Here is a 115,343-nt window from a genome sequence, read left to right as displayed (position 1 = left end):
GTTGGTAAGAGGGACGTGAATTTCACACCTAAGACCGTTGATACCTTCGAACCTAAAATTCGTACTTATTAGTGTGAATTTAACCTAGTATCGCGGAAACTATTTGGATAAAAGATATGTTGAAAGTTGAAATTTATCGCTATAACCCTGAAACAGACAAAAAGCCATACATGAAGAGCTATGACGTTGATACTCAAGGTAGAGACCTCATGGTGCTAGATGTGCTGGAGATGATTAAAGAACAGGATTCTACCATCGTCTATCGACGTTCTTGTCGTGAAGGTGTATGTGGTTCCGATGGGATGAACATTTCAGGCAAGAACGGTTTGGCATGCATCAAGCCTTTGTCTGAGTGCGTCAAAAATAACAAGTTAGTGTTACGTCCACTGCCGGGCCTGCCTGTCATTAGAGATCTAATTGTCGATTTATCTCAGTTTTATGCGCAGTATAGAAAAATAGAACCCTTCTTGCAGAACGATACGCCGACGCCTGCTATTGAACGATTGCAGTCCCCGGAGCAGCGTGAAAAGCTCGATGGTTTGTACGAGTGTATTTTATGCGCGTGTTGTTCCACGAGCTGTCCTTCTTTCTGGTGGAATCCCGATAAATTTATCGGCCCTGCTGGTTTGCTGCAAGCTTATCGCTTTTTAGCTGATAGTCGTGACACTGCTACAGAAGAACGCTTGGCGAATCTAGATGATCCGTTCAGTGTCTTTCGCTGTCATGGTATTCAAAACTGTGTTGACGTTTGCCCTAAAGGCTTAAATCCAACAAAAGCAATAGGGCATATCAGAAGCATGTTATTGCATCGTGGTACTTAAACACGAATTGTTTCTGGTACAGTTGTTAGCCCTTACTCGAGATCAGTTTCAGAGCAATAAGTATTTACTGTAACATCCTCTATTGTTCACAGGTGGCGTTTTTTGCGCCACCCTAAATAATAAATATCCTGCTAATCCTATTCCCCTGATATGATTGTAGGTAAATATAATTTTCAATTTCGGCAATAAATGAAATGTCGAATAGAGACAACAAAACTTAATGTGTTGTCTATTTACGGTGAGTAAAATGCAAGAAAGTTTGATGGAATTGTTATGGAGCACCTCCCACATCTCTGGTGGAAATGCAGTTTATGTAGAAGAGATGTACGAACTTTATTTGAATGATCCTAATTCTGTGTCTCAAGATTGGCGTGACTATTTTGATAAGCTGCCAAGGGTTAATGGCGCAGTTGGCAACGATGTACCACACTCAGAAATTATTGAATATTTTGAATTGCTTGGCCGTAATCGCGCTCGTCCTATGGTGGCTCCGGGTGAGGGTAGTGCCAACGTTGCTCATGAACGCAAGCAAGTGGAAGTGGTGCAATTGACCAATGCTTATCGCTTGAGCGGTCATCAAAAGGCATCCCTCGATCCATTGGGTATTTTAGAAATTAAAGATTCCCCCGATCTTGATCTCGGCTTTCACAATCTCAATACACTGGATTTAGATTCAGTTTTTCAAACGGGTGATTTATCTTTTGGTTATCGTGAAGGCTTGCTGAAAGACATTATTGCAGATCTTGAGAAAACCTACTGCGGCACTGTTGGCGCGGAGGTCATGCATATAACAAATTATGACGAGCGCCGTTGGTTACTGAATCGACTTGAGAGCACGCGTTCGCAACCTCAGTTTGATAAAGAAACGAAAATTAGCTTACTGAAGAGGCTCACTGCTGCTGAAGGCCTTGAGCGTCATCTTGACAGCAAATATCCCGGTACTAAGCGATTCGGTCTAGAAGGGGGTGAAAGTTTAATTCCTCTGCTCGACACTCTCATTCGTAAAGTGGGCGATTACGGCGCTAAAGAAATGGTATTAGGTATGGCTCACCGAGGCCGCTTAAATACTTTAGTGAATATTCTAGGTAAAAACCCCGCTGAATTATTTGAAGAATTTGAAGGTAAGAGGTTGGTGGATACCTCAGGTGATGTTAAGTATCACCAGGGCTTTTCTTCCAATGTGATGACTCCTGGTGGTGAAATGCACTTGGCATTGGCCTTTAATCCCTCTCATTTGGAAATCGTATCTCCTGTAGTTGAAGGTTCGGTGCGCGCTCGTCAAGATCGTCGTCAAGACGATAAAGGAGAAAAAGTCGTCCCAGTTGTGATTCACGGAGATGCCGCGTTTGCTGGTCAAGGAGTGGTGCTAGAAACATTCCAGATGTCACAAACTCGCGCATATAAAACTGGTGGTACCGTTCATATTGTTATCAATAACCAAGTGGGCTTTACCACTAGCAATAAGGAAGATGCTCGTTCTACGGACTATTGTACCGACGTTGCGAAAATGATCGAAACCCCCATTTTCCATGTCAATGGTGATGATCCTGAAGCGGTGGCTTATGTTGCTGCCCTTGCCATTGACTATCGCCATGAGTTCAACAAAGATGTAGTGATTGACTTAGTGTGCTATCGCCGCCGAGGCCACAATGAGACAGATGAGCCATCTGCTACTCAGCCAGCGATGTACAAAGCTATTCGAGCGCACAAAACTACCCGTACTCTCTACGCTGAAAAGCTGGTGGCGGAGAACGTTATAACCAAAGAAGAAGGTGATACGCTAGCCAATGATTACCGAGCAGCCCTAGATCGTGGTGAGCACGTGGCACGTGGCTTGGTGAGTGAGCCAGACAAGTCTTTATTTGTCGATTGGACACCTTACATTGGTCACGATTGGCAAACTCCTTGCGATACCACCTATAACCTAAAAGAGTTACAGGCATTAGCCGAAAATATTACGAATATCCCCGATGGTATCCAAATCCAACGCCAAGTTGCCAAAATATATGATGACCGCCGCAAAATGGCCGGTGGCGCTTTGCCGATTAATTGGGGGATGGCGGAAACTCTTGCCTACGCAACGTTGCTTAAGCAAGGACATCAAATTCGTATTACAGGTCAAGATGTTGGACGTGGTACTTTTTCCCATCGTCACGCGGTTGTTCATAACCAAAAAGATGGTGAGCAATACATTCCTTTAGAGAATGTCGAGCAGGGACAACCTAGTTTTGAAATATATGACTCCTTCTTGTCGGAAGAAGCGGTTCTTGCTTTTGAATATGGTTATGCCACCACTGCACCCAACGGTATGGTGATCTGGGAAGCGCAGTTTGGTGATTTCGCCAATGGCGCACAAGTGGTTATCGATCAATTTATTACCAGCGGTGAGCATAAATGGCAGCGCCTGTGCGGCTTAGTGATGTTGTTGCCTCATGGTTACGAAGGGCAGGGGCCTGAGCATTCTTCCGCTCGACTCGAGCGCTTCATGCAATTGTGTGCAGAACACAATATTCAAGTGTGTATTCCAACGACCCCAGCACAGGTATATCATATGCTCCGGCGTCAGGCTATTCGCCATATGCGCCGTCCATTAGTCGTCATGAGCCCAAAATGGATACTGCGCCATAAGCTGGCAACATCATCGCTAGAAGAATTGGCTAACGGTAAGTTTGAAACGGTACTGACGGACGAAACGGTTGATCCTAAACAAGTTAAACGCGTCATTTTATGTAGCGGAAAAGTTTATTATCACCTATTCGAAGAACGAGAAGCGAAGCAACAGGAAGATATTGCACTGGTTCGTATTGAGCAGCTGTATCCTTTCCCTGAAGAAGCATTGAAATTGGCATTGAAACCTTTTGAACATGTGAAAGATTTTGTCTGGTGCCAAGAAGAGCCCAAAAACCAAGGGGCTTGGTACGCCAGTCAACATAGAATGCGACGTGTTCTCGACCGTATAAATTCAGAGCTCTATTTGCGTTTTGCCGGCAGACCTGCATCTTCTGCACCTGCTGCAGGTTATATGTCGACGCATTTAGACGAACAAAAGAAATTTATTTCAGCGGCGTTGGATACCAGTGTATAGCTGATTCAACAAATTAACCTTAAAGAGCCTTAAGCAAAAAGGACATGACTGGAAATGACCATAGAAATAAAAGCACCAACTTTCCCCGAATCTGTTCAGGACGGTAGTATCGTAACCTGGCATAAGCAGGCTGGCGAAGCGGTTACACGAGATGAACTACTAGTAGATATTGAAACTGATAAAGTGGTATTGGAGGTTGTTGCTCCTGCTGATGGTTCCGTAGCAGAAATTATAAAGAACGAAGGTGATACCGTTCTTAGCAACGAAGTTATTGCGACCTTTCAGGAAGGCGCTGCTTCGGCTGGCTCAGATGTACCAGCAGCGGCGCCAGCGGCCGAGCCTAGCAAAGCAGATGGCGATATTATCGCAGCGCCTGCCGCACGCAAATTGGCACAAGAGAAAAATATCAATTTGGCACAAGTTGTTGGTACAGGTAAAGATGGACGTATCACTAAAGAAGATGTTGCTAACTTTTCTGGTGCTTCTTCTGCGCCGGCAGCTGCAGCACCTGCGCCACAAGCTGCGCCTAAACCTGCTGCCAGTGCTGGTAATAGCAGCGCAGCATCCCTAGATATCCCTGCGGGTGAGCGTGTTGAAAAACGTGTGCCCATGACACGTATGCGTGCTCGTATTGCCGAGCGTTTACTTGATGTAACCGCCAATACAGCCATGTTGACTACATTCAACGAAGTTAATATGGCGCCTGTAATGGCACTGCGTAAGCAATATAAAGACAAATTCGAGAAGGTTCACAATGGCACTCGCCTTGGCTTTATGGGCTTTTTTGTGAAAGCTGCGGTGGAAGCTCTGCGCAGAATACCAGAAGTTAACGCTTCTATTGACGGTAACGACATTGTTTATCACGGCTATCAAGATATAGGTGTTGCAGTCTCCACTGATAAAGGTTTGGTTGTGCCAGTGTTACGCAATGCTGAACACATGAGCCTAGCCGATGTAGAAAATGGTATCCGCAGTTATGGCTTGCGCGCCCGTGATGGCAAACTTGGCATCGAAGAGATGACAGGTGGTACTTTTACTATCACCAACGGCGGCGTATTTGGATCACTTATGTCGACACCAATCCTTAATCCTCCTCAATCAGCCATCTTAGGTATGCATAAGATCCAAGAGAGACCAATGGCGGTTAACGGAGAAGTGAAAATATTGCCAATGATGTATTTGGCTCTGTCATACGATCACCGCATTATCGATGGTAAGCAGGCAGTTCAATTCCTGGTTGCGATTAAAGATATGATCGAAGATCCCGCGAGAATATTGCTGGAAATATAGCGTAACTGCACACTTTTAGTGTGCATTAAAATAATTCAGTACGACGACACAGATACTCGCTGGGCAACTGTTACTGCTTAACTATTTGACTATTTTGAATAACTTTTTGGGGATTTCCTATGTCCGACAAATTTGACGTTATCGTTATCGGCTCTGGGCCTGCCGGTTATGTGGCAGCGATCCGTTGCGCTCAACTAGGCTTGAAGACAGCCTGTGTTGAAAAATGGAAGAACAAAGAGGGCAAAGGAGTTAATGGAGGTACATGTCTTAATGTTGGCTGTATTCCTTCTAAAGCACTACTCGATACCTCACATAAATATCATGAAGCAAAAGCCGACTTCTCTATTCACGGTATTGCTACAGGCGATGTCAACATTGATGTCCCATCTATGATTAAACGCAAAGACGATGTGGTAAAGCAATTGACCGGTGGTGTTGCTGGTCTTTTTAAAACCAATAAAGTCACATCTCTTTATGGCTCTGGTAAGTTACTGGCGGGCAAAAAAGTTCAGGTTACCGACTTCGAAGGTAAAGTGACAGAGTACGAAGCGGAGAATGTCATTCTGGCCTCCGGTTCCATACCTGTGGCGATCCCAGTTGCCCCAGTAGACAACGACGTTATTGTTGATTCAACCGGTGCATTGGAGTTCACTGAAATTCCAGGGCGCTTGGGTGTTATCGGTGCAGGTGTTATCGGTCTTGAATTAGGCAGTGTATGGAACCGTCTCGGTTCAAATGTAGTATTGCTTGAAGCCATGGACACTTTCTTGTCGATAATGGATCAGCAAATTGCCAAAGAGTCGCAAAAACTGTTCAAGAAACAAGGCCTAGATATTCGCCTTGGTTGCCGTGTTACCGGCACAGAAGTGGTGGAAAAAGCGGGCAAGAAAGAAGTGGTAGTGACTTATGCCGACAAAGATGGCAACGAGTCGAAAGAAGTTTTCGATAAACTGATTGTGTGTGTTGGCCGACGTCCATTTACTGATGATCTGCTAGCGGAAGATAGCGGTGTTAAACTCGATGAGCGCGGCTCTATCTACGTTAACGATCTTTGCTCTACTAGTGCCCCTGGTGTCTACGCTGTTGGTGATGTGGTGCGCGGGCCAATGCTTGCTCACAAAGGCTCTGAAGAGGGAGTTATGGTTGCAGAGCGTATTGCCGGTGAGAAGACAGTGATGAATTATGACATTATTCCTAATGTTATCTACACACACCCAGAAATTGCAGCAGTAGGTCGAACAGAAGAGCAGCTGAAGGCTGATGGCGAACCCTACAACATTGGTGTTTTCCCATTTCTTGCCAGTGGCCGCGCTTTAGCTGCTAACGAAAAAGACGGTATGGTAAAAATGATTGCCCATGCTGAGACAGATCGGATACTTGGTTGTCACATTGTTGGACCAAGTGCCGCTGATCTTGTGCAACAAGTGGCCATTGCAATGGAGTTTGGTTCAAGTGCAGAAGATATTGGTATGACAGTCTTCGGTCATCCCACTTTGTCAGAAGCCGTGCATGAAGCTGCATTGGCTGTTGCGGGGCATGCGATCCATATCCCCAACCGCAAAAAACGCAAGTAAATGCCAGCCACTATGCAGTAGGAAAATTGGCTATTATTAAATGCAGTCCCTTTTTAATAATGGTGAATTGGCCATTGAGCTAGCAGGAACAACCAAAAGTAAGTGCGTAATTGTTCGAGTAATCGAATAAAGCGGCTCCGAAGCCTAGGTTTCGGAGCCGCGTGTACATAATAAGGTCGGTGTCATTTAAATAACCCAGAACTCTTATCTGAATTTTTAAGTGACACTACTAATTTTTTCTCTTTACGGTAAATACCTATGAATTTACACGAATACCAAGGCAAGCAATTATTTAGAGAATATGGCTTGCCAGTTTCAACAGGCATTGCAGCGGAAACTCCCGCAGAAGCAGCGGCAGCGGCAGATATTATCGGTGGTGATCGCTGGGTAGTAAAAGCTCAAGTACACGCAGGCGGTCGTGGTAAAGCTGGCGGTGTGAAATTGGTTTCTTCTAAAGGCGAAATAGAAGAGTTTTCCAAACAGTGGCTTGGTAAGAATTTAGTTACCTATCAAACAGATGAAAATGGCCAGCCGGTTAGCCGTATTCTCGTTGAGTCTTGCACAGATATCGCACAAGAACTCTATCTCGGTGCCGTTGTTGATCGCTCAACTCGCCGCATTGTTTTTATGGCTTCTACTGAAGGTGGCGTTGAAATTGAAAAAGTGGCCGAGGAAACGCCAGAAAAAATTCTTAAGGCTGAAATTGATCCTTTGTGTGGTGCTCAGCCATACCAAGGGCGTGACCTCGCTTTCCAATTGGGGCTCGAAGGTAAACAAGTTAAGCAATTTACTCAAATCTTCTTAGGCTTGGCAAAAATGTTTCAAGAGAAAGATTTGGCGCTTTTGGAAATTAATCCACTGGTCATCACCGATCAAGGTGACTTGCACTGTCTTGATGCAAAATTAAATATCGATGGCAATGCGTTGTACCGCCAGCCTGCATTGAAAGAAATGCATGATCCTTCGCAAGAAGATGAGCGTGAAGCTCACGCTGCCAATTGGGAGCTCAACTATGTTGCGCTTGATGGCAACATCGGCTGCATGGTGAACGGCGCTGGTTTGGCAATGGGCACTATGGACATTGTGAAATTGCACGGTGGCCAACCTGCTAACTTCCTAGACGTTGGTGGTGGTGCGACTAAAGAGCGCGTTGTGGAAGCGTTTAAAATTATCCTATCAGACGAGAATGTATCGGCAGTATTAATTAATATTTTTGGTGGCATTGTTCGTTGTGACTTGATCGCCGAAGGTGTTATTGGCGCTGTTGAGGAAGTGGGAGTTAAAGTGCCTGTTGTGGTTCGACTTGAAGGTAACAACGCTGAATTAGGTGCGAAAGTACTCGCAGATAGTGGTCTTAATATTATTGCTGCAGAGAGTTTGACTGATGCAGCTCAACAAGTTGTAAAAGCAGCGGGGAATTAATCATGAGTGTATTGATCAATAAGGATACCAAGGTTCTCTGCCAGGGTTTCACGGGATCGCAAGGTACTTTTCATTCAGAGCAAGCCATTGAATATGGCACTAAAATGGTCGGTGGTGTTACCCCAGGTAAAGGTGGACAAAAGCACCTGAATTTACCTGTATTTAATACCATGCGTGAAGCTGTTGCCGAGACTGGCGCCGATGCTTCTGTTATCTATGTACCTGCACCATTTTGTAAAGACTCTATCCTAGAAGCGGCCCACAGCGGCGTTAAATTGGTTGTCTGCATTACAGAAGGCATCCCGACTCTAGATATGCTCGATGCTAAAGTGAAGTGTGATGAGCTCGGTGTGCGTCTTATCGGACCAAACTGCCCAGGCGTCATAACTCCAGGTGAATGTAAAATTGGTATTATGCCAGGCCACATTCATAAGCCAGGTAAAGTGGGGATTGTCTCACGTTCCGGTACTTTGACTTATGAAGCAGTGAAACAAACGACAGATTATGGCTTTGGGCAATCAACCTGTGTTGGTATTGGGGGTGATCCTATTCCTGGCTCTAACTTCATTGATATATTGGAAATGTTCCAAAATGACGATCAAACTGAAGCAATCGTTATGATTGGTGAAATTGGCGGTACAGCGGAAGAAGAGGCGGCAGCCTTTATCAAGGCCAATGTTTCTAAGCCAGTAGTTTCTTATATCGCAGGTGTTACTGCTCCAGCAGGCAAGAGAATGGGGCATGCGGGCGCAATTATCTCTGGTGGTAAAGGCACTGCTGATGAAAAGTTTGCGGCCTTGGAAGACGCTGGTGTAAAAACTGTAAGAAGTCTTGCTGATATTGGTAATGGTTTGAAAGATATCACTGGGTGGTAAATTTTTGCCATTAAATCGAGACAAAAAAGCGACCTTTGTGTCGCTTTTTTTGTACTTACATTGTCAAATAGTAGCGAGAATGAATTATTTTTCGTTCTCGACTGTTCCGAGATACATGAGTCCAGAAATCATCAACATAAAAAACGCGATATCGAGTCCAGTCATTGTTTATTTCCCCTTTTGTGTAAGCCGTTAAGTTGATAAACATTATAGGCTTCGTGCTTTGGGTTTTTGAGTCGCAATGGTCTGTGTCTCTTGTAGGAAATTAACCACTATTACAGTAGTCTAAATCTGGCAAAAATCATCTTGCCGATACATTATTAATAAGAGAGTGTTTTGCAAAGCTTACTAGAATATTCGGATCACCCAGCGCTATTAGTAATGGCAATCATTGTGATTGCTTGGATATGGGAAGATGCGGCTTTGATATATGGTGCGTTATTAGCTGCCGAAGGCGAGTTGAATGTTGCGTTATCTGTGGTGGCTATTTTTATCGGCATTTGTTCAGGCGACCTCGCGCTGTATTACCTCGGTCGTGCAGCACACCGATGGCGAAGAGTGCGAGGGTGGATTTTATTAAACCCTAGAAGTCGTGCTCTAAGTCGTCAATTCCGACTTAGCACTATGACGAATATTTTTATTATCCGTTTCATTCCTGGCCTTAGAACAATTGGTTTTACTCTCTGTGGTTTATGGAGAATTTCACTATATCGCTTTCTCTGGGCGATGAGTTTTGCCGGTATTATTTGGATTGGCACTATATTCACGCTAGTTTATTTTCTTGGCACAAGTGCATGGCTTGAGGACAGTGACTGGAAGTGGGCACTTATGGGAATCGCTGTTGTCTTGCTTGTGGCAAATAATGTTTTAGCCCGTCGATCTATGAACAAGCCGAAAAAAAAGCGAGTTTCAGTATGAGCAATTACGTCAATAGCCATAGTGTTGAAACACAAGTAGAGCGACCCAATCAATCAGTACAAACAAAAAAGCTATTTATGCAAGATATTGAAAATCAAGACCCAGAAAATCGAGGGCTGCCAAAACTTGAACTAGGCTCCAAGCCTGTTTCTTTTTTTGAATTTTGGCCAGCCTGGTTTTTTTATATTCCTATTGTTATTTATTGGATATTGCTTTCATTGCGATACCGTAATTTTGGTTTGCCTATGGTGGTAAATCCGCATATTGATTTAGGTGGAATGGTGGGTGAATCGAAACTTGCCATTCTTGAGAGTGCGGGAGAATTTGCGCAAACTTTTGTTTTGCCTTGTGTTATTAGTGAATATGTTGTTGATGACGCGTTATACAAAAGTGATGAATCATTGCTGGCACATGTAGAAAATGAACTCACTAAAGCTGAAGCTAAAGATATTACTTTACCATTAGTTGTAAAGCCTGAATTAGGATGTCGTGGTGCCGGCGTGCGCCTTATCCACAACAAAATGCAGCTCGTAGAATATCTCCGATTATTCCCTAAAGGAAGACGTTATATTTTGCAAAAGCTTGCACCTTATTCAGCAGAGGCTGGCGTTTTTTATGAACGTATGCCGGGCGAAGCGAAAGGCCGAGTGACTTCAATAACGCTCAAGTACAGACCCTACGTGATTGGCGATGGAGTCAGTACTCTGAAAACTCTAATACTGAAAGATTCTCGTGCTTCAATCCTACGCGATGTATATTTCGAAAGAAATGTCGAACGATTATATTCAGTACCTAAGCCAGGAGAGTGTGTGCCTCTGGCATTTGCTGGAAGTCATAGTCGCGGTAGCGTTTTTCGTAATGGTAACGAATTTATTAGCACTGAGCTGAGCGAAAAAATAGACGAAGTGATGCAAGACTTTCCCGATTTCCATTACGGTCGGTTAGACGTGAAGTTTAACAATATACATTTGTTAAAAGAAGGAAAAGAGTTTGTCATCATTGAGATCAATGGTGTGAGCAGTGAGAAAACCCATATTTGGGATAGCCGCACATCACTGTATAGCGCTTTTGCTACACTATTCGAACAGTACACAACGTTATTTAAGATGGGGTATGAGATGCACAAACGAGGTCATCGTGTTCCATCTGCTATAACTTTAGTTAAAACTTGGTTACGTGAACTTAAACAGAGTAACGAGTATCCAAGTACTGATTAAAATTGAATTTACAGGAAAATACTATGAAGCTTAAATATTTTTGGAACACGTTAATAGGCTTAACGGCACTTCTTTTAGCGAGCCTTAGCTCAGCCGAAATATACACAGGTTTTTTCAGTGAGAAAGCGGTTGGGGGCTACGATACAGTGGCGTACTTTACTGATGGTAAGCCTAAAAAAGGTAAAAAGAAGTATAAAGTCGAATATATGGAAGCCACATGGTATTTCAGTTCAGCAAAAAATAAAGAACTATTTGAAGCTGATCCTGAAAAATATGCGCCTCAATATGGTGGTCACTGTGCTTGGGCTGTTGGTGCAAACAGTGCCAAAGCGCCAGGGAATCCCAAGTTTTGGAAAATAGTGGATGACAAGCTCTATCTCAACTATAACGGCGACGTTCAACAAAAGTGGTTTAAAGACATCCCTGGTTTCATCAAAAGTGCCGATAAAAACTGGCCCGAAATTGCCGAGTAATATCGGCAGTTGTTTCTTAGAGGATCTTTCAAATGTTATTTGTTAAACAAAACTGGCGTTGGATTGCTGCAGCTTGGATAGCATTTGTCTTTGTACAGTCTCTGTTTTTTAAGTTTTCTGGATCGTATGAGACTGAGCACATTTTTGGCGTACTCGGAGAGTGGATGGGAATGGAGTGGTTTGCATCTGCTGGGGGATACCTGATCGGAGGCTTGGAACTGGTCGCATCAATAATTCTTTTTAGCAGATTCTGGGCCTGGGGCGCACTTCTTGCTTTTGAAATTATGTCTGGTGCGATAGTATTCCACCTATTTACGCCATTGGGTATTATAATGCCCAGTTTTGACCAAAATGGGGCAGTTATTGGGGATGATGGTGGCACGCTGTTTATTATGGCATGCATTACATGGGCTTGTTCATTATCATTGATTACAAAAGACTGGATATCAAAAGAGAGCCAAATTCGCGGTATGTTTCCGCGCTCGCACGGGTAAGTTAATGAAATTAGATGCAGTTCGTTCCGTTGTAATCGGAAATATTGAAGCCGTAGACCAAGGGATAGGCTTGATTGAATCCCTGTCGGATGAGCAATACCAGTTTGTTGTTACGCCTTATGTGAAAAGTACCATTGGCCAGCACTTCCGTCACGTTGTTGATATGTTTCTTGCTATTACTGCACCAAAACAAGAGGGGCTTATCGATTTCGATGCGAGACGACGGGGCGCAGATATTGAAACTTGTAGAACCACGGCGATTGCAGAACTACAGCAAATTAAAGACTGGATGGTAGTTTGCCTGGAGCATATATCGGGCAGACTGCCAAAACTTGAGCAGCATGTACTTGTACAGACAGAAGTAACTATCGAAGAAACTCATAGCGTTACCATCCCAACTACCACATTAAGAGAACTTATATTTGCTAGCAGTCATGCGGTGCATCATTATGCTCTGATATCTGTTATCGCTAAATTACAGGGCGTCGAACTCGATGAAAACTTGGGCGTCGCACCTGCTACAGCAACTTTCCTCCGCGAAGAAGCAAAGGAGGCGAGCGCAAGTGAAAAGCAAGAAAACATTGAGCCACAAGAAAAACTTGCATGTGCACAGTAAGTTGGTTGGTGGCTGATACTGGTTACCACGTATTTTTTAATCGGGATGAGCAAAAAACGCGTGCTGCGGCTATCCCGCCAAAAGTTATTCAAGACTCTGATATACGAGCTGTTATGCCCATCGACCCAGTCGGGCAGGGCACTTGGTGTGCTAGCAATGAAAATGGTCTTACGTTTGCCTTGTTAAATTTCTATCAAGGCCGTTGGCCAAAAGGCAGACTTATTTCTCGCGGTCAAATTGTCCGTGACTGTGCTGCATGCGCTTCTATAGATGAAGCTCGTGAGCTGGTGAGCAATCTTAATCTCTCCAAATATGCGCCCTTTTCTCTGCTTTTGTTCAGTCCTGAACAAGAGATAGATAATGGTGTTGCTATGCTGCGATGGAATGGTAGACAGCTCGAAGAGATTCTACAAAAATCACCACTGATATCCTCGTCAGTTAGGTATGATGAAGTCTTTGCCGCTCGCATGAGTGTGTATCGCGATATGATTGGTGATGGAGCGGAACAAACTGAAGACAGTTTTCTTGCCATGCATGCCAGCCATTTTCCCTCCAAATCTGCGTTGTCCATGTGTATGCATCGTGAAGACGCACAAACGGTGAGCTTTTCTCACATTCATGTTTGTGCGGATACTGTTTGCTATCGTTACTCTGATGGCCCTCTGTGCAATACCTCCCTTGATAAAGGCTTAGCACTAGTAAGAGCTTGAAGTGGCCTAGAGCTTTACCTGTGCGCCTTTAGCGAGTCCCTCATAGGCTTTTACGATAAAGGTATCATCAGGGTTTTCAGCTTTAAGGGTTGTGGCAATATGCTGGGCAATCAATTCTACGGTAGTATCTGTGTTAATGAGATAGCACTGGGACTTCGGTAACTCAAGATAAAACTCTCCTTGTGATGTGGCATATGAAAACGCATGGTTGTCGCCTATGTTCCCCGTCACTAGGTCTTCTTGTGTACCGATATAAATATCCTGCCACTGCTGCGCCCAGCGTTGCATATCGGCGTGACTTGGCTCGCCGTTTCGCAATATAGATATTCTCGACCTGTGACCGTGAGCAATGCGCTGGCAGTTGCCGTTATGTTTTTTAAGCCCATGACTGTAGTGGTAGTAAGGGCTTTCGATATGCTCGGGTTGAAAAGTGAGTTTGAGTTCTGATACTGAGTTCGGGAATTGTGGCATCAATTTATCAATACACCACTTGGCAACAGATTCTGTAGTGATGACTTGATCATCTATCAGTGTCAGCGCCTGCGAAGGACAAGCACAGCTGATATGTTTGCCCTGATATGTCCAATCGAGTCTGTAGCTTGCCTCGCTATCAACTAGAGATAGCAGACTTGGCGATGCTTTGGGGAGCAATAAGCGATGGTCGATTTCCTCGTCCAGCCAGCGTCGTATGAGGGCTTTGACTATACCAAAGTCTACCACCATGCCTTGTTCATCTAGCTCACCAAAGAGTTCGACACTCGCGAGCCATGTCTCTCCTACTAATCCACGTGTGGGGTGTAAAAAACTAAAATCGACGTTAGTTAGATTGTCTACAAATAAGTGCATAATTTAGGCAGTATTTAAAAGGGGCATCATCTTACTTGAAAGTCTCATAGTAATCATTAAAGAAATTCTATTTTGTATCGAGGTTCAGCGTCATGTTTAAGATTGGGTTTTATGTACCCCCAAGCCACTTGGAGATAGTGAAAAATGCGATGTTTAGAGCTGGGGCGGGAAGGATAGGAGACTATGATCAATGCTGCTGGCAGTGTTTAGGACAGGGGCAGTTCCGCCCCAACAGCCAAAGCCAGCCATTTATCGGGCAACCTAATGAATTGGAGTTACTGCCCGAATATCGAGTGGAAATGGTATGCCCGGATAATAATATTCATGCAGTTATGGATGCCATGAAGCATGCACACCCATATGAAGAGCCGGCCTACGATGTGTGTACCTTAGTGGACTTTTAACCTGCAAAAGGGATAACGTTATTGTCGTTTCTCTCGTTAAAAGAAGTATCAGCATGATTAGCGCTGAAAGCTTCATTAAGTTTAGCGAGAGACTCATGCATCATTTGTGAAATCGCGATGCAGGAGGCAAGAGGTGTCTTGTGTAGCTCTCGCTGGCAATTTATTTGGAACTGAAGTCCCTGTAAGCGCTTTCTAATTCTCTCCGGTGCTTGTTCTATTAATGCTTGAACTTGTCTTTCTCGAAATTCTTCAAGTTTTTCTGGCGACTGCTCAGCAAGTTTTTTTAATTCATCAAAACTTGGCCATTTCTCGTACATATCTACAACCCCGTTGTATTTACTCCTAAAACTACGAATTCTATAACCTTTGGTTATTTAAAAATTTAAGCTCCCCCCGAAACTTAAATCTTACCTATAATCTTGCCTGTGCTAATTTATAAGTGAGCCATTAAACCAATAATGGCGCCAAAAGGTTTTTTTGTGTAAAAAAAATACTAACAGATATCTCGTTGCTATGTGTATAGGTAAAGCTAGATTAAAAAGTTATAATTAACATTTTCTGAACTACTTATCATAAGTTGAGCTTCTGTTCGTTGAACAACGATCACCGTCAGTTTAATATCATTAGAACATAAAACAGAGCATATAAAACGTGCAAGCGGAGCAATTTAGAAATAAGGCAGCAGTATTGGTAGCTATCGCCGGCGAATATCCGGATAAAGAATCACTATTACTTACCCAGCGAGCAGAGCATCTGTCGATTCATGGTGGCGAGGTGGCTTTTCCAGGTGGTAAGTGGGAGCCAGATGATCAGAGCTTGCTTGATACCGCGCTCAGAGAAAGCCACGAAGAAGTGGGCCTTGAGCCTTCCAGAGTTCAGATTATCGATGAGCTTCCGGCGAATTATACTCGAGGTGGAATGTGTGTGAGCCCTTATGTGGGACGCGTAGACTCCACATCTGGTCTAGAAATTAATTTGGGCGAGCTGCAGTCGATGTTTTGGGTGCCGCTTGATTTCTTTTTCGAAGATACGCGAATTCGTACCGATATCTTTGAGCTGGAAGGACGCGAGTACTGGTCTCCAGCTTATGATTGGATGGGGTATACCATTTGGGGCTTTACCGCTCGCGTCATTGTGGAGGTGATTAATCGCGTCTATGAAAAGCAAATTCGTCGAACCAATCCCGCTCCCGAGGTTATATACGGCAAATAAACTATGACTCGTTTGTCTTCTGATGAACAAGCGCCTTATCGATACGCGTTTCGCCAATTTCTTTTATTTCAAAGCGGTAGTTGTCAATTTCAAAGCTGACAATCGCATCTGGAATATTTTCCAGATACTCGATAATAATCCCGTTCAATGTTTTTGGCCCGTCAGTGGGTAGTTCCCAACTGAGGTTACGGTTTATATCTCTTATGGATGCAGAGGCATCTATCAGATAAGAGTTACCTGAGTACTTGATTATCTCCTGATTTTCTTCCGTAGACGCATCCGTAGCAAAGTCGCCAACAATTTGTTCAAGCAAATCCACTAAAGTTGCCAGCCCCATTACATCGCCGTATTCATCCACAACAATTGCCATTCGTTGCTTCTCTTTTTGAAAGTTCAGCAGCTGTGTCGATAGCGGGGTTGATTCTGGGATGAAATAGGGTTCAGAGGCCAACTGTTTGATAGCTGCATGGGTAATTGCTGTGCTGCCTTCGCTCTTGAGGAACTTGGCGACATTGCGCTGGTGAAGAACACCAACAATGGTATTGATATCACCTTCATAAACTGGGATACGCGTGTATTCTGTACTTTGAATAACGTCGATTATGGTATCAATATCATTTTCCAAATCTATACCAAGTATATCGTTGCGTGGCACTAAAATGTCTTCTACTGACGCTTTCTCTAAATCTAGCACGTTTAGCAACATGCCTTGGTGTTGATCAGGTATCAAGTCACCAGCTTCATCAACAACGGTTCTAAGCTCTTCTGGCCGCAGATGGTCGGTAAGTGCAGAACCTGCCGGATCTAGACCGAATAGACGAGCTATACCATTGGATATCACGTTAATCATCCACACCATCGGTAAAAGCAACAATAGTAGGGGGGCAAGAATAAAACTTGCTGGAAAGGCGATCTTCTCAGGATATACCGCCGCCACAGACTTAGGTGTGACTTCAGCAAAGATTAATATCACTATGGTTAGTACTATTGGCAGCAGCCATACAGTTGCCCACTCGCCGATTAGTCTAGCAGTGAGGATGCCAGCGATTACTGTTGCCATAATATTGACAAAGTTATTGCCGATGAGAATTACGCCAATTAAGCGGTCAGGACGATCGAGCAGTTTAGAGGCCTGAATTGCAGCGCGATTTTTATTCTTAACTAAATGTTTCAGGCGATACCGATTCAAAGACAACATGCCAGTCTCTGAGCTGGAGAAAAACCCCGAAAGTACAATTAGAAAAGCCAGTATCCCAAAGAGTATGGGTGTTGAGAGGTCGTTCAATGAAGCGATAACCTATGTTGCAATCTGAACGGCATATTAGAACGACTTTCAATACTTATTCAAGTAGAAGTTTGCCCGTTTTTATCTAGCTACTACCTAATATGACCTCAATGACTAATTTGCTGCCAAAATAAGCGAGCATTAAAGCGACAAAGCCGCCTAACACCCAACGTATAGCCGCAGCTCCGCGCCAGCCATAAATTTGGTGGCCGGTTAAAAGAACGGCATAAATAATCCATGACAGGAGAGAAAATACCGTTTTGTGGGATAGTTTTTGGACAAATATATCGTCTATGTAGATTATTCCAGTGATAACAGATAGCGTCAGAAACAAGAAACCTGCTCTGACAATATCAAACAACAGCGATTCCATAGTCTGCAGTGGCGGCATAATGCTCATTAAACCGTTAAACTGTTTGCTCTTTAGCTGCTTATTTTGGTAAGAAAGTAATAGCGCCTGCATGCTGGCTATCGTCAATAAGCTATAGGCCAATATAGAGAGCAGTATATGGGCTACGATACCTGGGCTTAGCTGACTGCCACTAGTAACCGGGCTATTAAAGAATTCCCCCACAATCAGCCCCATGATCGATAAAGGCATTAAGAAGACAAACAGGTTGTGAAGAGGCTTGCGCAGACTGCTCATAAGCACTAATAAATTGATGACGAAAAAAAACAGAGATGCTATTTTGAAAAACCCCAGCTCTAAGCCATCCTGTTTAACTAAGGAAAAATAAACAGCAATGGCGTGTGCTACAAGTCCTGATGCAATCACAGCAAGCACTTTTGTCGCTGCAATGTTTTGCCTGCGCATAAGTGCATTGAGAATGTAAGCCCAAGCAGCGGTATAAAAAGAGATTGTCAAAAAGCTGGCCATAGATATCTGATGTCTTGTCTCTTGTCTGATAAATCGGTGGGTGAGTATAGGTAACAAGGTAATGAGTTGTATGGACAATCCCTAAGAGTATTGGGTCATGAGACGCTTGGCAAGTCGAAAGGCGGCTATATTTCTGTCAAAGGTCGTTTTTCGAGAGCTTTAACATTATACTGCGCCGCTAAAAAACGAATATGTCAATTATCGATAAGAGATTCACGTGTTTCACGTCTAGTTCCGTCGATATAATAATCACACTCTAAAAGTTTTGATAAGTCACTATGTTTGAGAATTTATCCGATCGCTTGTCGCGAACCCTAAAGAAGATAAGTGGTAAATCGCGCCTAAACCACGACAATATTCAAGACGCTTTGCGCGAAGTACGTAAAGCTCTGCTTGAAGCCGACGTGGCATTGCCTGTAGTTAAAGAGTTTATTAACCATGTGCGCAAACGCTCTTTAGGTGTCGAAGTCTCCCGTGCGCTTAATCCCGGTCAGCAATTCTTGAAAATAGTGGAAGCCGAGCTTATCGAGATTATGGGGGCGGCAAATGAAAATTTAGACCTTGCTCAACAACCCCCGGCAATTATTTTGATGGCCGGGTTACAGGGGGCTGGTAAAACTACTTCTGTCGCTAAGCTTGCGCGTTTCTTAAAAGAAAAACAGAAAAAACATGTTGTTGTCACCAGTGCCGATGTTTATCGCCCAGCGGCTATTAAACAACTAGAGACTCTGGCGGGTGAGGTTGAGGCGGAGTTTTTCCCATCTTCATCAGAGCAGAAACCTATTGATATTGCCAATGCGGCGTTGAAGCACGCTAAAAAGGCCCACGCTGATGTGCTGATTGTCGATACCGCGGGTCGTTTACACATTGATGATGAGTTAATGACTGAAATTCAGGGGTTGAATAAGGCACTTAACCCTGTAGAAACTTTATTCGTTATTGATGCGATGATCGGTCAGGACGCTGTCAACACCGCTAAAGCTTTTAATGAAGCATTGCCATTAACCGGTGTTGTACTGACTAAGACTGATGGCGATGCCCGCGGTGGGGCGGCTTTATCCGTGCGCCATATTACCGGTAAGCCCATTAAGTTTTTGGGTGTTGGTGAAAAGACAGAAGCCTTAGAGCCTTTCCATCCAGAGCGAATTGCATCTCGTATTTTAGGTATGGGTGACATCATGTCGCTCATTGAAGAAGCCGAACAGAAAATAGATAAGCAAAAAGCTGAAAAACTGGTTAAGAAAGTTCAAAAGGGTAAACGTTTTGATCTTGAAGATTTGAGAGATCAGTTACAGCAGATGAAAAATATGGGGGGTATGGCCTCCATGCTAGAGAAAATGCCAGGCATGGGAAATATGGCGCAATTGGCAGAGCAAGCCAATATGACCAACCAATTTAAGAGTATGGAAGCCATTATTGACTCGATGACGCCAGAAGAGAGACGCAACCCGGATATTCTCAATGGTTCGCGTAAACGACGCATTACCAAAGGCTCGGGTACTGAAATCCAAGATTTAAACCGCCTAATCAAACAGCACAAGCAGATGGCTAAAATGATGAAAAAAATGAAAGGTGGCGGCTTAACCAAGATGATGCGGGGCATGGGCGGCATGTTTCCTGGTGGCATGCCTCCTGGCGGCGGCGGTGGTTTGCCCCCTGGCTTTGGTCAGTAAAACCTCACGACCCAAGCCATTTTAATGATGCTCGTTTGCGATGGGCAAACCGAAACTATTATTGGCATAAACTTTTTCGCATTTGAAGGCGATTACTACTATACATTGACGTGTCTTTCAATTAGACTACGCCGCCTTTCGTAGGTGGCTCTTTGTACATTGTTATATCTAAGTCTAAATAAATTAGGCGCTAATAAATGAGCCATACAGATTTGAACATTCAAGAATTCATAGGATTATGTATACATGGTAACTATTAGACTATCTCGCGGCGGTTCGAAAAAACGTCCTTTTTACCACATTTCCGTTACTGATAGCCGTAACTCTCGCGATGGTCGTTTTCTTGAGCGCGTTGGTTTCTTTAACCCTGTTGCTCGCGGTAAAGAAGAGCGTTTACGCATAGACTTAGAGCGTTATGAACACTGGGTTTCTAAAGGTGCTCAAGTTTCAGATCGAGTTGCTAACTTGGTAAAAGGCAACGCTAAAGCGGCTTAGTTTTAACTGTGTCTAGCCACCGCTCTAATCTGGTTGATGTGGGGCGTATTGCAGGGGTTTTCGGCGTTAAGGGCTGGCTTAAAGTCAACTCAAATACCGATCCTGCAGAGAATATTGTAAGTTATTCCCCTTGGTGGGTGAAAACCCGTCATGGTGTGAAAGAGTTTGAAGTCGACGACTATCAGTTCAATGGTGGTACTTTAATTGTCCACTTTAAAGGAATAGACGATCGCGATGTAGCTGCGCAGTATACGTTATCGAATGTTGCTGTGGAGCGAAGCCAGATGCCAGAGCTGGAAGACAATGAATTTTACTGGCATCAGCTGATTGGGCTAAAGGTCATCAATAAATACCAGGGGCAGGAATCTATTCTGGGCCGGGTGTCGAAACTGATGGAGACAGGCGCTAATGATGTGCTTGTGGTGTCGTCTGATGAATCCAGTATTGATGAGCGGGAGCGTTTAATCCCGTATGCGCCAGATGAGTATGTACTGAGTGTAGATACAGAAGCTGGCGAAATTTGGGTGAGCTGGGATCCTGATTTTTAAATGACCCAAGAATACATGCTACAAGCTGCAGTGGTAACGTTGTTCCCCGAAATGTTTGTTGCATTGACACAAAGTGGTATTTCTCGACGAGCTATCGATAAAGGCTTAGTTGACGTTCAGTGTTTTAATCCGCGTGATTATGCAATGGACAAGCACCGTACGGTTGATGATAGGCCCTATGGTGGTGGGCCTGGAATGGTAATGAGAGTTCAGCCATTACAAGATGCTCTGCAAGCGGCTAGAAATTATTTGCCGATGCCCAAGGATAAACAGAGAGTCATATATCTATCGCCACAGGGACGACGTTTAGATCGGCAAAGCATTAATACTTTAGCTCAGCATAAAAACTTAGTGTTGATTGCTGGTCGATATGAAGGTGTAGATGAACGCTTTATTGAAGATGAAGTGGATGAAGAGTGGTCCATTGGAGACTATGTATTAAGCGGTGGTGAGCTGCCAGCAATGGTGCTGTTGGATGCTCTTATAAGGCGCTTACCTGGAGCTATTGGTGATGCAAAATCTGCAGAGCAAGACTCCTTTGAGAATGGTCTTTTGGATTGTGCTCATTATACTAGGCCGGAAATACTAAACGGTCGTAAGGTGCCAGAGGTTTTACTTTCTGGTGACCATAAAAGAATTGAAAACTGGCGAATGAAACAGGCGTTAGGACGAACCGCAGATAGACGACCTGATTTGCTGGAAAAAATTAAGTTAACTGACGCTCAGGAAGCTTTATTAAAAGAGTATCTTCAGGAGCAAAAGTAAAAAATTTAGCCGTGAGGCTTTATCTTGCTAATCAGGAGCAAACCATGAGTTCTAGTAATAAAATTATCCAAGAACTGGAAAGTGAACAGCTGAAAAAAGATGTTCCAGAGTTCAGCCCAGGCGATACTATTGTTGTCCAGGTAAAAGTAAAAGAAGGTAATCGCGAGCGTCTACAGGCGTTCGAGGGTGTTGTTATTAGTCGTCGCAATAGAGGGATTAATTCTGCCTTTATCGTGCGCAAGATCTCTCATGGTATTGGTGTTGAGCGTACCTTCCAATTGCATAGCAAGCTTGTTGATAGCATTAAAGTTAAGCGTCGTGGCGATGTGCGACAAGCTAAGCTTTACTATCTTCGCGAACTTACTGGCCGTGCTGCTCGTATTAAAGAGAAGTTGGGCTAGGTCTTTTGAAAAATTTAAAAAAGCGGCATTAGCCGCTTTTTTTATGCCTAAAAATATACAATACTTGACGGCGATTTATAGATGAGTAGGTTGGCGCTCAAATTAGTATTGAGCTACTTTCTGCTTTTTTATAGTCGCTTTATTTTGATGAATATTTTTTAATATAAACCTTATTCTATAAGGAACTATACATAACTTTGGTCATCAAAGAGACCAACTAAAACAATTGCCGAGGTATATTCCGTGACCTTTTCACGCTTGATTTCGTATGTTGCAACAGCTGCAACAGTCCTTACGCTTTTTGGTTTTCAGGCGCAGGCTTATGCTGAAGCCAGCTCCGAAAAAACAAAACCACAAACTAAAGTTTCAAAACAAGTTGTCGATGCTATTAGCAAGAAGTTCTCAGCGGCTCGTTCAGATCTTAAAGTGATGGATGTATTGACGACAGACGTTAAAGACGTATACCAAGTATTCTTTGAGGGTAAAGGGTCTGTATATGCGGTAGGTAAAGGTGATTTTTTCTTCGTTGGTGATTTATTCCAGATTGAGGGACAGCGTATTGTTAATGTCACTGAGCAACAATCCAACGGACCAAGGGCTGAACTTATTGCCTCCGTTAAAAAAGACGATATGATCGTTTTTTCTCCTAAAGGTGAAGTGAAAGCAAGTGTGGTTGTTTTTACCGATGTTGATTGTGGCTACTGCCGTAAGTTACATAATGAAATGGCTAAAATGAACGAGCTAGGTATTGAAGTTAAATACTTGGCGTATCCTCGCGCGGGTATTGGTTCCAATTCCTATAAGAAGATCGCATCAGCCTGGTGTGCAGATGATCGTTTAAATGCGCTAAGCACACTTAAAGCAGGTGGCGAAATTCCTGAAAATGTATGTAGTAATAACCCTGTTGAAGAGCAATTTAACATTGGTATTCGTGCAGGTTTAAATGGCACTCCTGCCATTGTATTAGAATCTGGTGAGTTAATTCCCGGTTATATGCCTGCTGAGAAACTGGCTCAGACTCTCGGTATTTAATTTACTCTCGATCTAAAATCCCTCAGGTGAGACTACTCAGCAAGGTCTCACCTTTCTCTCCTAGTATCATCTTCTAACTCCATTGACACCGTCATCTTGCCTCAGTAAGGTTGCATTTCTTTTTTTGCCTAGAAGCTGTTTGATAACGTGCGAACGCCTTACCAGCAAGTACAGCTGTTATAAAATGGCTTCTACACAAAAAATGTCTATTTGAGAGATTGCAGAGGAAAAAACTTTGAAGCGCGTGAATATAGGCGTATGTGGTTTGGGAACCGTTGGTAGTGGAACATTTAATGTTCTGACACGAAATCTAAGTACTATTCGAGCGAGGGCAGGGTGCGAAATTGTTATTTCTCATATTGGCGCGCGTCGCGATAATCCGGCCTGTAATACTGGGGGTACAAGAATCAGCAAGGATATCTTTGCGGTTGCTAATGACCCTGAAGTTGATATTTTGGTTGAGTTGATTGGCGGTGTTACTGTGGCCAAAGATTTAGTGGCCACGGCACTACAAAATGGTAAGCATGTGGTGACTGCTAACAAAGCGTTAATAGCTGAGTTCGGTAATGAGTTGTTTGAAATCGCTAAACAAAATAGCGTGACAGTCTCGTATGAGGCCGCTGTCGCTGGTGGTATCCCGATTATCAGCGCCCTTCGTGAGGGGTTGGTGGCTAATAGCATTGAATGGCTGGTAGGTATTATTAATGGAACTGGAAACTTTATTCTCACAGAAATGCGGGATAAAGGCCGAGATTTTGAAGATGTCTTAAAAGAAGCCCAAGCTTTAGGTTATGCTGAGGCAGACCCAACCTTCGATGTAGAGGGAATTGATGCAGCACATAAGCTTGTTATTTTGTCTTCTATCGCCTTTGGTATCCCATTACAGTTCGACAAAGTTTTCACCGAAGGTATTAGCAAGATCTCTACTATAGATGTTAACTATGCCGATGAATTAGGCTATAGCATTAAACATCTAGGGATTACTCGCCGTCGCGAAAATAATGCTGTTGAACTTCGAGTGCATCCTACACTTATTCCGAAAAACCAAATTATTGCCAGTGTCGATGGTGTTATGAATGCCATCATGGTTAAAGGTGATGCTGTTGGCCCAACACTATACTATGGCGCTGGAGCCGGTTCAGAGGCGACTGCTTCTGCTGTTATCGCTGATATTGTGCGTGTTAGCCGTTTGTGCAAAGAAACGGTAGAATCCAATGTGCCGCATTTAGGTTTTTCAAGTGAGTGTTTAAATAGCTTCGATGTTTTGCCCATAGAAGAGACTCAAACTTCTTATTATTTGAGAATCTCCGTAGAAGATAAGCCAGGGGTTTTATCAAGTATTGCTCAAATCATAAGTCAGGCAGGTATTAGTATTGAAGCACTAATACAAAAAGAGCCACGTGAGGGGCAGGATCTGGTTTCGGTTATTCTGCTAACTAACCGTGCTCTCGAACGTGATATTATCGGTGCTATTGAGAAAATTGAAGATTTAGATTCTGTCGCCGGTAAAATTGTCCGAATACGTGTGGAACTTTTGAAATAAATTTTGAAACAATAATTCTCGTTAACAGAAAGAGTACGCCGTGAAATATATTAGTACACGTGGTGAGTCGCCGAGTTTAAATTTTGAAGATGTCATACTCACAGGTCTTGCTGAGGATGGCGGTTTGTATCTGCCAGAAAAATTCCCTGAATTTAGCCAGAGCGAAATCGCCAGTTGGAGTAATTTAAATTACCAAGAGTTGGCCTACAAAATTATTGCGCCTTTTGTCGATGGTGAAATCCCCAAGGCTGATTTAAAGGCAATTATTGAAAAGTCCTACAGTACATTCCGCCACGACGGTATCGCGCCACTTGTTCAAACAGGGCACAACGAATGGATATTGGAGTTGTTTCAAGGGCCTACCTTAGCGTTTAAAGATTTCGCCTTACAATTTTTAGGAAACTTACTCGACTATATTCTGGATAAGCGCCAACAAAAAGTAGTCATTATGGGAGCAACATCCGGCGATACTGGTTCTGCTGCTATCGAAGGCTGCCGCCAGTGTGAGAATGTAGACATTTTTATCTTGCACCCCCACGGCCGTGTGTCTGATGTTCAGCGCAAGCAAATGACCAGCGTAATAGAGAAAAATGTCCACAATATTGCCTTACAAGGTAATTTTGATGATTGCCAGAAAATGGTGAAATCCAGCTTCGCTGACCAATCCTTTTTGCCCGATGGCCGACAGCTGGTGGCCGTTAATTCGATTAACTGGGCGCGCATCATGGCGCAAATCGTCTATTATTTTTATGCCGGTATTTCTCTCGGTGCACCTCATCGAGCTGTGTCTTTCTCGGTGCCCACCGGAAATTTTGGCGATATTTTCGCAGGCTATTTAGCAAAACGTATGGGCCTTCCCATTGAGCAGCTCGTGATTGCTACCAATGATAACGATATTTTACATCGCTGCATTAGTGCCAATGATCACTCCATGAAGCCTTTGATCCACTCATTATCACCGAGCATGGACATAATGGTGTCGAGTAATTTTGAGCGTATGTTGTTTGAACTCTATGATCGTGATGGCGCTGCCATTAAACAACTGATGGAAGATTTTAAATCTGGTGAGATGGTATTAAAAGAAGAGGCTTTGTCAAAGGCTCGTCAGTTGTTTAGCAGCTGTCGCGTTGGTGATGAAAAGACTCTGAGTGTGATTCAAGATGTATTTGAAAATACTGAATACTTACTCGATCCGCATACGGCGATAGGCTTACAAGCCGCGAGAAAAACACGTCGTTCTATGACAACGCCGATGATATGTTTGGCCACAGCTCACCCGGCTAAATTCCCGGAAGCTGTAAAGAAGGCCGGCCAAGCTAAAGAACCCGCTTTACCTCATCATATGCGTGACTTATTTTCTCGTGAAGAGAAATTTGATGTTTTAGAAAATGATATTAAAGTTGTACACGATTTTATTGCCGCAAATATGAGTGCTTAATAGAGCTGCTTTGAAATTGCTTATTGTATCTTAAACGCTCCTTTGGGAGCGTTTTTTGTATTTTAAGCCTGTGAAGATTATTTCTCATTACCCATTGTGCATACCTGTTCTAAAAAATTAACTCAAATTAACGCTGTTAGTGTGCTATGAAAAAAGTAATAAAACGTCGCTCGAACGCTGCTAATGATACAGAGCAAATACATTCTACCGATGCTATTTTGCATAATATCTTTGCTTCTCGTGGGGCAATATATGGTGAACATAACAATTATTCGCTAAAAAATTTACAAGGCCCCAAATTGCTGAAGGGGCTTGATGAGGCCATCGCTTTACTTGTTAATGCACTGGAAAATAATCAGCGTATATTGATTGTTGGCGATTTTGACGCTGACGGTGCCACCAGTACGGCTTTAGCTGTTCGTTGCCTACAGGCTTTCGGTGCTGTCTACGTTGACTTTCTGGTGCCTAACCGCTTTATTTATGGCTATGGTCTAACACCCGAAATCGTCGCTGTTGCCGAGGAAATGAAACCTGATCTTATCGTTACAGTAGACAATGGTATTTCTAGTATTGCTGGTGTTAACGCCGCGAAAGCTAAGGGGATAAAAGTTCTGGTAACTGATCATCACTTACCTGGGCAGGAGACCCCGTCGGCTGATGCTATCGTCAATCCTAACCAGCATGGTTGTGAATTCTCCAGTAAAAACCTTGCTGGTGTTGGCGTTATTTTCTATGTGATGTCAGCTTTGCGCTCCGCGTTGCGAGATAAAAACTGGTTTGCTGACAAGAATATCCCAGAACCTAATATGGCAGTATTTCTTGATATCGTCGCGTTAGGAACTGTTGCTGACGTTGTGCCTTTAGACTATAACAACAGGATTCTAGTGGCGACAGGTTTACAGCGTATGCGTGCGAATAAGGCCATACCGGGGATTACAGCGTTATTTAATATCGCTGGTCGAGAAATGCATCGTTTATCTTCCTCTGACCTTGGCTTTGCTGTTGGGCCTCGTCTCAATGCTGCCGGTCGCCTCGACGATATGTCTTTGGGTATTCGCTGTCTACTAACAGATAATAAATATGAAGCCCTAAATCTTGCCAAAGAACTTGATGATTTAAATCGCGACCGTAAAAGTATTGAAGCTTCCATGCAAAAAGAAGCGGTAAATTTATTACAAAGCTTTTCTGATGATGAACTAGGACGGCAAGCAAACGGTGTGTGTCTGTATAAGAGCGACTGGCATCAAGGTGTTATCGGTATTCTTGCCTCGCGAATTAAAGATCGTTTGCATCGTCCCACTATTATATTTGCGGACGCCGATAACGGAGAGCTTAAAGGCTCTGGTCGATCAATACCTGGAATTCACTTACGGGATGTTCTCGATGAAGTGGCGGCACTAAACCCGGGGTTACTGGAAAAGTTCGGCGGCCATGCCATGGCCGCTGGTATGTCACTAAAAGCTGAGAAGCTAGAGCAATTTAAACAGGCTTTCAATCTTGTGGTGGGGCATCATCTAGATGAAGAAATTGGTGAGCCCGTAGTGATGAGTGATGGGTTACTGCCAGCCCAGTTATTAACTCTCGATTTAGCTTTGGCAATTAAGAACGCAGGCCCCTGGGGACAGGTATTTCCCGAGCCTGTTTTTGATGGTGTCTTCTATATCGTGCAACAGCGCATCGTAGGGGAAAAGCATCTAAAACTTGTGCTGTCATTAGAGCCTTATTCTAGCAATGTTTTGGATGCCATTGCATTTAATATCGACCTTAATGACTGGCCGAATAATGCTGCAAAGTCAGTGCGTATTGCTTATCAACTAGACGTTAATGAATTTCGCGGTAATGTGAAGGTACAGTTATTAGTTTCCTATATCGAAGCGTTGTGAAGGGTTGCTTGCTTTATGATCGTTGTGAGTGACGCACTGTGATCAAATGCTTAAATCAATATGGCCAGGGCTAGAGAATATCGATGTGTAGAGGTATGTAGAGATATAAAGGGGGCGTGAGGGGATGGCCCTCACACCGTATAACACTATTTTAGCGAAGCGTAATACGCTGCTAAGTTGGCAATATCGGCATCACTCAATGGCGCTGCCATGCCTGTCATAATTGCCGCTTGGCCACCTGTGCGCTGGCCTGTTTTGTATGCTTTTAATGCCAATTCAATATATTTAGGATTCTGACCTGCCAAGTTTGGGTAGGTTGGGATTGGAGCTTTACCGTCAGCTCCGTGACATGATGCACACGCAACGGATTTTGCCTTTCCTGCCGCGGCATCGCCGGCTGCGTGAGCTGCAAAGGGTAGGGCTGTCATAACTATTGCTGAAACTAATACTTTTAAGTTCATATACTATTTCCTAGGGAGGGTTTTATTAATGTTAATGATTTGTTTATGAATACATTGTGAATGCTGATGCCCATTAGCTTTTGTCAAAAAAGAGACGGTTTATCGCAGTTGTGCCGGAATCGGTCTATAAGTCAATATTGTTTTCTTATTGGAGTCTGCCTGTTATATCGCCTTGCTCTTAATTGTATTTGTTTTGTGTCTTCTATTTGTTGTAGCTTGTATCTGTAATTAGTACATTCATCATTTGCATTGCTTATTCATTTCTTCTTGGCGCTTTGCTCGCAACTTTTACCCGTGTATATAAAAAGACGGACTCTTTGGCGATATATTGTACCTTATCGATAGCTGAGATCCACATGTGACCATCAAACTATACATTTCCTGGTTATCCATTTTATAGGTTATATGCATTATACGTGCGTTTTTCCTGGAAATATTAAAGATAATAAATTTTAAGCCAATGCTCATAATTTTAAATACATAATAGCTTACTTACATATACTAACACCAATAGCTTTCTGTGCTTTGCTAACAAATACTCTTTAGGTCGATGTTTTTATAATATTGTTCATTACTTTACGTGTAATAGTTTACCTGTAGTACTTTTTCTGTAGTCACTCATCTGTGATAATGTCACAAGACTCTACTGTTGGATTCCAATAAAATTTTTTAATTGGAATCAATAATGAAAATTATTCGCTATTGCATTTCATTCTTAAATACCTTGTCCGTTACCAGCTAAGTGTCTTGATAAAGTGATAACTTATTCCTTTTAATATCCTCGAGCTAAATCTACTTGATTAAGTAGTGGTTGCTGCATCTTCATAAGCCGATAGTTCTCAATTATCTGTAATGCAACTGAATTTGGGTCGGTAATGCTCGAACAATGTGGCGTAATGCGTATTTTTTCATGCTGCCAAAAAGGATGATCGCTAACTAAAGGCTCTTCATTAAAAACATCAAGACAGGCGCCTTTCAATTGCTCGTTATGCAGTGCTTCCAATAAATCGTTTTCAATTAAGTGCTGGCCTCTGGCAACATTTATTAAAAAAGCATTTTTAGGTAGTGTGTTAAAAAGATCTCGATTTAAAATGCCACTAGTATTTTTTGTTAATGGCAATAAACAAATAAGGATATTACTTTGCCTTAAAAATAATGGTAGCTCATCGTTGCCGTGATATGCAGTAATATTCGCTAAAGATTTTTCTGAACGAGACCAGCCGACAACATTAAAACCTAAATCCGTAAATTTTTTTGCGCAGTATTCTCCTAGTTTACCGAGACCCATAACGCCAATAGTTGTTTCATTAAAGCGTCTAGTTGAATGCTGTTGCCAGTGTGAATTTTGTTGTTGTTTTTCATATACTGCAAAATTACACGTGTGTAACATAACTGCGCTAGATAAATATTCAAACATCGACTGAGCTAACTGTGGATCTACCAAACGAATAATTGGTAAATGTTTTGGTAGCAAACTATCTTCTAGTAAATGATCGACTCCTGCTCCCATTGAACATACACATTTTAAGTTTGGATAATTTTGTAAAATTCCTGTGGGATGTTTCCAGCACAACGCAAATTCAACAGCTTCGGGATTTTTTTCTCTTGGCCATACATCAATATCTAAATGACTATCGGCTTTGTGCAAAGCTTGCAGCCAAGGCTGAGGGTTTTTATTGGTACAAGCGATAAGTATTGTCATAATATTTTTCTAAAACCATATTAAGTTATTTCACTAATAAATCGTTAACACCTCTTTATCAGGCCTATAAAGTATTATACCGCTGGTTTTGTATACACGTTAATGAACAATAGCGATTTAATATTCTGATTAACCCCCTTTTTGAGTGAAAAATGTTCACAAACAGCCATCTAGCGGTACATGTGTTGTCAAATTATTCGTGGTATTGCATAGTGATAGTAAGAGTTTAATATGAATTGGTTCTAATACATGAGAATACTGTCCGTTTCCGACATACACCTAGATTATGATGAAAATATGCAGTGGCTTGTTCAGCTATCAAATAGTGACTATGTCGAGGATGTTTTAATACTAGCGGGCGATATTTCTGATAACCTCTCCTTGGTCGAGCGCTGTTTTGAGCACTGCCTAAAAAAGTTTCGCTACGTATTTTTTGTACCTGGCAATCATGATATCTGGGTAAGTCAAAAACAAAAGTGTTCATCTATCGACAAGTTTTATTCTCTTAGATCCATTGCTCAATCGATGGGGGTTATTGATGAAAGGCGATCTATTAACGGTTATACCATAGTGCCACTGTTCTCGTGGTACGATTACTCCTTTGGTCAACCTAGTGATTATCTTAAAAAAGTTTGGATGGATTTTCGACGCTGTCAGTGGCCTTATGATTTAAAATCGGATATGGATGTTTCAGCGTTTTTTCTAGAAAAGAATAAAGAGCGCCTCACACCTTGTAATGAAACAACCATTTCGTTTTCTCACTTTTTACCTCGAATCGATGTGATGCCCAGTTTTATCCCGCCAGATAAACAATTTATTTATCCTGTTCTTGGGAGTCAACGCATCGATGAGCAGATTAGAGCATTAAATGCGAATATCCATATTTATGGCCATAGCCATGTCAATCGCAGTCTTAAAATAGAGGGTATACACTACCTTAATAATGCCTTTGCTTACCCAAATGAAATGAGAATATCACGTAAAAGGTTGGTGGATGTTCTAGAAGAGTGTGGTGTATCTTGATGTTTTATGGCTGCTATTGGGGCTATAGCGAAATTGAATAGCATAGAGTGCAATTTACAATGCAAATAGCAGTGCCAAGATTTATTGGGTGCCAATTGCTTTGTGAAAATCAAAAAAACTAATAAAAACAGAGTCTTAAGTATACTAGTATCCCCATTGTTTTGATGCTTAATAAGCATCGAGCAGCACAATATTCTTTTCCTTTCTTCAGATTAGATTCAAATCGTCTATTATTATTAAAGTGATTCATAATATTAGAGGTCTATACGTGAAGCACCAACTTATGAATAGCACTAAATTCAATTTTAAACGACACATCTAAGACTATCATTATGCTATCACGATTATTCGGCACTGCATCTGTTGATGTAACAGAGAGGCTTGCAGAGCTCGAAGCAGAAAATGCCGAACTTCGCGCCAAAGTTGCTGAACTTGAAAATGCCCATAATACGGATGAGGAAAAGCTCCATACTATTGTCCAAGTTGAGCATGATACCCATAAGCGCTTAGATTTGCTGTTTAGTAGTACAAGTTCTATTAATGCCGCTCATGAATTTTTAGTAGATAATGCCGACACTTTAGCGACAGAACAAAACAAAGTTTTTGAAAGCCGCTCTGTATTTCATCAGATAGGGGTTATTCTCAATAATATTTCTGGCCGTCTAGCGCATATCGACGTTGAGGCGTCAAAAACACAATCGATACTGCTCGACCTTAATTCTGCTGTTGAACAAATTACTAACTTTACCAGCTTGATCAAAGGGATTGCGGATCAGACAAATCTATTGGCACTTAATGCGGCTATCGAGGCCGCGAGAGCAGGAGAAGAAGGGCGAGGGTTTGCTGTAGTCGCCGAAGAAGTGAGAACGCTGGCAAAAAAGTCCACTGAAGCCAGTGATGATATTGCTGACCTTATACGAAATATCACGCAAGGCACTGAAGAAGTACAATCTGGCATCCATGCAATTAGCAAAGAATCCACCGAACTCTCAGGTACCACAGAAAATGTTGTGGAGTGTGTTACAACGATTACTGCAATTTCAAAAGATATGCAGAATATTATTGCCAGAGCAGCGAATCAATCAGTATTACAAGCGGCAATTTTGAGTCACTTTGTCTTTAAAACTCGCATATATGCCTTAACAGGGCATGAGCAATTCGAAGAAAAAATTATTGGCTTGATTCGAGATCACACAGGTTCACGTATGGGGAAATGGTATTATTCGTCGCTATCGCAACAAGCTTTTGGACATATGAGTTCCTGGGCTGACTTAGAAAAATACCTTATCGCACTCCATGCTGCAGCCTCAGATGCGATAAATGCAAAATTTAATAATCAGCCCGAGAGTGAAATTTTAGATAAGATTCAATTAATGGAAAAAGAAAGTGAGAAACTCACTGGTAATTTGTTAAAACTGAGCGAACAAACGAAGCAGATGGATATCGATGATCTAAATTCACTGCAAACGGACGAGGATATATTGTTTTAGGATCTATTAACTCAGAGTTAGCAGACCCTAATCCTTGATAGGAATCACCAACGAATTTTTATAAACACCCGATTCTATTGCCAGTTAAACTCGTCATTATAGGTTTCACAATTAACCATCGCTTCATTAGCACTTTCAATATAGATTTGCTGAGCTTTTGAGACAGGGTAGGTGAGATACTGGGAACATTTTGCGCTTTGTCCATTGCCTATTACCACTTTAATACCAGCTTGTAATGTACAGCGTGACATTTTATCTAGTGGTGACCATTGATAACAAATTTCATAGTCTGCACGATACTTGGCGACTTTTCCGTTTGGTTTTTCAAATGCCCACCAGCGTCCAAATTGGCTTCCTGGGTTAGTACTATTCCAGGCGCGATATAATATTATAGGAGCCTTACTTAGATAAACCTGCCCTTGACATAATTTGCCCTCTTGCGGATTACCCAAAGACGAGGCGAGAAGTTGCGAGTCTTCAGCCGCTATTAACTTGCCCTTATATTTTTCAGCCAGCTCCGTCGTACCGACGCATTCACTAGTACTGTCTACTATTACAGATTCAGATGCTAAATCATTATTTTTTGCTGTTTGATGACTACACCCGTAAAACACAACGGCACACAATACAACAATTAACTTTTTCATAATTATTATCCGGTTAAAATCCATAAATTAGTGCAAACAAGCCCGGCATTCAATATATACATTTTTTTTAACCGATATTTTACATTCCTAACATGGCCAAAGTTATGACGTGAGACTTAGTCATTACAAGTGTGTATTTATTGCTACACTTTATATACCAGCCTAAAGATAAGGTTATGACACAGGTTAAGCGATGAAAACACAGTTTTTTGGACAGTTTTTACTTGAAAAAATGATCATTACTCAAGATCAGCTACTTCAAGCACTGTCTATTCAACGAGAAATTTCGCCATTATTAGGAGAGCTTGCGATACATCTAGAACTACTCGACGTAGAGCAATCAGAATATATTAACCGCTTACAACGACAACAAGATGATTTTTTCGGTGATATCGCAATTGCAGAGTCGTTGTTGACTAGAACACAAGTTGACGAGCTGCTAGAAGAACAAAGCAAGCGCCGCCCTTATATAGGTGAGATATTAGTTGAGTTGGGTTTTTTGGATAATGAAAGTCTAGCAATATATTTAGATGAGCATCAGAAACATCGTAATATATCTCAACGCCATTTTGAGCGTATTATAAGTGGAAGTTTAGATCCTGATACCATTCGCCTAGTGGCTGATACATTTCCCAAAATTTATCAACGTATATGTAAGGGCTCTATAGCTTTAACAAGTGTGATCGCCAATGCTAAGGATATGCAACACAAAGGCGCTTTTTGGTATCAGGATTTTATCGGAAAGTTTAACTATCGTATGCTAATGAATCTGCCTAGCGATCATGGTTTACATATGGGCCGCGCCTTTATGCAGATGCCTTTACCTGATTGGGATGAACTGGCGATTGATGCTGTTAAAGAATTTCTCAATACATTTACTTATCATGTTCACCATCATTTTTCTGAGCAGGAAACCGGCGGTCTAGCAAGTGCTGTGGTTTACTGCGATAAGCTCAATTATGAGCTATCAGAGCAGGCGCCTTGTCTAATATTTGATACCGGAAAATATGCTTGTCACCTTATTGTAGAAGTGCACCCTCGTTAGTTCTTCTTTATATGCCCTTTAACGTACCGAGCATATGGCAAATGTGATGCTGGGGATGAAATTGAATAGTGTGAGAGTGTTAACAAAAAAACGATCGATTTAGTCGAATTTTGTAGAGGGTAGACGTCTTCCTGTTGTTCTTCGAACGCTTTAATCGAGTAGTTAATTTGTTGTTTGTCGTGTAAATTAACCTTTTGGCGTGCTAAACTTTCTTCTTGCCAACTGAGATATTGATTTCAAAGTCACTGTCCTCGTTATTCAAAATGGCGCGGATGCAAAGCATTAACTGCTGGGCCTGTTGCTCATCCAATGTATCTAACAGGGCATGTAACTCGTCGTGTTTTGTGTAGTAAGGCGCTTCAGGCTGTGCAATTTTAAACTTAGGGTTACCAGAGATTATATATCGCACATCAGTATTCGTTGCATCAGCCAAGGCTTGCAAATTGTCGACGTAGATTTTTCCAGTTTTGAGCCATTTAGTAATAGATTGTGGCGTGACACCCACTAAATCCGCAACTTCACGTTGAGATTTTCCCGATTCAAGTATCACAGCACGAATTCGATCGCCTCTGGCGCTTTTATTATCAACCATAGGTTGAATAATATCGATCTTAGATGTAAACGACAATAAGCCATAGGTTGACTTTGATAACCCTTAGGCTTATATTTGTTTTGTGACTGGGGAAATTAGAAAAGTATTATCGATATTTGGCAGCCAAAGCCGGCTAGCGAGAGCTATTGGTGTAAGTAACAATGCTGTGTGCAAATGGGTAGCGCAGGGTTGTTTACCACCAAGCCGAGCCATGACTGTATTTAACTTGGTGAAGGACAAGCGAACACCAAAAGGTGAGTATGTATCACTCGAATCTTTGTTGCTTGATTACAATCGCTCAAAAAAAGAAAAACTACTTAAGGATAGTTCCGAAAAAAGCACTAAAGACGATTTGAGTCAGAAAGAAGACTCGAAACAGAAAGAAGACATGAAACAAAGTGTGCAACAGGATTCGAAAAAGGATACGGATTTTAAAGATTCCAATGATAGTAATTTAGATATAGATGCTCGCTCTTTTAATAAAATCAAACTAACTACTAGCAGCGCTGCTGATATGGAATCTGTTAGACAAGGAAATACTACGAGGGGGGCTATCGAACAGGAGAGTGTTGGGAAGAGTTCGGAAAAGGAGATAGATAGGAATACCGTTTTCGGTGATGATACGGATATGTAGGAGTAATAATACAAGGACGTAATTATTAGTCAGTGAGTTTAAATATACCAATTTTCAACGTAACTACATCGCTGATAAATAAGTATGTGGTCGCCCCATGTATTTTGGCGCGCCACTTTATTTTTTTATTTCTTAGTTTTATTAATGTTCAATATTGTAGGTGATTTTTTGAAGACTGAATTTTGCTAATGTCGAGTGAAAATAAATGTCGAGTGAAAATAAATGTCGAGTGAAAATAAATATTAAGTAAAAGTGCTTGAATATCGTTTTTTTGGGCTTTTATAGAGTGTGGGGCTTGTCATTTTTTTATTATGCTTTTTCCTTGTTTTTTGCGTTTAAACTTATACCTTTTTAAGGCTGCGGTTTAATGCAAAAAAATAATATTCACTTCTCCTAATTTTTTTGCGTTTCTTTCTTGATCTTATTGCTTTTGTAAAAAGAAGTTAAAATATTTTGTTTTTTTGTTCATATTTTAATATGGTTTGACAGGCTGTTTTAGAGGAACATTATATTTTTTACTTTAAATTGAAAAAAAATCCTTATTTTTTACCATTTTATAAATAATATACCGCGTTTTTTATTTTCTATATTTTTAAGGTTCTTGCAAGAAGCTTTGATGCTTTTTGGTTTTTTTTCTAGCTTGTCGTGCAGTTATTTTTTATGTCATTAAAATGTTGTGTGGTTTGGCATTTTAATAGCTTTTCGGTTTTTTATTTTGCCTGTATTGGTTCACTTCTTTCTCTTTGTTTTCCTTGTTGCCTATTGTGATGATTTTGTAAGTGGCATTGCTTTCATTGAGGGCTGCTTTTACCTCTGCGTTGTATAGCAAGTTTGCAAACTGAGTTGGCCAGCTATCTCTTAAAAAAGTTGTGTTTTTAACTTAAATATCTGATCAAATTTTCTCAATTATAGTGCTGATTACATATTAAATTAACTTAATAAAAATGTTTGTTTTTCTTCCTATTGTCGTTGGTTTTCTTACTTGTGGCGCGACCGCGAATGGTGGGGGTGTAAAAAAAGCAACACAAGCTCATATTTTATTTATGCCAGCATGTGATTGATCAGTGCTTAATAAATTTATTTTAAATCGATTAGGTTTTTAACTAAACGAAAAATATACGATGGAATTAACTATGAATCTAAAAAAATATATAAGTGCTTCTCTTGCTTTAACCGTAGCATGTGGGGCAAATGCAGCGGATAAAATGCCTGCGAGCCCAGAAATGTTTTCTTCAAATTTGAGTCAGTTAAATGTTAGCCAACAAGGAGCGCAGTTTAAAAATATTAAAACTGTCACCCTTAACAATGGTCGAGTATTGACAAGCCTAAGGCAATTCCATGGCGGCATTCCTGTGTGGGGCGAAAAGGTAACTTCTTCTTCTATGCCTGGACAGCTACTACCGCAAGTATCGGGACAGGTGGTAACAAATATAGATATTGATTTGCCTTCAACGAAGCCAGCAATGAGTGAAGATGAAGCTATATCATTGGCCATGAGTCAAGAACTAAAAGTTAGACAAACTAAAGGTATCGTTGCTATTGATCCTGCATCTTCTGCTGAGCATAAAAAATCCAAATTATGGATTTATCTCGATGAGAATAACAAGGCACATCTAACTTATCTTGTTAATTGGGTTGAATACGGCAGTGAGCCTACTCGTCCTTTTGTTTTTGTTGATGCGACCTCTGGAGAAATCCTTAAACGTTGGGATGGTTTAGCGCATCGTGACGCGACAGGCCCCGGTGGTAATGAGAAAACAGGGCGTTATTTTTACGGTACAGATTTTCCAGCGATGGATGTGGACAATAACTGTCGCATGAGTAATGCCAATGTTGATACTATCGATATGGCAGGTGCACAGAGTGGCGGCAGTATCTTTCAGTTTAGTTGTCCAGAAAATACTAACCGTGAAACTAACGGTGCCTACTCTCCATTAAATGATGCACACTTTTTTGGCGGAGTAGTATTTGATATGTACAAAGATTGGTACAACACTGCGCCACTAACGCAGAAACTTCGTATGCGTGTGCACTATGGACGCAACTTTGAAAATGCGTTTTGGGATGGTGTACAAATGACTTTTGGTGATGGCGGTAATACTTTTCATCCTCTTGTTAGCCTTGATGTTTCCGCTCATGAAGTGAGCCACGGTTTTACTGAACAAAATTCTAACTTGATCTATGCCAATCAGTCTGGTGGGATTAATGAAGCTTTTTCAGATATAGCCGGTGAGGCAGCAGAATTCTTTATGCGCGGAACAAACGATTGGATGGTCGGCGCCGATATTTTTAAAGCGCCAGGTGCTTTGCGTTTTATGGATGATCCTGAGCGCGATGGGCGTTCTATTGGTCATGCATCAGACTATCGTGCAGGAATGGATGTACATTATAGTTCTGGCGTATTCAATCGAGCGTTTTATCTTATTGCTAACACCTCTGGTTGGGATACCCGCAGAGCTTTCGATATTTTTGTGTTAGCTAATCAAATGTATTGGAATGCCAGTACTGATTTTGCCGATGGTGCTTGTGGCGTATTAAAAGCTACTAGAGATTTAGGTTATCAACAAAATGACGTCACCACTGCCTTCGATACCGTTGGTGTTTCAACCCTGGGGTGTTTAGGTGGCGGGCCAAACCCCAATCCCAATAGTGGAACAGAGACTAACTTATCTGGTGATAGGGGGGATTGGCTGCGCTACGAAGTAGAAATTCCTGCTGGTACCTCTAACTTTACAGCAACTATTAGTGGTGGATCGGGAGATGCAGATTTATATGTACGAGAAGGCTCACAGCCAACTCAAAGTTCCTATAACTGTCGACCATATGAAAATGGTAATTCGGAGACTTGCAGTCTCGATAATCCAAGTGCTGCCGTTTGGCACATTGGTATTCGCGCCTATCGAAGCTTCAGCGGCGTTACACTGAATTGGTCCTATCAATAAGGCATTAATAGTCAGTTCACTAGAGTAATATCGATAGTGTTTTGCGCTGATAAGCCTCGATTTTTTCGGGGCTTATCTTTGTTATTTTTTACCGCGTTTCTCATTTGTCTTTTCTGTTGATTATTTTTACTCTCGTCTACTTTTCATCCCATTTATTGCTCGCCTCATGGATTTACTTATAAAAAGTAATTGACCACTACCTTATATCTCGTTAACGGTTGAATAAAGATAAATTTATTATGTTAGAAAATACGACAACAGCTAAAAGATCGAATCTGAAATCCAGCTATTGCTAGGCTTCAATTGATTAACATGCTGAGTTTATGCTAAGAAATTATTAGTACTAAAAAGCTGTGAGAGGTGGGATCTAGTAAAAGCTAAATACGCCATGTAGACGACGTTAATGTTAAGTTAGCTGCGGCATATACATAGATTATATAATTATGCTGTTATAACCTCATCGTATAGACTGCAAAAAATTGTACTACGTTTATTAATATTCTCTAAACTTATTCTTGGGTTTCCTGTCATACACTTTTATAATTAGGCAGGAGATTGAATATAAATCTCATTGATACAACGCTAGTCCTCTAAAGCTATGAACAAATAAGCTCAAATCACTAGGATGCTGCCTTATTCATCGTTGTTTTGGAAACCAAAGAGCGGCATCCTTCCACCATATATACGATTAATGAACTAAGCCATCAGACAGAGATGATCTTGGCGACGTTTAAAAATGTATAAACTGGAAGTGAAACATGAGCATAGATAAAAAATAACCACAACCCTGTGTGAGCTATAAAAGTGGAGATAATGAGTAGAGTTATTGGTATGCAAAAACGGTGTAAATATATGCGATGTGCTAAAACTATTGCGGCAATGGGTATATTCTTAACCCTTTCTCAACTTTCGTTCGCCCAGTCTGTAAAAGTCATGGTCGAAACTGTGCGTGAAGGCAGCTTTCGTGACCGTACTGAGGCGCTAGGTACTTTGCGTGCTAATGAAACAGTAGAGCTAACTGTCAACGTGACCGAATCCATCACTGCTATTCACTTTGAAGATGGACAGGAAGTGAAAGCGAATGAATTACTGGTAGAAATGACGAGCTCTGAAGAGAGTGCACTTCTGGTTGAAGCGCAAACAACCGCATTTGAAGCGCGCCGCCAACTGGATCGGATTCAGTTACTGGTAAACAGTGGTACCGCATCAGAATCCTTACTTGACCAGCGAACCCGTGAATACGAGGCCGCACAGGCGCGTCTTATTGCAACACAATCGAGATTAAAAGATCGTATTGTCACCGCTCCATTTGATGGTGTGGTTGGCTTGCGTAATGTGAGTTTAGGTGCACTTGTTCGCCCTGGAGATATTATTACCACCCTGACCGATAGCTCTCGCATGAAGTTAGACTTCACTGTGCCTTCAGTATTTCTTCCTTTATTGAAAAAAGGCCTGCCTGTAGTGGCCACTACTCGTGCTTACCGAGATCAAGAATTTCACGGCGAAGTCGCCGGAATTAACAACCAAATCGACCCCATTACCCGAGCCATTACTGTACGCGCTATTTTGCCTAATGATAGTGATATGCTAAAGCCTGGCATGCTGATGCGCATTGATCTGTCCATGAACGAGCGCGCTGCCTTGGTGATTCCCGAAGAGTCTTTAATTCCTGAAGGCAGCAGTAATTATGTGCTTGTTGTTAATGATAACGATGGCAAACCTATCGCTGAAAAGCGTGAAGTTACCGTTGCTTCACGACGGGTTGGTGAAGTTGAAATCACTCAGGGCTTGCAAGCCGGTGAGCGTGTTATCACTCACGGTGGCTTTAAGGTTAAACCTGGTTCGGCTGTACAGATATTTGAAACGCTGCCCAATGATGCTAAGGCAGATCAGCCTCTGCGTGCAGCAGTAAAATCTTTGTAAGGGGATGTATAAACCGTGATTCTTTCGGATATATCAATCAAACGTCCCGTGTTTTCTTCGGTGATGTCGGTTCTGCTCATTGTTTTCGGCATCGTTTCATTTAACCGTTTACCTTTGCGGGAATACCCCGACATTGACCCCTCGGTGATCAGTGTTGAAACGGTCTACCCTGGTGCGGCTTCTAATGTTGTCGAAACTCGCATTACAGAAATTATTGAAGAGCGTATTTCTGGTGTAGAGGGTATTCGTTTTATCGAGTCATCATCACGCGATGGTCGCAGTCAAATCAATATTGAGTTTGATGTGGGGCGCGATGTAGATGGCGCAGCTAATGATATTCGCGACCGTATCAGTGGTATTTTAGATGATTTGCCGGTAGAAGCTGATCCGCCCGAAATTCAAAAAGAAAATAGCAATGATGATGTTGTGGTTTGGTTCAACCTTTCTAGCAGCGAGATGAGTGTGCCGCAGCTCACCGACTATGCGCAACGCTATTTGGTGGATCGTTTTTCCATTATCGATGGTGTTTCCAGGGTGCGGGTCGGCGGTCAACAACGTTACGCGATGCGTATCTGGCTTGACCGTAAAGAGCTCGCAGCACGTGGTTTGACTGTAGGCGATGTGGAACAAGCATTGCGCAATGAAAATGTGGAATTACCGGCAGGTAGTATTGAAAGTCAGGATCGTCAATTTACTGTGCGCACCAAACGCTCATTCCGCTCAGCTGAACATTTTGCTGGTTTGGTTTTAGCTCAAGGGCAGACCAGTGCCGGGGATTACCTTATTCGCTTAGGCGATGTGGCTCGAGTTGAAAAAGGTACTGAAGAGGATCGTACTTTTTTTCGTGGCAATGGTATCCCAATGGTGGGCATTGGTATTACTAAACAATCCACTGCCAATATTATCGATGTGGCCCGAGCCGCCAAAGAAGTGCGCAATCAAATTAATGAAACCCTGCCTGAAGGTTTGGTACTAGAACAGAGCTATGACACCTCTATTTTTATCGAAGGCGCCATTGGCGAAGTTTATCGTACATTATTTATTGCTATCGGCCTCGTGATTTTTGTTATCTATGCTTTTCTTGGTAGTTTTCGAGCAATGTTAGTGCCTGCGATAACAGTACCTGTTTCAGTTATCGCAACCTCGATTGCACTCTACACCTTAGGTTTTTCCGTTAACTTATTAACTTTATTGGCGATGGTGTTGGCCATTGGATTGGTGGTGGACGACTCTATTGTGGTGCTGGAAAACATTAAGCGTCGGATTGACGATTATAAAGAACCGCCTTTGTTGGCGGCTTATCGTGGCACCCGTGAGGTGGGCTTTGCTGTTATTGCCACCACTCTTGTGCTAGTGGCTGTGTTTACGCCTATCGCATTTCAGCGGGGTGATGTGGGGCGACTATTTGGCGAGTTCGCCTTAACCATGGCGGCGGCAGTAATATTTTCTTCATTCGTGGCGTTAACATTGTCTGCCATGTTAGCGTCGAAGGTGTTGCGTCCCCATACTGGCCACCATCCCATTATTGAAAAAATCGACGGCTATTTAAAAACCGTACAAGAAGCCTATGGTCGTGCACTGACTTTTTGTTTATCGAGAATTCCCTTGGTGCTTGCTGGTTTCGCCCTGTGTATTGGCGCGTTTGCTTACATGTATAAACAGCTACCCCAAGAGTACGCGCCAAAAGAAGACCGTGGTGCATTTTTCATTCTTGTGAATGGACCCGAAGGTGCGACCTATGGTTATATGAAAGATTACATGGATGAAATCGAAAGACGCTTAACCCCCTATGTAGATAGCGGTGAGTTTAGACGCCTTTTAGTGCGCGCGCCGAGAGCCTTTGGTCGAACTGAATCCTATAACTCCGGTATTATTATTGTGCTCATGAGTAATTGGGATGAGCGTCGCAGTGGTTTTACCATCATGAACGAAGTGCGTAAGAAAGTCTCAGATCTACCTGGTGTGCGTGCATTTCCAGTGATGCGCCAGGGCTTCGGTTCGGCGGTAGCTAAGCCTGTCAGTTTTGTGCTTGGTGGTGGTACCTATGAAGAATTGGTGCAATGGCGAGATATATTGCGCGATAAAATTGCCGAGAACAATCCCGGCTTTGTAGGTTTGGACTGGGACTACAAAGAAACGAAGCCGCAATTTGAAGTCGCAATTGACTACCAACGAGCAGCTGATTTGGGGGTAACCATCAGTGATATTGGCCGTACTTTAGAAACAATGTTGGGCTCTCGAAGAGTAACAACCTTTATCGATCAAGGTGAAGAATATGATGTCTTGCTTGAAGGGGAGCGTGAACAACAACGTACAGTCTCAAGTTTAGAAAATATTTATGTGCGTTCTAATAAAAGCGGCACTCTGATTCCACTGTCTAATGTTGTGCGGGTCGACGAGTACGCAGATAGTAATCAACTTAATCGTTACAACCGCATTCGCGCAATTACTTTGGAAGCGAACCTGGCCGATGGTTTCACTCTGGGTGAAGCGCTTGCGCATATGGAAGGTTTGGTACGAGAGCACTTACCAAGTCACGTTGTGGTGGACTACAAAGGTCAATCTCAAGATTTCAAATACGCTGGCGAGTCCATTATTTGGGTTTTTCTTCTCGGATTATTTATTACCTACTTGGCGTTGGCTGCTCAGTTCGAAAGTTGGATTCATCCACTAGTTATTATGACCAGTGTTCCTTTAGCAATTGGTGGGGGATTACTTGGTCTATACCTATTTGGAGGCTCGCTAAACCTTTATTCTCAGATTGGTTTGATAATGCTGGTGGGGCTTGCAGCAAAGAACGGTATATTAATTGTTGAGTTCGCCAATCAATTAAGAGACCAGGGTGAGGAGTTTGGCATTGCACTGATAGAGGCGGCGAAAATACGCTTGCGGCCTATCATTATGACCAGTATTACTACAGCAGCAGGCTCCCTGCCGCTCATTATTACCAGTGGTGCAGGGGCCGAGACAAGGCAAGTGATCGGTGTGGTTGTGATGGCAGGTGTGGTATCGGCAACTTTATTTACACTTTTCATTGTACCAATCATGTACTCACTACTTGCCCGCAATACTCAGTCGGCAGGAGATGTGAGTCGAGAGTTAGACCAGCAGGCGAGTAATCAAGAGGATCAGGATGGTGCTCACGCACCAGTATAATTGCTCTTATGTAATGGAGTGTTGGAGTAAATAGCATAAGACTTTAAGGGCCAGTTCATATAAAGTGGGCTGTCCCTCAATATCACTAAGGCCTGTTATGGAAAACAATCAACGTCAATGTCAGCTGTGCAATGCTGAGACGTCTCTGACGTTCCACCATTTAATCCCCAAGACATGCCATCGTAATAAATGGTTTCGTAAACACTTTAGGGCCTGTTAACACTAATTTAATCTCTCCTGTTTGCACTTAACAGCGCTAATCAAGGCGCGAAGAGTGTCATTTATTTACTCTAAATCAGCGATGAGCAACACCGAGTAGCGCTGTTAAGTGCAAACCCGAAGGGCTAGGCGTATTTTTTCCGTCTTCTGCGTTGCTGTTCGCTCCTTTGGAATAACCAAATATCGCTTACAGCGCCTAAAATACGAAAAAAATACACTCTAGCAGGTGTGATTAAATTAGTGTTAACAGGCCCTCACCTCGAACAAATGCGCACTAGCGGTATTATCGTATGCCGAAAATGTCATTCATTTATTCACAAACAGTTTAGCGAGAAAGAGCTTGGCCGCGAGTTTTATACATTGGAGCGTCTTCTGGCTCACCCAACAATAGCCAATTATATTAGCTGGGCAAAAAAGCAACACAGATAACAGTTTGTACTATAATCTCAAGCCTGTCGGTAACTTTATGCTTTGTTCACTTTCTTCTATCTTTTAGGCGTAGTACATTTCAATCATTGAAAATTAAATTTCAAGAAAAATTGTTCAGCGCTTACTGTGCGGTTCTCGCGTCTATTCAGAGATAATATTTATGTGAATAAGACTGGAGAAACCTAGCGACGGAAGACGTTCATTTGTAATCACTACTCTGAGGAATGTAAATGTATAAAAAAGCAGCTGTTGTTGCTTTATCCATGTTGGTGTTAGCGTGCCAATCTAAAGCAATACGTGAAGATGTGAATATTACAGCAAAGAACGAGGGGGATGGAGTGCAAAAAGTATTGGCTACTGAACCCGTGGCAAAGAAAATTCCCCATACGCTTGTCAGTCATGGTGATACACGCACCGATAACTATTACTGGATGCGTGACGATACCCGATCTGATCCCCAAATTATTCAGCATCTAGAAGCTGAAAATTCCTATATTGATAGCCAACTACGTCACACAGAAAGTTTGCAAGCGAGCTTGTTTGACGAAATGACCAACCGGATGAAAAAAGATGATGCGTCCGTTCCTGTTAAATATAAAGACTATTACTACTATCGCCGTTTTGAAGGGGATAAAGAATATCCTATTTATGCACGAAAGAAGGGCGCGTTAGATACTGCTGAGGAAATTCTCCTCGATGGTAACGCCATGGCAGAATCACACTCACAAGAAGATGGCTACTTTGCCATTGGTGGGCATTTTGTCAGCACTAACCAAAATATCCTTGCTTATTCGTTGGATACAGTGGGCCGTCGCATCTATACCATTGCTTTTAAAGATTTAACCACAGGCAAAGTCTATGAGGAACGCTTAGAGGGTACTACTGGAAGTGTAGTGTGGGCGAATGATAATGAAACCCTATTTTATATTCGCAGACATCCAGAAACCTTGTTAGGTTACCAAGTGTATCGTCATATTTTGGGAACTCGTCAAGACAAAGATGTTTTGATGTATGAAGAGACAGACGGTTCTTTTTATACTTGGTTAGAGAAAAGCAAAGACGACAGTACCATTATGATTGTGCACTCGAGCACAATCACTCAAGGGGCTTCTATTTTGGATGCCAACACACCCAAAGCGGACTTCAAAAAATTTGCTGACTTAGAGCCTAACCATGAATATATGGTCGCTAAACTAGATGATTGGTTTTATATTCTTACCAACTGGCAGGCTAAAAACTTTCGTTTGATGAAAGTAAAACAAGATCAAACAAGTAATAAATCTGCATGGCGCGAAGTGATTGCTCATAATGATAAAGTCTTCTTGCAAGACTTTGATGTATTTAACAAGCACATTGTCCTCAATGAAAAAGAAAAAGGGCAAAATCGCATTCGGATATTAAATTTGGCGGATAAACGTTCTCATGTTATCACTTTTAATGATCCAGTCTATGTTGTCGCCCTAGACAATAATATTAGTGTCGATACCAATTTGGTGCGTATTAATTATAGCTCTCTTACTACGCCAGTAAGTATCTATGATTACGATATGAACTCGCGTACAAAAACACTACTAAAACAAGATGAGGTAGTGGGGGATTTTGATCCCAGCCAATACACCAGCGAACGTATCTTTGTTGCAGCCAGAGATGGTAAACACGTACCAGTATCGATTGTTTACCGCAATGAGTATTTTAAAAAGGATGGCACAAATCCTTTATACATTTACGGTTATGGCTCCTATGGTAGCAATGTTGAGCCATATTTCTCAGGCTCTCGCCTGTCTTTATTGGATCGCGGTTTTGTTTTTGCTATCGCCCACATAAGGGGCAGTCAGACTTTGGGGCGGCAATGGTATGAAGATGGTAAGTTGCAAAATAAAAGGAATACTTTTACAGATTTTATTGATGCCACCAAAGTTTTGGTTGCAGAAAAATATGGTGCTAAGGATAAAATTTTTGCTGCAGGAGGAAGTGCAGGCGGCTTGTTGATGGGCGCCGTTATTAATATGGCTCCACAGCTTTATCAAGGCGTCGCTGCACATGTTCCCTTTGTGGATGTGGTCACCACCATGTCTGACCCTTCCATTCCCTTAACTACAAATGAATATGATGAGTGGGGCAATCCAGCTGATAAAGTGTCTTACGACTATATGTTATCTTACTCTCCTTATGATAACGTGACTGAGCAATCTTATCCTAATTTGCTAGTAACAACAGGCCTGCATGATTCTCAAGTTCAGTATTTTGAGCCTGCCAAATGGGTTGCTAAGTTAAGGGAATTAAAAACAGACGATAATGTTCTTGTGTTTAAAGTCAACATGGAAGCTGGCCACGGTGGTGCTTCTGGAAGGTTTCGCCGCAATAAAAATCGTGCGTTAGAGTATGCATTTTTTATGGATTTAATTGGAATAAAAGAATAATCTAATAGATAGGCGTACTAGTGACTAAATACACCTGGAAAGTATATTTAGTCACTGCCTTAATAGTTTGTTAAAAATAGTATCGACTTACATACCTCCTACAGCCAAAAACAGGCCTCACCTCATAACGTATCGTCATAGTTTACTGTATAACGCAATTCACTGTATAAATAGCCCCGTACTAGCTTATTATAAAGCATTTTTGGTAATGGCAATTTTTTCCTTTAACGTATTAAAATAATTTAGGATATCCCTTTATACATTCAAGTATTAAGTGCTATTTTCAAAATGGAATTAATAGGTTCATTTTTATTTTAAATAGCACAAAGGTTTGTTGTTTTTTTGTTCTTCTTAATGCTCGTTTTTAGTTATTAAAAGCCAAAGCGAGAAAAACCAGTTGCCGCACGGAAAAAGCTTTTTTATACTCGAATAATTCTCACCATATAATAAAAAGAGAAGCCCGGAAGTTTGGCTGGTAAATGTTTGAATATAGATCAGTAATAACGAGTCAAAATTTTCTCCAAAAATTTATTTAATAAAAATTTTGACTAAACGCTCTGCTTTTAGATGTAATGTTGTGATTGTCGATGCCACTGCGTCAAGCTTGCCGCAGGAGTTAATACTCTACTTGTTATTAATAGGGGTGTTTCTATGGGGTTTTTATATTCAATTAAAGTTAAGTTTGTTTTATATGCTATATTTTATTCTACAGTGAGTTTTGCACAAATCTCTTTAGATAAAACTCGTCTCTTGCTGACAGAAAAAAATGTGCGCGAGCAATTAAACGCACTTAATGCTACACCTGAATTTCAAAGTTATCGTGTGTCTTTCGTCGATATGAAAATGGATGAGCAAGGACAGTTAGTTGTCGCCGAAAATTTTTCTCGCTCGGCAAAACCTTTTTTAAGGATAGGGCCGCGTATAGGTAAGAATATCCCACCTAGCAATACACAAAAGTTCAGAGTTATGTTGCGAAAAAAACCTGAACAAACAGGCGAATATCGAACTCATATTGCGCTAGAAACTCTCCTCCCTGTTCCAGAAAACCATGAAAAAGGGGTGTTGGTACAAGCGAATTTTAAATATTTAATTCCAGTTATTGTTAGATATGGTGAGCCTACAGCAACAGCTAGCATCGAACATGCAAAGTTTAACTCAGATAGTGAAGGTGGAAAATCTATAGACTTTGTGCTAGCCAGAGAGGGTGTACGATCAATCTACGGTGACATTGATATTATTGATCCACAAACAAAACACATGTTAAAGAAGCAAAAAGGTTTTGGGGTTTACCCCGAGGTAAACAAAGCTAAATTTTCCATTGAGGTCAGTGATATTAAATTGCCGTCTGAGGTGTTATTGCGGTTTAGCGAAGATCCGGAGTTTAACTCAATAAACGATGCTATTGTTTCTGAAGTATTAGTAAAGATATAAAAGTAAATAATGTAGTGCTATTGTTATTTGGATTAAGTTCTTTAAAACTCTAGTTATCGTTGCTAGAATTTTTTTACTCGATTAATAATTTTTTCGAAATTATTAATTGGGTTAAATACAGTAACGTAAATGCAGTAATTTAACTATATTGATTTAAGTACAGTAGTGTAAATGGTTAAAGCATGAGGTTTTTAATTAATTTTATTTAGGATTAAAAATTATGAAAAGTATTACCTTTATTATCGCTTTATTTGTCTCTGCTCTAGTTAATGCGCAAACCACATTTGATGTGGATCTAAATGTGAACGATGCCCGAGGAAATTTAGTTATATCTCAGCCTACAGCTTTTCTGTTTCCCGAATTGGTGGTGGATGACTCTGTTGTCGTAGGTGATGGTTGTACAACTCAAACAAATGCTGCGAGCTCAAATGAATTATGCCGAACAACAGCCGGTACAGCTACGGAAGCGGTTATTAATGTTGCAACATCGCCACTGACGACATTAAATCTCTCGTTAGTAGGCAGTACCGCTAATGGTTTTTCTTTACTTCCTGTTTTCGATACAAATTCTACAGTTAATTTAAACAATCAAGTGATTCCTCTTACTGGATCTATCGAGAGAAATATTGATGCAACAGTTATTGTTGATGATCTAACAGCCGTAACGGCAGGCCCAGTAGTGTTACAATATACGGTTACGGCTACTTTCTTATAAGTCTTGTTAAAAACTCTCTTAAGGGTAGTATCTTTATGGATGCTACCCTTTTTGTGCGATGGAAAACCTCAGTCTGAATATCAGCAAGATATAATGTTTTTTGATGCTTTCTTGCAGAAACACAACCTTAATAAAAATATTGACATTGTTACTGCTGATTATGAGAATTATTATATTAATCTACTTCAATTCAATGATGCTCTAGGACTATCTTTAGATATTAATTATAACGATAGAAAAATAAGTGGTTGGTATTTGAAGCAAGAAAATCGTATCGATGTAACATTTTCTGAACTTGGCCAAATACAAAAGCAATGGCTACTTTATGAAAATGAAATTTTTATTCATGCAGATCAGCTTGCTCACTTGTTAGGTGTTACGAGTGAAATTAACACCATAAAATTAATAGTGAACTTTTCCACAAAGGATCAGCACCCTTTATTGGCTAAGCTAGAGCGCGAAAAGAAATATAGGCACCTGGCAATACTCAATAGTTTAGCAGCCAATTATCCTGTCGTTCCCGATAAATATAATATAATGACACAACCTACTATTGAAGCGAGGATCAATCAGCGTAAAGGTCTCACAGCACAAACAGATGATAGTCATACGGTAAATATAAATAGTCGCTTTGACGCCCTCTATCATGCTAGTACTTTTTCATTTAACCGTAATGAAAATTCTAGTACTCGCTTTAATATGCAACGGACCATCCATTGGTTATCGACGCAATACCGTTATGAGTTTGGTGACGTTAGACCCATAGCCATACCGGGAGTCAACCTAGGCTCTATGGGCCGGGGCTTTCGTTTTGCCATTGATGGCGCTGACCAAGAGAATAATCGTCGCCGTTTTGAAGGTAATGCCCCGCCTGGATGGGATGCAGAACTATACCAGGATGGACGATTAATTGCTTTTCAAACAATAACAGAAGACGGACGTTATCTATTTGAGAATATCAGTATAAGGTTTGGCTATAACGCTTTTAGTGTCAGACTTTATGCCCCAACTGGTGAATTTCGTGTTGTTCCTTACGAATTTTTCAGTTTGGATAGAGGTTTAGATACAGGTGTTTTCAGCCCCGAAATCTCCTATGTACAAAGCGGTCGAGACCTCTTACTCAGTAATGAGCAATCAAATTTGACCAGTACGATAGCACGACTTAATTATGGTGTGAATGAGACCTTAGCGAGTCGTTTGAGTCACATAAAAATACAACGTAATAACCAGGACTTTCAGGGTACAGGAGTAGGCTTTAGTAAAATAATAGGCGATAATAAATTCGACTATGATTGGCTGAAGTTCGACACGGGAATTAATCAGCAAGCGGCTTTTTTATCACGCATATTAGCTGGCGACCTGAGTATAGATTGGAGTCGACGCTCGGCTATTGGTACACCTCTTAAGCAGTTGCAGCTTAATTATCTTTATCAATTTGACCACATGCAAATGGGGGTTTTTATTAATCGCAATAAAACAAATATAGAAAAAAGTGCTAGCTCTTCACTGCAGCTTTCCTACGCCGATCAAACCATGCAGTATGCGCAATTACTTTCGCATGTACAACTACCCAACTCTGACTCTAACGTGATCAGTCATAATACACTTAATTTTCGTATCGGTTCATGGTTTATTCAAAGTGAACTAGGGGTGATGTTAAATAAAAGCCAAACAATTGAAGACCTTCGTTTATCGGGTCGCTATTATTGGCGAGGTTTTTCTTTGATTGCACGTTATTTAGAAAATAGAAGTAGTTTACAGAAAAGTATTAATTTTCAGCTAACGCGAAATTTTAACGGTAGCCGTCTTGGTTTTAACTTTTCTTATGACTTTAATAATCAGTGTTCTATCGGTATTACCTTTGCTACTAACTTTGATTTTCAAGGAAAAACTCGCTCTAGTTTGCAGTCTTCCCGTATTCATGCCCAAGTTTTTGAGGATAAAAATTACAACAGTGTCTATGACGAGGACGACCTACCAATTGAGAATGCTAGGTTTTTTGGTCGCCATCATTGGCGCAACTACTATACTGATAAACAGGGTAGGGTAACGCTCCCCGGCGCTATTAGTAACCGGTTACAAACAATACGACTTGATAAATCTACATTAGACGATCCTTTTCTTTCGGTCGCTAATGAAGGTTTTCAAGTAAGAAGCCATAGTGGCGGTAAGAATCATGTCGATTTTCCTCTATGGAAAACTTTCGAAATTGAAGGCATGCTAGTAAGTGAAAAAAAACATGCCGCATCAAATACCACTCAAGGACTGGCGGGAGCAACATTATGGTTACAGAATCCGGCAGGAGAGGCGATCTATCGGACACGTACAGAATACGATGGTTTCTTTATTTTCGAAAATATACTTCCCGGCAAATACCAGCTCATTGTAGATCAAGCCTATTTAACTAGAAAAAAAATTACGCAAAGAAAACCAATAACTATACATATTGATAAAAAAGACGATGAAGTGCTAGTTCTAGATGATGTAGTGCTGGCAGCTAACGATCGATAACGAAAATGATTGCCTAGCTTTAAGCTGTCGCTGATTTTTAATGGCAATAATAACGCGACTATTATGACTCATTTATTATGACTCATTTATTATAACTCATTTATTATAACTCATTTATTATAACGCCATTATCGCCCTTTAAGTTTTGTACTCTCGTTAAGTACACTTTTATAGAAACGACCTAAAGCTTTGTCTTTAGCTCTTTTCTCAGAAAGACTTGCGGAGTTAAAGGCTTCCTCTCGCAATAGTTTTTGGTAGTTGTCTAATCTTCTTTGTTCTATTTCACCGAGTCTAACGGCTTCGCGTACCGCACAGCCAGGTTCACGCAGATGCTGGCAGTCACTAAACTTACATGTCTTAGCAAGTTGTTCGATATCGCTAAAAGTATTGCTAATGCCATCTTTGCAGTCAGCTAGCTGAATTTCTCTCATTCCCGGTGTATCTAATATTAGCGCTCCTGAAGGTAAACTTATTAATGAGCGTTTTGTTGTTGTATGACGACCTTTACTATCGTCTTCTCTAATGTCGGAAGTAGTTTGTAATTCTTCATTTAAAAGGGTATTTGTCAATGTTGATTTGCCAACACCTGATGATCCCAACATGACGATAGTATTACCTTTTTTCAACCAAGGCTGGAGCTTATCGACACTATTTTTTTCTAGTCCATTGACTGATTCAACAGCGAGAAAACTATCCAGGGATTGTATTCTATGAATAAAATCTGCCGGAGAATTGGTTTGATCAGCTTTACTTAATACAACAACAGCTTCTGCTCCAGCCTCATACACTAAAGCCAGAAAGCGCTCGATTCTATTGAGATTGAAATCATTATTCATCGAGGAAACAATAAAAGCCGTATCCACATTAGCGGAAATAAGTTGAGTTGTTAGTTTAGTTCCCGCCGCTTTTCGTGAAAAACAAGTTTTTCGTTCAAGTAGCCGCAAGAAGCGAGACTCATGATTAAGTAATAACCAATCGCCTACTACCATCGTAGGCATCGATGGTTGCACATGTACCATTACGGTACCTAGTGTCGTTGCAACATGGAGTTCGGATCTGGATTGTTCAATAACACGTCCAGGTATTGCATTTTCCCATTCATCTAAGGATAACTGCTGTTGAAAAAATGCTTGCCAGCCAAGGTTGCCTAGTATGTCATTATTTTCCATAGAATAAACTTAAATTTAATTGTTAGAATTATTCAGGTTTACCTACTCTAAGTAAGTTTGTCACATAGAGCGGTTATTATACATTACCTTATGTGAAAACTGTTTGATATTAGTCAGTAGTGCTGGTTAGAAATTATATTTTAATATAAAATAATCTATTAACAAGGAAATGTTATTATGCCGGCTAAATCTACTCTTCCCGATCTCTCAAAACATATATTCAAAGCATTTATGGTGATTGTCACCTTCATATTGCTCACTTACTTTTATGTGCATCGTAGTGTCTCTGAAGTACTTGAAGATGAAGTTGTTTATACAAAATGCGATAAGCCTGTTCGGTTTCGATCACCTGATAACGGGTATGTAACAATTAATGGGCCATGTTATGCGTATACAAAATTGGGATATCGTGTTCATCTCGAAGGTAAAAAGTATGTACGAAACGGGGAATTTATTCGTTTCAATATAGTAAGGTCTTTAAGTTTTGAAGGCTACAAGTATTTCTATATGGATAGAGCTTTGTAGAGCATTATTCTACGGAAAAATAAACAGCTAGATTAATGTAGGTGGCTAATTTAGTAATATTAACCTCTCTTTTGCTTTGATATGATTTTACCGCGGAGTTCATACATCAAAGTAGCAAAAATGTTCATTTGTGGTGACATATAGCTTCTAAACTCTAGCGCTTTAATTGACGATAATTTATTTCTCTAGTTGGATTGTAAATATCGACAGTTTGGCGCGCAATAAAACGCTTTTTTTTAGTGCTCAATGTTAACCTTTTGGTGTTTAGTGCGATATTAATTCAATTCCACTAGAGAACAACCAATCGACCATGAGGCAATAATAATGAGCAAAAAAAAAGATGGCTACGACGATAGGTTTAAAAGCGATAAAGGTATGGATCGACGTACCTTTACTAAACGAGCACTTGGTGCTTCTATTGCTGCAGGTATGGCGAGCACTGGTGTATCGCTTGCCTCGACAACTACAGCGTTTAACGAGCAATACGAATATGTCATTGTTGGTTCTGGTGCTGGCGGTGGACCACTTGCAGCCAACCTTGCTAAGGCAGGCTTTAGTGTACTTGTATTGGAGGCAGGAGAGAATGACCCCAATGACAATATTCACGATATCCCTGCATGGCATACACTCTCCACTGAAGACCCTAAGTTAAGTTGGGAGTTTTTTGTTAAACACTATGCTGACTTGGAGCAGCAAAAAAAAGATTCCAAGTACGTTGAGGAAGAAGAGGGCGTACTATACCCTCGCGCGGCAACCATTGGTGGCTGCACTACACATCACGCGTTAATTACTGTTTACCCTCACAACAATGATTTCGATCGGATCGCAGATATTACAGGAGATGAATCTTGGCGCAGCGAAGGAATGCGCAAATATTTTCAGCGACTCGAAGATTGTCACTATGTGCCCAGGCCCTTACCTGGATTTCCTGACCCGGCGCGACACGGGTATGACGGCTGGTTAAAAACCAATAATCCTGATCTTCGCTTGCTATTAGAAGATCCAGTGCTTCTAAAAATCGTGAAATCCGCTGTGCTAAAATTTGGTTTTACAGATGCTATTGAACTTATTTTCTCTGGTAATTTGTTGGATGTTAACCACTGGCGGGTTGCCGGTGGCCTAGAAGGGCCATTTATTGCACCTATGTCTACGGGGTTTGATTATAAAAGACGAGGTGTTCGTGAATACCTTTTGGATACTCAACGACGCTATCCAAATTTATTGCATATTAGAATAAATGCGCTAGCAACCCGTGTATTATTTGAAGGTACTGCGGCTGTTGGTGTGGAGTTTTTAGATGGGCCTCGGTTATATGATGCTGACCCGCTAAAAGATGCGAGCAATCAAGAGGGAACACTAAGACGCGTTACCGCTACGCGCGAAGTGATACTTTCTGGCGGTGCTTTTAATAGCCCACAACTACTTAAACTATCGGGGATAGGGCCTAAGGAAGAACTTAATCAACACGGAATAACTGCTCTGGTGGATCGGCCCGGTGTTGGCGAAAATTTGCAGGACCGATACGAAGTAGGGGTAGTCAGTGAACTGACCGACGATGTGCCCTTAACTAAAGACTGCACTTACGGTAAACCAGGAGATCCTTGCTTAACGCGCTATAAATGGCGCTGGTGGAATCGAGGCCCTTATAGTTCCAATGGCGCCGTTATTTCACTTGTTAAACGGTCGAAACCAGACTTACCTGATCCTGACTTATTCATATTCGGTTTACCCGCCAGCTTTCATGGCTATTTCCCAGGCTATTCTCGTGAAATTACCGATACTAAAGACCGCTTTTCGTGGGTTGTGCTGAAAGGCCATACCGAAAACCGAGCTGGGACTGTCAAACTCCGTTCAAATAACCCGCGAGATACACCTGATATCAATTTTCACTATTTCGAAGAAGGGAGCGATCTTGATGGCAGTGATTTAGAAGCTGTTATAGAAGGTGTGAAAATCGCACGAGGAATCATGAGTACATCTCTCACTGACTCCCTTGTCAGTAAAGAAGTTTTTCCTGGTGAAGCACTGACCAGCGATGCGCAAATAGGTGAGTTTGTTAAAAATGAAGCCTGGGGGCACCACGCTTCCTGTACTAACAAGATAGGTACTGCGGACGACCCAATGGCGGTTGTCGACAGCAAATTTCGTGTTTACGGAACGCAAAATTTGCGTGTAGTGGATGCATCGGTCTTTCCCTACATCCCCGGTTTTTTTATTGTGGTGCCGGTGTATATGATCAGTGAAAAAGCCAGTGACGATATTATTGCAGCGGCGAGAGGTTAACAATAAAAGGTGATAGGGATATCACCTTTGTCGATGACTTTTATTCACGGTCAACATCTATTGCTGCTCATCGTTAAACCTGATACTGTCTTATTGATAAATACCTTCGTTAAACCGAACGTTTGTTATGTGTTATAACGATACTGTGGAGAGAGAGTTTTGCAAGAAGTCATTACCTACTACCTTGAAATGAAAGATAAGAATGAGTTAAGTAGTGTCGAGGTATCCAATGGCCTGTCAGTGGTTGAAGCAGAAATTGATAACTTCAAGTTAAATAGATTCCTCTACCAATATGTTGGCGAACCGTGGGGCTGGGTCGATAAACTTAGTTTATCTGATGAGCAATGGCGAGAATATGTTGAGACACCAAACCTTAGGACATGGGTAGCATATTACAAAGGCTCTATTGCTGGCTATTTTGAGCTGTCAATGTCGGATAAGGCTGATGTAGAAATTGCGTATTTTGGTTTGGCTGAAAATTTTATAGGCAAAGGCTTTGGTGGTTATTTGTTATCTCAGGCAATACAACAAGCATGGAATATGGAGAATGTGAAGCGCGTATGGGTTCATACTTGCACATTGGATCACCCAAGTGCATTAAAAAATTATCAGGCAAGAGGCTTCAAGATCTACAAACAAGAGTCGAGCACAATGAGTGTTTAGTCATGCGCCTTATTAAACAACGTGAATGCTTTCACGTTTGTTAGCTTCTCCATTCTTTGTTAGTTTCGAGAAAATAACAATAATTTACTTATTAGCCGCGCTAATGCCAGCATAAAGTGAAAGCCCAATCCAATCGGGCATCGTTGTAATTAATGAACGCGTGCCATGTGCTTGTATACTATTATCACGTATACATTTTTCAATACCTTTATCTCCCTGCCATACTTCAATCATAGTTCTAACATCAGTTACAATATATAAAGCGACATCTTTTCCTGGGTCTTCAGTGCATAGATCAACATCGTCACCGGTTATCCATACCCACCATTTTTTATATTGTAATAGATTCTCATCTGTAAAATTAAAAAGGATAACTGTTTCGCCACCAGGAAGTTTATCTGTTTGTAGCCTTCGTTGTATCTCCCGCATAAGTAATTCCACATCCAGTTCATCATCACTCATTTGTCCTCGAGCCCAACGCATACCCCAAATCGCAACATGTTCTAGTAAAGGTTTTAATTCTTTACCTGCAGGTGTTAGAAAATATTCATAGCCACGCTGGCCCGATATTTTTTTTCTGACAAGAACACCGTTCTCTTCCAAAGTTTTTAAACGTTTTGTAAGCAGGGTAGGAGATATTCTTGATATACCTCGTTGTAGGTCGCTAAAACGCGAGCTTCCCATAAGGAGTTCGCGTAAGATGAGTATGGTCCATTTTTCAAATAATATTTCAGCCGCTTTCGAAACGGGGCAAAACTGACCACAGGTTGTCATTTTAATTCTCGGTTATATAAAGTTTTTGAAATTATATACTATAGGCCTGCCTTTGTCGGTTAAGTTAGCCTTTAGCTGAAAAAAGTAATTATAAAACACGAAAAATATAGTTACAGATATCAATTTTTGGCATAGCAATAACACGTTGTTTATAATTGTATTAAGGTGTTGTTTCTATAAACCCTAAAATGCTGTGTATTCTCTCAGGCACTAAGGCTTTTGTTTGTTCAGCTGCTTCTGGTGCAAATGCCGCTCCCTCTATATAAACAGTCTCAATGTGAGGAATCCCAATGAAAGTTAAAACTGCTTCAAGATAAGGTTTAAGGAAGTCTATTTGAGCCATTTGTCCATCAATATAGCCGGCAGCACCATAAGATAATGCAAGATAAGCGTGTTTTGTCTTTACCAATCCGCTGAAACCTTCCTGTGGATGGTAAGAGAAGGTATAGCCTGCACGTATTATATGATCTATATAAGCTTTTAGTGTAGATGGTACACCAAAATTATACATAGGGGATGAAATTAATATTTCATCGGCAGTAAGAAACTCTTGTACTAATTGATCTGATAACGTAACTGCTTCTTGTAAAACATCATCTCTTTCTTCTGGTGGCGTAACAAATGCAGCAGTAGTATCCGCATCAAGATGAGGCAATGTGATTTTAGCAAGGTCTCGATTTATAATTTCTCCACCGGGGTATTTTCGCTTCCAAACATCGATAAACTGATTGGCAATTGTGCGGGAGGAAGAACCTTCCATTCGTGGGCTTACATCAATTCTTAATAAGCGTGGCATTCGGACTTTCCTTTAAAAAATTTACGTTATTGGTGGTGAATAGCTATCTGTTTGCTTACGCTAGTTTTAATTTTATTCGTGACTGCAACCATACCATCTATTCTTGAGTCACTGACATAACGTTTTAAACCGATGCTATTAAAATAGCGAACAGCGTTAAATCTTGTTATTTCATCTAAGGGTATACTTTCGATAGCCTCACATAATATTGCTAGTAAACCTCTTACCATTTGGCTTGGTGAATCTGCAAAAATAGTTAATCGATTATCTTCAATTTTGGTATTAAGCCAGACTTGGCTTTCACACCCAATCACTTCATAATCAGCAGTTTTATATTGGCAAGATAAAGGTTTTAAATGTTTTCCTGCCCACTTAATATAACGATATCTTTGATCCCAATTGGACAAATTTTTGATTGCAAAAGCCAGAGTGGGTATTTTACTTATATTTAAGTCATTATTTCTTGATGCGTCTTTACTTTGCTGAGAAGCTACGAGCTCTTTAATAGCATGAACAAACAATATAATATCACGTTCAGTGTTATAGCAAGCAAGGCTTGCACGAATACTACCATCTAGGTTTAAACATGCCATCAATGGCATTGCGCAGTGATGCCCCACTCTTACAGCAATACCTTTTCTATCAAAAAAACTGGCAACATCTTTGTTGTCAAAATTTTTTATAGTAAATGATACAATAGGTACACTGTTTTTCTGCTCACCTATAATAGTAACTTCCGGTAACTTAAGTAATTCTGAGATTAATCTCTTGTAGAGACGATTTTCTATCTCGTTGATTAGTGTTCTATGACGCTCGACAAATTCAATTGCGCTATTTAATCCTATAACCGACATTATATTGGGTGTGCCGGCTTCATACTTATATGGCAATGGTTGAAATGTTGCACTGTGTAGATTGACTTTCTTTACCATTTCTCCACCCGTATGGTAGACAGGCAGTTGATTTAAATATTCGCTTTTTCCATAAAGTACACCGATACCTGTTGGGCCGTAGAGTTTATGGCCGCTAAATACATAAAAATCACAATCTAATGCTTGAACATCGATATTAAGATGCGACGTTGCCTGACAACCGTCTATAATAGCGGTAACGCCATGCTCTTTCGCCTTAGTGATTAAAGCTTCAATAGGATTAATATTGCCAAGGGCGTTAGATGCGTGAGAAATAGATAGAATAGCTGTTTGTTCTCCAATTCTACTTAGAGCTTCGTCTAATTTAATATTACCATTACTGTCTATGGGTAAAAATTCTAACGGGTATATTGACGATAGTTGTTGCCAAGGTACTAGATTGGAATGGTGTTCTAATGGTGAGAGTAAAATATGTTGACCTTTTTTAAACCCGATAGGGTTTAAAATATGAGCCAACAGATTGAAAGCTGATGTAGCTCCGGCGGTCCAGATAATCTCATTTTTATTTCGTGCATTGATAAATCGCCGAACGCTTTCTCGACTTTGTTCAAATGCTTCTGTGGCATATCGGGCTAGCTGGTAACTTGCTCTGTGCACATTGGCATTACCTGTGACAAGGTGTTCATTGATGGCATCGATAACACCTTTGGGCTTTTGGCTAGTACTAGCGCTATCCAGGTAGATAAGTTTATCTTTGTATGCACTTGACTGAAATACGGGGAAGTGTTTTCGTAAGCTGTTTTCATTCATGAGAAAAGCATCAACAGTTAAGTGGTCTTTGTTAAAAGCATCTAAAAAATTTTATTACTACGTTGTGACTGCTATTTAAGTTGCTGACCCATAATCTTCATCGTTGTTACCAAAAAATCTATACTGCGCCTTACATCTTCATCTTTAAAAGACTTAAATAGTTGAATAAAGCCCGGCACTGTTTTTTTATTTTCGACTTTTACTTTTGCCATACGTAGACTATTTTGTGCTATCCATATAGCACTTACAGCCTCTTCCATAGAGTGTGACATTTTTTCTGCCACTTCTGTGTCAATAAATTCAATTTGATCTGAGATGAGGGAGATTAAGTCAATGATATTATTAAATCGGCCTGCTTGAATAAGTGGAATTATTTTCTCACTTAATTCAGACAAGCTTTCAGCTGTCATAGGATCTTGATACAGTTTATTAGAGAGCGAAAACTGCTCTTCTGTTGCTTGCATTGTTGTTTTCATCGTTCGTCCTCTTTAAAAAGTGATTTATACCATACCTCGAGCTACTGCCCAGTAAATGCCTCGGTTAAAAGATTTTCTAAAAAGACTGCCTAATTTTGTCGCGGGCACCGGAGTAACATCCTGTTCATAGTCATACCATAAGGGCATACCAGCATTTAGACCCATTTGTGCTACTGCTTGTACTCTGCCATCGTAAGCCATTGATGTGTAACCACGTCTGATCTCAGATGCAATATTTTCTGCAATTACAGGAGATTGATTGTGGCAACTGCCCCCAGCTTTACTTATGGGTAAATCCACTGTATCACCCATAACATAAACATTATTTATATTAGGCACACCTTGAAGCTTCAAGGTTGCTCTATCTGTAGGAAGCCAGCCTTCATTGTTAGCGGCTTTAGAGGCACCACTATTTAACACAGCGTCTACAGCACGAATAGGTGGTGTTGCCATAAGAATATCGAAAGATTCTGACTGACCCTCTTTTGAGTAGGCGATTTTCCCTTCAGGGTCTACCTTATCCAGCGTAAAATTTCGCGAATAATTAATATTCATACTCTCAAATAGATTAGGCAACACACTGCAGGTCGGTTTTTGTAAAAACAAACAGTTTTTTATCGTTTGTGCTACAGTAGGGTAGGTATACATAATTTCTACCTTATCTCTAACACCCCTTTGAGTTAAATATTCATGTAACATGAGTGTCGTTTCAACAGGAGCAATGCCGCATTGATGAGGAACATTCGGCGTTTCTGGAAAGTTAACCGTAATTAAAATTCGACCTTCTTTAATATTACGCAATTTCACCCCAAGTTTTTGTGCAGGTTCAGTTTGATAAAAGTGGTCTCCTGCTTGTTTTAAACCTTCGATTCTTTCAGGGGAGGGGATACAACCGGTAGAAATTAATAAATAGTCATAATTGTATTTTTTCCCACTCTTACATGCCACATAACAACCTTGAAAGTTAAATTCTATCACTTCCTCAACCTGGAAATTTATTTCCGGCCTAAGTAAACTGCGCTGCTTGCGTCTTAGTTCGTGAGGATAAAAACTATTAAACGCCACATACATATTGGCAGGCTTATACTCATGGGTTTCTGAATTAGATAGCATCATCACTTCAAGTTCGTTCCGGCATATTTCAGGATAAAGCTTATTAACTAAATTATTAGCCGTCATCGTACCGCCAACTCCACCGCCTATAACGAGGACACGTTTCTTACTCTTCATAGCAAAACCTCAAAGTTCACAAGGAATAACGCTCTTGTAAGTTTAGGATCAATAAAATAAATATCTGTCATTTGTAACAAGTATCTCAGGAAACACTATAAACTCAACTGCATTAAGTGTAGTAAATCACTACAGATTATGTAGTTAGCAAATTGTGCCAAAATGTGGAAGGTTATGATTAGCTTTATCAATTAACTGCTTATAAAAATTGTTACTGTAATATATGTATTGATATGCGATGCTTCTTGATCGTATCAGAGAGCTTGCAGCACAGTATCCGAACTGTGGTTATCTCACGGTATGAATATGGTAGCCCACTACATTTTCTATTAAATACTGCTTGATTTTTTCTGTTATCTGAGCAATGGCCCTATTGATTACTGGAGCACCTTTATGGAGATTTCTATTTGCGCCAATGCCCGCCACCGTGGGGTTTCGGATACTGCGGTAGGCAAAACCATAAAAACATATCGTATTACAAAGGAATATGATGGTTCTATTGATGTGGAAAAAGCATATAGGGAATGGAATATGAATACTAATGCTACTCTTTAAATATTTGATAATATGTTTGTAAATAAATAGTTGTTGTCACGTAAAAAATTAAAGATTGATAAGTATAGACTGATTTCACGAACCTAGTTATGTTAATTGATATCCGAATTATTAAGTAAACAAAAAACACTAATTGAGCTATTGTTTCAGTTTAATGTTACTTTCATGAAGGCAAACATTTGTAATGTTGCTCGAGTAATGTCATTGGTTTCCGTTTCCATTATTGGTATTCTTTGGCTAATAATAACTATTGAACAAAGATAGGTGAGCTAAAACGAGGTAAGGAGCCACCAAACAAGTGATGAGTTGGGCTAATGATTGTTTTTTCGTCGTTTGTGTGGCTTCTGAGTTTTTACAACAAAGCTAGCCCGGTTTGTAAATGAGCGATTTCTTGCTAAAGCTCATACATCAATTTTTCATGAGCTTTATCTTTTTATTTTGTTGAAATCTTGTAGTTACGAATTTCTAAAATAGTGTTAGCATCCTAAAGCCGAGCCAATACCACCAAGCCTTGACTCTACTGCTCTTTCTTTTCCGAACGAAAAATTGGGGAATATATTTAAACCTGTACGTCGTTCTATTTCATCGATTGTTGTTTCTTTTGTGCAAAAATTGTCTCTACGATCACTGTCTTGCTCCATAATAAATGCTGAAGCTCGCACAAAACCAGAAGTACTTATTGTTGCTACTACTTTAAAAAAACCAGAAGGAACAGTGTGGCGTTCATCTGCGTTTGGTAATGATGCAAAGAAAAATTCATAAAGTGGTCCAGTAATTACGTAGACTTCATTTCCTGCTCGAGCGTGATTTCTTACTGCGGTTTCTAATCGAACCCACGGGCCTTGATTTAACTCAGAACTTTGAGGTGTAATATTCGATAAGAAGTTAGTATCGTTCCAATAAGGTGTATTACTAAATGAAGCGAGCGGTACTTGATGTCCTCTATCTGTACCCAAAAGAGCATGAGCATCTCGATAGTCACTGGTTTCTAAAGTGAAACGAGAGGCTATCGCAGGATCAGACCTAAAGTTTCTTGAACGACTAGGACCGTCAATTGTGACAGGAGTTACTCGATATGCTACCCAATCTGCGAATTTTGTCGTTCTGTTGTTACTCAAAGTATATATATTCCGCTCTATTTCTTGATTGCTATTTGGTGCACCTGTTGGACATCCATAACGCCCACATGAATCATTAGCGAAAGTAAAATTCGATGTGATAAAAAGTGTTAAGCAAAAGAAATATTTTAATCTCATTATCATTATCCATCCAAGTTAATTTTTTAAAGAAAAAACGTATCGAAAATTTTTAATATTTGTCGTCTTAAATTATGGTGACGTATATTTTTTTACTTGTCTATAGCTGTTTTGTATAGACCAAAAAATCAAATTCTTTCGAAGCGCTTTCAAATTTATTGCATGTTGAAGCCCCCAAAAAATTGGGGGCTGTTTATGATGGCGCAGAAATTAATAAAGCCTCAGTCGGAAACTTTTGGGATTAAATATTAAAGAGAAATAATTTTATAGTTTTTTGCGCTCGCAGAAAATAAATATACTAAAATCAAGAAAAATAGCACTTGCTTGTAATGCAAAATGATGTGGTAGAGTTGTCTGGTTTATTTAGATTTATAATCGATGTTTAGTTCGAGAAGATAGACAAAGAAGAGAAAATGTTAAATGATATAATTTAAGTTAGCTGAGTTTGGGTTGCTATTGGGAAAAAATTATATCGACCTAGAATTAGTAAACATATTATATATCACTCCATGGATGCTGGGTTGTTGTGTAAAATAGAGTCAAGATGAAGAAGTCGTTCAAAGGTTTGTATTTAATAGTAAGTTAACCCTTGCAAACTTATATTATTAAGTTGGAAAGCCCTAAGTAATATATTATTCATTCCGTTTTTAGAGATAAATATAGCTTTATACCAACCTTTTTAAAAAAATCTAAAATAATGACTGCAGTATTTGTTTCTAGTATTCTGAATTTTATAATGCTGCGGTGTTTATGTAGCTCATTTAATTTTGATGTTGTTAAGTGCTTACTCTTCTTTGTGCCATATATTTTACTGTATTTATATAGCTTCTCTTTTTTTAGTATTTTACTTTGCTTTTTCTTTGGTTGTATTAAAAGCTACTTCGATATATATCTTGGTTTAATATTTGTGCTTAATTGCATTCTATTTTCTTCCTTATTAGAAGCGTAGTATGGTTCTTAAAGTTCGTTAAAACCCTTCCGGTCTTTCATACTCATATCAGTCGTTACTTTATTTTATATGTCGGTAAGATTGATTTAAATTAAGTTTAAATGATGTGATGAAATTATTGATAGCTATAAAGAATAGTATTTACTTCGATAATATTCAGATAAACGAGTTATATAGAAATACTGTTTCACGTAGTGATATTGTTTTTATTAGTAAGCAACTGAGTGTATTTAATACATATATTGTTCTCATAAAACAGCAACTTCTAGGATTACTCGTCGAACTTTAGCATGACAATGAGATAAAACTCTCAAAACACTTCATAGGTTCTAAGAAAAGTTGTACGTATGGTTTGAAAAGTATGACTTTAAATGTAGGATTTCACTGCATGCAGAAAATATCGTGAGCTTGCATCAAGCAAAAGTTTGCGCAGTGTCATAAGGTATTTCGAGTTTCCTGCTTTCCGCATTACGATGAGATGTATGGATGTTTTTACTTTAGCGTATCTTTTTGTGTGAATACAGAAGTACATGCATAAAGTGTTTTCTTATCTTTATCAAAGTATTAATAAAACCGATATATTTTAAAAAGGGTCGAGACTGTTTATGGGCTCCCAGCCAATTCTTATATTAATTATCTTTATATTTTTTTCACTGTTGACAGGGTGTAATGAGGAAACATCAGACATGCTCAGTCCGCAGATATCTAGTAGAGTCGCTAGTAATTCTGATAGTGACAATAATTTCGACACTATAGATGTTGAAGGTGCAGTGATACCTGATCCGGAGCCGATGCCCCTTCCATTGATCGATCCTGAATTGATATCAATTTCAATTTCTGATGCAGTGGATAATACAGTAGACCCCAACAATACGCAGCGACTTTCTGAATTAGTTGATGGACTAGAAGAAACTACAGCGGCGCAACAGGTGAAAAAAGTCGTGTTAGAGTTGGCAATGGAGCGGGCTAATTATGCTGTGGAGGCAGGGCATGAGCAAGCTGCTACCGAGATGTATTTAGATGTGGCTAACGCTATTTATCAATCCGCAATCGATTTTACCCATCCTAACCCTGAAGCTTCTCACCTATCCGGTTTTGGTAAGCTTCGCTCACCGAATAATAATCCCTATTTAGATGATATGGTTCATGGCGCTGAGCGTGCGCTTGCTAATGAAGATGTAGAGTTTGGCAGGGTCACTTTAGATGATCCTGTTATCGACTCATCTAGAAGCCATTATTCGAGAACAGTAGCATCGCTATCAAGACGATATTTCTGGTTATTTGCCCACTCGCAAAGCCCCATGCGCCACAATCCTGAGTTAATTAAAAGAGCTCTGAGGCGCATGCACACTTTTGCTGACTTAATAACGATTAATTATTACGAGCCTGTGTCTGAACATAATCAATGGAGAGATCAATTTGCTTATGAATACGCTTTCTCTGCGTTTTATGAGATTGCTGAGTTATATCCTGGTCTATTGTTGCCGAGTCAGAAACGAACTTGGGATAACATGATGCAGTTAGTGCGTCCTAGAGGTGGAGTGAATTCTTGGAGAGCTCCTTGGAATTATAATATAGAGACCGCTTTTATGGTCGGTAATCTTAACATCGGCCTTTATCTAAATGATCATAGTATTGTTGATCGAATATTAACACGTATTGATCGTGTTATTCGCATGCAGCGCCCGGATGGTGCAATGCCCTATCACGGTGACGATCGCCCCTCCGTCAACTACCACAATGTTGTGTCTTCTCAATGGATGCAAATTTATGAGCAAACGGGTTATCAACCACTTAGAGAGGCGCTTGAAAAAAGTCAGTGGAAAGGCCCTACCACAGGTCGTACCGAAGAGTGGTGGAGTTCACCTTTTGACAAAGCATTTCGCTGGAATATACAGAAAGGAGTTGAGGCTGGTACCGAGTCGGTGGCCAGCTTGAGTCAAAACCCTTATGTACGTGGTCAGCTCGACCGTAACCGAGAGCTTACAGGAGGAGTCTCCGGTAGGCCTAATGGTATCGATGCCGCTGTTTGGTACGACCCAGCTATTCCTTCGCTACCGCTACCTGAAAATTATACCATTCCAGATCGTAATATTGGTGGTGCACGATCTTGGTACGGAGATTTCACTCATTCAGGCTCGTTTAGGCCTTGGAAGGAGGGCTATACAACATTGGTTGGTGCAATGACCGTTGATCCCGGCGATGGTCAACTTAATTCCATTCTCGCTGAAGTCACGCCAAAGGTGCTAATCACAGCGGAGGACGAAGGGGATAATCACCGATTTGCGAGGCTTACCGATAAAGAAGTCACAGCGAGTACTATATCGAGGGATTACAGTATCAGTACCGCTGTTCATGGGCTTAAACAATCAAGAGGGGCCTATGCTGGTCCTCGCTCTGACTGGAATAGTCGACAATTGTGGCTAGGTCTCCCAGATAGAATGTTGGGGCTTGTTTCTACTACACCTAGGGTCGAAAACCCTAAAGGTAGGGCGGTGCAAGGTGTGCTTCGACTAATTTCGGGCGGAAGTACGGGGGCTAAAGTACTAAAAAAACTGGAGAAGGTTAGCAGTAGTCATTATCGCTACGGACAGTTGGACATCATTATTCACGATCACAATTATAGTAGTATCAGCGGTGTGCTGCTGCCTTATCGTGTAAGCAAATTTCCTGCGACAGAGCTCACTTTTAGCGACCGTGACAGTGAGCCCGTTGCGCCAGAGAATACAGGTTCTGAAAAAACCTATCCTAGTAATGTCGAGTATCGTTTTGTGGTTGAAGTGCGTCCTACCTGGGTAGAGGATGAATTTACCCAGATTGATGTCCTGGGTGATCGCCAACTCCTCGGTTTACAGGTTGAGGGGCGGACGCGTTCGTTCCAAATATGGCTGAATGCCGACGAAAATGATCGCACTGTGAACATCACCCGAAATCAACTGCCGAGTGGTCGTGACTCATTTGTGATATCCGATGGCCTATTTGGTAGACCTGAATTTCACACGTCTGTACCGAGACAAGCTGAGCTTGCGCCGGGTCAGCATGCTTTTGTGATTATCAGTGACCGCTCGGCAGATCATGATAATGGCTGGGCGTCTTTCTCCGATCTGGTCGGCCATCCAGATATGCAGGTCACGGGTGATGTTAACTTCGGTCACGTGACTCTCGGTAGCGCAGAACAACGTACCTTTACCATTACTAATGTCAATCAAACGCCGCTGCAGCTGAGTGGCTCACCTCTCATTGAAATAGATGGTGATAGTGCTTTTTCTGTAGTTGATAACGTCAGCCAAACAACATTGGTAGGTGGCGATAACACTACATTTACAGTGCGTTTCGCCCCAAGCTCTGATAAAAAGCACCGGGCAACGGTGAGAATACGCAATAACACGACCAATAGCAGTTACGAGATGTTCCTTCAGGGTGAAGGTGGCAATGTGGTGGAATTAGTTGGCAATAGCCCCTTCGGAACCTCATGGAATAACCCCGATATTTGGGAAGACGGCCAGGCAGCGAGAGCAGGCAAGGTTTACGCGGTGTCTCGTCTCACAAGAGGAGGGAGTATTTTGAGGACGCCAACCAATGATAAGCCCATTTTCCCTGGAGACTATTTAAAAATCATCGATGGCGGAACTCTTCTTTTAAAAGCAAAGGATAATGCAGAGTTTGATATTAAACGAACTATCTTTGATGGCGGAAGCTTAGTGTTTGGTAGTGGTGCCCGTACTTATTTATGGAAGGGCGGAGTTTGGGTTGAGGACGATGGCATGACGATAAGCGGTAGTGGTGTGCTCAACTTTACAGGTTCCTTAATAGGTAGTGGGCCCATTTATGCTTTTGGCATAGAGGTTCATTTTGCCAGCGGTGACTGGAATGGATTTTTACAGGTGGGAAGAAGCACCACCGCGAGTTTCGGTTTTGATATTATTGATGGCGAGAAGCTTAGTGTGAGTTCTCAAGGAACCTTTGATTTGAACGGGCGTAGTCACCAATTTCGTCATGTTATTGTCGATGGTGTTGCTCTTGCTCCAGGCACATATACTGCGCGAGATTTGGGGGAAGGTTTTTCTGGCAGTGGGAGAATCTCTGTTGGGTTTAATTAAGCTTCGAAAATAGACCGAACATTTCGCCACGACCCTCTTGATCAAGATATTATTTAAATATTTAATATCCTGATGAAGAGGTATTCTCGACATCAATCGCGTTCGGTTAAGTATATTATCGGGAGTTTTTATTGAATAATACGAGAGATATTCTCTATTACTCAATAAACCCAATTTCCTTTTTATTTGTATTTAAATAAAAAGTGATTTTATTGGGCTTCGAATAAAAGTTAGCAAGCAATATTAATCTTTATCTGCTGAATTTTATTATTCATGTTTTTTTATTAACTTTTCCCTTAATTATGATGATGAGAAAATGGGTAGTGACCTGATGAGGAATTTTTTGACAGGCCTTGATTCAAATGCACGGGTAATATCAATCAGGAGCATATGCGCTGAGAGTTTTCTCATAACTCATCATTTGTTTGGTTATGAAAACCTTCAGCATCAATACTAAACTTTATAAAGTGTAGGTTAATCGGTATTAACTCCATCACATACATTCCTCTTTAGTTTTCATATTTTATTCTCATAAATAGACTGTTTGCCATAATGTTAGGAACGCTATTATTTTCTCAAAGCCGGTGGTGATTAGTTTGGAGCATATTACAATGCGCTATTCCTCAGTAAGTTCGTCGTTTGAGTGCCTAAGCTTGCTAGTGATTACTCGCATATTTGCTTGTATTTCCAGAAAATTATGATTATTCAGTATGTAGCGATATGTTTCATAAGGTGTTTCTTCTTTTGATAGTGGTTTTAGCTTTCTAATAATATTTAATTATGAGTGATTAAATAAAAAATATTTATTTAATCATCTTTACAAATAATATCTTTACAAAGTAGGATGGCACCTAAAGGAAAATTAAGGGCGGATTAATATGCTTAATATAAATGATAGTCTAAATGAGCTTCTTTCAATCGATGGTGCGATGGGGGCGTGTGTTGTCGACTATACATCGGGTATGTCATTAGGAGCTTTGGGCAGCGGTGTGGACTTAGAATTAGCGGCAGCAGGTAACTCTGAAGTTGTTAAAGCCAAAATGAAAACTATGAAGTCACTCGGTATCGAAGGCAGTATCGATGATATTCTTATTACACTTGATGAACAATTTCATATCATTCGTCCAGCTGCGAAGCATGAAGGTATATTCATTTATCTTGTTCTTGATAAAGTTAAATCTAATCTTGCTCTGGCTCGTCATAAGGTTAAATCGATCGAGGAAACTATGACGATATAGTTGCAAGCTAGACTCCTATCATGAGTCCTATCAATACAGAACAAGCTATGAAATGTATCATGTATATCAGTCGCGTTGTTAGTACAAGCAACGGTGCCGCTGTACCTGAAGGGCTCTCAGATATTTATATGAGCGCTCGCAAGTTTAATGCGCGTTTTGATGTTACGGGGGTTTTAGCATTTAAAAATAGTTTTTACCTTCAAATTATAGAAGGGGGTAACAACGAAGTTAACCAGCTCTATCGTAATATTCAGGCCGATAAACGTCACAGTGATATCCATACGCTAATTGATATGGATATTTCGCAAAGGTCTTTTGCGAAAAAAAGCATGCGTTTAGTGACGCTTGTACAAAAAGATAAAGAGATTGAAAGGTTTATTACTAAGTATTCGAGTGTTATTTCTAAATTCTCTAACCAACAACTCTCCTTACTTAATACCTTTTACGATTTGTCTCTTCCCCATCAAAAATTCTCTAAAAGCCCATACCATGGTAAGCATATAACGCTCATATCCTGGCCGGATTTCAATCATGTTGAACAATCTCCTTGTGTTATGGAGTTGAGTGCTCGTTTGACCAGCGGTTCTTATGCCTATGATGATATTATACTTAGTGGTGAATTCGGCGATAAAAACAAGCTTGATGGCATTTTAGAGCAGTTCGATACATTGGATATTTTGCGTGTGAGTAGTATTGTAAATAAGCAAAACTACAGACACTCAAATACTTCAGATAGCTTTTACTCAAAGATGAAAAATTTTTTGCGGCTTGGATAAGATGAATGAATTATAAAAAGCTGGCAATTGTAGGAGAAATTGGTGCAGGTAAAACGGAGCTTATTAATACTCTCAGTGAAATTAGCCCCCTTCAAACAGAAGCTGAGTCTAGTATTGATATTGGCAAACAATTTACGACAATTGGTATTGATTACGGTCGCATTACCTTGGGGGATGATACCGCCTTAGGTTTGTATGGGGTTCCTGGCCAAGAACGTTATTCTTTCCTTTGGGAGTTTGTTAATACATCACTATGGGGAATCTTGTTTCTTATCAAATTCGGCGAATCACCAAATTATAATAATCTAGATAAACTATTGTCATTTTTCTGTCCTCATAAAATGAAAACGGCATGTGTTGTCGGTATTACTCACTGTGAAAATGCAGATAAAGGAGACTTGGTTGCCCTGGGAGTCGAGATTCGCTCTATGCTAGACCATCACCATATAGTTGCTCCTATTATAAATATTGATGCAAGAAACAAAACATCAGCCATGAGCCTCTTACACTCTTTTAATGCAATAAATAAATATTCTAGTTAATTACTTTACCATGAAGACCAAAATTACAATAAAGCCTGAATTACTTGATTGTATAAAAAAATTAGCTGCTAGCCACAGTGAAATTCAATTAATTAGTTTGTGCACTGTGGACGGTTTTAGCATCAAGACTTTTGCAGCCAAAACGCTTGATATTGAATCAGATAAAGTTGCAGCTATTGCTAGCTCTTTATGTTCTTTGAGCAATGCTTCTGCTAAAAAAATTATTAAGCAAGAATTTCAAATGACAACGGTAGAAACCGCTGGTGGTCATATTCTGCTTATCAACACACGTTATTTACATTTATCTTGTGTTCTGATGGTCGCGGCTCAATCTGATATGATGCTAGCCACAGCACGATTTGCTATCAAACGTTTATCTGAAGAGATCTTAGCCATAAGACCCTAAGTTAATATTGTGGTGTTTTACTTGCTCAACACAACGTACCTTGACTGACACTTGGTAGTGGTGCATGACAATAGTGAGTTGAAATTTATTGGCTTTAGTTGGGTCGCCAAAGAAAAGCAGTGGTGTAAATACTAAAAGATTGTGCTGTTTACGAAATATAAGATTTATATCGCAGTAAATTACGCTCTACAGTGTAGATGCTTTTTAAAGAGCCGATTTAACAATCTTCAGCTCTTTAGAAGAGAACTCAATTTGCTGGCTGTATATAAGGAGATTAGATATCTCTTGATTTACTTCGGCAAAGCTATATTTACATGTTATTTTTTTTTCTTACAGCTTCTTTTTTCAATCGCTTCAAGGCCGTTGGCGATATCCCTAGCCATCGTTTGAATGCACTTAATAAGCCCGTCCTATTAGAAAAACCGAGAGCATAGCTAATATCGTTAACGGTTAAATGTTGTTCTAGGAGGTAGTGTACCGCGTAGTATCGTCGTACCTCATCATATAATGCACTAAAACTTGCCTTTTGTCCTTTGAGCCTGCGTTGTAATGTGCGCTTAGTTGTTCCTATATCTTGGGCTACATCATGTATCGTCCACTTTCTGTATTCAGGGTTTAGAATACGTCGTGTAATGGCGTCGATGACACGCTTCTTGAGGCCATAATGCCTAGGTAGTTTCGCTTTTTCTCTAAAGCTCTCGTATAGGAAAATAACATCTTCATCAGATACTCGGTCAAAACTGTCCTTACTAGAATGGAGGGGGCTGTCAATAATAGTCACTTGATAACAACTCATGATACATCGTGGTTATTCTTAATGGTTTAGCTGTTTATATAGAGCCGACATGACTCTATATAAACGGTAAATCCATTGTAGACTAAAGTTGAAGATGAATGTAATAAGAAAAGGTGTTCATTAAAAGAAAGGATAGGTGTTCTGGTAAACTTGGTAAAATTTAACAAGTAGTTTAAATTATGCTGAGCTTTAAAAAAAATGGCTCAATCTTTATTGAATTATATGAAAAAGATGTTGCGGTGTATATTTATTACAACAATTATGATCAGTTATATGTTTTAAATAATACTATATTTTAGACTAAATATGAATTATCCGGTCCAATAGTGTTGTGACTGACTTTGCAAGAATACAGTCATCAAAAGATTGCTAGGCAGATGCATATTGTTTACAATTGATCCGCCACTTCTTATTTTTGTTCTTGCAAATGCGCTCGAAAGCGCAACGTATTAAAATATTGGGTTGTTAAAGAAATGCCTGTTTGTGATAGGCCTTCTGGGTGATTTTAGTCAACTCCTTACTCTAGCTCAGCTTTTCATAACAGTTCTATTTTGGGTAGAGTTAAACAGGCGAAAAATTTTTTAGATTTCGCATATTTGCTATGCTATATCTTTTCTTAAGATTTTTTTGTTAACTGCAATATACGTACAGTATTAATGACTTTAAAAAATATTTTTATTTACGGTGCTGTCTTTATTTTCTTCGCCGTTGTAGGTTCGTTTTCAGACTCTCTCTTCAATACAAGCGAAGAAACTGAGATCAGAAAGAAAAAAATAACGGAAAACCATATTGGTAGAGTGATTGAACAAAAAGAAAATACCGATATGTCTATGATTTTTGTAAACAAAAGCCAGCCTCCAGAGCTTGATGAGCCAGCAGAAAAAATTATTTCTGAAATTTTTTATGCACTCTCATCACAGGATTATTTATATGATAACGAAACTAAAATATCTCTTCTCGCAAAGGTGGCAAGCTTTGATACTGTTTTACCTTTAAAGTGGCTGAGAGAAAATGACTTAAATAGCCAGTATTTTGCCTATAACTATCAGGTTTTTAGCTCTATATTATTTGAAGAAGATAGTAGGCTCGCCGGAGAAGAAGTATTACAATTGCCTGAGGGAGTAGTACAAGAACAATTGGCATTGGAGCATTTGTATCGTCTTGCCAGCGCTAAAAAACTTAGTGAAGCAGAAGAGTGGAAAAAAACTATCAATCCTAGTTCTCGCACAAGTACTGTTATCGGTGAAGAGCTTATTAACCAGATTGCGATGAGTGATTATAAGGCTTATGAACATTTTGTTCAGGCAAATGCTAGTGACTACTCTTCAGATGAATTAATGTATAGTGCTAGGCTTGCAGGAAACTCCATACTAATACCCGGCTCAGAAGAAGAGCGGCGAGATATGTTGAACCGGATAATTGAAAAAGATGGCCTGCTGGCCCCAGGAATTGTCTCCGGCTATATTAGCAATGCTGCAGCTCAATATCCTAATGAGGTGCAAAGCTGGATAAATACAATACCTCACGGAAAAATAAGAGAAGAGTCGATTCTGTCCTTCGCTAATTTTGTTGCGAGTGAAGATACTCTTGTTTTTTTAGATTCAATTCCAAATAGCATAAAAAAAACTAATCTCATTGAGTTGACAGTAAGGAAGTTAATGTTTATGGACGAAAACGCTCATGATCCAACATTTTTTTTAGATTCAATGCAGTCAATAAGTACAGAAACTCGTAATGATATTTTAAAAAATTTGGCACCAAAAGATCTGCGAGGGCAGTAATGAATAAGGTTGTTTTTTTAAGAATTTTTGCATTCGCCATCAGTGGGGTATTCGTAGGGGCATTCTACAGTAATTATAATATAGGTAGGAATGATTCACTCCCCTTAATTGAGCAACCAGCTAATTCACGAAGCAGCAAGATAATTTCGCCTGAAATACCTTCTGCTAAACACATAGCACAATTGGAAATGATAAACGACAATGACTTTGAGGAGAACAGTAAATATAGTGAAATTATTCAAAAGATAGAAAATTACCACCTTGGCGAGATTGGCATCGATAGTATATCTCCTGAAAAGGGTAGGGGCAGCAAGTTATACACTCATTCAATGGTTCTTTTCGAAGAGTTATTTTCAGAAGTTGAAAACTTAGTATTGGCCATTGAAAGTAACACAAGCGACTGTACTTATATAAAAGAAGAATGGATTTTAGGACTAGCACAAATAGGTGCTAACTTCGATACAATCGTTGAAAACCAATCAGATTTTGAAAATAGTAATGAGCCTCTTCATGAGAAACTTAGTGCCATAGCAGCATTAAATGAGTCTATGATCATTAAGTTAAACGGATTTACAGATAGAGTATTACCCGTTTTTGAACGGTGCCAACAAAATGAAAACTAGAAGTGTGTATTAACTAATATGGAATCAACCCAATGATAAGAAAAGTGCGAAATTATGCAAAACATAAACGACTAGCCTTTATTGCTTTATTTTTGATGTCAGTAATCCCATTCAAGTCGTATGCGAACCTAACGGATAGGCATGCAGCTCTAATCGAAATGGCGAAAACAGCTTCATACATGGCTTATAAAATACCGAGCAATTCTCATTACCATCTTAGTACGTCTGTAAATGGCGCTGTATGTAAAGCGTACCGCCTTGATATTCAAAATAACCACTATGCTGTTGCATATAGAGCAAGGTGTTATGCTGGAAATAAAGAATCTGTTCCTGCAGATATCGTTGCTTTTCGGGGAAGTAAAAACTTAGATGAGCTATCTGGTCAGTTTATAAGTGCATTAACGTCAACGGCTACAGGCGGCAGCACATTTACTAATGGTTTTCATACTCTAGATTTTAATGTTAAGAGATGGAACACCGTTAGAGGTTTCGCTAGCTACTGGGGAGCTCGCTTTTTTTCAGGCGGAGATACCCCCTTCAGAAACGTTATTTTGACAGGACATAGCTTAGGCGGTGCTTTATCGCATTTAGCTTATAGTTCGATTATTGCCAGAGTGCGAGCTCAACATGCAATCAGTTTCAACAGTCCAAGGGTATTTGCTAAGTCAAATGAGCGAGACGCTTATAGAACAATCCAAAATCCATCTTCTGGCTCTTTTTTGATGGAGGTCAGATACGATGTAATACAGAGCTTTCCAACTCATTTTAAACCTTTTGCATTACCAAATAATCGTAGATATGAAGTACCTGCTCAGCTAGTTGGAAGGCATCATAAGTTAGCAAACTATGGTGATAGTGATTACGAAAAGGCGTCATCTTTATTCAGTTATAATTTTAGACCGTTAAGTTGGCCTCTGTAGTCAACTACGTCACTATTAACGAAAAGCAGATAGTGTTTTCTCTCTAACTGTAGTGGCCTAAAAAAATCGTACGAAAAGTTACGTGTTAAAATTACGTAAAAATGAGAAGACGACTTATTAGAAAAAGCCCCCATCACACAGCTCAATTTAAATTAGATGCTGTTAGCTTTGTGTTGGATCAAGATTATAGTACGAAACGAGCCGCCGAATCGCTTGATATTCGTCCCGATACATTGAGAGAGTGGATCAGACACGTAAAGCGAGAGCGCACGGGTCAAACACCAGCGCAGGGTAATGCACCGACATCTGACCCACAACGTATTCAAGAGCTAGAAGCCAAGACAAAGCGAATTGAACGGGAGAAAGACATCCTAAAAAAGGCTACGACGCTCTTAATGTCCGAATTCTGGAGTGATAGAGATGCAAACTTTGTTAGCTCTAGTATGGAAGATACTGCAATATACCAATCTTTTTAACCTGTTTAGATAAAGCAGGAAAAGTAGATAAAACACGTTTTATGCTGCATAGAACCGCTAGTAGTTACAGCATGCAACCTAATGGCTTGAATGCTGCTAAAAACTTAGAGTTAGAAAATGGTGAAAACGGCTATGCAGGTATGACATCAGCGTTAGTGAGTGCTTATTTTGTGGGTATTATTGTCGTTAATGATATAGTAGCAAATTGGGAAAAGTATAAAGACGCTTACCCTTATCAAGTTAAAAACTAATTTTTTATTAACTGAGCCTAAATACACTGACTAAAGGTTTAATGCAACTTAAACCGTTTAGATCATTTCCTGCATAGATTAAAAGGATTACACATGACTAAACTATTTACTCAAGCAATCATATTGTTTTCGATAATTATTATTCACTTGCATGTGAATGCATCAACAATGAAGAGTGTCATCACTGAAAGCCCTATGTCGTCCCCAAAGCAACCGATTTTAATTGAAGCTCCAATGCCAATTGAAGCTGAATACTTAGCGAGTAAATTAAAAAATATTCAAATAGAGCATTCTGGTTATTTTACTTTCTATATTGGAACGTTAAATAATTACCCTGTGATTGTTGCACAAACAGGTAAAGGCTTAGAGAACACAGCAGCAGCCACAGCAATTGCTATTGAAAAATATCGCCCTATTGCCATTGTTAATCAAGGAACCTCTGGTGGTCATGATCCTTCTCTAGCTGTTGGGGATATTGTATTAGGTGAGAGAACTGTCAATATTGGCAATTTTAAAACGCCACATAAAAAAAAGAACGAAGGGTCAGCTCCTCTAAGTTGGATCCCAATGGATATCATGGCGTCAAAAGGTAGTGCAGGTGAATCTTCAGATGCTGAAAAAATACGATTCTATGAAGGAAGTCCTATGCTATTAACTTCAGCTATGGCAGTTAAAAATTTATATACCAGAGGAAAAGTTGTTAAAGGCACTATAGGCTCAGCTAATTTTTGGAATAATGAGATTGATAGGATCTCATGGTTTCACCAATACTTTGGAACCAGCGTTGAGGAGATGGAAGGGGCTGCCGCTGCAATGATTGCCAACGAGTATAACATTCCAATGCTAGGTATACGTGTGCTATCAAATAATCTTACTAATGACGGGAAATACGATCCTTCAACCGCAAAAGATTGTCAGTTATATGTTTTAGAGGTAGTAAAACACTATATAAAAACCTTATAAAGCTTAAAAAAGTATTATGAATATTTTATACAAAGTTGAAGACAAACCATCTGTTGGTGCATCCATTTTATTAGCTGCACAACATTTAATTGTATAAGAGATAGGGGGTTAATCCTTCCTATACTCGAACAACCTGCTCACTTTTTACGAGCTACATCACATGCTGATAAAAATCGCGATTCATAAAAATTGCTCAAACTTCAGTGCACCAAAATCTCACACTAATCACCTTAATGCATCAATTTCGTGAACTTTATCGTTAAAAACAACTTAAACCACACAAAAGTTAGATATTACCGACACTATTAATGTGAGGTTGATGCTTCACTTTTTGTTTTCTGACCATGCAGACAGGTATGTGGCATTATTTATGCAGTTTATTAATCGAATAGCTGGTTGATACTCTGAGCCTTAAATCTAATCGATTCAAGTGTCATGTAGTGCCAGTATTTTTTATTAAAATCGCCCAAATAAACATACCAAAACGAAGTGGCGAAATACGCAACTTATCGAATAAGCAGATGAACCTAAATCAATAGGGTTGGCTTAATAGATTATTAACGCCTTTAGGGGGAAACATGAAAAAAGCATCCTTTAACCCATTGCCACTTGCAGCGGCTATCGCACTCGCTACTGCCGGAGCAATGACTTCCGTCACCATTCAGGCACAAACAGTCAATGACGGAATTGAAGAAGTAATTGTTGAAGGTTCTCTGGGAAGCTTACCCGGTGAGGACGTTGAAATTTTTGGATTTGGTAAATCTCTGCTAGAAACTCCCCGATCGGCCTCTACAATCAGTTCTGAACAGCTAGAACGGTTCAATGTTGTAGACATCGATGAATTAGTCGCTTTCGCACCAGGCACGTTTACGCAATCCTTCTTCGGTGTTGCAGGATCATTGGACGTTCGTGGTACTCCCGGAGAAACTTATTTCCGAGGTGTAAAACGTCTGGATAACCCAGGTAACTATCCCACCCCAATTGGTGCGTCAGATCGTATCGATATCGTTCGCGGCCCTGCATCACCTATTTTTGGTCCAGCTAAAATAGGTGGTTATCTCAACTTTAACCCAAAATCTTCACGCGCTGACGACGGAAAATATCTCACTGAGCACGAAGGTGGCATTAGTTACACAACCGGCAGTTGGGATAAAAAAGTCTTTACCGCTGAAGTAGGGGGCCCGCTTTCAGATAAACTCGGTTATTACCTGTACGGCGAGATCGAAGATTCAGGCAGCTACTACGACAACACAGGAACCGAACAAACTATTCTTCAAGCCTCTTTTGATATAGACGTAAACGATAAATTACGTTTGCAATGGGGCGGTATGTACCATGACTTTGAAGGTAACCAAGTTGCCGGTTGGAACCGCCTGACGCAAGATTTAATTGACAATGGAACCTATATTACTGGTTCTCCAACGCCATTAGATACCGATGGCGATGGCAGCATTTCTCACCAAGAATACTTTGCAGCACCGGTAAGTCAGTTCTTCTTTGGCCAAGATTCAATTACTGCAGATGCCTTGAATCCAGAACTAGCGCTACAGAACGTTGGCACCGCGCAATTGGATGGCAGCAATGTACTTGTCGCTGAGGACGATACTTTAGAAAATGAAGCCATCACATTATATTTCGATGTTGTCTACCAAGCTGACAATGGTTGGGAAATTAAAAACCAACTGTTCTTCGATAGCTACGATAACCTAAACGAAAATGCTTACGGGTTCTCTCAATTCCACGATTCTTTCGTTATTGAAGACAAATTAGTATTTTCCAAAGCATTTGAGACGGATTCTTTAACAACATCCTTACAAATATCTCCGTCCATTCGATACACCGATTTTGAGCACGGCGATGATTTCACTAATGAATTCTTTGACCGCCGCGATTTAACAGGTCCATCTACTGCTTTAGATCGACGTTTATTAGCGACTAGAATTGATGATGATTACACCGAATACTATGAGGGTAATTATATTGATTACGGCTTAGCTGTATTAGCTGACTTTACTTTTGATTCCGGATTAAGCGCTGTCTTAGGTGCACGCTATGATTATATAGATATAGAAAGTAGTACTCCGGTCGATCTTCTTTTATTAAACAATGCAACCTCCGGTTTCGGTACTGTTTCTCCTGACGGACAGTTTTTAATTAGCCCGTTTGCCGCAGATCCGTTGAACCCTACTGCAGACGATATTACAGCACCAGTGAGTGCAGAGAATGAAGAAGATGCTGTTTCTTGGAACTTCAGCTTAAGCTACAACTCGCCGATTGGCTTAATACCGTACGTCACTTTTTCTGAGCAAACGACCGTTATTGCAGGCCAAGGCGCAGAAATTAATACTGCAAACGTCGCGAGCGGCGCCTCGGTTGATTCATCTACACTCGAAGAATTTGGTTTAAAAGGCAGCTTCTTAGACGACAGCCTTTACTTTGCCGTGGCTTATTACGAGCAAGAACGTACTGACTTTAATGCGCAAGCCATTGTTACCAACTCTGCCGATTTAACCGAAGGCGTTGAAGCAGAAATTCGCTGGGTTGTGAATGAAAGTCTGGTATTAACTGCAGGCTACACCCGAGTTGAAGTAACCAACTTGGATGCTGAAGATAATGGAAATGGCCGCTTTAGTTTCTTTGGTGCGGAAGATTTACCTGAGGGTATTGATCCATCACTTATTTTTGGCGGTGTCGTAAACGGTATTTCATTCTCTCCTAATGCACGTAAAGCAGGTATTCCTGAAAATGTATACACCCTTACAGGTACCTACGACTTCGGAAATGGTTTTGCTGTTAATACCAGTATTATCCGAGCAGATGAAACTTTCTCTGGCTTCTCGCAAGCAGTAGAACTACCAGCATATACTTTGGTTAATGCCGGTGTATTCTACGAAACAGATAAATTTACCTTTAGTCTGACTGGGAAAAACTTAACGGATGAAGAATATTTCCGTGCAAACTTCCCGAACTTATTCGGCAGTCAAATTGTGCTTCCAGAACTTCCACGCCACTTCCAAGCAAGCGTGGGCTATAAGTTCTAATTATTTTTTGACTCAAAAGTTTTGTAAACGTTAAGTGTTCAGAGAACTCTGGTTTTTCCAGGGCTCTCTGAACCGCTCTATATAGAGTTACATTTCACTGACTCTAGAAATATGAACTTAAATCGCCATAACCATTAGAATTGATTTAGCCTTTGTATTTAAAATATTTTTGCGAAAATTATTTGACCACTCCTACTGCAATATTAAGATTTAAACGCTTACCAATACGTGAGTAAAAACCGTCTACTTCGAAAAATAACTAAGCAGTCTTGCAGGATTTATCAAAAGATAGGTTTAGCTAATCAATAAAGATCGACCTGCCCGATGAATAAAGTCTTTTTTATTTTAAACACACAGTCATCATTTAGTATTTTGATACAGAATTTGTTAAAGTGGGATTAATGCAAATGTTTAATATTAGTTAAATGACCGGAAAATTCTGATTCAAAGAAGCTTAATAATAGTCAATTTTCTAATGATGAGCGAGAAATACTGATTGTATTAACTGACAAACTCCCCTGTATTCTTCTAATACGTATAGAAAGTAATTTTATAAAAATCGAAAGATAATTTAGTTTCTATAGCATGAATAGAAATTCAAATTTCGGAGACTTCAATAATTAATGTGTGTTGAAAGCCCCCCATGTAATGATCCAATGATGTGGCGGCCTAAAAAGTTCATGGGAAAAGTTACGTGTTAAAGTAACGTAAAAGTGAGAATACGACTTGTGAGAAAAAGACCCCATCACACACTTCAATTCAAATTAGATGCTGTTAGCCTTGTGTTGGATTAAGATTATAGTACGAAACAAACCGCCGAATCGCTTAATATTCGTCTCGATACGTTGAGAGAGTGGATCAGACAAGTGAAGCGAGAACGCCCGGTCAAACGCCTGCAACCGAGAAAGAGGCGTTTTAAGCTCGCGTCTACTCCATGTGTCTACTCCAAGTGTTATTGCCGATCACGAATTGAATAAGCAATTTGCGGTGCTCCACCCAAATCGCCTCTGGTGTGGTGATACCACCTATATCTGTTCAGGACAGCAATGGCTGTATTTAGCCGCAGTCATGGATCTTTATAAACGTCGTAGCGTGGGCTGGGCATGTGCTGACCAGCCTAATACGATGTTAACCATTCGTGCATGACGCATGGCATATGAAGCAAGAGGGTGTCCGAAAGACGTATTGTTCCAATCTGACCAAGGTTGCCAATATAGCAGTCGCACATTCGTTCAACAATTACAGGACTGCGGTTTAAAACAGAGTATGAGCCGTCGAGGAAAGTGTTGGAACCATGCACTAAAGCATCAACCTTAGGTATAAATCTCTAACTTTGTCATTTAAAGCAACATAGTTTAAAAAGTGTTGTGTTAGGATTCGCGTCATAAGTAGCTGTTTCGTTATAAAAATAAACAGCACCTGGATATTTTGTTATTTGGCCATGATGTCAGTGGCCAGTAGCTTTATGGAACCGACAGGACATGGGTCATTTTATGGATTTCTACCGTATTTTTTCCTTGTTTCGTTTACTTTTTTCAGCCGTTTGTCACTTTCACAACACTCATCGTGCGGCGTTGGCTTATGCATTGCTGGCGTTGGGTAGTATTGGGTCACCGTCGGTGTGGGCGCAGTGTCAGCAACCGTTAAAAGCGCCGGTCGATGCAGTGTCGTCATTTGAGGTGAGCGACAACCTGTTTCGGCCACAGGCTAAATCCCAGGGTCAATTGAATCGCGATTGCTCCGGGCCGCGTTTGCCGCCAGAAGAACCGAGTCGCCCCACGATTTCCCCGACCGTGAGTGAAAACGGCCACTATACGGTGAGGTGGAATACTTTTTCGACGAGCGTGCGCAGCACGTTACGAGAGAACGGTCGTGTGGTTCTCAATGCTAGTGCGGCTAAGCAATTTACGGTACGTGACAAGCCCAATGGCGTCTATCGCTATGATGCGCGTGTGTGTTTTATTAACGGGGGATGCAGTGGTTATTCTCCGGCTGGGAGTGTGACAGTGGTGATTCCCCCAGGGACACCGGCCTCGTTAAGTGCGCCGTCGGTGCATGGGGAGCCGAGTCTAACGGTGCGCTGGGGGGCGTCGTCGGGTGTGGTGAGTGCGTATGAGTATCAGTACAAAACCACGAGCACACACGTCTGGTCGAGTCAGCGCTTAGCGTCTTCGGTGCGTGAGGCACGCATTAACGTGAGTCCCGGGACATACCAGCATCGCGTGAGAGCGTGTCGTACTGTAGGGAGCTATGAGCGTTGCTCCGCGTGGCGTACAGGTGCTGATGTGGCGGTTGTACGCCCCGCTGCGATTCCGCCGCTGTCCGTGGCGGCGGATGATGCCGACGGCACGTATGAGGTGTCGTGGGGAAGCGTGCCGCATGCCTCTCGCTATACCTTGCAAGAAAGCCTCACTGGCGCAAGCTGGACAACGGTTCAAGATACGGGGCAAACGCACATAAGTTATCGCGGCAAAAGTAACCGGTCTTACTATTACCGTGTGCGGGCGTGCAATGGGCTGGGCTGTACCGCTTTTTCCGGTACTCGCCGTATCGATGTGGCGCGTGCGCCGGGAGTGCCGGAGTCTATTTCAGTCCCCACCCTCCACGGCAGCGGCGATTTTACGGTCTCGTGGGGGGAGGCCAGTGGGGATCTTTCCTTCTACGATCTCGACCAACACCCCAGCACCAACATTTACGATGGCAGTAATCGAAGCCACCCAATTAATGGTAAGGGGGTCGGCCAATACCGCTACCAAGTGCGTGCGTGTAAAACCGTGGGTAGTTACACCCACTGTTCCGGCTGGCGGGTATCGGATACCGTGACGTTGGCGATCCCTGCGACACCGGTATTGTCCGCGCCGTCGCATGACGAGGATGGCAACTATCGCCTCTCGTGGTCACCGGTGAGTAATAGCACGCACTACGTTTTTGAAGAGCGCGTGGGCTTGGGCGCCTGGGCGCCTGTGACGTCGGTGACGGGCACGAGGTATGACGCGGTGAACAAGGCGTTTAACGTTTATCAGTATCGCGTGCGTGCGTGTAATGCGCTGGGGTGCAGCGCGGATACGGTTCGCGATGTTGTGGTGAGTCCTGAGGTCCCGGCGTGGGCGCAGTCACTGACTGCCCCGGTAGCGGATCATGTTCCCACGGCGTTCACGTTGCATGATCATGATGCGTCTGTGGGGGCGATTGCCGGTAACGGCGGCGTTTCGGGCGGACAGGCATCCTACTCGATGCCGGTATCCCTGCCGCCGGGGCGCGCGGGGATGCAACCGAGTGTGGCGATTCAGTATTCGAGCCAAGGGGGCAACAGTGCGTTAGGGATGGGCTTTTCATTGTCGGCTACCTCGTCGATAGGGCGCTGTGGCGCGACGATTATCCACGATGGCATCCGCCGTGCGGTGACCTACGATGCGTCGCACGATCGCCTGTGCTTCAATGGCCAGCGTCTGCTGGTGGAGAATGGGGTTGCCTACGGTCGCGATGGCGCGGTGTATCGCACTGAACTCGATAGTTTTTCCCGCATCACCCAGCACGGCGATATCAACGGTGCGACGACCCGTTTTACGGTTGAACTTAAGAATGGTCGGATACAGTTTTACGGCGCCAGTGCTGACAGCCGAGTGGTGCCTGCTGGCGCGCCCGTGCCCCAACGTTGGTTGCTCAGCCGCGAGGAAGATCGCACGCAAAACCGTAATTTTATCCACTATGCGTATCAGGATTACGGGCATGGCGAAGTACTGTTGCAACGCATTCGCTATACCGGCCGGGGCGATACAGACGGTGATCGTCAAGTGGTGTTTGACTACGAAGAGCGTCCGGATGTGACCTCCTCGTACCAGGCCGGTGGCTTACAAGCGCAAACCCAACGTTTGCGCAGTTTGAGTACCTATTATCAGCAGCAGACCGTGAAGACACTGCACTTTACCTATAAATCCAGCGTTTCCTCGCAGCGTTCCTTGCTGGCGAAGGTGGAGGAATGCGGCTACAACCGTGATGGTGCTCGCCACTGCTTAGCGCCGACCCGCTTTAGCTGGTTAGATCGCGCCCATGACTACGTGTTGGAGCCTTTAGGGTATAAAGCCGACGCGAGCAGTGCGATTACGCCCGTGTCCACGGCCACGCGGGTGCAACCGCTGCTGCCCCGTGGCGATAGCGATGGCGACGGCACCCCGAACTGGCCGAACTGGTACATCGATGCGGAAGGCGTGGGTGGCACGGCGCCGGCCTTAGCGTCCACCTGTCACCGCAGCAGTATAGGGTTGAAGTACCAGTGTATGACTGCGGATTTTAATTTAGATGGCTTATCCGATAGCTGGGCGTGGAACAGTGCAGGCGCCCTGACGCTGACCTTGGCGAGCCACAACGGCAGCGGGACGACCATCACCACACGACTGACGGCGGCGCGTGAACGTTCGATAGATATGATGGCGGATTTTAACGGCGATAACTGGCCGGATATCCTCTACTCCGAAGACCCAGATGATGCCGTTGGGAGTGGGCCTGTTAGGGTGTATTTGGCACTGCATTCGGGCAATCCGAACGCTCCCTATCCGACCCAACAATGGGTGCTCGATCATGGGCAAGAGCAGCTGTCGCCCCTGCAATATACCAGTGTGACCAGTAGCAGTGTGCTGGGAGATATGGATGGTAACGGTATGCCCGATATTGTGGTGTACAACAATCAGCTACCGGTGGTTGCCCATGGTTGGCAGGAGAACCAGCACCCGATTCCCGAAAAAATCCTTTTTAGTGAAGTCGATAGTGCGGGCAACGTAAGCTTTGTTGAGCACGATATCCGCGCGCACTTAGCATTGGTGCCTGGTTATGGCGCCAACGATGTGAACACCTATTTTTTCCACACTTTTTTAGATGTCAACGGCGATGGCTTGTCGGACTGGTTGAGTTGGGCGGGCAATAGCCGTCGTTTGTGGTTGAGTATCAACCGTGGGGGACGCCAGTTCGCACCGTGGCAAGATCTCGGGGATGATGCCTTACTGCCTGCGCGAAGCAGTCTTTATAATCTCGTACGCACGGATGAAGCGGAGCAGGGGAATGTGTTTTACCCGCGCTACGGCCATGCCCTGATGCCGCACGATATTGACGCCGATGGGCGTATGGAGTTATTAACGCCCGATGCGCTCTTGGCGCCGATTTGTGTGCGTTATCGGCATCGCCATGGCGAACAATTTGTGTGTGGTGAAGATATCTATGATCCGATTAATGCGCCCGATGGTGTTGGTCAACACACCTTTAGCGTGGCCGCGGTGGATGATAATGTATTTCGCTATGCGGCCTTACGTTTTGAAGAGACGGCGCCTGGGCGTTACCGCATGGTTAAAACGCCGACGGGGATTGTGGCGTCGGCCTCGCAAAAGTCCGGGCTCGATGCGTTTGGCAATGGACTGAGCGATGTGGTGTTCACGCTGGGGGCGCGTTTTGGTAGCAGCTATTTTGAGCGTCAGCAAGGAGTCACGGCGGGTCTATCCACGGGGGCATACATCAACCGCAACCGTGGCGCGGCGACTGACGGCGACCGCTATCAACCAAGTGATATGCTCAGTGGCGTGGTCAATGGTGTGGGCGAACGCCATGACTGGGTGTATCGGCCGATGGCCTCGCGCGATAGCCGCTACCACAGCCAGGGAGAACCATTCTACAGCCCCGACTTTGATTATCTTGATGGCTTAAGTGCGTCAGCACAGCAGGCACATCTGCACTTTACCTCCAGCATGTATGTGGTGGCCGAACACCGCCGGAGTAACGGCCTTGGCGAGCAGATGAATGCCATGCGTTATCGCTATAAAGGCGCCATGCTCAACCGTGAAGGGCGTGGCTTTCAAGGCTTTCGCAGCATTATAGTAGACGACCTTGCCCAGGGCTTACGCCGCCGTGACGACTATCACCAGGTGTTTCCCTTGGCCGGTCGTCACTACCGGACACGGCAGTGGGCGATCACCGATGCTGCGAATGATTCGGCGTTAGATCGTGTGAGCGCGCTGACGGAAACCAGCTATCAATGGGTTTTCTGGCCAAATAGTGCCAAAGATGGCGTCCATCACACCACAGTGGACGCGCCCACCGATAGCTGGACATTGCCCCGCCATCAGCGCGTATTTGTCGGTCTCAGTGGCGAGACTCGTATTGAGCGCACCCTCGACGCTGCCAGCCGCACGGAACGCTTCCGCCAGACCTCCACCCGCGACTTTGATGTGTGGGGTAACCCGCTGAAGATCACCACCAGCTACCAAGAACCTGGGGGGCAACACGTGATTACCAGTGAGATCAGCACCACCTACCGTGCAGATGAAAGCACGTGGTGGTTAACCCGAATGGATGCTCAGGTCACCACCCGTTTGCCAATTGTGAGCCGTGTCCATGCCACGGCCAGCGCCTCAGTGGCGGCCAATGATCCGCAGCATCAAGTGACGGTGACCTATCGCGAGTGGGACGCCCAGGCGCGGCAACCCGGCCGTGTGAGCACCGAGCCGAGCACAGGCAAAGCGGTGACGGTGACCACGGCCTACAACAACGACGGCCTGCCCACCAGCGTGACCACCAGCAGTGCAGGTGAAACGGATCGCCGTGTGAGCACCACCTACAGTGAGGATGGCTACTTCCCGCGCACTGTGACCAATGCCTTAGGGCACACGGTGGAAACTCATACCGATGCACGCTTTGGTACGCCGCTCTGGGTCGCCGATGCGAACGGCCAGCGAACGAGTACCCAATACGATGTGTTTGGGCGTGCGACGGCGACCACGGTGGATGGTATTACCCCCCCGGCGTTGACCAGCTTGCAATGGTGTACTTCGTGCGGTGTTGCCAACGCGCAATTTAGAATCATTCGAGAACAAGAAGGCCGCCCCCGGCAGTTTGTCTACGTGGATACACTGGGGCGTACGGTGCGTACAGAAACCGAAGCCCTCGATGGCACGGGGAGGATTGTGCAGGTTCGCCAATACAATGCGCGCGGGCTGATGACATTTGATTCCGTACCGGCGTTTGACCGTGCCTCTGACTCGGGGACACGGTATGAGGACTTTGATCTGTTGGGTCGCCCGGGGCATAAAACCGTGAGCCAAACCGATGGCCAACAGCTCGATGTTCGCTACCGTTACGAACAAGGGGCGCGTCACTTTACCACCGAGCTGGTGGCCAATGGTCTGTCCATGAGCCGAACCCACAATGGTTTGGGTCAGCTGATTGAAACGGTGGATGCGAACAACGGGGTCACCGCCTACGCCTACGACAGCAGCGGCAATCCGATAGTAATGCAAGATGCCAATGGCAACGCCATCACCGCCAGTTACAACGCTCTGGGGCAAAAGCTCTGGGTCGACGATCCCAATATGGGGCGCAAAACCTTTGCCTACACCGGCTTTGGTGAAGTCCACCGCGAGACCGATGCCAACAACGACGTCCGCGAATACCGCTACGATGTCTTGGGGCGTCAAACCAAACGCTTCGTCAATGGCACTGAAGAAGCCAGCTGGAGTTACGATAGTGCTGCCAATGGCTTGGGCTTATTGGCTGGCGAGTCTCGCAGCAATGCGGCCTTTAGCAAAAGCTACCGCTACGACAGCTTAAGTCGTCTCGATCAAGTGACCACCACTATCGACGGCGAAGCCTTTGTGACAGCGACCCAGTACGACGGTTACTTTGGTCGGGTTAAAGGCATGCAATACCCCACAGGTCTGACCGTGGCCTATGGCTACAATGATCGCGGCTATCAGACCACGGTCAGTAATGCGGCGACGAACTATGTTTACCGCGAAACTAGTAACACCGATGCCTACGGCCAATGGCAGCAGGCGCAGTTGGGCATGGGCACCGCTTCAGTAACCCGTCACTACTATGGGGAAACCGGCCAATTCCAAGACTTCGAAGTGCGCAATGCGACCGGTCTCTTGCACGAGCAGGACTACGAGACCTACGACAGCTTTGGCAACTTGACCAGAACCAGCGTCAATGTGCCGAGCCTCAGTCCCGCCCGCGCCCAGGAAGATTATGTTTACGATAATCTCCACCGGCTCGATCGTTATACCCGCAGTGAAGGGGCGACTGTGGCTTATGCGGTGGATTACGAGTATGACGCGGTGGGTAATCTCACCCTGAAAGATGACTACGCCAATGTCTACCACTACACCGGCCCGAAACCCAATGCGGTAAATAAAGTGGACCTGACAAGCGGTGGCAGTGTCACCTTTGGCTACGATAACAACGGCAACCGCACCCATGAAAACGGTGTGGAAACCCTGCGTTACAACAGCTACAACAAACCCACACGGGTTACCCGCCACGGCACCCGCCTAGACTTCTTCTACGGCGTTGACGATATGCGTTACAAGCAGGTGAACGTCACCCAAAACACCACCACGGTGTATGTGGACAAACTGTTCGAAAAAATTACCGAAGGGAATACGGTGAAGCATCGCATTTTTATCGACGATATCGCCGTCCTCACCACCGAGCTAAGCAACGGCGTGGCCAGTAACTACCAAATTGGCTTCACCCACCGCGACCGTTTAGGCTCAGGAGTGGTGATCACCGATCACTTGGGCGTATTAAAAGAAACCCACAGCTTCGACCCCTTCGGCAAACCCAAAGCCGGCAACCTCCAAGTGAAATCGCTTGCTATCTTGGACAGCCACCTCACCACCAGAGGGTTTACGGATCATGAACATTTAGATGATGTGCAGTTGATTCATATGAACGGGCGGGGGTACGATTATAATCTTGGACGGTTCTTGAGTGTTGACCCGATTATCCAGGCGCCGGGGAACAGCCAAAGCCTGAACCCGTACTCCTATATTATGAACAACCCGTTGAGTGGGACAGATCCTACGGGATATTGCTCTGCTAGTCGTTTACAAGGCGCCTGCGATAACACGCCTTCGGTATGGGGCGGGAGTGCAGGTAATGGCTTAGGCGCATTAAGCAGCCTCAATAATAGGCCGCAAGTGAACCATCAAGCATTGTCTACGTTTAGTGGTGACGCCGTGATGGACGAGGTGTTAACAAACACGGGCGATGTGGGGAAACTGGCGGATCGGGGGAATGTGGGAAATGCTGCTGGTGTAGATAATGGAAATATTACCGCAGCCAATTCTTCTGTAGCTACGGCAGCGCCAACTAGCGTCACAGGCGGTGTTGTAGAAGAAGTAATTGTTACAGGGGCACGGAGCCTAGGTAAACGGTTAGCATCCACCCCTTGGGGAGCCGTGATAGCTGGTCTTATACTACCGACGCAAATGGCAGGGCCAGAGTCTACTGAGACGAATTCAATGCCCAATATGAGGGGGGCTGAAGGAGGTATGGTATCGTCTGGGTCGCCAGGAGGATTGGAGCCAGATGATGATCCGAATAATAATGATGGAACGTTTTTACGTGACTCCAGAACAATTAAATTCAGTCAAAATAATATTAACGGGTCATTTGATGGTGGAGGAAAAGTAACCGCATTAATCGCTAGGTTACGAAATCAGCCTGGTTATTCAAATCAGATAGAGCCTATAAGGCTTGTGCGTTTCAAAGATCTTCCCTCTGGAGTTAGAGCTAATTTAGCTCGGCAAGGCGTAGGTCGTGATACCGTTTTTACTCTAGATAATAGAAGGCTTTATGCGGCTAGGCTAGCTAGAGTAAATGTCAGGGCAAGGTGGGCAACATCTAGTGACTTATCTGGCATTAACTTAGCCCGAAGATTTTCTACGACTACTGGCGGACGCCTCCCAAAAATAAGGTAATAGTATGAGTGATCAGATAGAAACAATTTCTACACCTCTTGGAATAATTAATGGAAGAGATGCTATTTATTTGGATAAAGTAGAGGAATTATTTTCTCCACATTGTTTATCTTTTAGTGGTGAGTTTAATAGCGCTTTATGTTCTGATACAAATGATGAAGAGAATTTTATAAGTTATCAAATAATCTTTGAAGAGATCTTAATCTTTGACTGTCAGCATCTTGATTATTGTAAGTATGAAGTTGAATTATTATCCAACTTTGACAAGGTAAATTCTTCTTCTTGGATGAAAAGCTTCAATGTGCCCGCTGAATACATCCATTATAGATTTGCTACTTATGACTACCTTTATCAAATTATATCTAAAAGATACAAACTAATATTGGAAGAATCAGGGAAATAAGTGATGAATATAATTGAAAATTATTGAAGAGAAAGATGGTGATCTAGGTGACTTATCTGGTGTTCAGTTTGATTCTGATATCAGAGGAGGGTATGCCTACTTTTGGAGTTCTGGATTTATAGATTTTCAATTAGTTGACTATATAAAGGAAGTTGAGCTTGTTGAATATACAACTATAGAAGTTGGTGAAAAGTCATACCAAGAGATTTTTGGTACTCTTATTAGGCATTTAAAATAAGTATAACGGGGGCAGGATGTGCCATGTGTTAAACATGTTAAGTAATTGGCGAGGCTAAACTTTACCAATTGAGCAACTATTACTCACTGGCTACCGTTGATAGGTCTCCACGTGTTCTGGTGGGCAGTGGGTTAGTTTTTTAATCTACCGTTGGGCGTTATTAAATTAATATTGTGGCCTCTGCTAGGGCACCGCTCCTGCTAGGTTTTTAAATTGCTATCGTGGCTGCCTTTAGTCGCACTGCTCTCGGGCGTCCTGCCCTTCGCAGTACTGCTTCCGTGGATATCGTGCAGTTGATTCACATGAACGGGCGGGGGTACGATTATAATCTTGGACGGTTCTTGAGTGTTGACCCGATTATCCAGGCGCCGGGGAACAGCCAAAGCCTGAACCCGTACTCCTATATTATGAACAACCCGTTGAGTGGGACAGATCCGACGGGATACTGCTCTGCTAGTCGTTTACAATGCGCCTGCGATAACACGCCTTCGGTATGGGGGGAGTGCAGGCAATGGCCTAGGCGTATTAAGCAGCCTCAATAATAGGCCGCAAGTGAACCATCAAGCATTGTCTACGTTGAGTGGTGACGCCGTGATGGACGAGGTGTTAACAAACAAGTGGTTTCAGGACATCCCTGTTTTAGAGGGACTTATTACAGGGCTAGGTGATCAAGCGTCTTTATTTTTACCGAAGCAAGGCGGCCTTAACGTTAACCCTTTCACTCATGAATTACTCAGTGAGCTTAGGGTTCAAGATGCTAAGTTTTTCACGTTTACCGATATAGGATCGCTAGGGTTTGGTGCAGGGTTAAAATCATTACAGTCGTTTATTGTGAGTTTGTGTTTTGTTGAAGGAACACTGGTGCATACTCAAGATGGTCTCAAACCCATTGAAGATATTAATGTTGGTGACCTGGTAGCATCGAAAAACGATATCACAGGTGAAACTGACTGGAAGCGCGTTTCGCAGCTGTTTATCAATCACGACAAAACCGTTTTTGATGTGACAGTTACCACCGACGATGATCAGCAAGAAGTCCTTGGCGCTACTCACGAACATCCATTTTGGATTGAAGGCAAAGGCTGGGTTAAAGCAGGTGAACTTGTCGCGGGTGATCGTGTGCATTTACGTGATGGCCAGTTAGCCTCGATCAGCTCGATAAAAGCGAGGGAAGGACAACACACAACCTACAACTTTGAAGTTGAAGATTTTCATACGTATTTTGTAGGTGAGCAGGGGGTTTGGGTTCATAATACTTGTCTACCTAAAGGTGGTTTTAAGAGTATTGAAGAATTCTCCTCTTTCGGGGAAACATTAAACTCTGGTTTAGCAAAAATTGGGTTTAGTAATGTAAAAGCTCTGTTACAAGGCAGTGCTGTAACAGGAAAAAGCTTTCGAACAGGGAAAGCTTTTGACTCGGGTCGTGTTAGTGATTTTGATATCGCACTAGCAGGCAAAGATATTCTTGCCAAAGCTAAATCATCAGGTATTAAGTTAAGGTCAGGAGGAACTAGAACTGGCCCTCTATCACCATCCCAAGTTAAAAAACTTGGCCTTAGTCCATTACAGTCTACTCTTTCAAACTCCGCTGGTCGTCCAGTTAACTTTATGATTTTTGGTGATAGAACGTCAGCTGCTGCTAAAGCACCAAGTATAGGATTCTAGATTATGACATCTAATGTTTATGATATGTATGGCTTTAAATTTGATGATATCAACACTGCTAAATCTTTTATAGACGAAGCTTTAAATATAGAAATGGTGGCTCATGAAAGTGGGTATCATTGTGGTGACTATTTTAGGTTCGGAGACGTTGGTAAAGAGCATTTCATTCTACAGAGAAATTTTGATGATTTTGAACAAGAATGGACAGAAGAAAGCTATTCTAAATATCCGCTATTATTTTATGTAAATGAGACAAAACGTAATGAATCCATATCTAAATTACTGTTGTTAAATGAAAGAGTATCTTTGTTAAAGCATGAGATTATCGATTAAGCTAATTATTTAGTAACATAACGGGGGCATGACATGCCATGAGCTAAACATGTTAAGTGGCGTTGGCAAGCTTGAACTTTCGTCACTGCGTTCCTCTAGGCAGTGTTGCGCTTCGCTGCACACTGCTTGCTGATCGTTGTTAAGCTAGTCTGTTGTTATTAAATTTGTGGATTCTGGGCTAGGGGTTAAAGCTGTGGCCTCTGATATCTCCGTATTCTCTAGCGCGTGGTGATGTTCAATGGACATCGTGCAGCTGATTCATATGAATGGGCGGGGGTACGATTACAACGTGGGCAGGTTCCTCTCCGTTGATCCGATCATCCAGGCGCCGGGGAACAGCCAAAGCCTGAACCCGTACTCCTATATTATGAACAACCCGTTGAGTGGGACAGATCCGACGGGATACTGCTCTGCTAGTCGTTTACAAGGCGCCTGCGATAACACGCCTTCGGTATGGGGCGGGAGTGCAGGTAATGGCTTAGGCGCATTAAGCAGCCTCAATAATAGGCCACAAGTGAACCATCAAGCATTGTCTATGTTGAGTGGTGATGCCGTGATGGACGAGGTGTTAACAAATACGGGCGATGTGGGGAAACTGGCGGATCGGGGGAATGTGGATTGCCCCAACTGCCACGGAGGTGATTTTGTTGCCCCAGAATTTGTGACGCCGGAACTAAGAGCCGCAACGACACAGTTTTATCAGAATTTAGGTGAGGATACAGTATTTTTACTCTTGGCTTCTCCCTATCATTTGATAACCGGGGAGTACTTCTTTATAGGGGAGGATGCGTCACGATTATTTGGTACGCTAGGGGCCTTGCCGCTTGCAGGGTTTGCGGCTAAAAATGTGGGGCGTGTTGGTAGGTCAGTGAGCCTTTCAAATAAAGTTGAATCATTTTCTACAAGCGCCGCATTTAGTGGAAATCTTTATCCAGATGAAAAAATTATACAGCTTGTTCAGTATTTAGATAAACGAGGTGTTTCTGTAATGGAAACTAGAGGAAACCCGAGTTTTACTGGTAATTGGAATGGTACGGGGGTTATGAGATTGCCTGAAACTCCTACTGAATTGCAAGTGAAACATGAATTGTCACATTTTTTAGATTTTAGAAATCACATCAAACAAGCCTCTAGTGTCAGAGAAGGTGTCCAGAACTTTGTAGACATGGGTAGATTAGGACGAGAACAGGCAGTTCTTGATCGTTTGATGAATAACAGGGTTTGGAATCGGTTAAATGATGCGGAGCGTTCATTCTCCATAAATTATGTTGAGCGTTTAAAGGTGGAAGCTGGGCAATGACTGAATTAGATATTATTAATCTAGCTAAAGAATTCTTAACTAGCCGAAGTATAGGGTTTGTATCTCCAAGTACTATAGGCCGAGAGTATAAGGGAAAAGTGGAAGTTATTTTTCCTGTTCCAGAAACACTTGATCCCAATGTTGCGGTTGTCGATCCACCTGATGTTCGAGTGTTGGTGAATCTAGAAAATCAAACAGTGGAACTTATAGATCAAATGTGAACAAAAGAATAGCGAGGGCAGGAGGTGCCATGTGCTCAACATGTTAAGTGACACTAGCTAGGTTGAGCTTCCATAGGTGCGTTGCGCTCCCTTTGTTTTTTACGCCGTTTGCTGATAGCTCTTATATTCATCAACGTGGCGTGTTATTGCTTTTGCCTAGAGCCCAAACCTAGATTGTTTGTTGCTTTATAAATATCGTCGGGCGTTTTCAAATTAATATAATGGCCTCTGGTAGAGCACTGCTCCTGCGTGTCCTTGCGCTCGCGGTACTCGTTCATCCATGGATATCGTGCAGTTGATTCATATGAATGGGCAGGGGTACGATTATAATCTTGGACGGTTCTTGAGTGTTGACCCGATCATCCAGGCGCCGGGGAACAGCCAAAGCCTGAACCCGTACTCCTATATTATGAACAACCCGTTGAGTGGGACAGATCCGACGGGATACTGCTCTGCTAGTCGTTTACAAGGCGCCTGCGATAACACGCCTTCGGTATGGGGCGGGAGTGCAGGCAATGGCTTGGGCGCATTAAGCAGCCTCAATAATAGGCCACAAGTGAACCATCAAGCATTGTCTACGTTTAGCGGTGATGCCGTGATGGACGAGGTGTTAACAAACACGGGCGATGTGGGGAAACTGGCGGATCGGGGGAATGTGGAAGCTAGTTGGCTGAAAGAAACCTCTGAGAGTTTAGGGAGCGGAGGTATTGTTGTTCTTGGGCAGTTAGCTTCTAATGGAGATGTTGGTGCGTCGGAAATATTAAAAGCTGCAAAAACAGAAGCCAAGTTTAAGATTATGATTGAAAGTGCAGAGAGAAAAGGTTGGGATATTGCTGCAGCTGTTACAGAACACTTTTTAAACGGAGGAGGTGAGGCGTTTGAAATAGATTCTGATTGGCTAAAGAAACAACCTGGCGTTCGATCCGCCCTGGATCGAAATATAGAGCGTTTCTACAATCAACTCGGTGATTCAATTAAAAACCTCAGGAACGGGGAAAGTGTAACCATTTCAGATTACTGGGATGCTTTAGTTGAAGGCTCCGCAGGCTCAGAATTATTTTTTGCAAGTGGAGACTCCACTCTTACTTCAGCGGGGAATTTCGAAATAAGCAAGACTAAAACCGGTGAAACGTCAGTTAATGGTGTAATCAGGCATATATGGAAAGATAGATATGATTGGCATAGTGGGGTTGTAACAAAGATACCTTATCTAGGTCGATTTAATGATGGTGATGCAAATATTTTAATTAAAACGGGTAGAGCACATGAGTTTGATATGTTTTCTAATTGGTCTGAAATCTGGAAGGAATAATAATGAATAAATTCATCTTTTTGATTATTTTATGCTTATCTACTAGTTGTTCTTTTGTGATAGCAAAGCCTAAAGAATCTATGTGTCCCTATAGGCCTGCTAAATTTATCGAAAGTAATAATTGGGGTCAATTTGCGATTGGATCTGAAAAGATTAGTGAAGAACATAAACGAGGAGTCATACAGGTTTTCAATTATTATGGCAAAAGTGTGAATGAACGTAATGGCAAACTGTATATTCCATGTGAGATTTTTGGGGATTTAGAACTATTAGTTAATTACACTAAGAAATCCGTAGACAGCAATTGGCTATATAACAGTAAAAAATAAAAATCACGGGGTCAGGACGTGCCATGTGCTAAACATGTTAAGTAGAACTGACGAGCTTGAAGCTCCATCACTGCGTTCCACCTGGCAGTGTTGCGCTTAGCTGCACACCGATTAGGAGAAGTAGCCGCACCGCTGTTTATCATGCCGCCTGTTGATAGTTTCTCTATTCATCAAGGTGGCGCTAATGTCATTTTTTCACTCATGAATTACTCAGTGAGCTTAGGGTTCAAGATGCTAAGTTCTTCACGTTTACCGATATAGGATCGCTAGGGTTTGGTGCAGGGTTAAAATCATTACAGTCGTTTATTGTGAGCTTGTGTTTTGTTGAAGGAACACTGGTACATACTCAAGATGGCCTCAAACCCATCGAAGACATTAACGTTGGTGATCTGGTAGTATCGAAAAACGATATCACAGGCGAAAACGACTGGAAGCGCGTTTCACAGCTGTTTATCAATTACGGCAAAACCGTTTTTGATGTGACAGTTACCACCGACGATGGTCAGCAAGAAGTCCTTGGTGCTACTCACGAACATCCATTTTGGGCTGAAGGCAAAGGCTGGGTTAAAGCAGGTGAACTTGTCGCGGGTGATCGTGTGCATTTACGTGATGGCCAATTAGCGTCGATCAGCTCGGTAAAAACGAGGGAAGGACAACACACGACCTACAACTTTGAAGTTGAAGATTTTCATACGTATTTTGTAGGTGAGCGGGGAGTTTGGGTTCATAATGCGTGTGTGGATGACGTTGGTGAGTTTTTATATCGTGGTGTTCATTCAAAACATCCCGCCTTAGGTTCTGCCAAAAAAGGCGATGTTGTACCAGGAAATATAAATGGTAATGCAACTGCTGATATGCATAATGCTGGTGGACATGCAGCAAATAGTCCTTTTACTTCCTGGACGCGTGATCCAGATATTGCTGTTAGACATGCAAATAAACATGGAAGTGGTGGTGTAGTTCTGCGCGTTCCTCAGGGTGCGCCTCCAAGCGGTGCAAAATGGAACTGGGAATGGTCTCCAGATATTTGGGGGGAGCAAGAAGTGTTGATGCGAGGTGTCCGTTCTGGTGTGGAGGTTTTAAAATAATGCAAAATGTACTTTCAACGATATTAAGTTCTCTTAATTCGTCATCTAATTGGCAATCCGAACTCCGTGAGTTTCTTGAGAGTAACGGTACTAATTTACTAAGTGATGAAGCTGGTAGTTATCTGGTTTCTAGTTTGCTCGCTGATCTAAAAATTCGGCGGGACAGTGCAAGAAACTCAGGGATCAATGTTATTGGTATTAATGAATTAATCTCGTCATTAGATGGTTATGTCGGGAGTGAATTGATTAGAAATTATATTTTCAAAAATAGCGAACAGACAGGGATAGTATATTTAGATGAAAATAAAATTGTTGGGGCTATTTTAGTTTCTTCCGTTTAGGAAAATAAAAGGGTCAGGACGTGCCATGAGCTAAACATGTTAAGTGGCGTTGGCTTGGTTGAGCCTCCGTCACTACGTTCCTGCGGGCAGTGTTGCGCTTCGCTGCACACTGCTTAGGAGAAGTTGCAGCACTGTTGCTTGTCACGCTGCTTGCTAATCGTTGTTAAGCTAGTCTGTTGTTATTGAATTTGTGGGTTCTGGGCTAGGGGTTAAAGCTGGGGCCTCTTGATATCTCCGTATTCTCTAGCGCGTGATGATGTTCAATGGACATCGTGCAGATGATTCATATGAATGGGCGGGGGTACGATTACAACCTGGGCAGGTTCCTCTCCGTTGACCCGATCATCCAGGCGTCGGGGAACAGCCAAAGCCTGAACCCGTACTCCTATATTATGAACAACCCGTTGAGTGGGACAGATCCGACGGGATACTGCTCTGCTAGTCGTTTACAAGGCGCCTGCGATAACACGCCTTCGGTATGGGGCGGGAGTGCAGGCAATGGCTTAGGCGCATTAAGCAGCCTCAATAATAGGCCACAAGTGAACCATCAAGCATTGTCTGCGTTGAGTGGTGACGCGGTGATGGACGAGGTGTTAACAAACACGGGCGATGTGGGGAAACTGGCGGATCGGGGGAATGTGGATTGCCCCAACTGCCACGGAGGTGATTTTGTTGCCCCAGAATTTGTGACGCCGGAACTAAGAGCCGCAACGACACAGTTTTATCAGAATTTAGGTGAGGATACAGTATTTTTACTCTTGGCTTCTCCCTATCATTTGATAACCGGGGAGTACTTCTTTACAGGGGAGGATGCGTCACGATTATTTGGTACGCTAGGGGCCTTGCCGCTTGCAGGGTTTGCGGCTAAAAATGTGGGGCGTGTTGGTAGGTCATTAAAGTTTTCAGACGGTATGCCAGCACATATTGGAGCCGGTAGAAAAAAATGGAGAATCTTTATTTAATCCCGGAGGAGGAAAAAGGAACTGAGTTGGCGGTGTTTGTGCTTTTTTGAATACTATCGAAACCGTTAAGTTACATACAGCAAGTCTTGATGTTGCTGAAAATTGCAGAGCAAACAGGAGCTAGAATAGCTAGCAAAAGGCAAGCTCAATTTTCAACTCTGAATACAGGAAAAGATCGTCAATTTTTGTTGTTTTTGATGGCCCTGATTTTAATAATTCTGGGCACGTTGCTGCTGGTATTGTCAATAAAGGTAATAAGGTTATCTTTGATCCTCAATCAGGAACTACTTTTAAAAATCTATCAGATTTTAGTAGTTCCAAAAGCGGATCATTTACAGCGTTTCCACTTCTTTTAAAATCACAGCAGTAAGGTAAATATTTTATGAAAGAGCCGATGACAGCCATTTTAGAGCAACTAAAATTAAGAGGTAAGATTGATCACGATCAATTAAGTGAGAACTTTGTATATATAGGCCCTTCTAAAATGCTAACAACTGATGTTTGGAAAGAGTTAAGTAAAGATTCTGAAGAGATGCATTTAAATATACTTATGGCTGTTTGCGAAAAGGCATCAGGAGCTATACTCTTTGAGTTTCAAGATGAAATGACAATGCTAACTTGCCGTATGTCTTGGTTCTTAAAGTTTGATGAATCCGGATTACTTTTAGAGTTAGTTGAAACTAAGGAAGCTGTAGAAACAGTGAGATAGAGGAGAAGGAGTCACCTATTAGGCTTTGAGTCAATAAAAAACAAAAAAGAATAACAGCAAAATGATGGTGGCTGGATGTGCTAAACATGTTAATAAGAAGTAACTTTATTTCTACAACTCGCGATGAAAGTAAATTTTGTGCCGGCTTGCCCTTGAATTAGGTGTCGAAAAAGTGTCGAAATCAATGCCCAGAATAGGCCAAGATGGTATGGCGGTGAGGAAGGGATGATTCTGCGCACGTCCGTGTGCGCAGCCCTTTGGGCGCTTGCGCGAATCACATTGCTCCGGGCAATTTGTCGAACGGGTATGTGTCGGAGTCGCTCGTCAATCGATATCCATAAAAAAAGCCCGCCCTTGTCAGGGCGAGCTTTTTTTATGGATATGGCGGAGAGCTTTAGCAAAAGTTCGAACCAATTATTCGAGACTTTAGAGGAATGGAACACCTACCTGGAGGCCGAAGTACCGGAGGTTTATCAACCAGATGATCCGGCACCTTAGATCGTAATCACAAGGTGCAATTGGTCTTTAAATGAACAGTTATACCTTATGTTTCCCAATTTTAGCTTTACGTCACTTTATACTTAATCTCCTTATCATTTATGCAAAAGGTAGTGCGATGTCACAATCGAAAGAGAAACAGACATCCTATAATTTAAGCTCTTGGCTAAATGATTCAGAATATGATCTTTTGATAAGATGCGTTAATGACCTATGACGTGTTATATCCCAAAGCAGATTTGACATGAATTGAGCGGAGAAGAACCATACATATCTCGCCATCTTATTTGTTTCGACCAGGAGCAATTTGATAACTCTCAAATATGCTCTTCGCTCACTATCAGTACCATTTACTCGGCCTACTACACACTGGACTGTTCTTTTAGCAAATAAATATAGTTTTTATATAAGCACACTGTTTCGCTTGTTATCAATCACTGCCTGAGTTCCTCTTGCTGTAACATCAGCATCAAATACCCCTCGTTCTGTATTGACCATTTTTGACCACTGTGGGTAGATATAAGCAGGCTGGCTCACTTTATCCAAGGCTTCAAGGTCAGTGGCGTCTAACTGAATATCAACGGACTCCAGATTCTCACTCAATTGGGGAATATCTGAAGCACCTGTCAATACGGCACTGATACCACTCTGATGCAATAACCAGGCGGTAGAAATCTGGGCTGCGGTTGCATCATATTTCTTGGCAATCACTTTGACCACATCCAGTATGTCATAGGCATAACGGCTATCAACCGGCGGCATTGGGAAAGCTTTTCTACGATTTGCTTTTTCTGATGCAGCCAAAAATCCACCAGCAAGAGGGCTCCAGACTAGAATTCCTAAGCCTAAATCTTTACATGCTGGAAGTATTTCATATTCTAGATCACGGCCTACTAACGAATAATAATTCTGGCTTGAAATGAATTTTTCAAAACGAAAACACTCACAAATTCCATGTGCTCTTGCAATTTGCCAGCCTGCATAATTTGATAGACCGATATAGCGGACTTTACCGGAGTGCACGAGGTCATGCATTGTACTTAGTGTCTCATCTATCGGAGTGAAGCGATCAAAAGCATGAAGCTGATAAAGATCAATATAATCAGTATCAAGTCTTTTTAAGCTTTTCTCAACCTCAAGCATTATACCTTTTCTACTTGCCCCGAACGCCTCATGTGGTTGTACATTGTTAGTAAAATAAACCTTGGTAGCGATAATATTTGTATCGCGTTTACCTTTCAATGCTTTACCAAGCATTTCTTCTGATACCCCATCTGTATAGATATTTGCCGTATCAAAAAAATTAATGCCTGCATCAATAGCCATATCAACCATGTTTTTTGCGTCCATTTCTGACTTTACATCACCACCAAAAGTCATCACACCAAAACATAAACGAGACACATAAAGTCCTGAATTACCGAGATTAGTATAGTGCATAAGTAATCGCCTTTTTACGAATTGTCATCAAATCATAATGTCTTATACTCAATCGGCTACTCACGAAGCTTGGACTATCTCACCATTAACTGGACTATATAGAACAGAACGGAATTCAATAAATTGGATCACTACTTAGTCTCCAAATAGCAATCAATATTTTTTGTACCCGTAAGCCTTAAACCCATAAAACTATATACAAGCAAACCGAACAACATACCCAACAATGCATGAGTAGGAGTGGGTAGAAATGTTGATACTGTTGTTATACCAATAGGAACAACACTATTAAGAATTAAATTCATACGGAATGTCGGCAGCGCCTCAAAAAATACTGTATGAAGCCCAAGGTAAAACAGCACCATACCTATGATTGATAACAAACGAAAATCATGCATCCCAAGATCGCTGAGTATCGCATGGCGAATCAGATTAGCGAGAATGACTAAGCCCATTGCTAACAATAAGTGCGAATAAATTAATAAAAAGCCATGCTTTAAGGATTTAAGTCGTTCAAGTACATCGAAGTTGTCAAAGTAAATCCACCATATTGTACCAATAATCAGAAAGCCTGACGCTGAAGCGATTGTATTTTCTAGGTTCCATGATGTTCCCTGGAGACTGTTGACTAAACTAATTACCGATTCGCCAAGTAAAATAATGGTGAGTAGTCCGATCCGTTCAACTAAATGCTCGCGGTGAATGGGGTCAGTATCAACGAGCTTTGTTCCAATAGCCGAGCTAATCACCATTTCAAAAACAATGCCACCGATTAACAGGACGTATCTATAAGGCTCTTCGGCAAAAAGCGATGTACCGGAAATAACTGCTCCAGCTATGGTTCTCCAGCCAATTACAATGGCAAACTTACTGCTGTCATCGAGCTTGTTCTCGGATGAAAAATATAAAATCGCCAATATAATTCGGATGCCTGTATAGAAAATAATAAACCTGTCGTAGTGATCAAACAGAGCCTCACCCAAAAAAGCAGACATGGTTACAAGTAGGAACATAATAAGTAGGCTGATCATCCTGTGTTGCCTGCTATCAGTATCAAAGCGATTGGCATAGAGAGTATGGGTTGCCCATATCCACCAGACCGGAATAAATTCTACGGGGAAAAGCCAGAACTGTTTGAACTCAATGTGACCATCATGTGTATGCGCAAGATTATGGGTCACAATTCCGATGCTGGCGACAAACACTAAATCGAAAAACAGCTCCAGCCAAGTAGCGTGACGATTTTCTACATGATATTGGAGAGGCGAAGTTTTCATGGGCAATGTGTATTGATCACATTGCCATGATCTCCTTTGAAGTTAACCATGCCTTTATTAACCACCATGTCATACCTCATTGTTGGAACGATTGCCATGCTCTATCACGGCTGCCATATATTGGGTATTGGAAAGTCCTCGTTCTAGCCCAATGACTTGTCCGGTCACCAGTGGCGAGTCATTCGCCATCAGATTAACCACTTCTTCCGCTACCAGATCAGCGCCATCCACATAATCAGGAACACCTTCCACACCGAATTGGGCTAATGCATCCCGCAGCCCCTTAGTATCTACCATGCCTAAGCAAGCAGTATTGACACGAATGCCCTCGGGTAATAATTCCGTTGCTGCGAGTTTTGCAATACCGATAAGCCCATGCTTTGAAGATGAATAAGCAAAGGTGCCAGGTGTAGCTTTAATACTGGTGCCAGAACCAATGACCAGGATATGTCCTTTGATATTATGATCTTTCATACCCTGTGCTGCGTGTTTAATACCAAGGAAACTCCCGAAGTAGTTCACATCCGCAGTCCTGCGCATTTCTTCCAGCGAGCAAGATAAAATATCCTTACCACGGGCGGCATCTATAGCGGCATTAATCGCCACCATATGTAATCCCCCCCATTCGTTAAATACCCACTCCACCGCAGCGGCATTATCATTCTCTTGGGTAACATCAATAGACATTCCATGAGCAACGCCGCCTTGCTGGTGAATGCTATCTGCCACTTTTTGGGCTGCATTGCCATCAATATCTGTACAGAGAACTTTTGCTCCGCATGCAGCTAAGCGGCGGCATACCGCTTCCCCTACACCAGCACCACCACCTGTTACCCAAGCAACTTTATTATTGAGTTTTACTTGCATCGCTATTTACCTCCTAGTGCCGTTTTCAGCAGCAGATCACGAGTACGGATAAATTCTTTGGTTATACCTGCTTTCTGATTCACACCTTCAAAACCATGTACACCACCAGGATAAACGTGCAATGCTGTGGGAATACCAGCAGCAGAGAGCCGCGCTGCGTAGGCAATATCTTCCTGCGCAAATAAGTCAATATCACCAACTAATATTGAGGCAGGTGGCAGATTCCGTAAATCGTGATGATGGGGAGCTGAGGCGTACTTGGGAGGATCAATAGTTACAGGATCATCGCCCAGGTATGATTTCCATCCAAAATAATTGTTATCTCGACTCCAAATATAGGTGTCATCAACATCTGCTGCTGCTTTTGATTGGTTTTTACAATCCAGCATTGGATAGCAAAGTAATTGATGAGAAATCTTGATCTTGCCTTCATCACACGTTTTCTGTGCGAGAGCGGCAGCTAAACCACCACCAGCACTACCACCACCTAAAACGATGCGCTCAGGGTCAATCTGCAATGCATCGGCGTTATTAAAAATATGCTCCAACACAACAGAACAATCTTCTAGCGGTACTGGAAATGGATAGTCTGGGGCAAGCCTGTACTCAACTGATACTGCGACACAATTAAACTCATTTACCCAGGCTTTTAGCATGGCTTCGTCTTGTTCAGCCACCCCAACTACCAAGCCACCACCATGTATCCAATAAACTACAGGCAATGGCTTTGTTTGGTTTTCAGGCCGATAAATAAATAATGGAATATCATGCGAGCCATCAGGCCAAGGGGCGGTGTGGGATTCTTTTATTACGTGCTTAATGGCCATACCAGCCTCTATAGATTGATCTCGCGCTGCGCTGAAACCTATTCTTATATCGTCCAGATTTGCAGAAAAATCTAAAGGAAACCCCATTTGTTCTGTCATTAAATCAATCGACTTAGTGAATTCTAGAGGTAACCGATCTTTTATTTTTTTTACAAGCATGATGCAAATTCCTGTTTAGTACTTGCCAAAAAAAGCAGCTAAACGATCTACGGCTGGATTCACATATTTTTCTACATCATAGAGATCAACATGTGACGCCCCAGGCACTTCAAATAATTCTCTAGGCTCACTGCATTTTTCATAGAATCCAACGGTGAGAGGGCCGGTATCGGCTAACGCTTTTTCGCCATAAATACCAAGATAAGGGGTATAGAGATATTGCGCCCAAGTCGTTGCATCCGTTAGGGCATTAGTTTCTGCGATATTGGGAAGGCTGCGGTTGCTGTATCTTGGGTAGGTTTCGACTCCGGCACGAGCCGTCATGTAGTAGTCAAAACCTTCACGCCTTGCGCCTTCAGGTAGCTCTTCGCGTTTCACGCCCTCATACCCCAACTGATCCACATAGGTAGGTTCACCGGTTTCATATTGCTCTTGACGGGCGTCATTGGCTGCGCTGAACATTACAACAGCTGTATCACGATCCGCACCAGCAAGGAAGGTTGAACGGTTGTCTAGCATACCGCACACGGTAGCCACCGCTTTCATGCGCTTGTCCGTTACCGCAGCCAATGCCATATAACCGCCACCGGCACAGGCTCCAATACCATAGAATTTTTCTCGGTCTACAAAGGGTAAAGTGCGTAAGTAGCTAATGGCGTTATGCACGTCTTCAATTTTAATAAAGGCATTTTCGTAGTTACGAATCTCACCTTCGCTTTCACCATAACCTGTATGATCAAAAGCCAACATGACAAATCCTTTTTCTGCCATTTTCCGACCATATAATGCGCCCATTTGTTCTTTCACCTGATTAAATGGTGGTGTAAAAACAATCGTTGGATATTGCTTGGAGGCATCAAAGCCTTCAGGTGTATATAAATTACCGGACAGTATATTGTTGCCGCTTTTAAACGTGATGGCATTTTTGCCGGAAGAAATGGAAGTCATACTGGTGTCCTCATGGTTTTTGTCATTCAATAACCACGTTATAAAATAGGTGCAATAACTACACTAGGACTATTTCACCGACAATAAGACTATATGGAATGAGGCTTTCAGAAGCCCAGAGAATGGGCTATTGGTGACGAAAGTTTTTTGGGGAAACCCCGAACCGGGCTTTAAACTGTCTATTAAAATAAGATAAATCATTAAAGCCAACATTGTAGGCAATGACACTGATGGTCATATGCTGGTATTCGGGAAGGCGTAATAATGCTGCTACACGGGATATGCGCCGCTGAGTAATGTACTTGGAGGTCGTTGTCGCTTCATCAGCAAACAGGCTATCGAGATAACGGCGGGTAACTTTAAATTGTTCGGAAATAGCCACAGGAGTTAACCATTCTTCACAGAGATGACCTTCAATATAAGCTTTAACTTCTTCTCGTAATTGTTTGCGCTTAATACCGGTAAAAGTCAATTGCTCTGGAAACAACGTATTACCAATATGATCTAGCATCATATCCGCAGCGAGGTCTAACACGCGATAGGCGTAGCTACCATCTACCCGTTGACCACTTTCGCATAGGGTAGATACCATATTGTCCGCAAACCTTGCCTTATCGCTATCGAATGAGATTGGAGTACGATGTAGTAATTTAGATTGGATGCCTCGCCTAAGAGATAATACTTTTTCACGTTTTACCGTCAATACCATTTGGTCAACTGATTCACCCACTTGCATGTGATAAGAGTGAGTGGGATCAATAATACAAGCACTACCTTCTGCAATTTTTATATCATACCCTTTGTGGCTAACATTTACTTCGCCTTTGCGTTGTAACAGTATAAGTAAATGATCCTCAGGAGCATCATTGGCGAAGCGCTGTGATAAAGCAACATCAATAGGTGAGCCTTTTACAGGCTGGCTGATAATTCGGGATAGGCCATGATCATTGACATTCAATTGCTGAAAGCTCGCATCAAAATAACGCGCTTTATCTGAAGTGCATTCAACACCAATAAGAGTTTCACTAAGAAACTGGTTCCAAGCAGGAATGGAAAGTTCAGGATCAAAATTATTAGTTGTAAAATTTTTCCACATACATCCTCATTCAAACTGTTCATATAGCAACAACACTGACAAGCAGCCTACAATAACTATTCCAAGCTAACAATACTATAACTCTACATCTCTTTATCGTTATTCATTGTTAATAGCACTACGTATATGTATCAAGCAAAAAACTGTAGCTAACGACTATCCTTAAACAAGAGTAGGCTGTCAATGGTTTCGTTTCGAGCGAAAATAATATAGTTAATTTACTCATTCGTATGGAAGTCATGGCGTAGGATTGTCTCCATAATTAACAGGGTCAATATATCCCAAAAAGTATCTACGAAGCCATGCTCACTGACAAAGATTATAAAAACTGATTTCTTATTACTTTGAATGATCGTAGTGCCATTTTAATGAATATTTCTTGTGATAGTTTAGTTACCAAAACAGAGCTTAAACATGAAGATAAAACCATTCGTGATGGTATTGCACTAGCGTGATGTAAACCTGGAGCTTAGTAAGTAAGGAGAAATAAAAAGATGAAAAGACGAAGCACAAGAACCACAAAAAAGCCCGTAAAGGTCGCGATAGTAAAGGCCGGTTTTTAAAAGGTTTTTACCAACCCTGTACTAAAGGGGCAAGAATACGTAAAGCTGTTAAAAAGACGAATCGCTAGCTATGCTATTCGTCTCTATTAAATACAATATATATTTTAAATTACTTAGCATTTTTACTTGGTTTTATGGAGGCAGGTATATAGGGCTTCTTTTTAATTGGTAAGTCTTTCAATAAGTCCTTGGCTCTTTGCTCTGCTTCTTTAATGTTTTTTGCTTCTCGATTGCTACTTGTTTTCATTTTCTTCGCTCTCACTAGGCTCAAAAAGATTATCAGGGCTGCCAATCGTAGTTGGTTCGTCCGGCATATATATGGGATTATTTTTTAAAATTTCCTTGGCTTTTTCTTCAATAGTTTTGGACTTATCTTCTTTTTTGTCATCTTTTTTCATGTTAGATCCTTAACTAAATAGTGCTTTTTTACATTATGGCTAACGTAGCGATAACCAAAAGATGAATAATAGTTAACTAATTTACTATCTATCGGATCAATAAGCCGGATTTCGCTAGCTCCTATTATCGAGGCATATAATTCACCAGCAGAGAGTATTATAGGAATAATACGGCCTTTCAACGGGTTTTCAGATGGATTTGCCTCAGCAAAGTCTAGTCTCAAGTGGCCGCCCATATATGATGGCCTGCCTAAGCAAAGGCTTGCTAGTTTACTACCATACCATGTAGCCATTTCGAAACGTTTAGGATGTCTGAAACTATACTCATCATAGCCGCCGCCTTCCCAGTCCCAGTTCACTCTACGCGATGGATCGGACGCCCATACTTTTGATTCTACAAGAGCTTTCGCTGATATACGTTCTAATTTAATTAGTTTTTTATCGGCGTATGGTAAAGAAGCAAGTATTTTATCTCTTGTTAGTTTTCGAAATTATTCATAACGCTCTTCAGCGTCCCTATGAGTTGCGCGCACATATCCCCCTAAGAAAGATTATAAATTGCCCAGAATCATTATACTGAGAATCAAAATGAAGGGTGTTATGTAACGCGTATTTATGCGGTTTTTGGTGCCGATTTGCTCTTGAATTAGGTGTCGAAAAGGTGTCGAAATCAATGTCCAGAATAGGCCAATAAAGGCCAAGTTGAAAAAAATTAAGTTGCTGTAAGTGGTTGATTTTGCTAATAAAGGCCAGAATAGGCCAAGATGATATGGCGGTGAGGGAGGGATTCGAACCCTCGAAGCCTTTCGACTTACACACTTTCCAGGCGTGCTCCTTCGGCCACTCGGACACCTCACCAGAGGGCGTGCATCATACTGATAGGTCGTCGAAAAAACAAGGGGCAGGGTAGCCCCAGTTGTTGGTATAAATCAATTTTGTGTTGCAGGCCTTACCGTTGTATTTCCTGTTTTTGTAGTGCCTGTTTTTAACTTGCCCAGGCCAGGGTCTTTTTCCTGCGTTCTAAGTAGATGAATTCTTTTTTGTTGGTAGATGGGTGTTTTAAGTGCCTAAAATGGTGGTGATTTTCCGTAGAGCCCATATATTCCCAGCAAGCACCCATATGCAAACAAATCGGGTCGTTGTTGTTTATGGCGTCTTGTGCAAGTTGCTGCCACATGTCACACCATTCAATATGATTAGCTTCTATAAATTCCACGCGTTTTACCCCGTGAGTTTATTTTCAATAGGTTAGTGTAGACTCGTTAAGTAGTATGTCAAATATTCCGTGTAAATTGTTGATTTATTTCTCTTTTTTTGTTTTTTGAGTGTATGGTGCGCCACTTTTTTATATTTTTGTCTATGTGGCCTCATCAATACCTTTATTTCGGCGCTGCCCAATGTTTTATCGTTGTTCCTATGAGCGGTTTTCTTAAATTCGCCCTTTACTTGCCATCTGTTACTTGTCCGTTGGCTTATCTCTTCGTCAGTGGAGAAAGTAAGCGCGCTGCGGTACAATCCGCGCCGAATTTTTAGTGCTCTAGTACGGGTAATATCTCTATACTTAGTGGTTTATTCTGCGTTTTTGATCGCTGTGATTATTAGTACAGGAGTTCCCGCTTTAATACTGAGCAATGTGTCTATTTTTTAGTAGATGATGACCTTTAAAGAGACGATGTCTATGGAAATTAACCCCTTGATGAACAAGCTTGATGAACTCATGGCGCGTACTGACGTGCTTAGGGGGTATCTTTGAATATGTTGAGAAGAAAGAGCGTCTAGCGGAAGTTGAATTAGAACTGGCTGAGCCAGATGTTTGGAATGATCCTGAGCGCGCGCAAACCTTAGGCCGTGAGCGTTCCTCTTTAGAAGATGTGGTGGAGACTATTGAAAGTCTCGATAGCGGTGTTAGTGACTGTCGTGAGTTGATTGAACTTGCCGTGGAAGAAAACGACGAAGATAGTGTTAATGATGTCACTGCTGAAATTGAAAATCTCGATAAGCTCCTTGCTAAATTAGAATTTCGTCGTATGTTTTCTGGCGATATGGACCCCAATAATGCATTTTTGGATATTCAGTCTGGCTCTGGTGGTACGGAAGCACAGGACTGGGCGGAAATGGTGTTGCGTATGTATCTGCGCTGGGGAGAAGCCCACGGTTTTAAAACTACATTGGAAGAGGCCTCTGCCGGTGATGTGGCGGGTATTAAAAGTGCAACCATTCGTTTTGAAGGGGAGTATGCCTTTGGTTGGCTAAGGACTGAAACTGGCGTTCATCGCTTGGTACGTAAATCGCCTTTTGATTCAGGTAATCGCCGTCATACATCTTTCTGTTCGGTTTTTGTTTCACCCGAAATTGACGATAATATTGAGATCGATATTAACCCGGCAGATGTGCGTACTGATACTTATCGCGCTTCTGGGGCGGGCGGGCAACATGTTAACAAAACCGATTCGGCGGTGCGTTTAACCCATGAGCCTACTGGCGTAGTGGTGGAATGTCAGAGTCAACGCTCTCAGCATGCCAACCGTGATCAGGCGTGGAAAATGTTACGTGCAAGGCTCTACGAGCAAGAAATGCTGAAGCGTAATGCTGAAAAACAAGCCATGGAAGATTCGAAATCAGATATTGGTTGGGGCAGTCAAATTCGCTCCTATGTGCTCGATGACCAGCGTATTAAGGATTTGCGTACCAATGTGCAAACCAGCAATTGCCAAGCCGTACTTGATGGCAAGCTCGATGATTTTATAGAAGCCAGCTTAAAAGCTGGTCTTTAATAAGTTAATTAATAACACAGGCATTTAACTACAATTTGGGATAATGTGAATGAGTGAAGAAAATAATTCGACGCAACAAGATGAAAATAAATTAATCGCCGAGCGTCGCGCTAAGCTAAAGACGATTCGAGAAAACGGCGTCGCATTTCCCAACGATTTTCGGCCTGCAAATCATGCGCAAGTATTGCAAGATGGTTTTTCTGATCAAGCAAAAGAAGATTTAGCCGAACTTGAAATGGTGGTGAGTATCGCTGGCCGTGTGATTCGTAATCGTGGTGCCTTTATGGAAATTCAAGATGGGTCTGGCCGCATTCAGTTGTACGTTACTAAAGAGGCGCGCCCGTTTGCTAAGTCATTGGATTTGGGAGATATTGTCGGCGTCGAGGGTGTTTTGCATAAGTCAGGTAAGGGTGATTTGTATGTCAATATGGATCGCTACATATTGTTAACTAAAGCTTTGCGACCGTTGCCAGATAAACACCACGGCTTGGCCGATCAGGAGTTGCGTTATCGTCAACGCTATGTGGATTTAATTGCTAATCCTGATGTGCGCAACACGTTTCAGTTACGCTCTAATGTGATTTCATTTATTCGCAACTATCTCAATCAGCATAGTTTCTTAGAAGTGGAAACGCCCATGCTGCAAACCATTCCCGGTGGTGCAACGGCGCGTCCATTTAAAACCCATCACAATGCTTTAGATATTGATATGTATTTGCGTATCGCACCTGAATTGTATCTTAAAAGATTAGTCGTGGGCGGTTTTGAGCGTGTGTATGAAATTAATCGCAATTTCCGCAACGAGGGTTTGTCTACTCGCCACAATCCTGAATTTACCATGCTTGAATTTTATCAGGCTTATGCGGACTACCACGATTTAATGGATTTAACTGAAGATATGTTGCGTGAACTTTCGCGCGCAGTGTTGGGTTCAACAGAAGTAACTAATACAGTAAAAAATGCTGATGGCGAAGTGGAAGGTTCTACTACTTACGACTTTGGCCAACCTTTCCAACGCCTAAGTGTTTTTGATTCCATTTTAAAATACAACGATAACATCAGCGCAGAAGCTCTTGCAGATGAAAACAGCGCGCGTGCTATCGCGAAAGACTTACATATTCCCTTAAAAGATAGTTGGGGCTTGGGTAAGGTTCAAATTGAGATTTTTGAAAAAACTGTTGAGCACTTATTGGATCAACCAACTTTTATTACCGAATATCCCACAGAAGTATCGCCGCTAGCGAGACGCAGTGATAGCAATCCTTTTGTTACAGATCGTTTTGAATTTTTTGTTGGCGGGCGTGAAATTGCCAACGGCTTCTCGGAGCTCAATGACCCTGAAGATCAAGCTGAACGTTTTAAAGCTCAAGTGGCAGAAAAAGATGCCGGTGATGATGAAGCCATGCATTATGACGCCGATTATGTGCGTGCGTTGGAATATGGTTTGCCGCCAACAGCGGGTGAGGGTATCGGTATTGATCGTTTGGTGATGTTATTAACCGACTCTCCTTCAATTCGTGATGTCTTGTTATTTCCTCATATGCGACCTGAATAAATATAAAAAGGGCACAGTGTCTTGGCGAATAAAGTAGATCTCCATCATAGTTGGTTGGATGTTATCGGTGATGAATTTAATGCACCGTATATGAAAGCGTTAAAACAATTTTTGCTTGAAGAAAAACGTATGGGTAAAGTGATTTACCCCTCAGGCAAAGATATTTTTAATGCCCTTAACACCACGCCCTTTGATCAGGTGAAAGTGGTTATCTTAGGACAAGATCCTTATCACGGGCCAGGCCAAGCGCATGGCCTGTCTTTCTCGGTGCTACCTGGTGTGCGTTTTCCTCCGTCGTTGCAGAATATTTTTAAAGAAATTCAGCAAGAATTAAATATTCCGTTTCCTACACATGGCTGCCTACAGAGCTGGGCTCAGCAAGGGGTATTGTTGTTAAATGCCACCCTGACAGTGGAACAGGCTCGGGCGGGCTCTCATCAAGGGCGAGGTTGGGAACAATTTACTGATGCCATTGTTCATCAGTTAAATGATAAGAGTGATGGTGTCGTGTTTTTACTGTGGGGCAGCTATGCCCAGAAAAAAGGGAGTTTTATCGATACAACGCGTCATACCGTGTTTAAATCACCCCATCCTTCGCCTTTATCTGCGCACCGAGGCTTTTTAGGTAATGGTCATTTTGCAGCCACTAATGAGGTGCTGCGCTCTCAAGGTAAAACGGAAATAGACTGGTCTGTGCCAGACGTATAAATTCTGGTGAATGCAGTGATATTAATTTTCAGAGCCTATAAATAGGCTCTGAAGTGTTACCAGTAGAGAGGGTGTTATTGCAGCATGGCCATGGCGGCTTCCATCTCTTCGCTAAGATCTTCAGCTTCTGCCGATTCAATATCAGGATCTAAGCCTAAACGAACAAAGGCCAATACGTCATGGTGATCTATATGCTGTGTTTTGTCTGAGTCGGCATAGCTTTGCAGCATACCAACCGTGACTAAATCTGCGTAATCTGCCTTGGGTATATCGCGTGAGAAATCGAGATAATCTACAGGAATATTGCGTATCTCTTTAGGAAACTCCCAGGTGGTTAATATCTTGACGCCAATGGTGGGGTGAACTTGTTCAATAACACTATCGAGAGTCATACTGTCGTTCATTAAGGTATGGCTTTCTTCAGCAAAAGATAAGATGGGTAACACGCCGATTTGATGAACTAAACCGGCGAGAGCGGCTTGGTCGGGGCGAAGTTTTGTGTAGTGCTTGCATAACACATGGCAAATTCCTGCAATCTCGCTGGATTTTGACCATACTTCTCGCATACGTTGATCAATAATATCGGATGTGGCCTGGAACATTTGTTCCATAGCTAATCCTGTGGCTAAGTTGCTGGTGGTTTGCATACCCAAGCGAGACAGGGCCATATTTAAATCTTCAATTTCACGTGCGCCTCTAAACAGTGGGCTGTTGGCGACTTTTATTATTCGAGCGGTGAGAGCGGCATCGCTGCTGATAACTTCGTTGAGTTGCATAATACTGGCGTCCACATCCTCAGATACTTCACGCACTTTGAGGGCCATTTCAGGCATGGTGGGTAGAACTAACTTATCGGCATCGATAGCTGCAATAATCTGTCCTGCGACTTTTTCAGCGACCGAATTCATAGAGATGCTCCTGTATAAGCGAAAGACAAACGCCATAGCGCAGAGGCTACAGAGTTGTGCTGCGTTTATTCGCAGCTAACTTAACTTATAGCATATGGAAGCGCGGCCCATTGAATATTTACAAGAGAATTATTGATCATAATACAGGCGTTATCTTGACTGAGAACATCATCACATAACACGAGAATTTCATGATGTGATGGGCTGACACGGGCGCTATTGATGACTGTGCCACGTGCTTTGCCCAGAGCCTCAATGTTCACAGGGCTTTGATAAACCGCCGTGTTTGCTTCTGGTGAAACTGCTGTTTCTATAACAGCACGATACATATGTTTTTTTTGCTGGCCACGGTAATGTAGCCGCGCAATGATTTCTTGGCCGGTATAACATCCTTTTTTAAACGAGATGCCATCTATATACTGCAAGTTAATTTCTTGCGGAATTAACTTTTCTAGGGTCGCGGCCTCAACTTCTCCAATGCCTCTTTGAATGTTTTTTAATCGCCATAAATTGCTGTTCTGCTGTAATTCCAATGCGCCCAGCTGCTCAACTAATTGGCTTAGTTCGTTTGAAGGACACCAAAGTTCTATCTGATCATCGGCGTGATGCAACATAAAAATATTATTGTGCTCTACCACTTCTCCAGCTTTAGAGACCGGGAAAATATGAGTCGCTGTAGTAAGGGCTTGATCACCTACTAAGCCTAACAGCTGATAGCTTTCACTAACCTGTAATGTGGCTTTTGAGAACACGGCATATTTTTTTAATGCCTCCAACGCAAATTGGCTAATATCTGCTCGTACCCGCAGAGCGATTGTTTTCGTATTAAGGCGAGCTGCGACAAAATTTGAATTCATCCGTCCTTTGTGGCTGCAGTGGGCTCCTGGTATAAATATATTACGCTCCAAGAGGGCGAAATCGCAGGTGCATTGCCCTTGCAAGAAGGTTTCACTGTCCTCACCTTCAACTATAATTAGACGATAATCATCCAGAGGTGTTTGCCACGTTTGCTCTGGTTTTATTTGGTTTGAGTGTTGGTGAGAATCGAGTATTTTTTTCCACTGCATAATAAGAGATACAAATAATTTAGTGATAGAGCGACGAAGATATTATCTTCTATTGGTTAAAGACGTAAACATTACAATGCCATATAATCTTGCGGCAAGTTATACGTAAGCTTTGATGATATGGGTTTACCTTGTTTTTTATACAAGGGGTGTCATACAGACCCTTACTATTTTTAATCAATTTTCGGAGTGTTAATGGATCTTAAGCGTCTGCGGTGGGCTACTCGCCGAGGTATGTTGGAATTGGACTTAGTGCTTTTACCTTTTCTTGAGAACGTATTTCCCAGTTTGAGCGACGATCACAAAGTTTTGTTCGAAACCTTGCTTACTTGTGAGGATCAAGAGCTGTTTAATTGGTTTTTAAAAAAGGGTAATCCGGAAGACCCTGATATGAAGATAATAGTGGACATTATCCGTGCAAACACAGGCCTACAACCAGATAATTGATATTCCCCATCGTTGCTCGCGGATATTGTGTGGGCTATACGGCACTGTCATTTTGTTATTGGTGTTAGCTTTGTGCCTAATGCCACTTTCATTCCCTGCCCGCGCAGTGGTGCTAGCCCTAGGGCTGATTTCTGTTGCTGATATGGGGCGTCGTCTGAGAGTTTTGTTTGCGATTGAGAGAATCGTTATTCGCCACGGTAGGGTAGAACTGATGATGGGTAAAGTAAGAGTGTGCTGCCACTTGATTGGCAGCGCTGTTGTTACCCCTTACATAGTGGCCTGTAGTTTACGGAATCAACAAACCTTGTCTAAGTGGTCACTACCTATTCACCTAGTTTTATTGCCAGATTCAGTTTCATCAGAACATCATCGCCAATTGCGGGTGTTTTTTAATACGGGCAAAATACACTAGCGCAATGGAAAAGTAAGATACTTTAATCGCTATGTACGATGGTCTTTTGCGCTGCATGGTTCATCGGTACTAGCACCGTGTCTTGTGCAATATTGGCAGGCTTGGGGTAGTCCAGTGAATAGTGCAAACCCCTGCTTTCCTTACGTGCCACCGCAGAGCGAATGATAAGCTCCGCCACCATAGCCAAGTTTCTCAATTCTATTAAATCATTGCCAACTTTGTAGTTGGAGTAGTATTCGTTAATTTCCTTTTGAAGCAACTTGATGCGATGTGTGGCGCGCTCTAAACGCTTATGAGTGCGGACAATACCCACGTAGTCCCACATAAAACGTCTTAGCTCGTCCCAATTGTGAGAAATCACAACATCTTCGTCCGAGTCTGTGACTCTGGATTCATCCCACTCTGGTGGTTGTGTTGGCGGCGCAATACTATCAATGGAAGCTTTTATGGTATCAGCAGCAGATTTAGCATAGACAATACATTCCAGTAGGGAGTTACTGGCCATGCGATTAGCACCGTGCAGTCCAGTAAATGAAGCTTCCCCAATGGCGTAGAGATTTCTTAGATCTGTCTGGCCCTTAAGATTCACGGCCACACCGCCACAGGTATAGTGGGCCGCTGGCACCACAGGTATAGGTTCCTTGGTAATATCGATACCGTATTGCAGACATTGCTCTTTTACCGTGGGGAAATGATCATTGATAAATTCAGGGGGTTTATGGCTGATGTCTAGATGCACATAGTCACTGCCCACGCGTTTCATCTCATGATCGATTGCCCTTGCTACCACATCGCGAGGCGCCAACTCTGCGCGCTCGTGAAATTTGTGCATAAAAGCTTCGCCGTTAGGTAAGCGCAGCTTCGCACCTTCACCACGCAGTGCTTCGGTAATAAGGAAGGATTTCGCTTTGGGATGATAGAGACAAGTGGGGTGAAACTGGTTAAATTCCATATTAGCAACCCGGCAGCCGGCTCGCCACGCCATTGCAATACCATCTCCAGAAGCACCGTCGGGATTACTGGTATAGAGATAGACTTTACTTGCTCCCCCAGTGGCAAGCACTACGGCTTTGGCAGTGAAGACTTCTACTTGGTCTCTTGCGCGATTAAATACGTAGGCTCCAGCACAGCGCAGCCTTTTACCGTTTGGCTCTGGTTGGGTAATTAAGTCCAGGGCGACATGATGTTCAAAGAGGGAGAGGTCATCGGTATTACGTGCTCGATCCACTAGTGTGGAGTGCACT

103 protein-coding genes and 1 tRNA gene (2 of these 104 only partly in view) are annotated in these 115,343 nt (G+C 42.1%); 73 read left to right on the top strand and 31 right to left on the bottom strand.

Annotation, left to right across the window (positions count from 1 at the left end):
• From sdhA to BVC89_RS19335, 13 genes are all read left to right on the top strand, one after another.
• On the top strand, positions 1-72 hold the end of the coding sequence (gene sdhA / locus BVC89_RS19395) for a succinate dehydrogenase flavoprotein subunit (protein ID WP_086932783.1). It extends 1,698 nt beyond the left edge of the window; only the last 72 of its 1,770 coding nucleotides appear in the window; its start codon lies beyond the left edge, outside the window; the stop codon is at positions 70-72.
• Between the two features lie 44 nt (positions 73-116).
• A complete protein-coding gene (locus BVC89_RS19390) occupies positions 117-821 on the top strand; it encodes a succinate dehydrogenase iron-sulfur subunit (RefSeq protein WP_086932782.1) in 705 nt (234 codons plus the stop codon).
• A gap of 247 nt (positions 822-1,068) precedes the next feature.
• Complete coding sequence (locus BVC89_RS19385) at positions 1,069-3,906, top strand: 2-oxoglutarate dehydrogenase E1 component (RefSeq protein WP_086932781.1); 2,838 nt, start codon at positions 1,069-1,071, stop codon at positions 3,904-3,906.
• Between the two features lie 54 nt (positions 3,907-3,960).
• Positions 3,961-5,196: a 2-oxoglutarate dehydrogenase complex dihydrolipoyllysine-residue succinyltransferase gene (gene odhB, locus BVC89_RS19380; RefSeq protein ID WP_086932780.1), complete on the top strand. Its 1,236-nt coding sequence runs from the start codon at positions 3,961-3,963 to the stop codon at positions 5,194-5,196.
• A gap of 119 nt (positions 5,197-5,315) precedes the next feature.
• Positions 5,316-6,770 carry a dihydrolipoyl dehydrogenase gene (gene lpdA / locus BVC89_RS19375; RefSeq protein ID WP_086932779.1) on the top strand — a complete coding sequence of 485 codons (1,455 nt, stop codon included), beginning with the start codon at positions 5,316-5,318 and terminating at the stop codon, positions 6,768-6,770.
• 258 nt (positions 6,771-7,028) lie between these two features.
• Complete coding sequence (sucC, locus tag BVC89_RS19370) at positions 7,029-8,192, top strand: ADP-forming succinate--CoA ligase subunit beta (protein ID WP_086932778.1); 1,164 nt, start codon at positions 7,029-7,031, stop codon at positions 8,190-8,192.
• 2 nt (positions 8,193-8,194) lie between these two features.
• Positions 8,195-9,067, top strand: a complete 873-nt coding sequence (gene sucD / locus BVC89_RS19365; protein ID WP_086932777.1) for a succinate--CoA ligase subunit alpha — start codon at positions 8,195-8,197, stop codon at positions 9,065-9,067.
• A 336-nt stretch (positions 9,068-9,403) separates the two neighbouring features.
• Entirely contained in the window at positions 9,404-9,985 is a 582-nt protein-coding gene (locus BVC89_RS19360; protein ID WP_086932776.1) for a DedA family protein, read from the top strand.
• Positions 9,982-11,202, top strand: coding sequence for an ATP-grasp domain-containing protein (locus BVC89_RS19355; RefSeq protein WP_245929155.1), 1,221 nt, complete (start codon positions 9,982-9,984; stop codon positions 11,200-11,202). Before BVC89_RS19360 ends, BVC89_RS19355 begins: the two co-directional genes overlap by 4 nt.
• A 23-nt stretch (positions 11,203-11,225) precedes the next feature.
• Positions 11,226-11,675, top strand: a complete 450-nt coding sequence (locus BVC89_RS19350; RefSeq protein WP_086932775.1) for a YHS domain-containing (seleno)protein — start codon at positions 11,226-11,228, stop codon at positions 11,673-11,675.
• 32 nt (positions 11,676-11,707) lie between these two features.
• On the top strand, positions 11,708-12,169 hold the full coding sequence (locus BVC89_RS19345) for a hypothetical protein (protein ID WP_086932774.1): 462 nt from the start codon (positions 11,708-11,710) through the stop codon (positions 12,167-12,169).
• 4 nt (positions 12,170-12,173) lie between these two features.
• On the top strand, positions 12,174-12,785 hold the full coding sequence (locus BVC89_RS19340) for a DinB family protein (protein ID WP_086932773.1): 612 nt from the start codon (positions 12,174-12,176) through the stop codon (positions 12,783-12,785).
• On the top strand, positions 12,773-13,495 hold the full coding sequence (locus BVC89_RS19335) for an NRDE family protein (RefSeq protein ID WP_086932772.1): 723 nt from the start codon (positions 12,773-12,775) through the stop codon (positions 13,493-13,495). Before BVC89_RS19340 ends, BVC89_RS19335 begins: the two co-directional genes overlap by 13 nt.
• A gap of 6 nt (positions 13,496-13,501) precedes the next feature.
• On the opposite strand, the gene BVC89_RS19330 is transcribed toward BVC89_RS19335, so the two are convergent.
• Positions 13,502-14,341 carry a 6-pyruvoyl trahydropterin synthase family protein gene (locus tag BVC89_RS19330; RefSeq protein ID WP_086932771.1) on the bottom strand — a complete coding sequence of 280 codons (840 nt, stop codon included), beginning with the start codon at positions 14,339-14,341 and terminating at the stop codon, positions 13,502-13,504.
• 92 nt (positions 14,342-14,433) lie between these two features.
• Here BVC89_RS19330 and BVC89_RS19325 point away from each other — a divergent pair, with 92 nt between their 5' ends.
• Entirely contained in the window at positions 14,434-14,745 is a 312-nt protein-coding gene (locus BVC89_RS19325) for a YqfO family protein (RefSeq protein WP_086932770.1), read from the top strand.
• Here the strand turns inward: BVC89_RS19325 and BVC89_RS19320 are convergent.
• A complete protein-coding gene (locus BVC89_RS19320) occupies positions 14,742-15,062 on the bottom strand; it encodes a DUF3135 domain-containing protein (protein ID WP_086932769.1) in 321 nt (106 codons plus the stop codon). The genes BVC89_RS19325 and BVC89_RS19320 overlap by 4 nt on opposite strands.
• Before the next feature lie 334 nt (positions 15,063-15,396).
• Here BVC89_RS19320 and BVC89_RS19315 point away from each other — a divergent pair, with 334 nt between their 5' ends.
• Positions 15,397-15,957 (top strand): NUDIX hydrolase, encoded by a 561-nt coding sequence (locus BVC89_RS19315; RefSeq protein ID WP_086932768.1) that lies wholly within the window; start codon positions 15,397-15,399, stop codon positions 15,955-15,957.
• Between the two features lies 1 nt (position 15,958).
• Here the strand turns inward: BVC89_RS19315 and BVC89_RS19310 are convergent, their stop codons facing one another.
• Together BVC89_RS19310 and BVC89_RS19305 are read right to left on the bottom strand one after the other, a co-directional pair.
• Positions 15,959-17,242 carry an HlyC/CorC family transporter gene (locus BVC89_RS19310; RefSeq protein ID WP_086932767.1) on the bottom strand — a complete coding sequence of 428 codons (1,284 nt, stop codon included), beginning with the start codon at positions 17,240-17,242 and terminating at the stop codon, positions 15,959-15,961.
• Between the two features lie 85 nt (positions 17,243-17,327).
• A complete protein-coding gene (locus BVC89_RS19305) occupies positions 17,328-18,107 on the bottom strand; it encodes a cytochrome C assembly family protein (protein ID WP_245929153.1) in 780 nt (259 codons plus the stop codon).
• 290 nt (positions 18,108-18,397) lie between these two features.
• Between BVC89_RS19305 and ffh the strand changes: the two genes are divergently transcribed.
• From ffh to recJ, 9 genes are all read left to right on the top strand, one after another.
• Positions 18,398-19,792 (top strand): signal recognition particle protein, encoded by a 1,395-nt coding sequence (gene ffh / locus BVC89_RS19300; protein ID WP_086932765.1) that lies wholly within the window; start codon positions 18,398-18,400, stop codon positions 19,790-19,792.
• A gap of 246 nt (positions 19,793-20,038) precedes the next feature.
• A complete protein-coding gene (gene rpsP / locus BVC89_RS19295) occupies positions 20,039-20,287 on the top strand; it encodes a 30S ribosomal protein S16 (protein WP_086932764.1) in 249 nt (82 codons plus the stop codon).
• Between the two features lie 8 nt (positions 20,288-20,295).
• On the top strand, positions 20,296-20,835 hold the full coding sequence (rimM, locus tag BVC89_RS19290) for a ribosome maturation factor RimM (RefSeq protein ID WP_086932763.1): 540 nt from the start codon (positions 20,296-20,298) through the stop codon (positions 20,833-20,835).
• A complete protein-coding gene (trmD, locus tag BVC89_RS19285) occupies positions 20,836-21,600 on the top strand; it encodes a tRNA (guanosine(37)-N1)-methyltransferase TrmD (protein WP_216825011.1) in 765 nt (254 codons plus the stop codon).
• A gap of 44 nt (positions 21,601-21,644) precedes the next feature.
• Entirely contained in the window at positions 21,645-22,001 is a 357-nt protein-coding gene (rplS, locus tag BVC89_RS19280; protein WP_086932762.1) for a 50S ribosomal protein L19, read from the top strand.
• A gap of 243 nt (positions 22,002-22,244) precedes the next feature.
• On the top strand, positions 22,245-23,033 hold the full coding sequence (locus BVC89_RS19275; RefSeq protein WP_086932761.1) for a DsbC family protein: 789 nt from the start codon (positions 22,245-22,247) through the stop codon (positions 23,031-23,033).
• A 235-nt stretch (positions 23,034-23,268) separates the two neighbouring features.
• On the top strand, positions 23,269-24,576 hold the full coding sequence (locus BVC89_RS19270) for a homoserine dehydrogenase (RefSeq protein ID WP_086932760.1): 1,308 nt from the start codon (positions 23,269-23,271) through the stop codon (positions 24,574-24,576).
• 40 nt (positions 24,577-24,616) lie between these two features.
• Positions 24,617-26,014, top strand: a complete 1,398-nt coding sequence (thrC, locus tag BVC89_RS19265) for a threonine synthase (protein ID WP_086932759.1) — start codon at positions 24,617-24,619, stop codon at positions 26,012-26,014.
• A gap of 146 nt (positions 26,015-26,160) precedes the next feature.
• Positions 26,161-27,897: a single-stranded-DNA-specific exonuclease RecJ gene (recJ, locus tag BVC89_RS19260; RefSeq protein WP_086932758.1), complete on the top strand. Its 1,737-nt coding sequence runs from the start codon at positions 26,161-26,163 to the stop codon at positions 27,895-27,897.
• Positions 27,898-28,043: 146 nt separating this feature from the next.
• On the opposite strand, the gene BVC89_RS19255 is transcribed toward recJ, so the two are convergent.
• Both BVC89_RS19255 and BVC89_RS19250 read right to left on the bottom strand, forming a co-directional pair.
• Positions 28,044-28,358 carry a c-type cytochrome gene (locus BVC89_RS19255; protein WP_086932757.1) on the bottom strand — a complete coding sequence of 105 codons (315 nt, stop codon included), beginning with the start codon at positions 28,356-28,358 and terminating at the stop codon, positions 28,044-28,046.
• A 772-nt stretch (positions 28,359-29,130) separates the two neighbouring features.
• The gene (locus tag BVC89_RS19250) at positions 29,131-30,060 is read right to left on the bottom strand and encodes a 2-hydroxyacid dehydrogenase (protein ID WP_086932756.1); all 930 of its coding nucleotides are present in this window, start codon (positions 30,058-30,060) and stop codon (positions 29,131-29,133) included.
• A 249-nt stretch (positions 30,061-30,309) separates the two neighbouring features.
• On the opposite strand from BVC89_RS19250, the gene BVC89_RS19245 reads away from it, so the two are divergent.
• Positions 30,310-31,083 carry a metallophosphoesterase gene (locus tag BVC89_RS19245; RefSeq protein WP_086932755.1) on the top strand — a complete coding sequence of 258 codons (774 nt, stop codon included), beginning with the start codon at positions 30,310-30,312 and terminating at the stop codon, positions 31,081-31,083.
• A 332-nt stretch (positions 31,084-31,415) separates the two neighbouring features.
• Complete coding sequence (locus BVC89_RS19240) at positions 31,416-32,573, top strand: methyl-accepting chemotaxis protein (protein WP_086932754.1); 1,158 nt, start codon at positions 31,416-31,418, stop codon at positions 32,571-32,573.
• A 74-nt stretch (positions 32,574-32,647) separates the two neighbouring features.
• On the opposite strand, the gene BVC89_RS19235 is transcribed toward BVC89_RS19240, so the two are convergent.
• A complete protein-coding gene (locus BVC89_RS19235; RefSeq protein WP_086932753.1) occupies positions 32,648-33,220 on the bottom strand; it encodes a hypothetical protein in 573 nt (190 codons plus the stop codon).
• Between the two features lie 193 nt (positions 33,221-33,413).
• Here BVC89_RS19235 and BVC89_RS19230 point away from each other — a divergent pair, with 193 nt between their 5' ends.
• Positions 33,414-34,265, top strand: coding sequence for a hypothetical protein (locus BVC89_RS19230; RefSeq protein WP_086932752.1), 852 nt, complete (start codon positions 33,414-33,416; stop codon positions 34,263-34,265).
• Between the two features lie 202 nt (positions 34,266-34,467).
• Here BVC89_RS19230 and BVC89_RS19225 read toward each other — a convergent pair whose 3' ends face one another.
• Positions 34,468-34,893, bottom strand: coding sequence for a helix-turn-helix domain-containing protein (locus BVC89_RS19225; protein WP_103654287.1), 426 nt, complete (start codon positions 34,891-34,893; stop codon positions 34,468-34,470).
• 46 nt (positions 34,894-34,939) lie between these two features.
• On the opposite strand from BVC89_RS19225, the gene BVC89_RS19220 reads away from it, so the two are divergent.
• From BVC89_RS19220 to BVC89_RS19180, 8 genes are all read left to right on the top strand, one after another.
• Entirely contained in the window at positions 34,940-35,491 is a 552-nt protein-coding gene (locus BVC89_RS19220) for a YdaS family helix-turn-helix protein (protein ID WP_158658036.1), read from the top strand.
• Positions 35,492-36,624: 1,133 nt separating this feature from the next.
• Entirely contained in the window at positions 36,625-38,433 is a 1,809-nt protein-coding gene (locus BVC89_RS19215; RefSeq protein WP_086932749.1) for a M4 family metallopeptidase, read from the top strand.
• An 813-nt stretch (positions 38,434-39,246) separates the two neighbouring features.
• Entirely contained in the window at positions 39,247-40,356 is a 1,110-nt protein-coding gene (locus tag BVC89_RS19210; RefSeq protein WP_245929151.1) for an efflux RND transporter periplasmic adaptor subunit, read from the top strand.
• Between the two features lie 15 nt (positions 40,357-40,371).
• Positions 40,372-43,512, top strand: a complete 3,141-nt coding sequence (locus tag BVC89_RS19205; protein WP_086932748.1) for an efflux RND transporter permease subunit — start codon at positions 40,372-40,374, stop codon at positions 43,510-43,512.
• An 878-nt stretch (positions 43,513-44,390) separates the two neighbouring features.
• Positions 44,391-46,580: a S9 family peptidase gene (locus BVC89_RS19195; RefSeq protein WP_086932746.1), complete on the top strand. Its 2,190-nt coding sequence runs from the start codon at positions 44,391-44,393 to the stop codon at positions 46,578-46,580.
• A 651-nt stretch (positions 46,581-47,231) separates the two neighbouring features.
• A complete protein-coding gene (locus BVC89_RS19190) occupies positions 47,232-48,011 on the top strand; it encodes a hypothetical protein (RefSeq protein WP_086932745.1) in 780 nt (259 codons plus the stop codon).
• A 220-nt stretch (positions 48,012-48,231) separates the two neighbouring features.
• Positions 48,232-48,726 carry a hypothetical protein gene (locus BVC89_RS19185; protein ID WP_086932744.1) on the top strand — a complete coding sequence of 165 codons (495 nt, stop codon included), beginning with the start codon at positions 48,232-48,234 and terminating at the stop codon, positions 48,724-48,726.
• A 51-nt stretch (positions 48,727-48,777) separates the two neighbouring features.
• Entirely contained in the window at positions 48,778-51,237 is a 2,460-nt protein-coding gene (locus BVC89_RS19180) for an MSCRAMM family protein (RefSeq protein ID WP_158658035.1), read from the top strand.
• Between the two features lie 128 nt (positions 51,238-51,365).
• Here the strand turns inward: BVC89_RS19180 and rsgA are convergent, their stop codons facing one another.
• Entirely contained in the window at positions 51,366-52,406 is a 1,041-nt protein-coding gene (gene rsgA / locus BVC89_RS19175) for a ribosome small subunit-dependent GTPase A (RefSeq protein ID WP_086932742.1), read from the bottom strand.
• A gap of 177 nt (positions 52,407-52,583) precedes the next feature.
• Here rsgA and BVC89_RS19170 point away from each other — a divergent pair, with 177 nt between their 5' ends.
• From BVC89_RS19170 to BVC89_RS19160, 3 genes are all read left to right on the top strand, one after another.
• Positions 52,584-52,931: a hypothetical protein gene (locus BVC89_RS19170; RefSeq protein WP_086932741.1), complete on the top strand. Its 348-nt coding sequence runs from the start codon at positions 52,584-52,586 to the stop codon at positions 52,929-52,931.
• A gap of 324 nt (positions 52,932-53,255) precedes the next feature.
• The gene (locus tag BVC89_RS19165) at positions 53,256-55,214 is read left to right on the top strand and encodes a GMC family oxidoreductase (RefSeq protein WP_086932740.1); all 1,959 of its coding nucleotides are present in this window, start codon (positions 53,256-53,258) and stop codon (positions 55,212-55,214) included.
• Positions 55,215-55,373: 159 nt separating this feature from the next.
• Positions 55,374-55,877 carry a GNAT family N-acetyltransferase gene (locus BVC89_RS19160; protein ID WP_245929149.1) on the top strand — a complete coding sequence of 168 codons (504 nt, stop codon included), beginning with the start codon at positions 55,374-55,376 and terminating at the stop codon, positions 55,875-55,877.
• A gap of 84 nt (positions 55,878-55,961) precedes the next feature.
• Here BVC89_RS19160 and BVC89_RS19155 read toward each other — a convergent pair whose 3' ends face one another.
• The 5 genes from BVC89_RS19155 to BVC89_RS19135 form a co-directional block, all read right to left on the bottom strand.
• Entirely contained in the window at positions 55,962-56,651 is a 690-nt protein-coding gene (locus tag BVC89_RS19155; RefSeq protein ID WP_086932739.1) for a winged helix-turn-helix transcriptional regulator, read from the bottom strand.
• 160 nt (positions 56,652-56,811) lie between these two features.
• The gene (locus BVC89_RS19150) at positions 56,812-57,447 is read right to left on the bottom strand and encodes an FMN-dependent NADH-azoreductase (protein WP_086932738.1); all 636 of its coding nucleotides are present in this window, start codon (positions 57,445-57,447) and stop codon (positions 56,812-56,814) included.
• A 26-nt stretch (positions 57,448-57,473) separates the two neighbouring features.
• Complete coding sequence (locus tag BVC89_RS19145; protein WP_086932737.1) at positions 57,474-59,129, bottom strand: aminotransferase class V-fold PLP-dependent enzyme; 1,656 nt, start codon at positions 59,127-59,129, stop codon at positions 57,474-57,476.
• A gap of 71 nt (positions 59,130-59,200) precedes the next feature.
• On the bottom strand, positions 59,201-59,605 hold the full coding sequence (locus BVC89_RS19140; protein WP_086932736.1) for a helical membrane plugin domain-containing protein: 405 nt from the start codon (positions 59,603-59,605) through the stop codon (positions 59,201-59,203).
• Between the two features lie 24 nt (positions 59,606-59,629).
• Positions 59,630-60,835 carry an NAD(P)/FAD-dependent oxidoreductase gene (locus BVC89_RS19135; protein WP_086932735.1) on the bottom strand — a complete coding sequence of 402 codons (1,206 nt, stop codon included), beginning with the start codon at positions 60,833-60,835 and terminating at the stop codon, positions 59,630-59,632.
• Positions 60,836-61,228: 393 nt separating this feature from the next.
• On the opposite strand from BVC89_RS19135, the gene BVC89_RS29905 reads away from it, so the two are divergent.
• A complete protein-coding gene (locus BVC89_RS29905) occupies positions 61,229-61,390 on the top strand; it encodes a hypothetical protein (protein WP_158658034.1) in 162 nt (53 codons plus the stop codon).
• A 476-nt stretch (positions 61,391-61,866) separates the two neighbouring features.
• Here the strand turns inward: BVC89_RS29905 and BVC89_RS19130 are convergent, their stop codons facing one another.
• Entirely contained in the window at positions 61,867-62,646 is a 780-nt protein-coding gene (locus BVC89_RS19130) for a DNA/RNA non-specific endonuclease (RefSeq protein WP_086932734.1), read from the bottom strand.
• Between the two features lie 1,635 nt (positions 62,647-64,281).
• Between BVC89_RS19130 and BVC89_RS19120 the strand changes: the two genes are divergently transcribed.
• From BVC89_RS19120 to BVC89_RS19100, 5 genes are all read left to right on the top strand, one after another.
• Positions 64,282-67,695 (top strand): choice-of-anchor D domain-containing protein, encoded by a 3,414-nt coding sequence (locus tag BVC89_RS19120; RefSeq protein ID WP_158658033.1) that lies wholly within the window; start codon positions 64,282-64,284, stop codon positions 67,693-67,695.
• An 878-nt stretch (positions 67,696-68,573) separates the two neighbouring features.
• Positions 68,574-68,933 (top strand): hypothetical protein, encoded by a 360-nt coding sequence (locus BVC89_RS19115; protein ID WP_086932731.1) that lies wholly within the window; start codon positions 68,574-68,576, stop codon positions 68,931-68,933.
• A gap of 20 nt (positions 68,934-68,953) precedes the next feature.
• Positions 68,954-69,709, top strand: coding sequence for a BLUF domain-containing protein (locus BVC89_RS19110; RefSeq protein WP_086932730.1), 756 nt, complete (start codon positions 68,954-68,956; stop codon positions 69,707-69,709).
• Positions 69,710-69,714: 5 nt separating this feature from the next.
• The gene (locus tag BVC89_RS19105) at positions 69,715-70,251 is read left to right on the top strand and encodes a GTP-binding protein (RefSeq protein ID WP_086932729.1); all 537 of its coding nucleotides are present in this window, start codon (positions 69,715-69,717) and stop codon (positions 70,249-70,251) included.
• Positions 70,252-70,261: 10 nt separating this feature from the next.
• Positions 70,262-70,657 (top strand): roadblock/LC7 domain-containing protein, encoded by a 396-nt coding sequence (locus tag BVC89_RS19100; protein WP_086932728.1) that lies wholly within the window; start codon positions 70,262-70,264, stop codon positions 70,655-70,657.
• Between the two features lie 310 nt (positions 70,658-70,967).
• Here the strand turns inward: BVC89_RS19100 and BVC89_RS19095 are convergent, their stop codons facing one another.
• Positions 70,968-71,453 (bottom strand): helix-turn-helix transcriptional regulator, encoded by a 486-nt coding sequence (locus tag BVC89_RS19095; protein WP_086932727.1) that lies wholly within the window; start codon positions 71,451-71,453, stop codon positions 70,968-70,970.
• Positions 71,454-72,109: 656 nt separating this feature from the next.
• Here BVC89_RS19095 and BVC89_RS19090 point away from each other — a divergent pair.
• The 8 genes from BVC89_RS19090 (at position 72,110) to BVC89_RS19055 (ending at position 80,654) form a co-directional block, all read left to right on the top strand.
• Positions 72,110-73,234 carry a hypothetical protein gene (locus BVC89_RS19090; protein ID WP_086932726.1) on the top strand — a complete coding sequence of 375 codons (1,125 nt, stop codon included), beginning with the start codon at positions 72,110-72,112 and terminating at the stop codon, positions 73,232-73,234.
• Positions 73,234-73,857 carry a hypothetical protein gene (locus BVC89_RS19085; protein WP_086932725.1) on the top strand — a complete coding sequence of 208 codons (624 nt, stop codon included), beginning with the start codon at positions 73,234-73,236 and terminating at the stop codon, positions 73,855-73,857. The genes BVC89_RS19090 and BVC89_RS19085 overlap by 1 nt, the downstream gene beginning before the upstream one ends.
• A 32-nt stretch (positions 73,858-73,889) precedes the next feature.
• The gene (locus tag BVC89_RS19080; protein WP_086932724.1) at positions 73,890-74,777 is read left to right on the top strand and encodes a lipase family protein; all 888 of its coding nucleotides are present in this window, start codon (positions 73,890-73,892) and stop codon (positions 74,775-74,777) included.
• A gap of 101 nt (positions 74,778-74,878) precedes the next feature.
• Positions 74,879-75,253: a transposase gene (locus tag BVC89_RS30195; protein WP_086932723.1), complete on the top strand. Its 375-nt coding sequence runs from the start codon at positions 74,879-74,881 to the stop codon at positions 75,251-75,253.
• 41 nt (positions 75,254-75,294) lie between these two features.
• Complete coding sequence (locus BVC89_RS30190; RefSeq protein ID WP_086932722.1) at positions 75,295-75,504, top strand: hypothetical protein; 210 nt, start codon at positions 75,295-75,297, stop codon at positions 75,502-75,504.
• A gap of 93 nt (positions 75,505-75,597) precedes the next feature.
• Positions 75,598-76,467 (top strand): 5'-methylthioadenosine/S-adenosylhomocysteine nucleosidase family protein, encoded by an 870-nt coding sequence (locus BVC89_RS19065; RefSeq protein ID WP_086932721.1) that lies wholly within the window; start codon positions 75,598-75,600, stop codon positions 76,465-76,467.
• 578 nt (positions 76,468-77,045) lie between these two features.
• Complete coding sequence (locus BVC89_RS19060) at positions 77,046-79,508, top strand: TonB-dependent siderophore receptor (RefSeq protein WP_086932720.1); 2,463 nt, start codon at positions 77,046-77,048, stop codon at positions 79,506-79,508.
• Between the two features lie 936 nt (positions 79,509-80,444).
• Positions 80,445-80,654 carry a DDE-type integrase/transposase/recombinase gene (locus BVC89_RS19055; protein WP_086932719.1) on the top strand — a complete coding sequence of 70 codons (210 nt, stop codon included), beginning with the start codon at positions 80,445-80,447 and terminating at the stop codon, positions 80,652-80,654.
• Between the two features lie 345 nt (positions 80,655-80,999).
• Here the strand turns inward: BVC89_RS19055 and BVC89_RS29890 are convergent, their stop codons facing one another.
• On the bottom strand, positions 81,000-81,212 hold the full coding sequence (locus BVC89_RS29890) for a hypothetical protein (RefSeq protein WP_158658032.1): 213 nt from the start codon (positions 81,210-81,212) through the stop codon (positions 81,000-81,002).
• 581 nt (positions 81,213-81,793) lie between these two features.
• Between BVC89_RS29890 and BVC89_RS19050 the strand changes: the two genes are divergently transcribed.
• From BVC89_RS19050 to BVC89_RS18975, 16 genes are all read left to right on the top strand, one after another.
• Positions 81,794-89,254, top strand: coding sequence for an RHS repeat-associated core domain-containing protein (locus BVC89_RS19050; RefSeq protein ID WP_158658031.1), 7,461 nt, complete (start codon positions 81,794-81,796; stop codon positions 89,252-89,254).
• Positions 89,255-89,258: 4 nt separating this feature from the next.
• The gene (locus BVC89_RS19045) at positions 89,259-89,657 is read left to right on the top strand and encodes a hypothetical protein (protein ID WP_086932717.1); all 399 of its coding nucleotides are present in this window, start codon (positions 89,259-89,261) and stop codon (positions 89,655-89,657) included.
• A gap of 13 nt (positions 89,658-89,670) precedes the next feature.
• The gene (locus tag BVC89_RS19040) at positions 89,671-89,895 is read left to right on the top strand and encodes a hypothetical protein (protein ID WP_086932716.1); all 225 of its coding nucleotides are present in this window, start codon (positions 89,671-89,673) and stop codon (positions 89,893-89,895) included.
• 302 nt (positions 89,896-90,197) lie between these two features.
• Positions 90,198-90,437, top strand: coding sequence for an RHS repeat domain-containing protein (locus BVC89_RS30760; RefSeq protein ID WP_086934677.1), 240 nt, complete (start codon positions 90,198-90,200; stop codon positions 90,435-90,437).
• Positions 90,328-91,560 (top strand): polymorphic toxin-type HINT domain-containing protein, encoded by a 1,233-nt coding sequence (locus BVC89_RS19030; RefSeq protein WP_425428398.1) that lies wholly within the window; start codon positions 90,328-90,330, stop codon positions 91,558-91,560. The genes BVC89_RS30760 and BVC89_RS19030 overlap by 110 nt, the downstream gene beginning before the upstream one ends.
• A 3-nt stretch (positions 91,561-91,563) precedes the next feature.
• Complete coding sequence (locus BVC89_RS19025; protein ID WP_086932714.1) at positions 91,564-91,893, top strand: hypothetical protein; 330 nt, start codon at positions 91,564-91,566, stop codon at positions 91,891-91,893.
• Positions 91,894-92,131: 238 nt separating this feature from the next.
• On the top strand, positions 92,132-93,193 hold the full coding sequence (locus BVC89_RS19020; RefSeq protein ID WP_086932713.1) for an RHS repeat-associated core domain-containing protein: 1,062 nt from the start codon (positions 92,132-92,134) through the stop codon (positions 93,191-93,193).
• Positions 93,190-93,414 carry a hypothetical protein gene (locus tag BVC89_RS19015; RefSeq protein WP_086932712.1) on the top strand — a complete coding sequence of 75 codons (225 nt, stop codon included), beginning with the start codon at positions 93,190-93,192 and terminating at the stop codon, positions 93,412-93,414. Before BVC89_RS19020 ends, BVC89_RS19015 begins: the two co-directional genes overlap by 4 nt.
• Positions 93,415-93,694: 280 nt before the next feature.
• Complete coding sequence (locus BVC89_RS19010) at positions 93,695-94,726, top strand: RHS repeat-associated core domain-containing protein (RefSeq protein WP_086932711.1); 1,032 nt, start codon at positions 93,695-93,697, stop codon at positions 94,724-94,726.
• 2 nt (positions 94,727-94,728) lie between these two features.
• Positions 94,729-95,055 carry a hypothetical protein gene (locus BVC89_RS19005; protein ID WP_086932710.1) on the top strand — a complete coding sequence of 109 codons (327 nt, stop codon included), beginning with the start codon at positions 94,729-94,731 and terminating at the stop codon, positions 95,053-95,055.
• Between the two features lie 308 nt (positions 95,056-95,363).
• A complete protein-coding gene (locus BVC89_RS19000; RefSeq protein ID WP_086932709.1) occupies positions 95,364-96,143 on the top strand; it encodes a polymorphic toxin-type HINT domain-containing protein in 780 nt (259 codons plus the stop codon).
• Positions 96,143-96,484 carry a hypothetical protein gene (locus BVC89_RS18995; protein ID WP_086932708.1) on the top strand — a complete coding sequence of 114 codons (342 nt, stop codon included), beginning with the start codon at positions 96,143-96,145 and terminating at the stop codon, positions 96,482-96,484. Before BVC89_RS19000 ends, BVC89_RS18995 begins: the two co-directional genes overlap by 1 nt.
• 263 nt (positions 96,485-96,747) lie before the next feature.
• Positions 96,748-97,446, top strand: a complete 699-nt coding sequence (locus BVC89_RS18990; protein WP_086932707.1) for an RHS repeat-associated core domain-containing protein — start codon at positions 96,748-96,750, stop codon at positions 97,444-97,446.
• 89 nt (positions 97,447-97,535) lie between these two features.
• Positions 97,536-97,802 (top strand): hypothetical protein, encoded by a 267-nt coding sequence (locus BVC89_RS18985; protein ID WP_086932706.1) that lies wholly within the window; start codon positions 97,536-97,538, stop codon positions 97,800-97,802.
• A gap of 26 nt (positions 97,803-97,828) precedes the next feature.
• A complete protein-coding gene (locus BVC89_RS18980; protein WP_086932705.1) occupies positions 97,829-98,155 on the top strand; it encodes a hypothetical protein in 327 nt (108 codons plus the stop codon).
• 225 nt (positions 98,156-98,380) lie between these two features.
• Complete coding sequence (locus BVC89_RS18975) at positions 98,381-98,653, top strand: hypothetical protein (RefSeq protein WP_103654286.1); 273 nt, start codon at positions 98,381-98,383, stop codon at positions 98,651-98,653.
• Positions 98,654-99,055: 402 nt separating this feature from the next.
• Here BVC89_RS18975 and BVC89_RS18970 read toward each other — a convergent pair whose 3' ends face one another.
• From BVC89_RS18970 to BVC89_RS18930, 11 genes are all read right to left on the bottom strand, one after another.
• On the bottom strand, positions 99,056-100,093 hold the full coding sequence (locus BVC89_RS18970) for an aldo/keto reductase (RefSeq protein WP_086932704.1): 1,038 nt from the start codon (positions 100,091-100,093) through the stop codon (positions 99,056-99,058).
• A 131-nt stretch (positions 100,094-100,224) separates the two neighbouring features.
• Positions 100,225-101,370 (bottom strand): low temperature requirement protein A, encoded by a 1,146-nt coding sequence (locus BVC89_RS18965; protein ID WP_086932703.1) that lies wholly within the window; start codon positions 101,368-101,370, stop codon positions 100,225-100,227.
• 69 nt (positions 101,371-101,439) lie between these two features.
• Positions 101,440-102,237 (bottom strand): SDR family NAD(P)-dependent oxidoreductase, encoded by a 798-nt coding sequence (locus tag BVC89_RS18960; RefSeq protein WP_086932702.1) that lies wholly within the window; start codon positions 102,235-102,237, stop codon positions 101,440-101,442.
• 2 nt (positions 102,238-102,239) lie between these two features.
• Entirely contained in the window at positions 102,240-103,223 is a 984-nt protein-coding gene (locus BVC89_RS18955) for an alpha/beta hydrolase (protein WP_086932701.1), read from the bottom strand.
• A gap of 15 nt (positions 103,224-103,238) precedes the next feature.
• Positions 103,239-104,171: an alpha/beta hydrolase gene (locus BVC89_RS18950; protein ID WP_086932700.1), complete on the bottom strand. Its 933-nt coding sequence runs from the start codon at positions 104,169-104,171 to the stop codon at positions 103,239-103,241.
• 127 nt (positions 104,172-104,298) lie between these two features.
• Positions 104,299-105,267 carry a helix-turn-helix domain-containing protein gene (locus tag BVC89_RS18945; RefSeq protein WP_086932699.1) on the bottom strand — a complete coding sequence of 323 codons (969 nt, stop codon included), beginning with the start codon at positions 105,265-105,267 and terminating at the stop codon, positions 104,299-104,301.
• 672 nt (positions 105,268-105,939) lie between these two features.
• Complete coding sequence (locus tag BVC89_RS29885; protein ID WP_158658029.1) at positions 105,940-106,077, bottom strand: hypothetical protein; 138 nt, start codon at positions 106,075-106,077, stop codon at positions 105,940-105,942.
• Entirely contained in the window at positions 106,064-106,228 is a 165-nt protein-coding gene (locus BVC89_RS29880) for a hypothetical protein (RefSeq protein WP_158658028.1), read from the bottom strand. Before BVC89_RS29880 ends, BVC89_RS29885 begins: the two co-directional genes overlap by 14 nt.
• On the bottom strand, positions 106,225-106,587 hold the full coding sequence (locus BVC89_RS18940) for a hypothetical protein (protein ID WP_086932698.1): 363 nt from the start codon (positions 106,585-106,587) through the stop codon (positions 106,225-106,227). The genes BVC89_RS29880 and BVC89_RS18940 overlap by 4 nt, the downstream gene beginning before the upstream one ends.
• Positions 106,588-106,998: 411 nt before the next feature.
• Positions 106,999-107,086: transfer RNA gene (locus BVC89_RS18935), tRNA-Ser, on the bottom strand.
• A 127-nt stretch (positions 107,087-107,213) separates the two neighbouring features.
• On the bottom strand, positions 107,214-107,444 hold the full coding sequence (locus tag BVC89_RS18930; protein WP_086932697.1) for a 4-diphosphocytidyl-2C-methyl-D-erythritol kinase: 231 nt from the start codon (positions 107,442-107,444) through the stop codon (positions 107,214-107,216).
• Between the two features lie 462 nt (positions 107,445-107,906).
• On the opposite strand from BVC89_RS18930, the gene prfB reads away from it, so the two are divergent.
• The 3 genes from prfB (at position 107,907) to ung (ending at position 111,265) form a co-directional block, all read left to right on the top strand.
• Positions 107,907-109,002 (top strand): peptide chain release factor 2 gene (gene prfB, locus BVC89_RS18925; RefSeq protein ID WP_103654285.1). Its coding sequence is split into 2 segments (ribosomal slippage): positions 107,907-107,978 and positions 107,980-109,002, totalling 1,095 coding nucleotides; the frame shifts between segments, so codons are not numbered across the junction.
• A gap of 49 nt (positions 109,003-109,051) precedes the next feature.
• Positions 109,052-110,557: a lysine--tRNA ligase gene (gene lysS / locus BVC89_RS18920; protein WP_086932695.1), complete on the top strand. Its 1,506-nt coding sequence runs from the start codon at positions 109,052-109,054 to the stop codon at positions 110,555-110,557.
• Positions 110,558-110,578: 21 nt separating this feature from the next.
• Complete coding sequence (gene ung / locus BVC89_RS18915; protein WP_086932694.1) at positions 110,579-111,265, top strand: uracil-DNA glycosylase; 687 nt, start codon at positions 110,579-110,581, stop codon at positions 111,263-111,265.
• Between the two features lie 74 nt (positions 111,266-111,339).
• Here the strand turns inward: ung and BVC89_RS18910 are convergent, their stop codons facing one another.
• Together BVC89_RS18910 and ygfZ are read right to left on the bottom strand one after the other, a co-directional pair.
• A complete protein-coding gene (locus BVC89_RS18910) occupies positions 111,340-112,173 on the bottom strand; it encodes an HDOD domain-containing protein (RefSeq protein ID WP_086932693.1) in 834 nt (277 codons plus the stop codon).
• An 80-nt stretch (positions 112,174-112,253) separates the two neighbouring features.
• Positions 112,254-113,240, bottom strand: a complete 987-nt coding sequence (ygfZ, locus tag BVC89_RS18905; protein WP_086932692.1) for a CAF17-like 4Fe-4S cluster assembly/insertion protein YgfZ — start codon at positions 113,238-113,240, stop codon at positions 112,254-112,256.
• A gap of 195 nt (positions 113,241-113,435) precedes the next feature.
• Here ygfZ and BVC89_RS18900 point away from each other — a divergent pair, with 195 nt between their 5' ends.
• Positions 113,436-113,687, top strand: coding sequence for an FAD assembly factor SdhE (locus BVC89_RS18900; protein ID WP_086932691.1), 252 nt, complete (start codon positions 113,436-113,438; stop codon positions 113,685-113,687).
• Complete coding sequence (locus tag BVC89_RS29875) at positions 113,656-114,099, top strand: protein YgfX (protein ID WP_342752191.1); 444 nt, start codon at positions 113,656-113,658, stop codon at positions 114,097-114,099. Before BVC89_RS18900 ends, BVC89_RS29875 begins: the two co-directional genes overlap by 32 nt.
• Positions 114,100-114,121: 22 nt before the next feature.
• Here BVC89_RS29875 and nadB read toward each other — a convergent pair whose 3' ends face one another.
• Positions 114,122-115,343, bottom strand: the 3' portion of a protein-coding gene (nadB, locus tag BVC89_RS18895) for an L-aspartate oxidase (RefSeq protein ID WP_425428397.1). It continues 404 nt past the right edge of the window; the window shows 1,222 of its 1,626 coding nt (coding positions 405-1,626); the start codon falls outside the window, past its right edge — the gene reads right to left on this strand; its stop codon occupies positions 114,122-114,124.

Origin of the sequence: Agarilytica rhodophyticola (genome assembly GCF_002157225.2) — a bacterium.
Lineage (GTDB): Bacteria > Pseudomonadota > Gammaproteobacteria > Pseudomonadales > Cellvibrionaceae > Agarilytica > Agarilytica rhodophyticola.
This window is presented reverse-complemented; position numbering and strand designations above follow the sequence as displayed.

Bases quoted from the DNA above. Each gene is read 5' to 3' on its own strand.
- BVC89_RS19100 (WP_086932728.1), top strand. From the start codon at position 70,262: ATGAAGACCAAAATTACAATAAAGCCTGAATTACTTGATTGTATAAAA.
- BVC89_RS19120 (WP_158658033.1), top strand. From the start codon at position 64,282: ATGCTCAGTCCGCAGATATCTAGTAGAGTCGCTAGTAATTCTGATAGT.
- BVC89_RS30760 (WP_086934677.1), top strand. From the start codon at position 90,198: ATGAACGGGCGGGGGTACGATTATAATCTTGGACGGTTCTTGAGTGTT.
- BVC89_RS19065 (WP_086932721.1), top strand. From the start codon at position 75,598: ATGACTAAACTATTTACTCAAGCAATCATATTGTTTTCGATAATTATT.
- ffh (WP_086932765.1), top strand. From the start codon at position 18,398: ATGTTTGAGAATTTATCCGATCGCTTGTCGCGAACCCTAAAGAAGATA.
- BVC89_RS19105 (WP_086932729.1), top strand. From the start codon at position 69,715: ATGAATTATAAAAAGCTGGCAATTGTAGGAGAAATTGGTGCAGGTAAA.
- BVC89_RS19390 (WP_086932782.1), top strand. From the start codon at position 117: ATGTTGAAAGTTGAAATTTATCGCTATAACCCTGAAACAGACAAAAAG.
- rpsP (WP_086932764.1), top strand. From the start codon at position 20,039: ATGGTAACTATTAGACTATCTCGCGGCGGTTCGAAAAAACGTCCTTTT.
- BVC89_RS19355 (WP_245929155.1), top strand. From the start codon at position 9,982: ATGAGCAATTACGTCAATAGCCATAGTGTTGAAACACAAGTAGAGCGA.
- sucC (WP_086932778.1), top strand. From the start codon at position 7,029: ATGAATTTACACGAATACCAAGGCAAGCAATTATTTAGAGAATATGGC.
- BVC89_RS18980 (WP_086932705.1), top strand. From the start codon at position 97,829: ATGAAAGAGCCGATGACAGCCATTTTAGAGCAACTAAAATTAAGAGGT.
- BVC89_RS19320 (WP_086932769.1), bottom strand. From the start codon at position 15,062: ATGTACGAGAAATGGCCAAGTTTTGATGAATTAAAAAAACTTGCTGAG.
- BVC89_RS19090 (WP_086932726.1), top strand. From the start codon at position 72,110: ATGACTTTAAAAAATATTTTTATTTACGGTGCTGTCTTTATTTTCTTC.
- lpdA (WP_086932779.1), top strand. From the start codon at position 5,316: ATGTCCGACAAATTTGACGTTATCGTTATCGGCTCTGGGCCTGCCGGT.
- rplS (WP_086932762.1), top strand. From the start codon at position 21,645: ATGAGTTCTAGTAATAAAATTATCCAAGAACTGGAAAGTGAACAGCTG.
- BVC89_RS18910 (WP_086932693.1), bottom strand. From the start codon at position 112,173: ATGAATTCGGTCGCTGAAAAAGTCGCAGGACAGATTATTGCAGCTATC.
- BVC89_RS19210 (WP_245929151.1), top strand. From the start codon at position 39,247: ATGAGTAGAGTTATTGGTATGCAAAAACGGTGTAAATATATGCGATGT.
- BVC89_RS19020 (WP_086932713.1), top strand. From the start codon at position 92,132: ATGGACATCGTGCAGCTGATTCATATGAATGGGCGGGGGTACGATTAC.
- BVC89_RS19165 (WP_086932740.1), top strand. From the start codon at position 53,256: ATGAGCAAAAAAAAAGATGGCTACGACGATAGGTTTAAAAGCGATAAA.
- BVC89_RS19195 (WP_086932746.1), top strand. From the start codon at position 44,391: ATGTATAAAAAAGCAGCTGTTGTTGCTTTATCCATGTTGGTGTTAGCG.
- BVC89_RS19080 (WP_086932724.1), top strand. From the start codon at position 73,890: ATGATAAGAAAAGTGCGAAATTATGCAAAACATAAACGACTAGCCTTT.
- BVC89_RS19235 (WP_086932753.1), bottom strand. From the start codon at position 33,220: ATGAAAAAGTTAATTGTTGTATTGTGTGCCGTTGTGTTTTACGGGTGT.
- BVC89_RS18995 (WP_086932708.1), top strand. From the start codon at position 96,143: ATGCAAAATGTACTTTCAACGATATTAAGTTCTCTTAATTCGTCATCT.
- BVC89_RS19025 (WP_086932714.1), top strand. From the start codon at position 91,564: ATGACATCTAATGTTTATGATATGTATGGCTTTAAATTTGATGATATC.
- BVC89_RS19170 (WP_086932741.1), top strand. From the start codon at position 52,584: ATGCCGGCTAAATCTACTCTTCCCGATCTCTCAAAACATATATTCAAA.
- BVC89_RS19255 (WP_086932757.1), bottom strand. From the start codon at position 28,358: ATGAACTTAAAAGTATTAGTTTCAGCAATAGTTATGACAGCCCTACCC.
- BVC89_RS18955 (WP_086932701.1), bottom strand. From the start codon at position 103,223: ATGCTTGTAAAAAAAATAAAAGATCGGTTACCTCTAGAATTCACTAAG.
- BVC89_RS29885 (WP_158658029.1), bottom strand. From the start codon at position 106,077: ATGAAAACAAGTAGCAATCGAGAAGCAAAAAACATTAAAGAAGCAGAG.
- trmD (WP_216825011.1), top strand. From the start codon at position 20,836: ATGACCCAAGAATACATGCTACAAGCTGCAGTGGTAACGTTGTTCCCC.
- BVC89_RS18900 (WP_086932691.1), top strand. From the start codon at position 113,436: ATGGATCTTAAGCGTCTGCGGTGGGCTACTCGCCGAGGTATGTTGGAA.
- BVC89_RS19015 (WP_086932712.1), top strand. From the start codon at position 93,190: ATGACTGAATTAGATATTATTAATCTAGCTAAAGAATTCTTAACTAGC.
- BVC89_RS19045 (WP_086932717.1), top strand. From the start codon at position 89,259: ATGAGTGATCAGATAGAAACAATTTCTACACCTCTTGGAATAATTAAT.
- BVC89_RS18975 (WP_103654286.1), top strand. From the start codon at position 98,381: ATGATTCTGCGCACGTCCGTGTGCGCAGCCCTTTGGGCGCTTGCGCGA.
- BVC89_RS19215 (WP_086932749.1), top strand. From the start codon at position 36,625: ATGAATCTAAAAAAATATATAAGTGCTTCTCTTGCTTTAACCGTAGCA.
- BVC89_RS19335 (WP_086932772.1), top strand. From the start codon at position 12,773: ATGTGCACAGTAAGTTGGTTGGTGGCTGATACTGGTTACCACGTATTT.
- BVC89_RS19060 (WP_086932720.1), top strand. From the start codon at position 77,046: ATGAAAAAAGCATCCTTTAACCCATTGCCACTTGCAGCGGCTATCGCA.
- lysS (WP_086932695.1), top strand. From the start codon at position 109,052: ATGAGTGAAGAAAATAATTCGACGCAACAAGATGAAAATAAATTAATC.
- BVC89_RS19110 (WP_086932730.1), top strand. From the start codon at position 68,954: ATGAGTCCTATCAATACAGAACAAGCTATGAAATGTATCATGTATATC.
- BVC89_RS19250 (WP_086932756.1), bottom strand. From the start codon at position 30,060: ATGACAATACTTATCGCTTGTACCAATAAAAACCCTCAGCCTTGGCTG.
- recJ (WP_086932758.1), top strand. From the start codon at position 26,161: ATGAAAAAAGTAATAAAACGTCGCTCGAACGCTGCTAATGATACAGAG.
- BVC89_RS19330 (WP_086932771.1), bottom strand. From the start codon at position 14,341: ATGCACTTATTTGTAGACAATCTAACTAACGTCGATTTTAGTTTTTTA.
- BVC89_RS19155 (WP_086932739.1), bottom strand. From the start codon at position 56,651: ATGACAACCTGTGGTCAGTTTTGCCCCGTTTCGAAAGCGGCTGAAATA.
- BVC89_RS19345 (WP_086932774.1), top strand. From the start codon at position 11,708: ATGTTATTTGTTAAACAAAACTGGCGTTGGATTGCTGCAGCTTGGATA.
- BVC89_RS18965 (WP_086932703.1), bottom strand. From the start codon at position 101,370: ATGAAAACTTCGCCTCTCCAATATCATGTAGAAAATCGTCACGCTACT.
- BVC89_RS19130 (WP_086932734.1), bottom strand. From the start codon at position 62,646: ATGAGATTAAAATATTTCTTTTGCTTAACACTTTTTATCACATCGAAT.
- BVC89_RS19190 (WP_086932745.1), top strand. From the start codon at position 47,232: ATGGGGTTTTTATATTCAATTAAAGTTAAGTTTGTTTTATATGCTATA.
- BVC89_RS19340 (WP_086932773.1), top strand. From the start codon at position 12,174: ATGAAATTAGATGCAGTTCGTTCCGTTGTAATCGGAAATATTGAAGCC.
- BVC89_RS19350 (WP_086932775.1), top strand. From the start codon at position 11,226: ATGAAGCTTAAATATTTTTGGAACACGTTAATAGGCTTAACGGCACTT.
- BVC89_RS18945 (WP_086932699.1), bottom strand. From the start codon at position 105,267: ATGTGGAAAAATTTTACAACTAATAATTTTGATCCTGAACTTTCCATT.
- BVC89_RS18970 (WP_086932704.1), bottom strand. From the start codon at position 100,093: ATGCACTATACTAATCTCGGTAATTCAGGACTTTATGTGTCTCGTTTA.
- BVC89_RS19240 (WP_086932754.1), top strand. From the start codon at position 31,416: ATGCTATCACGATTATTCGGCACTGCATCTGTTGATGTAACAGAGAGG.
- BVC89_RS19325 (WP_086932770.1), top strand. From the start codon at position 14,434: ATGTTTAAGATTGGGTTTTATGTACCCCCAAGCCACTTGGAGATAGTG.
- rsgA (WP_086932742.1), bottom strand. From the start codon at position 52,406: ATGGAAAATAATGACATACTAGGCAACCTTGGCTGGCAAGCATTTTTT.
- BVC89_RS18960 (WP_086932702.1), bottom strand. From the start codon at position 102,237: ATGCAAGTAAAACTCAATAATAAAGTTGCTTGGGTAACAGGTGGTGGT.
- BVC89_RS19135 (WP_086932735.1), bottom strand. From the start codon at position 60,835: ATGAAGAGTAAGAAACGTGTCCTCGTTATAGGCGGTGGAGTTGGCGGT.
- BVC89_RS19245 (WP_086932755.1), top strand. From the start codon at position 30,310: ATGAGAATACTGTCCGTTTCCGACATACACCTAGATTATGATGAAAAT.
- BVC89_RS29905 (WP_158658034.1), top strand. From the start codon at position 61,229: ATGGAGATTTCTATTTGCGCCAATGCCCGCCACCGTGGGGTTTCGGAT.
- BVC89_RS19150 (WP_086932738.1), bottom strand. From the start codon at position 57,447: ATGCCACGCTTATTAAGAATTGATGTAAGCCCACGAATGGAAGGTTCT.
- BVC89_RS19005 (WP_086932710.1), top strand. From the start codon at position 94,729: ATGAATAAATTCATCTTTTTGATTATTTTATGCTTATCTACTAGTTGT.
- BVC89_RS19085 (WP_086932725.1), top strand. From the start codon at position 73,234: ATGAATAAGGTTGTTTTTTTAAGAATTTTTGCATTCGCCATCAGTGGG.
- BVC89_RS19010 (WP_086932711.1), top strand. From the start codon at position 93,695: ATGGATATCGTGCAGTTGATTCATATGAATGGGCAGGGGTACGATTAT.
- BVC89_RS30190 (WP_086932722.1), top strand. From the start codon at position 75,295: ATGCTGCATAGAACCGCTAGTAGTTACAGCATGCAACCTAATGGCTTG.
- BVC89_RS30195 (WP_086932723.1), top strand. From the start codon at position 74,879: ATGAGAAGACGACTTATTAGAAAAAGCCCCCATCACACAGCTCAATTT.
- BVC89_RS18985 (WP_086932706.1), top strand. From the start codon at position 97,536: ATGTTGCTGAAAATTGCAGAGCAAACAGGAGCTAGAATAGCTAGCAAA.
- BVC89_RS18950 (WP_086932700.1), bottom strand. From the start codon at position 104,171: ATGACTTCCATTTCTTCCGGCAAAAATGCCATCACGTTTAAAAGCGGC.
- BVC89_RS19185 (WP_086932744.1), top strand. From the start codon at position 48,232: ATGAAAAGTATTACCTTTATTATCGCTTTATTTGTCTCTGCTCTAGTT.
- BVC89_RS19095 (WP_086932727.1), bottom strand. From the start codon at position 71,453: ATGAGTTGTTATCAAGTGACTATTATTGACAGCCCCCTCCATTCTAGT.
- ygfZ (WP_086932692.1), bottom strand. From the start codon at position 113,240: ATGCAGTGGAAAAAAATACTCGATTCTCACCAACACTCAAACCAAATA.
- BVC89_RS19145 (WP_086932737.1), bottom strand. From the start codon at position 59,129: ATGAATGAAAACAGCTTACGAAAACACTTCCCCGTATTTCAGTCAAGT.
- BVC89_RS19230 (WP_086932752.1), top strand. From the start codon at position 33,414: ATGAAAACACAGTTTTTTGGACAGTTTTTACTTGAAAAAATGATCATT.
- BVC89_RS19115 (WP_086932731.1), top strand. From the start codon at position 68,574: ATGCTTAATATAAATGATAGTCTAAATGAGCTTCTTTCAATCGATGGT.
- BVC89_RS19385 (WP_086932781.1), top strand. From the start codon at position 1,069: ATGCAAGAAAGTTTGATGGAATTGTTATGGAGCACCTCCCACATCTCT.
- sucD (WP_086932777.1), top strand. From the start codon at position 8,195: ATGAGTGTATTGATCAATAAGGATACCAAGGTTCTCTGCCAGGGTTTC.
- odhB (WP_086932780.1), top strand. From the start codon at position 3,961: ATGACCATAGAAATAAAAGCACCAACTTTCCCCGAATCTGTTCAGGAC.
- BVC89_RS29880 (WP_158658028.1), bottom strand. From the start codon at position 106,228: ATGAAAAAAGATGACAAAAAAGAAGATAAGTCCAAAACTATTGAAGAA.
- BVC89_RS19140 (WP_086932736.1), bottom strand. From the start codon at position 59,605: ATGAAAACAACAATGCAAGCAACAGAAGAGCAGTTTTCGCTCTCTAAT.
- BVC89_RS18990 (WP_086932707.1), top strand. From the start codon at position 96,748: ATGGACATCGTGCAGATGATTCATATGAATGGGCGGGGGTACGATTAC.